This is a genomic window from Prochlorococcus marinus str. MIT 9201 (assembly GCF_000759955.1).
Classification (GTDB): Bacteria; Cyanobacteriota; Cyanobacteriia; order PCC-6307; family Cyanobiaceae; genus Prochlorococcus_A; species Prochlorococcus_A marinus_G.
Map to the genome: position 1 here is coordinate 57,672 of NZ_JNAL01000018.1, position 115,343 is coordinate 173,014.

Annotated in this window: 127 protein-coding genes and 2 tRNA genes (1 of these 129 only partly in view); 73 read left to right on the forward strand and 56 right to left on the reverse strand. The window is 31.7% G+C overall.

Going from position 1 to position 115,343, the window contains the following annotated elements; genetic code table 11:
• A protein-coding gene (locus EU95_RS01285; RefSeq protein WP_032522822.1) for an ammonium transporter crosses the window boundary here: on the reverse strand, positions 1–77 show its start. Its footprint begins 1,384 nt before the window's first position; only the first 77 of its 1,461 coding nucleotides appear in the window; its start codon is at positions 75–77; its stop codon lies beyond the left edge, outside the window.
• A gap of 178 nt (positions 78–255) precedes the next feature.
• Positions 256–996 carry a DNA/RNA nuclease SfsA gene (gene sfsA, locus EU95_RS01280; protein WP_032522823.1) on the reverse strand — a complete coding sequence of 247 codons (741 nt, stop codon included), beginning with the start codon at positions 994–996 and terminating at the stop codon, positions 256–258.
• Positions 997–1,066: 70 nt separating this feature from the next.
• On the opposite strand from sfsA, the gene murJ reads away from it, so the two are divergent.
• Positions 1,067–2,650, forward strand: coding sequence for a murein biosynthesis integral membrane protein MurJ (gene murJ, locus EU95_RS01275; protein ID WP_032523074.1), 1,584 nt, complete (start codon positions 1,067–1,069; stop codon positions 2,648–2,650).
• Here murJ and EU95_RS01270 read toward each other — a convergent pair.
• On the reverse strand, positions 2,647–2,937 hold the full coding sequence (locus EU95_RS01270; RefSeq protein WP_032522824.1) for a DUF3181 family protein: 291 nt from the start codon (positions 2,935–2,937) through the stop codon (positions 2,647–2,649). The genes murJ and EU95_RS01270 overlap by 4 nt on opposite strands.
• A 14-nt stretch (positions 2,938–2,951) precedes the next feature.
• Complete coding sequence (locus EU95_RS0109165; protein ID WP_032522825.1) at positions 2,952–3,203, reverse strand: hypothetical protein; 252 nt, start codon at positions 3,201–3,203, stop codon at positions 2,952–2,954.
• Between the two features lie 85 nt (positions 3,204–3,288).
• Between EU95_RS0109165 and EU95_RS01265 the strand changes: the two genes are divergently transcribed.
• The 5 genes from EU95_RS01265 (at position 3,289) to leuD (ending at position 8,019) form a co-directional block, all read left to right on the forward strand.
• Positions 3,289–3,362, forward strand: a tRNA-Arg gene (locus EU95_RS01265).
• A gap of 76 nt (positions 3,363–3,438) precedes the next feature.
• Entirely contained in the window at positions 3,439–4,713 is a 1,275-nt protein-coding gene (gene glyA, locus EU95_RS01260; RefSeq protein WP_032522826.1) for a serine hydroxymethyltransferase, read from the forward strand.
• A complete protein-coding gene (locus EU95_RS01255) occupies positions 4,679–5,974 on the forward strand; it encodes a competence/damage-inducible protein A (protein ID WP_032522827.1) in 1,296 nt (431 codons plus the stop codon). The genes glyA and EU95_RS01255 overlap by 35 nt, the downstream gene beginning before the upstream one ends.
• Positions 5,975–5,989: 15 nt before the next feature.
• Positions 5,990–7,396 (forward strand): 3-isopropylmalate dehydratase large subunit, encoded by a 1,407-nt coding sequence (gene leuC / locus EU95_RS01250; protein WP_032522828.1) that lies wholly within the window; start codon positions 5,990–5,992, stop codon positions 7,394–7,396.
• Positions 7,396–8,019 carry a 3-isopropylmalate dehydratase small subunit gene (gene leuD / locus EU95_RS01245; RefSeq protein ID WP_032522829.1) on the forward strand — a complete coding sequence of 208 codons (624 nt, stop codon included), beginning with the start codon at positions 7,396–7,398 and terminating at the stop codon, positions 8,017–8,019. The genes leuC and leuD overlap by 1 nt, the downstream gene beginning before the upstream one ends.
• Here the strand turns inward: leuD and EU95_RS01240 are convergent, their stop codons facing one another.
• The 3 genes from EU95_RS01240 to psbN form a co-directional block, all read right to left on the reverse strand.
• Complete coding sequence (locus EU95_RS01240; RefSeq protein ID WP_241466743.1) at positions 8,020–9,975, reverse strand: DUF3769 domain-containing protein; 1,956 nt, start codon at positions 9,973–9,975, stop codon at positions 8,020–8,022.
• A 12-nt stretch (positions 9,976–9,987) separates the two neighbouring features.
• Positions 9,988–10,116, reverse strand: a complete 129-nt coding sequence (locus tag EU95_RS01235; RefSeq protein ID WP_002805124.1) for a photosystem II reaction center protein I — start codon at positions 10,114–10,116, stop codon at positions 9,988–9,990.
• 128 nt (positions 10,117–10,244) lie between these two features.
• The gene (gene psbN / locus EU95_RS01230) at positions 10,245–10,397 is read right to left on the reverse strand and encodes a photosystem II reaction center protein PsbN (protein WP_032522830.1); all 153 of its coding nucleotides are present in this window, start codon (positions 10,395–10,397) and stop codon (positions 10,245–10,247) included.
• An 80-nt stretch (positions 10,398–10,477) separates the two neighbouring features.
• On the opposite strand from psbN, the gene psbH reads away from it, so the two are divergent.
• The 3 genes from psbH (at position 10,478) to EU95_RS01215 (ending at position 11,687) form a co-directional block, all read left to right on the forward strand.
• On the forward strand, positions 10,478–10,678 hold the full coding sequence (gene psbH, locus EU95_RS01225; RefSeq protein ID WP_032519647.1) for a photosystem II reaction center phosphoprotein PsbH: 201 nt from the start codon (positions 10,478–10,480) through the stop codon (positions 10,676–10,678).
• A gap of 145 nt (positions 10,679–10,823) precedes the next feature.
• Complete coding sequence (gene pth, locus EU95_RS01220) at positions 10,824–11,426, forward strand: aminoacyl-tRNA hydrolase (protein ID WP_032522831.1); 603 nt, start codon at positions 10,824–10,826, stop codon at positions 11,424–11,426.
• A 3-nt stretch (positions 11,427–11,429) separates the two neighbouring features.
• Positions 11,430–11,687 carry a DUF3146 family protein gene (locus EU95_RS01215; protein WP_032522832.1) on the forward strand — a complete coding sequence of 86 codons (258 nt, stop codon included), beginning with the start codon at positions 11,430–11,432 and terminating at the stop codon, positions 11,685–11,687.
• On the opposite strand, the gene EU95_RS01210 is transcribed toward EU95_RS01215, so the two are convergent.
• From EU95_RS01210 to ntcA, 3 genes are read right to left on the reverse strand one after another with little or no spacing between them, the layout of a single operon-like run.
• Complete coding sequence (locus EU95_RS01210) at positions 11,668–12,114, reverse strand: hypothetical protein (RefSeq protein ID WP_032522833.1); 447 nt, start codon at positions 12,112–12,114, stop codon at positions 11,668–11,670. The two genes, EU95_RS01215 and EU95_RS01210, sit on opposite strands and share 20 nt — an antisense overlap.
• 6 nt (positions 12,115–12,120) lie before the next feature.
• Entirely contained in the window at positions 12,121–13,080 is a 960-nt protein-coding gene (locus EU95_RS01205; protein WP_032522834.1) for a DUF3084 domain-containing protein, read from the reverse strand.
• Between the two features lie 39 nt (positions 13,081–13,119).
• On the reverse strand, positions 13,120–13,854 hold the full coding sequence (gene ntcA / locus EU95_RS01200) for a global nitrogen regulator NtcA (protein ID WP_032522835.1): 735 nt from the start codon (positions 13,852–13,854) through the stop codon (positions 13,120–13,122).
• Between the two features lie 202 nt (positions 13,855–14,056).
• On the opposite strand from ntcA, the gene EU95_RS01195 reads away from it, so the two are divergent.
• Genes EU95_RS01195 through thyX form a run of 3 tightly spaced genes read left to right on the forward strand, consistent with a single transcriptional unit; the run spans position 14,057 to position 15,870 of the window.
• Positions 14,057–14,638, forward strand: a complete 582-nt coding sequence (locus EU95_RS01195; protein ID WP_032522836.1) for a cob(I)yrinic acid a,c-diamide adenosyltransferase — start codon at positions 14,057–14,059, stop codon at positions 14,636–14,638.
• A gap of 4 nt (positions 14,639–14,642) precedes the next feature.
• Complete coding sequence (gene dcd / locus EU95_RS01190) at positions 14,643–15,236, forward strand: dCTP deaminase (RefSeq protein ID WP_032522837.1); 594 nt, start codon at positions 14,643–14,645, stop codon at positions 15,234–15,236.
• A gap of 1 nt (position 15,237) precedes the next feature.
• Positions 15,238–15,870, forward strand: a complete 633-nt coding sequence (thyX, locus tag EU95_RS01185) for an FAD-dependent thymidylate synthase (RefSeq protein WP_032523076.1) — start codon at positions 15,238–15,240, stop codon at positions 15,868–15,870.
• A gap of 3 nt (positions 15,871–15,873) precedes the next feature.
• On the opposite strand, the gene EU95_RS01180 is transcribed toward thyX, so the two are convergent.
• The gene (locus tag EU95_RS01180) at positions 15,874–16,419 is read right to left on the reverse strand and encodes a thioredoxin domain-containing protein (RefSeq protein ID WP_032522838.1); all 546 of its coding nucleotides are present in this window, start codon (positions 16,417–16,419) and stop codon (positions 15,874–15,876) included.
• 136 nt (positions 16,420–16,555) lie between these two features.
• Between EU95_RS01180 and EU95_RS01175 the strand changes: the two genes are divergently transcribed.
• Positions 16,556–17,908: a phosphoglucosamine mutase gene (locus EU95_RS01175; protein ID WP_032522839.1), complete on the forward strand. Its 1,353-nt coding sequence runs from the start codon at positions 16,556–16,558 to the stop codon at positions 17,906–17,908.
• Between the two features lie 7 nt (positions 17,909–17,915).
• On the opposite strand, the gene trmB is transcribed toward EU95_RS01175, so the two are convergent.
• Positions 17,916–18,545: a tRNA (guanosine(46)-N7)-methyltransferase TrmB gene (gene trmB, locus EU95_RS01170; RefSeq protein ID WP_032522840.1), complete on the reverse strand. Its 630-nt coding sequence runs from the start codon at positions 18,543–18,545 to the stop codon at positions 17,916–17,918.
• Between the two features lie 123 nt (positions 18,546–18,668).
• Here trmB and EU95_RS01165 point away from each other — a divergent pair, with 123 nt between their 5' ends.
• Positions 18,669–19,292 carry a DUF3177 family protein gene (locus EU95_RS01165; protein ID WP_032522841.1) on the forward strand — a complete coding sequence of 208 codons (624 nt, stop codon included), beginning with the start codon at positions 18,669–18,671 and terminating at the stop codon, positions 19,290–19,292.
• Complete coding sequence (locus tag EU95_RS01160; RefSeq protein ID WP_032522842.1) at positions 19,252–19,587, forward strand: hypothetical protein; 336 nt, start codon at positions 19,252–19,254, stop codon at positions 19,585–19,587. Before EU95_RS01165 ends, EU95_RS01160 begins: the two co-directional genes overlap by 41 nt.
• On the opposite strand, the gene ileS is transcribed toward EU95_RS01160, so the two are convergent.
• From ileS to EU95_RS01150, 3 genes are all read right to left on the reverse strand, one after another.
• Positions 19,584–22,490 (reverse strand): isoleucine--tRNA ligase, encoded by a 2,907-nt coding sequence (gene ileS / locus EU95_RS01155; protein ID WP_032522843.1) that lies wholly within the window; start codon positions 22,488–22,490, stop codon positions 19,584–19,586. The two genes, EU95_RS01160 and ileS, sit on opposite strands and share 4 nt — an antisense overlap.
• A 121-nt stretch (positions 22,491–22,611) precedes the next feature.
• Positions 22,612–23,061 (reverse strand): hypothetical protein, encoded by a 450-nt coding sequence (locus tag EU95_RS0109170; protein ID WP_032522844.1) that lies wholly within the window; start codon positions 23,059–23,061, stop codon positions 22,612–22,614.
• A gap of 72 nt (positions 23,062–23,133) precedes the next feature.
• Positions 23,134–23,215, reverse strand: a tRNA-Leu gene (locus EU95_RS01150).
• A gap of 240 nt (positions 23,216–23,455) precedes the next feature.
• Between EU95_RS01150 and EU95_RS01145 the strand changes: the two genes are divergently transcribed.
• Positions 23,456–24,403 carry a fatty acid desaturase gene (locus EU95_RS01145; RefSeq protein WP_158462212.1) on the forward strand — a complete coding sequence of 316 codons (948 nt, stop codon included), beginning with the start codon at positions 23,456–23,458 and terminating at the stop codon, positions 24,401–24,403.
• Position 24,404: 1 nt separating this feature from the next.
• Here EU95_RS01145 and gatC read toward each other — a convergent pair whose 3' ends face one another.
• Positions 24,405–24,698: an Asp-tRNA(Asn)/Glu-tRNA(Gln) amidotransferase subunit GatC gene (gatC, locus tag EU95_RS01140; protein ID WP_032522846.1), complete on the reverse strand. Its 294-nt coding sequence runs from the start codon at positions 24,696–24,698 to the stop codon at positions 24,405–24,407.
• 174 nt (positions 24,699–24,872) lie between these two features.
• Between gatC and EU95_RS0109175 the strand changes: the two genes are divergently transcribed.
• Both EU95_RS0109175 and EU95_RS01135 read left to right on the forward strand, forming a co-directional pair.
• Positions 24,873–25,457 (forward strand): DNA-3-methyladenine glycosylase, encoded by a 585-nt coding sequence (locus tag EU95_RS0109175; protein WP_072014845.1) that lies wholly within the window; start codon positions 24,873–24,875, stop codon positions 25,455–25,457.
• Between the two features lie 21 nt (positions 25,458–25,478).
• Positions 25,479–26,495 (forward strand): aspartate carbamoyltransferase catalytic subunit, encoded by a 1,017-nt coding sequence (locus EU95_RS01135; protein ID WP_032522847.1) that lies wholly within the window; start codon positions 25,479–25,481, stop codon positions 26,493–26,495.
• 2 nt (positions 26,496–26,497) lie between these two features.
• Here the strand turns inward: EU95_RS01135 and EU95_RS01130 are convergent, their stop codons facing one another.
• Positions 26,498–26,839, reverse strand: coding sequence for a DUF565 domain-containing protein (locus EU95_RS01130; RefSeq protein ID WP_032522848.1), 342 nt, complete (start codon positions 26,837–26,839; stop codon positions 26,498–26,500).
• Between the two features lie 12 nt (positions 26,840–26,851).
• The gene (locus EU95_RS01125) at positions 26,852–27,052 is read right to left on the reverse strand and encodes a hypothetical protein (RefSeq protein WP_032522849.1); all 201 of its coding nucleotides are present in this window, start codon (positions 27,050–27,052) and stop codon (positions 26,852–26,854) included.
• A 220-nt stretch (positions 27,053–27,272) separates the two neighbouring features.
• Between EU95_RS01125 and isiD the strand changes: the two genes are divergently transcribed.
• The 6 genes from isiD (at position 27,273) to EU95_RS01100 (ending at position 33,541) form a co-directional block, all read left to right on the forward strand.
• On the forward strand, positions 27,273–27,494 hold the full coding sequence (gene isiD, locus EU95_RS01120) for a protein IsiD (RefSeq protein ID WP_032522850.1): 222 nt from the start codon (positions 27,273–27,275) through the stop codon (positions 27,492–27,494).
• The gene (gene coaBC / locus EU95_RS01115; protein ID WP_032522851.1) at positions 27,484–28,740 is read left to right on the forward strand and encodes a bifunctional phosphopantothenoylcysteine decarboxylase/phosphopantothenate--cysteine ligase CoaBC; all 1,257 of its coding nucleotides are present in this window, start codon (positions 27,484–27,486) and stop codon (positions 28,738–28,740) included. Before isiD ends, coaBC begins: the two co-directional genes overlap by 11 nt.
• Positions 28,741–28,953: 213 nt before the next feature.
• On the forward strand, positions 28,954–29,748 hold the full coding sequence (locus EU95_RS0109180) for a photosystem II manganese-stabilizing polypeptide (protein ID WP_025979193.1): 795 nt from the start codon (positions 28,954–28,956) through the stop codon (positions 29,746–29,748).
• Positions 29,749–29,818: 70 nt separating this feature from the next.
• The gene (sat, locus tag EU95_RS01110) at positions 29,819–30,994 is read left to right on the forward strand and encodes a sulfate adenylyltransferase (protein ID WP_032522852.1); all 1,176 of its coding nucleotides are present in this window, start codon (positions 29,819–29,821) and stop codon (positions 30,992–30,994) included.
• A 46-nt stretch (positions 30,995–31,040) separates the two neighbouring features.
• Positions 31,041–32,894, forward strand: a complete 1,854-nt coding sequence (ftsH, locus tag EU95_RS01105; RefSeq protein WP_032522853.1) for an ATP-dependent zinc metalloprotease FtsH — start codon at positions 31,041–31,043, stop codon at positions 32,892–32,894.
• A 20-nt stretch (positions 32,895–32,914) separates the two neighbouring features.
• Positions 32,915–33,541 carry a bifunctional 4-hydroxy-2-oxoglutarate aldolase/2-dehydro-3-deoxy-phosphogluconate aldolase gene (locus EU95_RS01100; RefSeq protein ID WP_032522854.1) on the forward strand — a complete coding sequence of 209 codons (627 nt, stop codon included), beginning with the start codon at positions 32,915–32,917 and terminating at the stop codon, positions 33,539–33,541.
• Between the two features lie 34 nt (positions 33,542–33,575).
• Here EU95_RS01100 and aroC read toward each other — a convergent pair whose 3' ends face one another.
• Positions 33,576–34,673 (reverse strand): chorismate synthase, encoded by a 1,098-nt coding sequence (gene aroC / locus EU95_RS01095; RefSeq protein WP_032522855.1) that lies wholly within the window; start codon positions 34,671–34,673, stop codon positions 33,576–33,578.
• Positions 34,674–34,781: 108 nt separating this feature from the next.
• Positions 34,782–35,864, reverse strand: coding sequence for a photosystem II q(b) protein (gene psbA / locus EU95_RS01090; RefSeq protein ID WP_002805533.1), 1,083 nt, complete (start codon positions 35,862–35,864; stop codon positions 34,782–34,784).
• 190 nt (positions 35,865–36,054) lie between these two features.
• Between psbA and EU95_RS10295 the strand changes: the two genes are divergently transcribed.
• Positions 36,055–36,183 (forward strand): hypothetical protein, encoded by a 129-nt coding sequence (locus EU95_RS10295; RefSeq protein WP_275040503.1) that lies wholly within the window; start codon positions 36,055–36,057, stop codon positions 36,181–36,183.
• Between the two features lie 117 nt (positions 36,184–36,300).
• On the opposite strand, the gene EU95_RS01085 is transcribed toward EU95_RS10295, so the two are convergent.
• A complete protein-coding gene (locus tag EU95_RS01085) occupies positions 36,301–37,206 on the reverse strand; it encodes an aspartoacylase (protein ID WP_032522856.1) in 906 nt (301 codons plus the stop codon).
• A 23-nt stretch (positions 37,207–37,229) separates the two neighbouring features.
• Between EU95_RS01085 and EU95_RS01080 the strand changes: the two genes are divergently transcribed.
• Entirely contained in the window at positions 37,230–38,183 is a 954-nt protein-coding gene (locus EU95_RS01080) for a glutathione S-transferase family protein (protein WP_032522857.1), read from the forward strand.
• Positions 38,184–38,297: 114 nt separating this feature from the next.
• Positions 38,298–38,516: a CP12 domain-containing protein gene (locus EU95_RS01075; RefSeq protein WP_019480078.1), complete on the forward strand. Its 219-nt coding sequence runs from the start codon at positions 38,298–38,300 to the stop codon at positions 38,514–38,516.
• Positions 38,517–38,587: 71 nt separating this feature from the next.
• Here EU95_RS01075 and EU95_RS01070 read toward each other — a convergent pair whose 3' ends face one another.
• The 5 genes from EU95_RS01070 to hemB form a co-directional block, all read right to left on the reverse strand.
• Complete coding sequence (locus EU95_RS01070) at positions 38,588–38,770, reverse strand: hypothetical protein (RefSeq protein WP_011817712.1); 183 nt, start codon at positions 38,768–38,770, stop codon at positions 38,588–38,590.
• Between the two features lie 85 nt (positions 38,771–38,855).
• The gene (gene obgE, locus EU95_RS01065) at positions 38,856–39,839 is read right to left on the reverse strand and encodes a GTPase ObgE (protein ID WP_032522858.1); all 984 of its coding nucleotides are present in this window, start codon (positions 39,837–39,839) and stop codon (positions 38,856–38,858) included.
• A gap of 41 nt (positions 39,840–39,880) precedes the next feature.
• Complete coding sequence (locus tag EU95_RS01060; RefSeq protein WP_032522859.1) at positions 39,881–42,292, reverse strand: endonuclease MutS2; 2,412 nt, start codon at positions 42,290–42,292, stop codon at positions 39,881–39,883.
• A 12-nt stretch (positions 42,293–42,304) separates the two neighbouring features.
• Positions 42,305–42,691 carry a VOC family protein gene (locus EU95_RS0109185; protein WP_032522860.1) on the reverse strand — a complete coding sequence of 129 codons (387 nt, stop codon included), beginning with the start codon at positions 42,689–42,691 and terminating at the stop codon, positions 42,305–42,307.
• A 62-nt stretch (positions 42,692–42,753) separates the two neighbouring features.
• Complete coding sequence (gene hemB, locus EU95_RS01055; protein ID WP_032522861.1) at positions 42,754–43,755, reverse strand: porphobilinogen synthase; 1,002 nt, start codon at positions 43,753–43,755, stop codon at positions 42,754–42,756.
• A 223-nt stretch (positions 43,756–43,978) separates the two neighbouring features.
• Between hemB and EU95_RS01050 the strand changes: the two genes are divergently transcribed.
• The 3 genes from EU95_RS01050 to EU95_RS01040 are packed head-to-tail and all read left to right on the forward strand — an operon-like array spanning position 43,979 to position 46,920.
• A complete protein-coding gene (locus tag EU95_RS01050) occupies positions 43,979–45,631 on the forward strand; it encodes a SulP family inorganic anion transporter (RefSeq protein WP_032522862.1) in 1,653 nt (550 codons plus the stop codon).
• Between the two features lie 6 nt (positions 45,632–45,637).
• A complete protein-coding gene (locus tag EU95_RS01045; protein ID WP_032522863.1) occupies positions 45,638–46,636 on the forward strand; it encodes a sodium-dependent bicarbonate transport family permease in 999 nt (332 codons plus the stop codon).
• Positions 46,637–46,638: 2 nt separating this feature from the next.
• Entirely contained in the window at positions 46,639–46,920 is a 282-nt protein-coding gene (locus EU95_RS01040) for a P-II family nitrogen regulator (protein ID WP_032522864.1), read from the forward strand.
• 22 nt (positions 46,921–46,942) lie between these two features.
• On the opposite strand, the gene EU95_RS01035 is transcribed toward EU95_RS01040, so the two are convergent.
• On the reverse strand, positions 46,943–47,899 hold the full coding sequence (locus EU95_RS01035; RefSeq protein ID WP_032522865.1) for an NAD(P)/FAD-dependent oxidoreductase: 957 nt from the start codon (positions 47,897–47,899) through the stop codon (positions 46,943–46,945).
• A 255-nt stretch (positions 47,900–48,154) separates the two neighbouring features.
• On the opposite strand from EU95_RS01035, the gene EU95_RS01030 reads away from it, so the two are divergent.
• Positions 48,155–48,463, forward strand: coding sequence for a hypothetical protein (locus EU95_RS01030; protein WP_032522866.1), 309 nt, complete (start codon positions 48,155–48,157; stop codon positions 48,461–48,463).
• A gap of 5 nt (positions 48,464–48,468) precedes the next feature.
• A complete protein-coding gene (locus EU95_RS01025) occupies positions 48,469–50,136 on the forward strand; it encodes an ABC1 kinase family protein (RefSeq protein ID WP_032522867.1) in 1,668 nt (555 codons plus the stop codon).
• Between the two features lie 4 nt (positions 50,137–50,140).
• Here the strand turns inward: EU95_RS01025 and eno are convergent, their stop codons facing one another.
• Positions 50,141–51,433, reverse strand: coding sequence for a phosphopyruvate hydratase (gene eno / locus EU95_RS01020; RefSeq protein WP_032522868.1), 1,293 nt, complete (start codon positions 51,431–51,433; stop codon positions 50,141–50,143).
• Between the two features lie 261 nt (positions 51,434–51,694).
• Here eno and EU95_RS01015 point away from each other — a divergent pair, with 261 nt between their 5' ends.
• From EU95_RS01015 to EU95_RS00970, 10 genes are all read left to right on the forward strand, one after another.
• Positions 51,695–54,451: an ATP-dependent Clp protease ATP-binding subunit gene (locus tag EU95_RS01015; protein WP_032522869.1), complete on the forward strand. Its 2,757-nt coding sequence runs from the start codon at positions 51,695–51,697 to the stop codon at positions 54,449–54,451.
• A 60-nt stretch (positions 54,452–54,511) separates the two neighbouring features.
• Positions 54,512–54,754 (forward strand): preprotein translocase subunit SecE, encoded by a 243-nt coding sequence (gene secE / locus EU95_RS01010; RefSeq protein ID WP_032522870.1) that lies wholly within the window; start codon positions 54,512–54,514, stop codon positions 54,752–54,754.
• 53 nt (positions 54,755–54,807) lie between these two features.
• Positions 54,808–55,419 (forward strand): transcription termination/antitermination protein NusG, encoded by a 612-nt coding sequence (gene nusG / locus EU95_RS01005; protein ID WP_011817697.1) that lies wholly within the window; start codon positions 54,808–54,810, stop codon positions 55,417–55,419.
• A 67-nt stretch (positions 55,420–55,486) separates the two neighbouring features.
• Positions 55,487–55,912: a 50S ribosomal protein L11 gene (rplK, locus tag EU95_RS01000; protein WP_032522871.1), complete on the forward strand. Its 426-nt coding sequence runs from the start codon at positions 55,487–55,489 to the stop codon at positions 55,910–55,912.
• A gap of 66 nt (positions 55,913–55,978) precedes the next feature.
• Positions 55,979–56,686 (forward strand): 50S ribosomal protein L1, encoded by a 708-nt coding sequence (rplA, locus tag EU95_RS00995; protein ID WP_032522872.1) that lies wholly within the window; start codon positions 55,979–55,981, stop codon positions 56,684–56,686.
• 190 nt (positions 56,687–56,876) lie between these two features.
• On the forward strand, positions 56,877–57,404 hold the full coding sequence (gene rplJ / locus EU95_RS00990; RefSeq protein ID WP_032522873.1) for a 50S ribosomal protein L10: 528 nt from the start codon (positions 56,877–56,879) through the stop codon (positions 57,402–57,404).
• 28 nt (positions 57,405–57,432) lie between these two features.
• Entirely contained in the window at positions 57,433–57,828 is a 396-nt protein-coding gene (rplL, locus tag EU95_RS00985; RefSeq protein WP_032522874.1) for a 50S ribosomal protein L7/L12, read from the forward strand.
• Positions 57,829–57,875: 47 nt separating this feature from the next.
• Complete coding sequence (locus EU95_RS00980) at positions 57,876–58,604, forward strand: ribonuclease H family protein (protein WP_032522875.1); 729 nt, start codon at positions 57,876–57,878, stop codon at positions 58,602–58,604.
• A complete protein-coding gene (locus EU95_RS00975) occupies positions 58,601–59,770 on the forward strand; it encodes a quinone-dependent dihydroorotate dehydrogenase (RefSeq protein ID WP_032522876.1) in 1,170 nt (389 codons plus the stop codon). Before EU95_RS00980 ends, EU95_RS00975 begins: the two co-directional genes overlap by 4 nt.
• Before the next feature lie 16 nt (positions 59,771–59,786).
• Complete coding sequence (locus tag EU95_RS00970; RefSeq protein WP_032522877.1) at positions 59,787–60,911, forward strand: pyridoxal phosphate-dependent aminotransferase; 1,125 nt, start codon at positions 59,787–59,789, stop codon at positions 60,909–60,911.
• On the opposite strand, the gene EU95_RS00965 is transcribed toward EU95_RS00970, so the two are convergent.
• Positions 60,890–61,981, reverse strand: a complete 1,092-nt coding sequence (locus EU95_RS00965) for a UDP-N-acetylglucosamine--N-acetylmuramyl-(pentapeptide) pyrophosphoryl-undecaprenol N-acetylglucosamine transferase (protein WP_032522878.1) — start codon at positions 61,979–61,981, stop codon at positions 60,890–60,892. The genes EU95_RS00970 and EU95_RS00965 overlap by 22 nt on opposite strands.
• Positions 61,982–62,022: 41 nt before the next feature.
• Here EU95_RS00965 and EU95_RS00960 point away from each other — a divergent pair, with 41 nt between their 5' ends.
• Positions 62,023–62,748 carry a hypothetical protein gene (locus EU95_RS00960; protein WP_032522879.1) on the forward strand — a complete coding sequence of 242 codons (726 nt, stop codon included), beginning with the start codon at positions 62,023–62,025 and terminating at the stop codon, positions 62,746–62,748.
• A gap of 1 nt (position 62,749) precedes the next feature.
• Here the strand turns inward: EU95_RS00960 and EU95_RS00955 are convergent, their stop codons facing one another.
• Positions 62,750–63,958 (reverse strand): phosphoglycerate kinase, encoded by a 1,209-nt coding sequence (locus EU95_RS00955; RefSeq protein ID WP_032522880.1) that lies wholly within the window; start codon positions 63,956–63,958, stop codon positions 62,750–62,752.
• Between the two features lie 212 nt (positions 63,959–64,170).
• On the opposite strand from EU95_RS00955, the gene ylqF reads away from it, so the two are divergent.
• A complete protein-coding gene (ylqF, locus tag EU95_RS00950; protein ID WP_032522881.1) occupies positions 64,171–65,043 on the forward strand; it encodes a ribosome biogenesis GTPase YlqF in 873 nt (290 codons plus the stop codon).
• Positions 65,034–65,993: an RluA family pseudouridine synthase gene (locus EU95_RS00945; RefSeq protein WP_032522882.1), complete on the forward strand. Its 960-nt coding sequence runs from the start codon at positions 65,034–65,036 to the stop codon at positions 65,991–65,993. Before ylqF ends, EU95_RS00945 begins: the two co-directional genes overlap by 10 nt.
• On the opposite strand, the gene EU95_RS00940 is transcribed toward EU95_RS00945, so the two are convergent.
• Positions 65,986–67,584, reverse strand: a complete 1,599-nt coding sequence (locus tag EU95_RS00940; protein ID WP_032522883.1) for an ABC transporter ATP-binding protein — start codon at positions 67,582–67,584, stop codon at positions 65,986–65,988. The genes EU95_RS00945 and EU95_RS00940 overlap by 8 nt on opposite strands.
• A gap of 55 nt (positions 67,585–67,639) precedes the next feature.
• Between EU95_RS00940 and EU95_RS00935 the strand changes: the two genes are divergently transcribed.
• On the forward strand, positions 67,640–69,949 hold the full coding sequence (locus EU95_RS00935) for a RelA/SpoT family protein (RefSeq protein WP_032522884.1): 2,310 nt from the start codon (positions 67,640–67,642) through the stop codon (positions 69,947–69,949).
• Between the two features lie 18 nt (positions 69,950–69,967).
• Here the strand turns inward: EU95_RS00935 and EU95_RS00930 are convergent, their stop codons facing one another.
• Complete coding sequence (locus EU95_RS00930) at positions 69,968–70,411, reverse strand: DUF2062 domain-containing protein (RefSeq protein WP_032522885.1); 444 nt, start codon at positions 70,409–70,411, stop codon at positions 69,968–69,970.
• A gap of 67 nt (positions 70,412–70,478) precedes the next feature.
• Here EU95_RS00930 and mnmE point away from each other — a divergent pair, with 67 nt between their 5' ends.
• From mnmE to EU95_RS00910, 4 genes are all read left to right on the forward strand, one after another.
• The gene (gene mnmE / locus EU95_RS00925; RefSeq protein WP_032522886.1) at positions 70,479–71,861 is read left to right on the forward strand and encodes a tRNA uridine-5-carboxymethylaminomethyl(34) synthesis GTPase MnmE; all 1,383 of its coding nucleotides are present in this window, start codon (positions 70,479–70,481) and stop codon (positions 71,859–71,861) included.
• A 75-nt stretch (positions 71,862–71,936) separates the two neighbouring features.
• The gene (nadC, locus tag EU95_RS00920; protein WP_032522887.1) at positions 71,937–72,803 is read left to right on the forward strand and encodes a carboxylating nicotinate-nucleotide diphosphorylase; all 867 of its coding nucleotides are present in this window, start codon (positions 71,937–71,939) and stop codon (positions 72,801–72,803) included.
• A 27-nt stretch (positions 72,804–72,830) separates the two neighbouring features.
• On the forward strand, positions 72,831–74,645 hold the full coding sequence (argS, locus tag EU95_RS00915) for an arginine--tRNA ligase (RefSeq protein ID WP_032522888.1): 1,815 nt from the start codon (positions 72,831–72,833) through the stop codon (positions 74,643–74,645).
• Entirely contained in the window at positions 74,645–75,754 is a 1,110-nt protein-coding gene (locus EU95_RS00910; protein ID WP_032522889.1) for a pyridoxal phosphate-dependent aminotransferase, read from the forward strand. The genes argS and EU95_RS00910 overlap by 1 nt, the downstream gene beginning before the upstream one ends.
• Here the strand turns inward: EU95_RS00910 and EU95_RS00905 are convergent.
• From EU95_RS00905 to prfB, 6 genes are all read right to left on the reverse strand, one after another.
• A complete protein-coding gene (locus EU95_RS00905) occupies positions 75,751–76,476 on the reverse strand; it encodes an MBL fold metallo-hydrolase (protein WP_032522890.1) in 726 nt (241 codons plus the stop codon). The two genes, EU95_RS00910 and EU95_RS00905, sit on opposite strands and share 4 nt — an antisense overlap.
• Before the next feature lie 20 nt (positions 76,477–76,496).
• Positions 76,497–77,093 carry an anthranilate synthase component II gene (locus EU95_RS00900; RefSeq protein WP_032522891.1) on the reverse strand — a complete coding sequence of 199 codons (597 nt, stop codon included), beginning with the start codon at positions 77,091–77,093 and terminating at the stop codon, positions 76,497–76,499.
• A gap of 12 nt (positions 77,094–77,105) precedes the next feature.
• A complete protein-coding gene (locus tag EU95_RS00895; protein ID WP_032522892.1) occupies positions 77,106–77,516 on the reverse strand; it encodes a diacylglycerol kinase family protein in 411 nt (136 codons plus the stop codon).
• A 6-nt stretch (positions 77,517–77,522) separates the two neighbouring features.
• A complete protein-coding gene (gene ybeY / locus EU95_RS00890; protein ID WP_032522893.1) occupies positions 77,523–78,062 on the reverse strand; it encodes an rRNA maturation RNase YbeY in 540 nt (179 codons plus the stop codon).
• Between the two features lie 6 nt (positions 78,063–78,068).
• Positions 78,069–78,251: a DUF3285 domain-containing protein gene (locus EU95_RS00885; RefSeq protein ID WP_032522894.1), complete on the reverse strand. Its 183-nt coding sequence runs from the start codon at positions 78,249–78,251 to the stop codon at positions 78,069–78,071.
• Positions 78,252–78,254: 3 nt separating this feature from the next.
• A protein-coding gene (gene prfB, locus EU95_RS00880) for a peptide chain release factor 2 (protein WP_158462213.1) occupies positions 78,255–79,377 on the reverse strand; the annotation gives its coding sequence in 2 pieces (ribosomal slippage) (positions 78,255–79,301 and positions 79,303–79,377; 1,122 coding nt in all).
• Positions 79,378–79,453: 76 nt separating this feature from the next.
• Between prfB and grxC the strand changes: the two genes are divergently transcribed.
• The gene (gene grxC / locus EU95_RS00875; protein ID WP_032522896.1) at positions 79,454–79,708 is read left to right on the forward strand and encodes a glutaredoxin 3; all 255 of its coding nucleotides are present in this window, start codon (positions 79,454–79,456) and stop codon (positions 79,706–79,708) included.
• A gap of 5 nt (positions 79,709–79,713) precedes the next feature.
• Positions 79,714–80,637: a glutathione synthase gene (gshB, locus tag EU95_RS00870; RefSeq protein ID WP_032522897.1), complete on the forward strand. Its 924-nt coding sequence runs from the start codon at positions 79,714–79,716 to the stop codon at positions 80,635–80,637.
• Here the strand turns inward: gshB and EU95_RS00865 are convergent.
• On the reverse strand, positions 80,620–82,041 hold the full coding sequence (locus EU95_RS00865; protein ID WP_032522898.1) for a chorismate-binding protein: 1,422 nt from the start codon (positions 82,039–82,041) through the stop codon (positions 80,620–80,622). The genes gshB and EU95_RS00865 overlap by 18 nt on opposite strands.
• Before the next feature lie 101 nt (positions 82,042–82,142).
• On the opposite strand from EU95_RS00865, the gene menA reads away from it, so the two are divergent.
• The 3 genes from menA to EU95_RS00850 are packed head-to-tail and all read left to right on the forward strand — an operon-like array spanning position 82,143 to position 85,221.
• Positions 82,143–83,060, forward strand: a complete 918-nt coding sequence (menA, locus tag EU95_RS00860; protein WP_032522899.1) for a 2-carboxy-1,4-naphthoquinone phytyltransferase — start codon at positions 82,143–82,145, stop codon at positions 83,058–83,060.
• Positions 83,057–84,022 (forward strand): o-succinylbenzoate synthase, encoded by a 966-nt coding sequence (locus tag EU95_RS00855; protein ID WP_032522900.1) that lies wholly within the window; start codon positions 83,057–83,059, stop codon positions 84,020–84,022. Before menA ends, EU95_RS00855 begins: the two co-directional genes overlap by 4 nt.
• Positions 84,019–85,221: an AMP-binding protein gene (locus EU95_RS00850; RefSeq protein ID WP_032522901.1), complete on the forward strand. Its 1,203-nt coding sequence runs from the start codon at positions 84,019–84,021 to the stop codon at positions 85,219–85,221. The genes EU95_RS00855 and EU95_RS00850 overlap by 4 nt, the downstream gene beginning before the upstream one ends.
• A 3-nt stretch (positions 85,222–85,224) precedes the next feature.
• Here the strand turns inward: EU95_RS00850 and EU95_RS00845 are convergent, their stop codons facing one another.
• Together EU95_RS00845 and EU95_RS00840 are read right to left on the reverse strand one after the other, a co-directional pair.
• Positions 85,225–85,677 carry an acyl-CoA thioesterase gene (locus tag EU95_RS00845; protein ID WP_032522902.1) on the reverse strand — a complete coding sequence of 151 codons (453 nt, stop codon included), beginning with the start codon at positions 85,675–85,677 and terminating at the stop codon, positions 85,225–85,227.
• An 8-nt stretch (positions 85,678–85,685) separates the two neighbouring features.
• The gene (locus EU95_RS00840) at positions 85,686–86,873 is read right to left on the reverse strand and encodes an NAD(P)H-quinone oxidoreductase subunit H (RefSeq protein WP_032522904.1); all 1,188 of its coding nucleotides are present in this window, start codon (positions 86,871–86,873) and stop codon (positions 85,686–85,688) included.
• Positions 86,874–86,911: 38 nt separating this feature from the next.
• On the opposite strand from EU95_RS00840, the gene rsmH reads away from it, so the two are divergent.
• Positions 86,912–87,814, forward strand: a complete 903-nt coding sequence (gene rsmH, locus EU95_RS00835) for a 16S rRNA (cytosine(1402)-N(4))-methyltransferase RsmH (RefSeq protein WP_032522905.1) — start codon at positions 86,912–86,914, stop codon at positions 87,812–87,814.
• Positions 87,815–87,829: 15 nt separating this feature from the next.
• Here rsmH and EU95_RS00830 read toward each other — a convergent pair whose 3' ends face one another.
• The gene (locus EU95_RS00830; protein WP_032522906.1) at positions 87,830–88,975 is read right to left on the reverse strand and encodes a cysteine desulfurase family protein; all 1,146 of its coding nucleotides are present in this window, start codon (positions 88,973–88,975) and stop codon (positions 87,830–87,832) included.
• A gap of 59 nt (positions 88,976–89,034) precedes the next feature.
• Between EU95_RS00830 and EU95_RS00825 the strand changes: the two genes are divergently transcribed.
• Positions 89,035–89,763 carry a response regulator transcription factor gene (locus EU95_RS00825; protein WP_032522907.1) on the forward strand — a complete coding sequence of 243 codons (729 nt, stop codon included), beginning with the start codon at positions 89,035–89,037 and terminating at the stop codon, positions 89,761–89,763.
• Between the two features lies 1 nt (position 89,764).
• On the opposite strand, the gene bchM is transcribed toward EU95_RS00825, so the two are convergent.
• Entirely contained in the window at positions 89,765–90,466 is a 702-nt protein-coding gene (gene bchM / locus EU95_RS00820; RefSeq protein ID WP_032522908.1) for a magnesium protoporphyrin IX methyltransferase, read from the reverse strand.
• A gap of 89 nt (positions 90,467–90,555) precedes the next feature.
• Here bchM and purE point away from each other — a divergent pair, with 89 nt between their 5' ends.
• Positions 90,556–91,092: a 5-(carboxyamino)imidazole ribonucleotide mutase gene (gene purE / locus EU95_RS00815; protein ID WP_032522909.1), complete on the forward strand. Its 537-nt coding sequence runs from the start codon at positions 90,556–90,558 to the stop codon at positions 91,090–91,092.
• A 15-nt stretch (positions 91,093–91,107) separates the two neighbouring features.
• On the opposite strand, the gene cysC is transcribed toward purE, so the two are convergent.
• Positions 91,108–91,731, reverse strand: coding sequence for an adenylyl-sulfate kinase (cysC, locus tag EU95_RS00810; protein WP_158462214.1), 624 nt, complete (start codon positions 91,729–91,731; stop codon positions 91,108–91,110).
• 42 nt (positions 91,732–91,773) lie between these two features.
• Positions 91,774–92,085, reverse strand: a complete 312-nt coding sequence (locus tag EU95_RS00805; RefSeq protein WP_032522911.1) for a translation initiation factor SUI1 — start codon at positions 92,083–92,085, stop codon at positions 91,774–91,776.
• A 48-nt stretch (positions 92,086–92,133) separates the two neighbouring features.
• Here EU95_RS00805 and trpB point away from each other — a divergent pair, with 48 nt between their 5' ends.
• Positions 92,134–93,378, forward strand: a complete 1,245-nt coding sequence (gene trpB, locus EU95_RS00800; protein ID WP_032522912.1) for a tryptophan synthase subunit beta — start codon at positions 92,134–92,136, stop codon at positions 93,376–93,378.
• Here the strand turns inward: trpB and EU95_RS00795 are convergent, their stop codons facing one another.
• The gene (locus EU95_RS00795; protein ID WP_032522913.1) at positions 93,379–93,729 is read right to left on the reverse strand and encodes a rhodanese-like domain-containing protein; all 351 of its coding nucleotides are present in this window, start codon (positions 93,727–93,729) and stop codon (positions 93,379–93,381) included.
• 89 nt (positions 93,730–93,818) lie between these two features.
• On the opposite strand from EU95_RS00795, the gene EU95_RS00790 reads away from it, so the two are divergent.
• From EU95_RS00790 to EU95_RS09495, 9 genes are all read left to right on the forward strand, one after another.
• On the forward strand, positions 93,819–95,279 hold the full coding sequence (locus EU95_RS00790) for a hypothetical protein (protein ID WP_032522915.1): 1,461 nt from the start codon (positions 93,819–93,821) through the stop codon (positions 95,277–95,279).
• A 124-nt stretch (positions 95,280–95,403) separates the two neighbouring features.
• Positions 95,404–96,549, forward strand: coding sequence for a citrate synthase (locus tag EU95_RS00785; RefSeq protein WP_032522916.1), 1,146 nt, complete (start codon positions 95,404–95,406; stop codon positions 96,547–96,549).
• Between the two features lie 78 nt (positions 96,550–96,627).
• Positions 96,628–97,746, forward strand: a complete 1,119-nt coding sequence (gene nuoH / locus EU95_RS00780) for an NADH-quinone oxidoreductase subunit NuoH (RefSeq protein WP_011862205.1) — start codon at positions 96,628–96,630, stop codon at positions 97,744–97,746.
• 68 nt (positions 97,747–97,814) lie between these two features.
• Positions 97,815–98,441: an NAD(P)H-quinone oxidoreductase subunit I gene (gene ndhI / locus EU95_RS00775; protein ID WP_032522917.1), complete on the forward strand. Its 627-nt coding sequence runs from the start codon at positions 97,815–97,817 to the stop codon at positions 98,439–98,441.
• 13 nt (positions 98,442–98,454) lie between these two features.
• Positions 98,455–99,054, forward strand: coding sequence for an NADH-quinone oxidoreductase subunit J (locus EU95_RS00770; protein WP_032522918.1), 600 nt, complete (start codon positions 98,455–98,457; stop codon positions 99,052–99,054).
• A gap of 18 nt (positions 99,055–99,072) precedes the next feature.
• Positions 99,073–99,393 carry an NADH-quinone oxidoreductase subunit NuoK gene (gene nuoK, locus EU95_RS00765; protein WP_032522919.1) on the forward strand — a complete coding sequence of 107 codons (321 nt, stop codon included), beginning with the start codon at positions 99,073–99,075 and terminating at the stop codon, positions 99,391–99,393.
• Positions 99,394–99,402: 9 nt separating this feature from the next.
• The gene (locus EU95_RS00760) at positions 99,403–100,314 is read left to right on the forward strand and encodes an NAD(+) kinase (RefSeq protein ID WP_032522920.1); all 912 of its coding nucleotides are present in this window, start codon (positions 99,403–99,405) and stop codon (positions 100,312–100,314) included.
• A complete protein-coding gene (locus EU95_RS00755) occupies positions 100,315–100,782 on the forward strand; it encodes a CYTH domain-containing protein (protein ID WP_032522921.1) in 468 nt (155 codons plus the stop codon).
• Positions 100,783–100,850: 68 nt separating this feature from the next.
• A complete protein-coding gene (locus EU95_RS09495) occupies positions 100,851–101,060 on the forward strand; it encodes a hypothetical protein (protein WP_241466745.1) in 210 nt (69 codons plus the stop codon).
• On the opposite strand, the gene EU95_RS00750 is transcribed toward EU95_RS09495, so the two are convergent.
• Positions 101,023–101,301 carry a helix-turn-helix domain-containing protein gene (locus tag EU95_RS00750; RefSeq protein WP_032522922.1) on the reverse strand — a complete coding sequence of 93 codons (279 nt, stop codon included), beginning with the start codon at positions 101,299–101,301 and terminating at the stop codon, positions 101,023–101,025. The two genes, EU95_RS09495 and EU95_RS00750, sit on opposite strands and share 38 nt — an antisense overlap.
• Before the next feature lie 77 nt (positions 101,302–101,378).
• Between EU95_RS00750 and EU95_RS00745 the strand changes: the two genes are divergently transcribed.
• On the forward strand, positions 101,379–102,269 hold the full coding sequence (locus EU95_RS00745) for a methylenetetrahydrofolate reductase (protein WP_032522923.1): 891 nt from the start codon (positions 101,379–101,381) through the stop codon (positions 102,267–102,269).
• Here the strand turns inward: EU95_RS00745 and EU95_RS00740 are convergent.
• The 5 genes from EU95_RS00740 to EU95_RS00720 form a co-directional block, all read right to left on the reverse strand.
• Entirely contained in the window at positions 102,253–103,431 is a 1,179-nt protein-coding gene (locus EU95_RS00740; protein ID WP_032522925.1) for a nucleotidyltransferase family protein, read from the reverse strand. The two genes, EU95_RS00745 and EU95_RS00740, sit on opposite strands and share 17 nt — an antisense overlap.
• Before the next feature lie 47 nt (positions 103,432–103,478).
• Complete coding sequence (locus tag EU95_RS00735) at positions 103,479–104,300, reverse strand: segregation/condensation protein A (protein WP_032522926.1); 822 nt, start codon at positions 104,298–104,300, stop codon at positions 103,479–103,481.
• Between the two features lie 124 nt (positions 104,301–104,424).
• The gene (locus EU95_RS00730) at positions 104,425–106,029 is read right to left on the reverse strand and encodes an NAD(P)H-quinone oxidoreductase subunit 4 (RefSeq protein WP_032522927.1); all 1,605 of its coding nucleotides are present in this window, start codon (positions 106,027–106,029) and stop codon (positions 104,425–104,427) included.
• A gap of 122 nt (positions 106,030–106,151) precedes the next feature.
• On the reverse strand, positions 106,152–108,173 hold the full coding sequence (locus EU95_RS00725) for an NAD(P)H-quinone oxidoreductase subunit 5 (RefSeq protein WP_032522928.1): 2,022 nt from the start codon (positions 108,171–108,173) through the stop codon (positions 106,152–106,154).
• Between the two features lie 33 nt (positions 108,174–108,206).
• A complete protein-coding gene (locus EU95_RS00720; protein ID WP_032522929.1) occupies positions 108,207–108,935 on the reverse strand; it encodes an NnrU family protein in 729 nt (242 codons plus the stop codon).
• A gap of 82 nt (positions 108,936–109,017) precedes the next feature.
• Here EU95_RS00720 and EU95_RS00715 point away from each other — a divergent pair, with 82 nt between their 5' ends.
• Positions 109,018–109,962 carry a LysR family transcriptional regulator gene (locus EU95_RS00715; RefSeq protein ID WP_032522930.1) on the forward strand — a complete coding sequence of 315 codons (945 nt, stop codon included), beginning with the start codon at positions 109,018–109,020 and terminating at the stop codon, positions 109,960–109,962.
• Positions 109,963–109,968: 6 nt separating this feature from the next.
• Here the strand turns inward: EU95_RS00715 and EU95_RS00710 are convergent, their stop codons facing one another.
• The gene (locus tag EU95_RS00710) at positions 109,969–110,595 is read right to left on the reverse strand and encodes a DUF3172 domain-containing protein (protein ID WP_032522931.1); all 627 of its coding nucleotides are present in this window, start codon (positions 110,593–110,595) and stop codon (positions 109,969–109,971) included.
• Complete coding sequence (gene ndhM, locus EU95_RS00705; protein WP_032522932.1) at positions 110,592–110,939, reverse strand: NAD(P)H-quinone oxidoreductase subunit M; 348 nt, start codon at positions 110,937–110,939, stop codon at positions 110,592–110,594. Before ndhM ends, EU95_RS00710 begins: the two co-directional genes overlap by 4 nt.
• A 90-nt stretch (positions 110,940–111,029) precedes the next feature.
• Between ndhM and pds the strand changes: the two genes are divergently transcribed.
• Together pds and EU95_RS00695 are read left to right on the forward strand one after the other, a co-directional pair.
• The gene (gene pds, locus EU95_RS00700; RefSeq protein ID WP_032522934.1) at positions 111,030–112,427 is read left to right on the forward strand and encodes a 15-cis-phytoene desaturase; all 1,398 of its coding nucleotides are present in this window, start codon (positions 111,030–111,032) and stop codon (positions 112,425–112,427) included.
• Positions 112,428–112,465: 38 nt separating this feature from the next.
• Positions 112,466–113,374 carry a phytoene synthase gene (locus tag EU95_RS00695; protein ID WP_032522935.1) on the forward strand — a complete coding sequence of 303 codons (909 nt, stop codon included), beginning with the start codon at positions 112,466–112,468 and terminating at the stop codon, positions 113,372–113,374.
• Here the strand turns inward: EU95_RS00695 and EU95_RS00690 are convergent, their stop codons facing one another.
• Positions 113,375–113,794, reverse strand: a complete 420-nt coding sequence (locus EU95_RS00690; protein ID WP_032522936.1) for an RNA recognition motif domain-containing protein — start codon at positions 113,792–113,794, stop codon at positions 113,375–113,377.
• Positions 113,795–113,852: 58 nt separating this feature from the next.
• Positions 113,853–115,058, reverse strand: a complete 1,206-nt coding sequence (locus EU95_RS00685) for a CCA tRNA nucleotidyltransferase (RefSeq protein ID WP_032522937.1) — start codon at positions 115,056–115,058, stop codon at positions 113,853–113,855.
• 30 nt (positions 115,059–115,088) lie between these two features.
• Here EU95_RS00685 and EU95_RS00680 point away from each other — a divergent pair, with 30 nt between their 5' ends.
• Entirely contained in the window at positions 115,089–115,340 is a 252-nt protein-coding gene (locus EU95_RS00680) for a Ycf34 family protein (protein ID WP_032522938.1), read from the forward strand.
• Positions 115,341–115,343: the final 3 nt, after the last annotated feature.

The window sequence follows — 115,343 nt, forward strand, 5'->3', positions numbered from 1 at the left end:
ATAGGTCCATTAACAAGACTTGCATCTTGAAGTTTGGACCTAGAGCGCCTTTGAGGCGTTTGCAAAGCAGTGGTCATAAAAAAAAATTAGATCTGCAAAAAAACAGGTTTACTGTTTCCTTTCAAATTTAAATTTATTCAAAAAACTTATCGGTGTCTAGTAGTTGTTGATACCATTTTTATAGTTGCACCTTAAAAATTATTTGTTAGATTGAAAAATTTGATTTTTAGAAGTTTCAAAATATCAAGATTTTATTTATTTCAAAGGTTTAATTCCTCTCCATGATATGTGGTCTTTATGAAATTCAAAGGAACAAGGGATCGTTATCATTCCTGCACTTAAAGATTCTCTAAAAAGATTGCCGTATAAGGGATCTGCCTCATCTCCGGGTGCAAAAAAACAAGCGTCTTTTCTTGTAATACAAAGTACTAATACACTTTTGCTTTCAGGAATTAATTCCTTTAATTCTGTGAGGTGTTTTTGACCTCTTTTCGTTACTGAATCAGGGAATAGAGCAACATTTTCTCTAATCCAGGTCGTATTTTTAACTTCTATGTAAATGTTACGTTTATCAGGATTTGAAGATTTTGGAGTTAAAAAAAAGTCAATTCTGCTTTTTTTATCTTTTCCATAAGGAACTTCAGATTTAATTGTTTCTATTTCTCCTATTATTTCGTCAAGCAAATTTTTCTCAATAACCTTTTTGATTAACTTATTTGCAAATAGAGTATTAATACCAACCCATACCTCCTCATTTTTTGCATCTAAAACACATATCTGTTCCCAAGTAAAAGGTAATTTTCTTTTTGGAGAAGCGGAAACACTTATTCTCACCTTTGCTCCCTCACTCAAAAGTCCCTTCATTGGGCCTGTGTTGGCACAATGAGCAGTTACTACCTCTCCGCTCTCTAATTTTATATCTGCAAGAAACCTTTTATACCTCTTGATTAAAACTCCTTCGATTAATGGATCAAATTCAATTATCCGATCATTCATAAATATGTCGCTAGTTAAAAATCAAATATAATTGAAACTTAAACTTCTTGAAAAATTTAGGCAAATCCAAATGCATTCATTTTTAAAAAATAATGTTTTTTCAATTTCATTTGGAACTAGTCTTAGTAAATTAGCTGGATGTATAAGACAAATATTTATAGCTGCTGCTTTTGGAGTTGGGGTAACATACGACGCATTTAATTATGCCTATATAATTCCAGGTTTTTTGCTAATAATCATTGGAGGGATTAATGGTCCCTTACATAACGCAGTCGTTGCAGTTCTAACTCCCCTTAACAAAAAAAATGGCGGAATTGTTTTAACTCAAGTAAGCATAAAACTTTCAATATTATTAATTGGGTTGTCTATATTAATATACTATAATTCCAGTTTATTAATTGAATTATTAGCCCCAAATTTAAGTTACGAAGCTAAATCAATTGCCACTTACCAATTAAAAATACTTACACCTTGTATCCCTTTGTCCGGATTCATAGGTTTAAGCTTTGGCGCCTTAAATTCCCAAAGAAAATTCTTTTTATCAAGTATAAGTCCAGCGATAACAAGCCTAACTACTATTATTTTTATTTTATTAAGTTGGCTCATCAATCAAGAAAATGAATATTCTCATTTCTTTACGTATACGGGATTACTAGCTTTTGCAACTTTGACCGGAACTTTGATTCAGTTTGTTGTTCAAATTTCGGAAATAAATAAAGTAGGTCTCTTGAGGTTAAAGTCAAACTTCCAATTATTTAATGATGAAGAGAGGAGGATTTTCAAACTAATTATTCCAGCATCTATCTCATCTGGTTTAAGTCAAATCAATGTTTTTATCGATATGTTTTTCGCTTCAAGTTTTCAAGGAGCAGCATCGGGACTAGCTTACGGAAACTTTCTGATACAAGCCCCATTAGGCATATTATCTAACTCTTTGATTTTGCCATTACTTCCAAAATTCTCTAAATTCAGAAGTGATAAAGACTATATAGGCCTCCAAAAAAAATTGATCTCTGGAATAGAGTACTGTTTCTTGACAACTATTTTTTTAGCCGCATTTTTCATAACATTTAATAATCAAATAGTACAGTTAGTTTTTCAGAGAGGATCTTTTGATTATTCAGCGGCTTTAAAAGTAAAGAATATATTAATTGCTTATGGAGTTGGCATACCTTTTTATCTTTTTAGAGATTTATTAGTAAGAACTTACTATTCAATAGAAAAAGCAAACTTCCCTTTCAAGTCATCATTTGCAGGAATAATATTAAATATTTTTTTTGATTGGTTGTTAATTGGTGCCCCAATTAATAATTTTGGGAATCTTTCTCCATATAATTTTGGAGTAATAGGAATAATTTTATCTTCAGTAATAGTCAACTTTATAGTTTGTGTTTTGCTTTCTTTTAATCTGAGAAATGAAAATATCCACTTGCCTAACTTGGATTTATTAAGGAAAATTATCCTCATGACATTAGCAGCATTTATAGACAGCACCCTTTGTTTTAATATTCTTAAAACTACAAAAAACTTCAATTCAAATCTCGGAGAATTTTTATTCACAATATTTGGATCTCTAACTTTTTTTGTAATCTATTTTTTTCTAACAAAATTCCTAAAAGTAAATAAATTTAAACTTTATAAAAAAAAGATTTAGTTTTCAAAAAAACTTTCCAAAATCTCCTCTAATTCTAGAATTTGTGAGTTAGTTATTAAATTAATCAGTGGAATACTGTTAATACCATCCCCTACTTTTACATTTATTGCTTTCAAACTTATTTTCGCAGCCTCCAATGGCCCTTGATCTTTATTGCTGATACATTCAAGAGCAAGATTTCTAGCGAGACCAGCATCTCCAAGATATAAATTCCACTTTTCTATTTTTATAAAAACCTTTTCTGAAATAATATTTTCTAGATCACTTATTCGTACCTGAAAGTCCATAAATTAAAAATTAATTAAGTTGTTTGTTTTGAAATATCCTTAGGCTTTTTCATAATTACAAATAGTAAATGGGAGGCTAAAAGAATTGACCAGAAAATTGCAAAATTATTAAAAAAAGCGATTTCATATTTAATTTCTTTTAAAAGCCAAGTACCACTTACTATCGCAGTAAATATCATGCAGTGAATAACAAAATTTACTATTCGAGAAAAATGTTTATAGATGGGATCTTCTAAATCACCATTTCCGTACCACTTTATAGGCATATTAATAATTATATTGTTAATAATAGATATTTTAACTGAAATCTAGTTGACTAAGAGACCCTGAAACAGAGATATTACAAATTATGCGCCTGTAGCTCAGTGGATTAGAGCACCTGACTACGGATCAGGGTGTCGGGAGTTCGAATCTCTCCAGGCGCGTTTAAAATTCTGAAATATTCTTTTTATATTTTTCTAAAAATATCGTCTATATTATGAGTATTGCTTATCAAATCCGATGAATATCCTTCAAAATCTTAAAGAAAGTGATCCAGTAATATCCAATTTTATCAATTCTGAAAAAAATAGACAGGAAACTCATCTTGAGTTAATTGCAAGTGAAAATTTTGCATCAATTGCCGTCATGGAGGCTCAAGGATCCGTCCTTACAAATAAATATGCCGAAGGATTACCTCAAAAAAGATATTACGGGGGATGTGAATTTGTTGATGAAATCGAGGAATTAGCTATTCAAAGAGCGAAAAAATTATTTAATGCAAATTGGGCTAATGTTCAACCCCATAGTGGAGCTCAGGCAAATGCTGCCGTTTTCCTAAGTCTACTTAAACCAGGCGACACAATCATGGGGATGGATTTATCTCACGGTGGGCACCTAACTCATGGATCTCCAGTAAATATGAGTGGCAAGTGGTTTAATGCAGTTCACTATAATGTAAATAAAGAAACTAGTGAATTAAATTTTGATGAGATAAGAGAAATAGCACTTGAAACAAAACCAAAATTGATCATATGCGGATATTCTGCTTATCCAAGAACAATCGATTTTGAATCATTTAGAAATATTGCAGATGAAGTTGGTGCTTTCTTAATGGCTGATATTGCGCATATTGCCGGTCTTGTAGCAAGTAAACTTCACCCAAATCCAATCCCTTATTGTGATGTAGTAACTACAACTACTCATAAAACATTAAGAGGGCCCAGAGGGGGACTTATCTTATGTAAAGATGCAGAATTTGGAAAGAAATTTGATAAATCTGTTTTCCCTGGAACTCAGGGTGGTCCTCTCGAACATGTAATTGCCGCTAAAGCAGTTGCATTTGGAGAAGCCTTGCAGCCAGATTTCGTTAATTATTCCCAACAAGTAATAAAAAATGCAAAAGTTCTAGCTTCAACTTTAATAAATAGAGGTATCAATATCGTGAGTGGAGGAACTGATAACCATATTGTTTTACTCGATTTAAGAAGTATCAATATGACTGGCAAAATTGCTGACTTGCTTGTAAGTGAAGTGAATATTACTGCAAATAAAAATACCGTTCCATTTGACCCTGAATCACCTTTTGTAACCAGCGGACTTAGGTTGGGAACTGCCGCTTTAACTACTAGAGGCTTTAATGCGGATGCTTTTGCTGAAGTTGGCGAAATTATTGCTGATAGATTACTAAACCCAGACGATTCACTAATTGAAAGTCAATGTAAAGAAAGAGTATTAACCTTATGTAATCGTTTTCCTCTTTATGAAGGCAAACTTGAAGCATCAATTAAATCCTAACTCCAAGGGAGTTGAAATTCTTTCTATTGGAACAGAGCTACTCTTAGGAAATATTATAAATACAAATGCTCAATGGATTTCTGAACAGTTATCTCAATTAGGCTTAAATCACTTTAGGCAATCAACTGTAGGTGATAATTATGATCGAATTATAAAAGTAATCCAAGAAATATCGAAAAGAAGTAATCTTTTAATCACAACTGGCGGCTTGGGACCCACCCCAGATGACCTAACTACTGAAGCAATAGCCAAATCTTTTAATGTAACTCTGTTTGAAAGACCGCACTTATGGGAGGAAATTAAACAAAAACTACCAAACTCAAAACTCCAGGAAGATTCATCTAGCTTAAGGAAACAATGTCTCTTCCCAAAAAATGCTCAAATAATTAATAACCCAAGGGGTACTGCCCCAGGAATGATATGGGAACCAATAAAAGGATTTACTATTCTTACTTTCCCCGGAGTACCAAGTGAAATGAAAACTATGTGGGAAGAGACGGCGTATGATTTCATTAAAACCAAATTCTCAGATAATTATTCCTTTTTTTCAAATACTCTTAAATTTGCAGGTATTGGAGAATCTAGTGTTGCAGAAAAGATTAACGATCTTCTAAATCTTAAAAACCCTACTGTTGCTCCTTATGCAAACTTAGGAGAGGTTAAACTAAGAATCACAGCGCGAGCAAAGAATCATCTAGAAGCAAAAAATATAATTAAACCTGTAAAAGAAAAATTAAAAAAAAAGTTTTCGAAATTTATTTTTGGAGAGGATCATGATACTCTTCCTAGCGTTGTAATAAAAGAATTAACCAAGAGGAACCAAACTATTGTTTTTGCTGAATCTTGCACCGGAGGTCTTCTATCTTCATCACTAACATCAATATCAGGCTCATCTAAAATTTTTAAAGGTAGCATTGTTTCCTATAGTAATGAGCTAAAAAATTCATTATTAAATATTTCAAAAGAAAAGCTAACAATACATGGAGCTGTTTCCAAAGAAGTTTGTGAGGCCATGTCAATTAATGCAAAAGAGAAATTAGAAGCAGATTGGGCAATAGCAATTAGTGGAATCGCTGGTCCTAGCGGAGGCAGTAAAGATAAACCTGTTGGACTTGTCTATATTTCTATTTCAGGACCTAATAATCATATTACTAACATCAAAAAAATATTTAACTCAACTCGCAATAGAATTGAAATTCAAACACTAAGTGTAAATGTGTGTTTGAACAGTCTAAGATTAATCTTATTATCTAATAGTTAGTAATTTTTTTACAAATTGAGTCAAGATACCTTATTTGACAAAGTTTGGGATTTACACAAAGTTTCAAACCTTCCTGGTGGCTCAGATCAAATATTTATTGGTCTTCACCTAATCCATGAAGTGACAAGTCCTCAAGCATTTGGTGCTTTAAAAGACAAAAACTTAAAAGTAAAATTCCCTAATAGAACTGTTGCTACAGTCGACCATATTGTGCCAACAGATAATCAGAGCAGGCCTTTCAAAGATAATCTTGCGGAACAAATGATTAGCACACTAGAGAAGAATTGCTTGCAACATAAAATAAGATTTTTTAATATTGGTAGTGGTAATCAAGGAATAGTACATGTCGTAGCACCAGAATTGGGGCTAACACAACCAGGAATGACAATCGCTTGTGGGGACTCACATACTTCAACTCATGGAGCTTTTGGGTCAATTGCTTTTGGGATAGGGACAAGCCAAGTAAGAGATGTTCTCGCAACTCAAACAATAGCCATGAACAAATTAAAGGTGAGGCAAATTTGGTGTGAAAACCAATTGTCTAACGGGGTTTATGCTAAAGATTTAGTACTTCATATTATTAATAAACTTGGGGTGAAGGCAGGGGTAGGTTTTGCGTATGAATTCGCAGGTCCTGCGATCAATGCATTATCAATGGAAGAAAGAATGACTATATGCAACATGTCTATAGAAGGAGGAGCAAGATGCGGCTACATAAACCCCGATGAAAAGACCTACAGTTACCTTAAAAATAAATTATGTGCTCCCAAAAATGAGCATTGGAATAAAGCGCTCGCATGGTGGAAATCATTGAAAAGCGATGAAAATTCAATCTATGATGATGTAGTTAAATTAGATGCTTCTAAAATTGAACCAACCGTAACCTGGGGGATTACTCCCGGACAAAGTGTAGGAATCAATCAACAAATACCTCTTTTAGATGACTTGTCTCCGAATGATAAATTAGTTGCTGAAGAGGCTTATGAATATATGAGTTTTAAGCCAGGACAATCAATAAAAAATACTCCTGTAGAAGTTTGTTTCATAGGCAGTTGCACAAATGGGAGAATCAGTGACTTAAGAGTTGCAACTGAAGTATTAAAAGGTAAAAAAGTATCTAAGAATGTAAAAGCATTTGTGGTTCCAGGTTCAGAACAAGTAGCCAGTGAAGCCAAACAAGAAGGTCTTGATAAGATATTTAAGGATTCAGGATTTCAATGGCGGGAGCCTGGCTGCTCAATGTGTTTAGCAATGAATTCAGATAAACTAATCGGTAATCAAGTCAGTGCTAGTTCTAGCAATAGAAATTTCAAGGGCAGGCAGGGATCTCCCAGCGGTAGAACACTTCTTATGAGTCCAGCGATGGTTGCTGCTGCCGCAATTAATGGCAAAGTCAGTGACGTTCGAGAATTCATCAACTAATGCAATCAGCGTTTACCCCACCAAGTGGAAAAATTTCTCAAATAAATGGACAATGCATCTCATTGATTGGCAACGACATTGATACAGATCGAATAATTCCAGCTCGTTTCTTGAAGTGTGTTGACTTTGATTCATTGGGTGAATCTGTTTTTGAAGACGATAGAAAAACTTTAAAGGGAAAGCATCCTTTCGATCTAAAGGAAAACAAAAAAGCCTCAATACTTATAGTTAATAGCAATTTTGGGTGTGGTTCCAGTAGAGAGCATGCTCCACAAGCACTTATGAGATGGGGTATTAAAGCAATTATAGGAGAGAGTTTCGCTGATATTTTTTATAGTAATTGTATTGCTATTGGAATTCCATGTTTTACTCTTCCTAAAAATTCAATACAAAAAATTCAAAAATACGAAGATAATAAATTTTTATTCTTAGAAATTGATCTTAAAAATTCTATAGCAAAATCAAAAGATTTAAATTTTAATCTTGAGATTAAAGAAAGCTCTAGAAAAATGTTTTTATCAGGCGAATGGGATGCAACTTCAACACTACTTGCTAATGAAAATCTTATTGAAAATAAATTGAACGATTTACCTTATCTAAAATTTAATAATCATTTGTTGTAACTATTTAAATCCAAATAAATTGAAAGAAATTCCTCCTACTTGGTTATGAGGTTTATAAAAAATACCAAATTCATAAGATCTTTTTTTCCAAAATAAAGAAATTTTGGAGTCTATAAATTCACCATAATCAGCTGAATCTTTTTTTAAGTTTAAAGTACCAAAACTTTTGAGGATAATCGGTCCAAACAGTTGCTGATCAAAAGCAATTTCTAATGTAAAATTCTCATAATTGTTGTCAAATTTAAAAACACTCTCTCCACTATCAAATTTATAGAAGGGTAAAAGACTGACACGAGTATAATCAAAAGTTTTATTTTTAAAATTACCCAATATTAGTTCTGGGCCTATACCTAGACCTAAATATTCTTGATGATCACCATTCTCATAGAAAGAATATGATGCTTCTAATCTTGTATTAAGACTAAAGCCTTTGGTGATTGGTTCATGAATATACCTATGAGAAATATCAATAGATTTATCTTCAGGTTCTTCAACACTTATTGGAAATTTCTGCTCAAGAGAATAAAAAAAGTTGCCTTTCAGATTGGAATACAGACTCTTTGAATCTAATGCCTCTGCAGTTAAATTAGCTAAACCAAATGATAAAATTTCAGTCTTCTTAATACCATTAAAATTCCAAGTTTTTACTTTTTGTAATCTTGAACCATAACCTGAGTAAATTTCTGCTTCACCCAATGAACCATTCCAGATCCTTTCTCTATAAATTCCGTAAAAGATCTTCTCCCATTTTGAATCAAAAAAATTAAATTCTTTACTTAATTTAGTTTTTAATCTAAATGCATCGGAAAATTTATTAAAGTCTAAAGAATTTAAATTTTTATCTATTTCTAAGTCCCAATTATTAATTCCTCCCTTTATCTGAGACTTTAATGCAAAAAAATCTTCAGAAATTGTACTTCTCTTGACCTTATCTGAAGTTGGCGATTCCCCCTTCTTTACAAAACTTTTTGTATACCCTTTAAGTGAGCGTTGGATTAATAATTGCGGCTCCAAATCAAGTACAAAATCATCAAATAAATCTATTGAGTTAAATTTCCTGCCGATAAAATAGCCATCCTTATCTAAATTTTCATATCCAAATTTCCATCTATTTTCAAGTTCAGAATCATTAAGATTCAAAGCTCTATCACCCATCCAAAAAGGTATTGATACTTTATCTTCAAGAATTAAATAATTCAATGAAGACTTAAATCGTAATTCTTCAGAAGAAGGGATAACTTCTAATGAGTTAATTGCTAATTTTACTTGCTTTAACTCTAGTAAATCATTACTAAATAAAGCCTTCTTACTTGTCCACTTTTTACCATCAATGTTTATTTTATCTGTAAAAAATAGCCAATTTTCAACTTTATTAGGAGTATTTAAAACTTTCTCATTATTTAATTTAAGTACACTCCCTAACTTTTGAGAATCTAATAAGCTGAAATTTGACGATAAATCATTAATCAAGCTATTTGTATTGATAAAACCCTCGACATCTAAAAGATAACCTTTCTCACTAATAAAGTTATATTCAAGTTGTGAAACTCTAAATAGTTGATCACTTAATCTTAAGGTTATATTTCCTTTAGCACTAATGTTTTTATTTAGTTTATCGTAAATTAAATTATCAGCTTCAAGCAGTTTGCCTCTGTACGAAACAGATACATTACCCTCCGCATAAATAACATCATTTATTTCCGATTGTTTGTCAGACTGAATTACTAACTCTTTTTGCTTATCAGTATTAACAGCTGAATATAATTCTGAATTTTTTGCCGAATTCGAGTAAGTTGTGTTTTTTATTGATTTTTTACTATTTAGTTGAATATGTTGATAAAATCCTCTCTCATTAACTCTACGTGATTCAGCAGATTTTGATGGCTGTATAAAATTAATAAACAAAAAAGAAGTAAGTATTACTTTTTTTGAAATTCCAGAAATCAAAGCAATCAATAAATGAGAAGCTTAATCTTGAGGACTTTCTAGGTCTTTTCTATTTGGTGTTCTTGTTGGATCACTTGCTAAAAATCCAAAAAGAAAAATTCCTACGAAGAAAAATACGATAGTGTAAACAGAAATTTTTAGAGCAAGCATGGAAATAGTTTAGCTGACAGGTTTATATCTTATTAAATTTATATTTAAATTACGGTAAAAGGTTTACTTTTTGTATTTTTGGTAAATTTTGAAATACTTTATTAGAAGATTTTTAAATAACAAGTAATTCAATCATCATGATCATCCCAAGGGTCGGTCAGCTTTGCTGCTTTGGGACCAAAAGCAGTCCAAAGACCAAAACCTGTTAAAGCTAGTAGTAGTGCCAGTATTGTTGCTGCGATAGAAACTGCAGGATCTGGAGCTGATGATAAAGTTTGCATCAATTTTGCTAAGTTTGTAAACAAATTATGTATAAGTTCTTATACAATAGCGAAATAATAATCGATTTAGTGAATTCATCATGGGTCAAAAAACCGCTTTAGGAAGTCTTTTAAAGGCAATTGGCAATTCTGGTCAAGGTAAAGTTGTTCCAGGTTGGGGAGCTGTTCCTATTATGACTGTAATAGGGTTGCTTTTATTAGTTTTTCTTGTAATACTCCTTCAAATTTATAATCAATCCCTACTACTGCAAGGTTTTTCAGTAGATTGGAATGGAAACTAAATTTTTAAAATTAGTTACGATATATCATTAAGCTTATGTGAATATTCCTAAAGCAATAATTTTCTGAGAATTTTTGTTTTAATTTACTCAGTTATATTGTGTTTATATTTATAACTCTCAATGAAAAGAGATTTACGAATAAATAATGAATGAAATATATTTAATTGGATTAGGAAATCCAGGTAAAAAATACTCGCAAAGCAGGCACAATATAGGTTTTTTAATACTTGAAAATCTATCAAAAAAATATAATTCAAATTTTTTATTAAAGGATAAACTTAAAAGTTCCTGCTCAGAATTCAAAATTAATGATTCCACTTACAGGTTATTTTTACCAAACACATTTATGAATAATAGTGGGGAGGCTGTCCGAGCAATAGTTGATTGGTACAAAATTAATTTAGATCAAATTTTTGTAATAGTAGATGATAAAGATCTCCCCCTTGGGAAAATAAGATTTAGAAAAAAAGGAAGCTCAGGTGGACATAACGGTCTTAAAAGCATTATTGAAAAATTACAAACTCAAAATTTCAATAGAATAAGAATTGGTATCGGTTCTCCACTATCAATTGAAGGAAAGAATAATTACAACACTATTTCTCATGTCTTAGGCAATATTTCTTCAGAAGAAAAATTATTATTGGATAAAGTATATAAAAGGGTAATAGAATCGCTCGAACAAATAAATATAAAAAAAGAGGAATATATCATGAATGAATTAAATTCTTTTGATAAAAAACAAATTTAGCAAATGCAGCCAAAACCAGAGACAATAGCTAACGTGAGTATTAAAGAATATTGCTTTTCAAAAAAGCAAATAAAGGGAGTTGTAAAAGCTAGTAAATTTGAATGGACTTTTACATGGTCATTTAATAAAGGATTATTATTAGTAAATCCTCCTTTAGGAAGGGCATTAATTGCGGATGCATTACTAAGGTTTTTATTGAAAAAAGATTATGCACTAGAAGCTGGCAGTGAATATACGTTCACTATTTTAGCCAAGTTTTGAAATCTATATTTTTTATATTTGGATTAAAAGTAAACTTCATTTTGCAAAAATCCTCTAAAATGACCAAAGCAGATATTGCATCGAGATTTTTATTCAGAACAAAAATCTCTCTGGGGATTAAACATTGCAGACCGCTTATTGGAAAAAGTTCAAAATATCTCGCTTTGGCTCTATAAGTGGTATTTTTTTCTTCAAAAATTTTTATTTCTTTTTTAAAAAAGTCCAGTTTTTCTCTTATTTTTCTACTAGTTGTACCGTTACCAATAATAATTTTTGATATATCTTCAGTAGTATTTATATTTCTAATATAATCCTCAATTAATTCGCTTTTTATAACGATAGCTCTGTAAACTTTTTTTTCACTAATTTCAGCTAAAACTAACCCACATTTATATTTACCAGGATCAATAGAAATGTATTTAAACATAGATCACTATAATTCAGAAATGTTCAATTCAACAATTATTGGGTCTGCAGTCCTACTATCTTTTAAAGATAAAACTTCTAAAAGATATTTTTTATTTTGACTTTTCTTTACCGAATCTCTAATTTTTTTAATAAAGTCTTCTCTTGTAGTGATTTCGTTAACAATAGAGCCTCTAAACTTGATCTTATCTCTAGTTTTTCCTAAAAGAGTTTTTAGTTTTGAGTTGATATTTTTATTATCAAGATCTTTTTTTTCAAGAATTTCGCTCGTAATAACTTCTCCTCTTCTTACAACGATTTTATTCTTAAACAATTCTGGGTAAACAAAAACAAAATTATCACCTCTTAAGACATTAGCTGCCGATTTAATCAACATAATCCAATCCCCACCTTCTGCAGTGATCTCTTCAATTTCAGAAATATCGCTAGATCTAAAAAAAAGAATATTTTTTATTTCTTTTTTATTAGGGATTACAATTTTCTGAACATATTTATCTGCACTATTATAAATCTTTCCCAGATCTAATTTTATATTTGAATTAGATGTAACTTCTGCAATAAACAAGGTTTGTCCTCTTTTTATAACTACGTTTCCTCTTCTAAATTCCTTAACATTTTTTTTAAGCGCATTTAATTCCTTTTCCTTATTCATAATCTTATCTTCAAGTTTCTTCCTTTCTTCCTGCAAAGGAAGAAGCGCCTTTTTACTGTCATCTAATGTTTTTTGCAAAAAAGGAATATCGACAAAAAGTCTTTGCCTAAATTCTTCGCTAACTAAAAGCAGTAATCCTATAGAAATTGCACTAATAAAGCCTCCAGTTATTATCGTTACAATTGTTGCCGTTTTCTTGGGTCTTAGCCTTAGTATGCTAAATCTTGCTTTACCTATCTTTGTGCCGAGAAGATCCCCAAATGGTGCAATTAATCCTCCAAGTATTATTAAAAAAACAATTAAAATCCCAGCCACACTTTTTCATATTCTCAACACATCATAATTAATGATGAATCAATTAAACCGTTTTGCAAGAGCTATTGGGTCAAATACTGTAATCTTTTTTCTTTCAATATTGAGGAGACCTGAATCCTTTAAATCTCCTAATAATCTTGTAATTGTTACTCTTGTTGAACCAATAGCTTCAGCAATAGCTTGTTGTGAGAGTCTCAAATCTATAGTTATTCCTTTTTCACTTGCAACTCCAAAGTCTCTACAAAGAACCATTAAAAAACTTACTAAACGAGAAGACATATCTCTATGGGTAAGAGTTTCTATCATTGTTTCTGTTTGCAGGATCCGACTTGAAAGACCCTGTAACAACAATAGTCCTACTGATGCATCTTCTTCTATTGCTCTTAAAACAGAATTCGCTGGAGCTGTTATCATTTCAACTCTTGTGAATGCAATAGCATGATAAAAACGATCAGATCTATGGCCTGTTAGTAGAGACAAAACACCAAAAAGGCTATTCTCTCTTAAAAGAGCAACAGTTATTTCTTCACCAGACTCATAAACTCTTGACAACCTAACTGCTCCCCTTCTAATCAAATAAACCCTCTCAGCAGGATCCCCAGGAAAGAAAATTGTTTTAGATCTCTCGACCATTTCTGTACTTGCACCCTCAAGACCTTTAATTACTTCCATTAAAGTTCTATTGATTGGGAAACGTTCTCCAACAGAGTTGATTTTACTTTGTCCGGACTGTTGAGGACTAAAGCGGCTGAATCCTCGAGACGAAGGTATCATAAATATCTTTACTATTAGAAAATTTAAGAAGACACCCTAAAATTTCTTGTATCAACTGTAACATTTTCCAAATGTTATAAGTTTCTTTATGCACTTCTTATTGTTAGTTTCAAATTTCTCAACTCTTTTTTAAGTAAAATTACACTATATGCAGTGTAATTGAATTCAAATTATACTGCATGTAGAAAAGGAATCTAAAATAATGGGAATTAGTTCAGCTAATAGTTATTCCAAAAGTGACATCAATGTTGTGAATATAAATAGCGCTGACAAAACAAACTCAAGAAAATTTATACAGAACGGGCAAATCCAAATCTATCAATCTTCATTCAGAGGCAGTTATTCTTCTATTATTAGTGATTCATTAAGAAATGCTGCTCTTGGTAGAAAAGTACTTTTAGTTCAATTTATGAAAGGAGGGGTTAAACAAGGGGTTGCTAATGCAGTTAACCTTTGTGGAAATTTAACTTGGGTGAGATCATCACATTCCTTTGATCAATACAATCCTGAAGAAATTGAAAATAATAAAAATTTAAAAGAGTCTATTCAAGAATCTACACTTGAATTGTGGAATTTTAGCAAACAAGAATTACTTTCTGGAGAAAATGATCAAATCATACTTGATGAAATTTTCCTTGCTATTGAAATGAAGATAATCGATAAAGATGACTTGATTTCAACACTTGAAAACCGATTTATATCAGGAGATGTAATCCTTACTGGTACAGACATACCTAAAGATCTATTAATGATGGCCAATCAAGTAACCGAACTTCGCTCATAAAACAATGCTTAAAAATGATCTTTGGATAAATCAAAAAGCTTCTGAAGGAATGATTAACCCCTTCCAATCAAATTTAGTGCGGCATCTTGATCCTGATAAGCTACAAAAACCAGTTTTAAGCTATGGATGTTCTTCTTATGGATATGATTTAAGACTTTCATCAAAAGAATTCCTAATTTTTAGACATATCCCTGGCACTGTAATGAATCCTAAAAAGTTTAATCCTAATAATTTAGAAAAAACAGTTCTTCACCATGATGACGATGGAGAATTTTTTATTCTTCCTGCTCACTCTTATGGTTTAGGAGTGGCTTTAGAAAAGATGAAAGTTCCAGAAAATATAACTGTAATTTGCATTGGGAAAAGTACTTACGCCCGACTTGGAATTATTGTTAACACAACTCCTGCAGAAGCAGGATGGGAAGGCCACCTAACTTTAGAGTTTAGTAATAGTTCAGGGGCAGATTGCAGAATTTATGCGAACGAAGGCATCTGCCAACTACTCTTTTTTGAAGGTGATCCTTGCTCTACAACTTATGAAGATAGAAGGGGTAAATATCAAAATCAACCTGAGAAGGTAACTCTTGCAAAAATCTAAAATGAGCAAAGTTGAACTAATTTCGCTAACTCCTGAAGCAGAAAAAACAATGGCTTACATTGCAAGAGTAAGTAATCCAAACAATCAGAAAAATGAAGATTATTCAAAATTATTAAGTTATTGTATTAAACATGAACATTGGAGTGTCTTTGAGCAATCATTTATGACCTTGCAAATAGAAACTAACAGAGGAATTGCAGCTCAAATTTTAAGACATAGATCATTTACTTTTCAGGAATTTTCACAAAGGTATGCAGATAGTTCTCAATTGGGAAATATTCCTTTACCTGAGTTAAGAAGACAAGATTTTAAGAATAGGCAAAATTCTATTCCTGATCTTTCTGATGATTTAAAAAAAAGATTTAATGCAAAAATTGCTTCACATTTTAAAGACGCTTCAAAATTATATGAAGATTTACTAAACGAAGGAATAGCTAAAGAATGTGCGAGATTTGTTTTACCATTGGCAACGCCAACTAGAATCTACATGTCTGGATCGTGCAGGTCGTGGATACATTACATTCATTTACGATCAGCTCATGGAACTCAAGAAGAACATAAATCTATTGCCCAAAGTTGCAAATCTATTTTTAAAGAGAGTTTTCCGATTGTTTCAAAATCTCTAGATTGGTAAAAATTATCCATGACTACGAGGGGTAATTTCATAATTTTTATTTTCCTTTATTACTGAAAATTCATTTTTATCGATTTCGGGATGCAATTTTCCTTCAATATCTATTTGTTCGATAGAATCTCTTATCTTGAATTCATCTTGTTTACCAATAAAGGTAGATAACAAATCACCTTTTCTATCAAAAATATTAATTTGAGGGATTCCATTTACACCAAATTTTTGAATATACCTATCCCACTTTTGATTATCCACATTTAAAAAAACAAAATTAATATCTTTTTCGTATTCCTCTTTTAAGTTAGACACTTTTGGAGCCATTTCTTTACACACTTCACACCACTCAGCATAAAACTCAAGAAAGGTGGGCTTATTGTTTTCAAAAGCTATTTCAGGATCAACGGATAATTCTCCAAAACTCTTAAGAATGTAAGTTGATTGAAAAAATAGATTTCTAAATAACACCAATGTAATAAATACAACGGTAATAAGTAAGAATAGTGCTGCTTTTAAATTTATATTTAGTTTTGCCTCTACACTTTTAAATTGCATTATGAATAAAAACTTGCTAAAAGCATCATAAATGAGTTGAACAAATAAAGAGAATTTAAATAGGTTTTCTTTTAATCAACTGATAAAGTAAGAATTAAATAATAATAAAAATTTCTTCGATTCCTAAAATTTAATTATGCAATCAATCTTTGGAACTGATGGGATAAGAGGAAGATTTAATAAAGAGATAAATTATTCTCTGGCCTACAAAGTTGGTTATGCTTTAGGTTCGAATTTAGAAAACAATAATCCAATATTAATTGGAAGAGATACAAGGGTCAGCGGAGATATTTTGCTTCAGGCAATAACAGAAGGTATAAATGCAAGTGGCAAAAAATTTATAAACCTAGGAATCTGTCCTACCCCTGCTATTCCTTTTTTAATCAAACAAGAAAAATTCAGTAGCGGAATAATGATATCTGCCAGTCATAACCCGCCGGAATACAATGGCATAAAAATATTTGATCATACTGGCCAAAAAATTAGCAAAAATTTTGAAAATAAAATTCAAACATTAGTTGAAGAACAAAATCAAAATCAATCATTTTCTAAAAAAGAGATCTCTTTAAAAACAAATAAGGAGCTTTTGGATTTATATATGCAAAGCCTAATCCAAACAATGGACGGAGTAAATTTAAGTAATATGAAAATAATTTTAGACACATGCTATGGATCAGCAACAACCTGCGCAAAAAAAATTTTTCAACATCTAGGAGCTAATGTAAGAGTTATAAATAATTCAAAAAATGGTTTGAAAATTAATTTGAACTGTGGATCCACTAACCTGGAACCATTAAAAAAAGCATTAGAAGAAAATACTGCAGATATGGGATTTAGCTTCGATGGTGATGCTGATAGGGTAATTGGACTAGATTCTAAAGGCAATATATTGGATGGAGATCATATTCTTTTTCTTTGGGGTAGAGAACTTATGGAACAAAAGATACTTACAAATAATTTACTGATATCTACACAAATGGCAAATTTAGGTTTTGAAAAAGCCTGGAATAAAGTTGGTGGGATTTTATATAGAACTGAAGTAGGAGATAAATACGTACATAAGGCATTAAAAGAAAAAAAAGCAGTTTTAGGAGGTGAGCAGTCAGGTCATATACTTTCAAAAATTAATAACTTTTCTGGAGATGGGATATTGACTGCACTTCAAATAGCTAAATATTGTAAAAAGAAAAATATTACTTTAAATAATTGGCTTAAAAGTAGTTTCGAACCCTTTCCTCAGAAAATAACCAGCATCAATTTAGATTTTAATAACAATAAAATAAAACCAAAAACCAAAAGCTTAATTAATAAAACCTTAGAGAGCTGCCAATTAAACAACTCAGATAATTGTAAAGTTTATATAAGACCTAGCGGAACAGAACCTGTAATTCGAGTTCTTGTTGAGGCCAAAAATCAAAGAGAAGTTCATTCTTTATCAAGCGAAATAACATACAAACTCTCTTTAGCAATTAATAAAATAATAAAATAATTATTTATCAAATTTTCATATAAATCCTCTTATAAACTTCAAGTTGGTTAACAATTACATACTTCTCTCTATTAGTTTTAACTTCACATGGATTAAAACTCTGAGAATAATTAAAATTTTTTGCATCAATTTTTTTAAAGTTCAAATTACTTGATATAGTGCAATCCATATAATCAAATAAATCCTTTACATCAGTTTTGATAAAAATTAAGGATCCTTTTTGCAGGGAATTTGAGAGAATATTAATAAATTCTGGCTGAACTACACGCCTTTTATAATGCCTTTTCTTAAACCATGGATCAGGAAAGTTGAAAGAAATACTTTTTACATTTTTGATAATAAATTTATTTTGGACATCATTCAAAATGTTATAGGCATTGCCAAATACAAAATATAAATTATTGATTTCTCTTTCACGAGCTTTTAATTTTGCAGTTTTAACTAATTTCTCACGTATTTCAATTCCTAAATAATTCCAACTGGTATTAACTAAAGCTAAATTGAATAGAGACTGACCAGCAGCACAACCTATATCTAAATGAAGATTCAATCTGGGGTCGTCAAACATTTCAATCAGAGGAGGGATTCTCTCAATTTGATTGAAATTTATACTAAGAGGATTAACATGCTGTCTCATATATTTATTAATCTATTCCCACGGTAATTATATAAAGATGAATAATATTCATAACTATGACAATAGTAAGTTAAAAAGGAACAGTTTGATGTTTAATTATTATGTATTTAAAAAGAAAAAGTTTTGAACGTTTTTAATCAACTTTCTATTTGGCTATCCTTTCGACTTTCGATAATTTTCCTTATTGGCATTCCTGTCACATTATTTTTTTGGTCAATCAAAAAAAGTAATAAAGCTGTTAATAAACTTCTATCAATTTATTGGAAAATATCCCTTTTATTTTTTATAAGCCTTTTACTTTTAATAGGTAAGTATAATTATGCTCTTATTGTTACAAATATTTCAACATTATTAATGACAATTTCAGTTTGGTTTTGGAACGATATTAATGATGAATTAAAAGAATATGATTTTTCTAACTCCCTTATCTCAACAACAAAAATATGGAGATGGTCGCTAACTTTTATATCATTTAATTTCTTAATCCAAAGTTTACGAAACTTTAATTGCTTCTCTTTTATTAATTCAGCTGCTTGTGAAATGTGGCTTCAGCCCTCTACGAATTTATATATTATTATCAAAAATTTATTTAATTTTTTCTTCGGAGCTAACTTTACTCAGCCGATAGCAAAATTTTTAGGATTATTTTCATTATTAATCTATACCTTAGGATTGATTCAATGGTCAATAATTAAATTTCCTAAAAATGGAAGAAACTCATGCTTCTCTGAAAATGGAAGAAGTTAATTTATTAAATAATTTAGAAAAAATAAGTTCCCTAATACCCAATAGAGTTCTTAAAGTAGAAGGTTCAATTTTTAAAAAAAATCAAACAGAACATTTAGAAATAATTATTTTTAAAGGTTTCAGTAGCTCTACCACTCATCCAATTGAAATAGATTTAGAAAAAAAAGTTGTAGGAAATAGATTTGTACTTTCAAACTTTAAACTTTATAAGGCACCTTTAACAGAAAACAAGGATAACTTCATTAGAGAAAGTAAAAACTCTATTTATTTTTTTGATAAAAAAAACTGGATTTAAGTAAATTCAAGATTAATAATATTTGCACATCTTTTGCATAATTTTGTATTTTGCATTCCGCTATAAGTCTCTTTTTGATAATGCCAACATCTATCACATTTTTGGCCATGAGCTTTTAGGATTTGAATTTTTCCAAGTTTATTGTTATCGATAATTAAATAGTTCTCTGCCAAATCAGAAACCATTTGAAAATTTGAAACTATTAGCCAATCCCTAAATAAATCTACATCTTGATTACCAAATTTCTTTAGCCAATTCAGAGAATCTTTTACAACTTTATCTTCAGGAAAATAATTCACTTCTGTTTCTAAAGCTGCTCCAATTATTTGTTTATTTCTACATCCCTCGATGGCTTTGTTAATTTCAACTCTCAAACTTCTTAAATTTGATATGTGACCATTAAGAATAGTATTTTTCCATGACTGCGAAAAAATTGGCCATCCTCTTTGAAATACTGATTTTTCTTTGGTTGAATATGGAATATTTTGCCAAATATCTTCAGCCATATGAGAAAGTACTGGGGAGATAAGAACAGCTAAATTTTCAACAATTTTAGACATAACAAACTGACAAGATTTTCTCCTATATTCTGATTTAGAACTTACATACAACCGATCTTTTGCAATATCCAAATAGAAATTAGATAGATCTACAACGCAAAAACTTTGTAAGATTTGAAAAAATTTAGAAAATTCATAATTTTCATAAGCATCTGATATTTGATCTGTTACGTCCAGTAATCTTCCAAGCATCCATTGATCTAAGAGAGGCAATTGATCAATATCAAAGCTATCAACTTTAGGGTCATAATCATGAATATTCCCAAGAAGATATCTCGCGGTATTACGAACTTTTCTGTAAACATCTGATAGTTGCTTGAGTATATTTGAACCAATTGGAACATCTACTGAATAATCTACAGAGCTTACCCATAGCCTTAAAACATCAGCCCCATAAGCAGGTTCAGTTTTTTTATTATTACCTCCATTTATAATGATATTTGGATCAACAACATTCCCTAAAGATTTACTCATTTTTCTACCATTTTCATCAAGTGCAAAACCGTGAGTTAAAACTTTCTTATATGGAGGTTTATTATTCACAGCAACAGATGTTAGCAAAGAAGACTGGAACCATCCTCGATGTTGATCTGAACCCTCTAAATAAAGATCAGCTGGATACTTTAATTCACTTCTTAGTTCACACACTGCAGCCCAGCTAGATCCTGAATCGAACCAAACATCCATTGTATCTGTACCTTTTTCCCAAAGATCAGATTCTTTTACATAATTTTCCGGCAATAGATTCTTAACATCCCAATCCCACCAAATATCTGCTCCATGTTCATTAAAAAGTTCTTGAATATGATTAATTATCTCACTGTTAAGGAGAATGTCATTGCCATTTTTTTTATAAAAAACTGGAATTGGAACTCCCCACGACCTCTGTCTAGAAATACACCAATCCCCTCTACCAACAACCATTGAATAAATTCTTTTTTTTCCAGTTTCTGGCATCCATTCAACATCTTCGATTGCCTTTAATGCAGATGATCTAAAGCCATTTACGGATGCAAACCATTGTTCTGTCGCCCTAAAAATAGTTGGTTTTTTGGTTCTCCAATCATAAGGATATCTATGTTTATATTTTTCTTGTAATAGAAGCAAATTATTTTCTTTTAAATACCCAATAATTAAATCATTTGCTTCTTTTAGGACATTTGATCCTTTGAATTGACCAGAATATTCATTTAAGTTCCCTTTTTCATCAACAACACATGTTATCGGTAAATCATATTTTTGCCCCACATTAAAATCATCTATACCATGACCAGGTGCAGTATGAACAATTCCTGTACCTGATTCTGTAGTGATGTAATCTCCCCCAATTACAATTTTGCAATTTTTATTCTTAGTTGGATGTTGATATTCAATATTTTCCAATTTAGAGCCTTTAACCTCTAAAAGTATCTTGAAATCCTTATTAAATTTATTACGCAATTCAGAAGATAAATCTCCTGCAAAAAGGTATATTCTTTTCTCTTCGTCGATAGCAAAAACATAGTTTATTTTCGGATTTACTGCAACCGCTTCATTTGCAGGGATAGTCCAAGGGGTTGTGGTCCAAATAGTTATAAAAGAATTATTTTGAAAAAAATCTTTTTCGATATTAAGATTTTCTTGGTAGAAATTCGATATAATTTCTTCAGATAATTTAGTGATTTTTAAAGAAACATAAATACTTTTTGAATAATGTTCATCAGGATATTCTAATTCTGCTTCTGCAAGAGCAGTCCTAGAACTTGGACTCCAGTGAACAGGTTTGAGACCTCGATATATATAGCCATTTAAAAACATCTTCCCAAACACTCCAATCTGAGCAGATTCATAACTTTTCTTAAGAGTTAAGTAAGGATTATCCCAATCTCCCCATATACCCCATCTTTTGAAACCCGCCATTTGATTATTAATTTGAATATGGGCATAAGCTGTTGCTTTTTTTCTCAAATTCAAAGTATCAAGATTTTTTCTTTCATCAGACTTTAAATTTTGAAGTACTTTTAGTTCAATAGGTAATCCATGACAGTCCCAGCCAGGCACATAATGAACTCTAAATCCTCTTAAGGTTTTGTACTTATTTATTATGTCTTTTAAAACTTTATTAAGAGCATGACCCATATGAAGAGCTCCATTTGCATAAGGGGGGCCATCATGTAATGTAAATATTTCGCCTGAGTTACTTGAACCTAGTTGGAAATCAATATTATTATTAGCCCAAAAATTCTGAATTTCAGGTTCTCTTACCACTGAGTTAGCACGCATTGAGAAATCAGTTTTAAGTAAATTTAAAGTTTCTTTATAAGAAAATTCTGATTTTTTTTCTTCGCTATTTTGAGATTTCATACGACTATATTAAAAATATTGGGATCAAAAGAATTATTTAAATAAATCTAATTCATTATATTCTTTCTTAATTAACCTGTAGTTTTTTTTGGGATGTTTCAATTAACCAATTGATTTGATTTCAGACTTTTATATTATCATTTTTATCATTTCTTACCCACTTTTTTTGAGTTGAATTTTTATTATTGCTTGCAAAATTAAATAAATTTAAAGTTTTAGTAAAATTACCAACTCCCAGATTAATAGCTTCTAATATTTTCGAAAAGTTTTTTTTAAATTCTAAAAAGGTAGTTAGTTTTTCCTTTTCGGTATCTGTCAATTGATACCATCTAGAAGAAAAAAGCTCTAATATATAAAAAATAACGAGTAGAGTTAATAAAATTAAAATTACAAAAAATGATTGATCTATTGTTTTATTTTTAATTATTAATATCAAACCCATTAATAAATTTAAAAAAGCTTTTATCAAGTCTTTTGGTCTGCCGAGCTCAAGATAAAGTATCGGTACAGATAAAAATATAGTCCCAATTACTATATAAAAAAATCCCAAATACAATATTAAACTATTCATTAAATTGATTAATTAATTAAATTATAGGAAGTTGATATAGATAAACAAACCATCTATCAGAATTCTCTTAAGTGCGGTCGGGGAGACTTGAACTCCCACACCCGAAGATACGAGTACCTAAAACTCGCGCGTCTACCAATTCCGCCACGACCGCTCAAGTAAAATAATAATTGAAAGAGGTATATTTTAAAAAATTTTTTAACTTAAGATAATTAATTTGACACATTAAATAAGATTAAGTATCTTTTAAAAAATTTTTTTTTATTTGATCATGCAATCACCTTAAAATATCAGTTATATTGTTTAAAGAATATAAGAAACGATTTCAAACTTAATCAGTAAAAATACAACAAAAAATACTAATTCTTCAAAAACATTTAATTGGCAAAAAGAGATTAAAAATTACGTAGATCCGCCAAGTTTTTGGAATCCAACATTAGGTTTATTTTTTGGCGGTTATTTTCTTGCTTTTCTTAGCATATGGCAATGGTATAGGGGTGTTTGGCCTTTACCATTACTTGTAGCCACTGCTTTTTTAGCTTTACATATTGAAGGTACCGTAATTCATGATGCCTGTCATAAAGCTGCTCACCCTATTCCTTGGATAAATCAGGCAATGGGTCATGGCTCAGCAATTCTATTAGGGTTTAGCTTCCCAGTCTTTACAAGAGTGCATTTACAACATCATATTCATGTAAATCACCCAAAAAATGATCCAGATCATATTGTCAGTACTTTTGGGCCAATATGGCTAATTGCTCCAAGATTTTTTTATCATGAGATATTTTTCTTTCAAAGAAAACTTTGGCGAAAATATGAGTTACTACAATGGGGAATCGAAAGATCAATCTTTATAACGATAATCTTGGCAGGTATAAAATTTGACTTTATGAATCTCATCTATAATTTATGGTTTGGACCAGCGTTAATGGTTGGAGTTACTCTGGGTATATTTTTTGATTATCTACCTCATAGACCTTTTCGATCCAGAAATAAATGGATAAATTCTAGAGTTTACCCAAGTAATTTTATGAATTTAATAATAATGGGTCAAAATTATCATCTAATTCATCACCTCTGGCCTTCTATACCTTGGTTTGAATACAAAATAGCTTATGAAAAAACTAAGCCATTATTAGATTTGAAAGGATCTCCTCAAAGAGTTGGAATATTTGAAAGCAAAGAAGACATTTTTAATTTTATATACGATTTGTTAATAGGGGTAAGGAGCCATAGCAAAAAAGGAGGGAAGATAAGAAAAATCATTAATCTCTTTCCAGGCTATAAGATAAAAAAATATTTACTAAAAATTGTCAATAAAACATTTATAGGAAGCAGCTAAATTAATCGTTCATAATTTTTGGAACTTTAAAGTATTTATCTTCTCGAGATGGTCCTAATTCTAAAAGTTCTTCAGTACAATCAGAATTTTTCTTTTCGTCTTTTCTAAGTACATTCAGAACCTCTATTGCTCTGGTGGTAGAGGGAACATCATCTGTATCAATTTTTTCAAGTTGTCTTATATAATCCAAAATCTTTTCTAATTGTTCTGCGTGATTACTAATTTCATTCTCGTTAAGTTCTAATCTCGCCAAATGAGCAACTTTTTTTACTTCCTCTTTAGTTATTTTTGTCATGCCAGTAGTGTTTACTCTTGTTAAATAATAGTTTATTTAAAACATTTTTTTCAATTATATATTTTGAATTTAAATAAATATAAAAAAATAATAACAACTTTTTGCAAATCAATATCAATTTATAGCCTTAATTATTTTTCTCAGCTTAATATAAAATTAGATAAATAATAAAAAATAGAAGAAGAATTATTTCCAAAAAACTTTTTTTATCGGCACTCTAAACATGTGGCTCCTGATTTAATAGGCTGTTATCTTATAAAAAAAAATAATGGTACAGATAAAGTTAAGGGGGTAATTGTTGAAACTGAAGCTTATTCACAGGAAGAAGAATCCTGTCATGGCTACCGCAAAATGACTAAATCAAATAAAGCATTATTTGGCAAACCTGGAACATTTTATATTTACAAATCTTATGGAATTCATCATTGTTTAAACATTGTTACTGATAAAGAAAATTTCGCAAGTGGTGTATTGATAAGATCAGTTTTTATCTCTAAAAAAAATGAAAGATTAGCTTCTGGACCTGGCCTAGTTACTAAGTCATTCAATGTAGATATTTCATTTAACTCTCTTGAAGTTCTAAATAACAAATCTTTATGGATTTCTCCAAGAGACTCAACCCTTAAAGAAAAAGATCTTATTCAAACCACGAGAATTGGCATATCAAAGGCAAAAAATATAAAATGGCGATGGTATCTCAAAAATAGTAGGAGTGTCAGTAAAAGATTAATAGGTGATAGAACACCTAAATTTGAATAATCATTTATCTTTTTAAGCATAATGCAAATTTGGTCTCATAAACATATCCACACACTCGCTAATTTTTCAATTCAAGATTATGAGTCAGTATTTGAATTAGCTAATAGATTTGATGCACTAAAGAATACAGGAACGAAAAAGATACCTGCCTTACAAGGGACTTTGGTAACTTCTTTATTTTTTGAAGCAAGTACAAGAACAAAAAATAGTTTTGAGCTTGCAGCAAAAAGGCTTTCTGCTGATGTCCAAACTTTTGCGCCATCCTCTAGTTCTTTAACAAAAGGCGAAACAATAATTGATACAGCCATAACTTACTCTGCTATGGGGGCAGATACATTAGTTATCAGACATTCATCAAGCTATATAACTTTTGAAATTGCTAAAAAATTGGATGCAATAAATTCCAAGACTTCGGTTCTTAATGCTGGAGATGGATTACATAGTCATCCTAGCCAAGGATTGCTTGACATCTATACATTGATAAAATTCTTTTCCACAAAAACACTGAGTCCAGAGGTTTTAAATTCCAAAAAAATTTTAATAATTGGAGACGTTAATCATTCAAGGGTTGCCAGATCAAATCTTTGGGCTTTGAGTGCGTTCGGCGCAGACATAATCTTATGTGGTCCAAAGACATTAATACCTGATGAATTTATCAATTTTTTAAAAGTCCCCGGGCCAAATCAAAAAGAAGATCCCGTTAAATCAAGAGGGTCTATTACAATCTCTAGATCATTGGAAGAATCAATAAAAATTGCAGATGCGATTATTGTTTTAAGACTCCAGAAAGAGAGAATGATGGAGAATTTACTAAGTAGCATTGATTCATATAGTTCGGATTATGGCTTAACCCCAGAGAAATTATCTTTGAATAATAGAGAAATTCCAATTCTTCATCCTGGACCTATTAATAGAGATATTGAAATAAGTAGTAAAGTAGTAGATGAATATCCTAATTGCTTAATTAATGATCAAGTTTCAAATGGTATTCCTATAAGAATGGCTTTGCTTTATCTATTACAGAAATACAACAAATAAATTCATAGCAACTTAAGACTTTCAGTGAAGAAACCATAAAATAATCCTAATCTTAAAGAATCTAATAAAAGTACTAAAAATTTCTTTTTACTTTCAAATCTGAAATTTCTTCTTAATACTATTAATATTTCAATAAAAACTACTGATAAGAAAGCAGCAACAGGATCCATGAGTTCCAACACCGCACTTACCATACCAAGTGAACTCCCAAAAAAATAGCCAATTAATAACGTTATAAATGATATTGAGTATCTACGCCAAGGGTTACTAGCCCAAATACTTAATGTATGAATATTTTCCACGATCTTAAGCTGAAATTTGGTCTTTTGAGGTCTAACAACCATTTTGCATTTAATCTAAGCAGCTTCGGAATTTGATTCAATCTTAGTATTTCCTTCTATTAATTCAAGTAATACTTCCAACTGAGCCATTAATCCTCTTAATTCTCCTGGTTCAGGGAAAAGGTCATCTTCTTTTATTCCTAAATGCATTTCTCTGAGCTCTTGTCTTAAATAGCGAATGTGACTAATAACTTGTTCTCTTTTGGTTTGCGACATGATATGAATTTTGGCATTACCATTTTAAGAAAGAATATTTCTGAAAAGGAGAGTTTGCATATTTATGACTGAGAATGAACATAAATGATCTAACAATAATTTTTAAAAATCATGCATATTGATAATCTTCATATCCTGGAAAATTATGTACTTAATACCTCTGTCAATTTTAAATAATTACTTGAGGCTTTATTATTAGATTATATTGGCTTTACTCAATATGAAATTCATTACTGAAAATAAAATAAGTGAGGAATTAGTAAATTCTTTTGATGAAGAAATGACCCTTGAGCTTGCAAAAAGACTAGAGGAAGATGATTATAATACTTCGTTTGCTGGTTTAAAAGACTGGCACTTACTGAGGGCTCTTGCAATAAATAGACCAGAATTAACAACTAATTACATCCATCTCCTCGATCAGGAACCTTTCGATGAAAACTAAAATTACGTACTCCAAAATAAAGGTTCTTTTATTAATCACCGGGAGTATTGCAGCTGTAAGAATTCCATTATTAGTAAGTCAATTGTTGAAAGAAAATTATGAAATAAAATGCGTTTTATCTAAAAATGCTGAAAAATTTATAAAGCCGCTTTCTCTCTCTATTCTAAGTAGAAACCCTTGCATTTTAGAAAATGATCAATGGTCAAATAGTCAATCAACACCTCTTCACATAGAACTAAGCAATTGGGCTGATATTTTAATCATTGCCCCTTTAACAGCGACAACATTAGCGAAATGGGTAACTGGAAATGCAGAAGGATTGATTCCAAGCATATTAATTGCAAATATCAAGCCAATTATTGTTGCACCAGCAATGAATACCCAAATGTGGCTAAATAAAGCTGTTCAAAAAAATTATGAGAATTTACAGAATTACGAAAATGTTTTGTCTTTACAACCAAGTGAAGGCCTTTTAGCGTGTGATGCTATTGGCATCGGTAAGATACCTCCTAATGATCTTATTCAATTAGCTCTTGAATTTATAGCTTCACACAAACAAAATTCATTTCGCAAAGATTTACTTAATAAGGAAATATTAATAACTGGAGGTTGCACCTTAGAGAAAATTGATGCAGCAAGACACATCACTAATAAAAGTTCTGGAGCTATGGGCTTACTCCTTTCTCAAGTTGCAAGGTTCAGAGGCGCACGAGTAAAGTATGTCCATGGTCCTCTGAAAATAGACCAAAATCTTACTGATGGAATAAAAAGGTATGAAATTGAAAATAGTGTTGATTTAATTAGGGCACTTAATAATGAGATATCAAATTGCGATTATTTTTTCATGAATGCAGCAGTATCCGATTTCAAGATAACCTCAGATACTTCAGCCAAAATTCCCAAAAATAAAATTAATGATCATTTAAATAAAAATTTTGAGCTAGTACCGGATATTTTAAAAACAATTAGTAAATCAAAAAAAGATAACCAAGTTTTTGTGGGTTTTTGTGCGTTTACAGGATCTATTGAAGAAGCTCGAGTAACAATTAAAGAAAAGATTATTAAAAAGGGTTGTGATTATCTATTCGCTAATCCAATTGATCTTGAAGGCCAAGGTTTTGGCTTTTTGGCACAAAATGAAGGTTGGCTGTTTGATACAAAAAATATGGAACAATACATTAACAAAACATCAAAAATTGATTTAGCAAATAAATTAATATCGCAAATTATTTCAATAAAAAAATAAAAAAATTTCTTTATTTGTATTTTTTTGTAATCTTAATCATTAAAAATAATGTGATAGCTTAAAATAATTCCAGTTTTTAAATATCTAAAAAGCTACGGGTTATTTCGAGTATTTAAAAGTACTAACTTTTATGGTCCTTTCCCTTGTAATATCCGTACTGAACTTTATGTGATTACTTATCATTCGTCACTCAACTTTACTGCAACTTTAATTATGAGAATTCGTTCTTTCTTAGCTTTTGTTATTTCTCTATGTATAACTTTTGCTTTTGTACCTGTTAAAACATTTGCTTTTTCTGAAAGAGGAAATGCACAATTCACAGATGTTGTTAATACAGGAAAAGCTAATGATTGTCCGACATTAGACTCATCTCTTGTTGGATCAATATCCCTAGGAAATGGAGATAGCCTCAAAGGAATATGTATGCATCCAACAGAAGTTTATGTAAAAGTGCCAGGAACGAAAAGAAAAGCTGCAGAATTTGTTTCTACAAAAATTATTAGTCCTAGAAATAACACCACAGTTACAGAAGTTTATGGGGATATAGACTCAGGAACTTTCACAGAAAAAGGTGGTATTGATTTTCAACTTATTACTGTCTTAACTCCCGGCGGCTTAGAGGTACCATTTGCATTCTCAGCAAAAGACCTTACAGCTGATTTACCTTCATCTATTGAACCAGGAACTGAGGTTAGTGGTTCAACATTTACACCTAATTACAGAACTGGTGATTTTTTAGATCCCAAAGCAAGAGCTAAAAATACTGGTGTTGAATATGCTCAAGGTTTAGTTGCATTAGGAGGCGATGACGAAGAACTTGCAAAAGAAAATATTAAAGTTGATGTAAACGGTACTGGCGTTATTACTCTTTCAATCAACAATGTAGATTCTGACACAGACGAATTTGCTGGTACTTTTGAAGCAATCCAACCTTCAGATACAGATATGGGTTCAAAGGATCCACTTGATGTAAAAATAATTGGGGAGCTTTACGGAAGAAAGGCATAAATCCTACTTAAGAGAAAAAGGGGGTTAAACCCCTTTTTTTTTTCAAAATTTTTCTTTAACAATTTAAAAAATGGAATTACAACAAAAAAGTAAAACAGATACTAATGGACTAATACCGCCTTTTGGAGGAGAACTAAAAAATTTAATTATCAAAGATAAAAACCTTAAAAATGATCTTATCTCTAATGCTACTTATGAGTTTGAATGCAGCGAGAGAAATGCATGCGATGTAGAACTTTTGATGGTTGGAGCTTTTTCTCCATTGGAAGGATTTATGGATGAAAATAACTACAATTCTGTAATTAAAAATAATAGAAATACAAATGGGTTACTTTTTGGCTTGCCTATAGTATTTGATTCAAATAAAGAAAAAGTAAAAGCTGGAGAGACAATATTGCTTACTTATAAAAAACAAAAAATAGCAGTTCTAGAAGTTAGCTCTATATGGGAGCCTGACAAATCCTTAGAAGCTGAACTTTGTTATGGTACTAATTCTTTAGATCATCCTGCTGTTAAGATGATTTTTAACGAGAGAGGGAGATTTTATATAGGAGGAAGAGTTTATGGTTTCGAACTACCAATTAGAGAGTTCCCCTGCAAAACCCCAGAAGAAGTTAGATCTTCACTGCCATCAAATCATGATGTAGTTGCATTTCAATGCAGAAATCCAATTCATAGAGCACATTATGAATTATTTACGAATGCCTTACTTTCAGATAATGTCTCATCTAACTCAGTTGTTTTAGTTCATCCAACTTGTGGGCCAACGCAACAAGATGATATCCCTGGAAAAGTTAGATATTTGACCTATAAAGAATTAGAAGAGGAAATATCTGATGAAAGAATAAAATGGGCTTTTTTACCTTATTCAATGCATATGGCAGGGCCAAGAGAAGCTCTTCAACATATGATAATCAGAAGAAATTATGGCTGCACCCACTTTATTATTGGAAGAGATATGGCTGGTTGTAAGTCTTCATCTACTGGTGAAGATTTTTATGGTCCATATGACGCCCAGAATTTTGCGAATGAGTGTGCAGATGAATTGATGATGCAAACTGTTCCTTCAAAAAATTTAGTTTATACGAAGGAAAAAGGATATATAACAGCTGAAGAAGCTAAAGAATTTAATTATGAAATTATGAAACTTAGTGGTACTGAATTTAGAAAAAAATTGAGGAATGGCGAACCAATTCCTGAATGGTTTGCATTCAAAAGTGTAGTAGATGTTCTAAGACGCTCTTAATATTGTTTTATTATTAGTATTATAGTTTTATTAAAGATTTTTTATCGTGAACAAACGTTGGAGAAACGTAGGACTTTATGTCCTAGCCGTTATAACTGTAATTTTCATTGGTACTTCAGTTTTTGATAAACCAAGTACTGAAAGTTCTATAAAGACCTTGAGATATAGTGATTTTATAGAGGCAGTACAAGATAAAGAAATCAGTAGAGTTTTAATATCTCCAGATAATGCCACAGCTCAAGTTGTTGAAAATGATGGGAGCAGGTCAGAGGTCAATTTAGCTCCTGACAAAGATTTATTAAAAATACTGACTGAGAATAATGTAGATATAGCTGTAACTCCTACAAAATTAGCCAACCCATGGCAACAGGCTCTAAGTAGCTTAATTTTCCCAGTACTTTTGATTGGAGGCCTATTTTTCCTTTTCAGAAGATCCCAAAGTGGTAATGCTGGTGGTGGCAACCCTGCCATGAGTTTTGGCAAAAGCAAAGCTAGACTGCAAATGGAACCATCTACACAAGTAACTTTTTCAGATGTTGCTGGTGTTGAAGGTGCAAAATTAGAACTTACTGAAGTTGTAGATTTTCTTAAGAGTCCAGATAGATTTACTGCAGTCGGAGCAAAAATTCCAAAAGGAGTTCTTCTTGTAGGCCCTCCTGGTACAGGAAAAACATTACTAGCGAAAGCAGTCGCTGGAGAAGCAGGTGTACCTTTTTTCTCAATATCTGGTTCAGAATTTGTAGAGATGTTTGTTGGGGTTGGAGCTAGTAGAGTTAGAGATCTTTTTGAACAAGCTAAAAAGAATGCACCCTGTATTGTATTCATTGACGAAATAGATGCAGTTGGAAGACAAAGAGGAGCTGGTATGGGTGGAGGAAATGATGAAAGAGAACAAACATTGAATCAACTCTTAACCGAAATGGATGGTTTTGAAGGTAATTCAGGAATAATAATAGTTGCTGCAACCAACAGACCAGATGTCTTAGATTCAGCTTTAATGCGTCCTGGAAGATTCGATAGACAGGTAACAGTAGATCGACCAGATTATGCTGGAAGATTGCAGATATTAAATGTTCATGCTAAAGATAAAACTCTTTCAAAAGACGTTGATTTAGATAAAGTTGCCAGAAGAACACCAGGATTTACTGGTGCAGATTTAGCTAATCTCTTAAATGAAGCAGCAATACTAGCAGCTAGAAAAGATTTAGATAAAGTAAGTAACGATGAAGTTGGTGATGCCATCGAAAGAGTTATGGCTGGCCCTGAAAAGAAAGATAGAGTCATCAGTGATAAGAAAAAAGAATTAGTTGCTTATCACGAAGCTGGTCATGCACTCGTTGGAGCATTAATGCCTGATTATGATCCAGTAGCAAAAGTTTCAATCATTCCAAGAGGTCAAGCTGGGGGTCTAACCTTCTTTACTCCAAGTGAAGAAAGAATGGAATCTGGTCTTTACTCTCGTTCTTACCTTCAAAATCAAATGGCTGTAGCTCTAGGTGGAAGAGTTGCTGAAGAAATAGTCTATGGCGAAGAAGAGGTAACAACCGGAGCTTCAAATGATTTACAACAAGTTGCCAATGTAGCAAGACAAATGATCACTAAATTCGGTATGAGTGACAAAATAGGACCAGTCGCTCTAGGCCAATCACAAGGTGGAATGTTTCTCGGAAGAGATATGAGTTCTACAAGAGACTTCTCTGAAGACACAGCCGCAACAATTGATGTAGAAGTTTCAGAACTTGTTGATGTTGCCTACAAGAGAGCTACAAAAGTTTTAACAGACAATAGAAATGTTCTTGACGAAATGGCTCAAATGCTAATTGAAAGAGAAACTATAGATACCGAAGATATCCAAGACTTGCTCAACCGCTCAGAAGTAAAAGTTGCAAACTATATTTAACGCTGAATTTTAAATTTTTAATGAATAATAAAGAAGATTCTTTTTCGGAGTACCTGAAAATTGAGTCTTTTTTTTTATTAATAAAACCTGAAGAAAATATTTACTCAAATATCTCTCTAAGAAATTCATTTTTTGAAGAATTAGAAAACTTAGTAAAATTAGGATTAAAGAATATTGAAATAAGTTGGTCTAACAACGAAAATTGGTTCGAATTTGTATCCGATATCAAAATTAAATATCCAAGAATCAATTTAGGCTCTGCCTCCATAGTTAATAAGCAATCAATAGAAGATTCTTTAAAAATTGGATTAAATTTTTCGATGATGAAATTTTGGGATAAAGATCTTTTCAATTATGCACAGTCAAAAAATTATTTATTAATTCCTGGAATTAATAATTTAAAAGATCTTAAGGAAGCGATAGATTTAAATTGCAACATTATCAAAATTTACCCAATAAAAAGTAAAGATAGTTCGATAAATATACTCAACTATAAAAATGTTGATTTCATTGCTGCCGGAGGACTATCAATCAATGATTTAAAAACTTATAAATCTTTAGGGTATAAAGCGGTTGTAATTGGAGATAAAGGTTTTATAAATAAAAAATTTGATCCAAAAATATATGAATGGCTCAAAAATAATTAAGTTAAGGATAAATATTATTTATTCAACAAAAATACTACTTATTTATTAAGTCACATTGAGCATGATTTAGAAGCAAATGATCAGCAAGTACTAAAGCTACCATAGCATCAACCATGGGAACTGCTCTTGGTAGAACGCATGGATCGTGTCTCCCTTTTGCTTTCATAAGTACTTCTTTACCTTCAGCATTTACTGTTTTCTGTTCTTTCCCGATTGTTGCTGTAGGTTTAAAAGCTATCTTCATCTCGATATTTTCACCATTACTTATTCCGCCCTGTATACCTCCTGAATTGTTTGATGTTGTTCTTAACTTACTAATATCATCAGACTTGATGAAGGCATCATTATGTTCGCTTCCTTTTAAATAAGTTCCAGAGAAACCTGAACCTATTTCAAAGCCTTTTGTGGCAGGCAAAGACATCAAAGCCTTTGCTAAATCAGCTTCTAATTTATCAAAAACAGGCATTCCAAGACCAGAGGGGACATTTCTTACTAGACATTCAATAACACCTCCGCAAGAGTCTCCTTGACGCTTTAATTCCTTAATTCTCTCGATCATTTCTGTTGATACTTTTTCATCAGGACATCTAACAATATTAGAATCTATTTTTTTGATAGAAATCTTCCCTTTATTTATATCAGAATCAATATCATGTATACGCTTTACCCAAGATAGTATTTCAGTGTTACAGAAGGTTTTTAATAATTGTTTTGCTACAGCACCAGCAGCTACTCTCCCAATTGTTTCTCTAGCAGAAGCTCTTCCACCGCCAGAACTTGCCTGAATTCCATACTTCAGATGATATGTACCATCTGCATGAGAAGGTCTAAATACCTGCTCCAAATTATTATAATCTCCCGGTCTTTGATCCTTATTTCTTACCAACATTGCTATTGGAGTTCCAAGTGTTAACCCCTCCTTTATCCCACTTAATATTTCAATTTTATCTTCTTCATTTCTGGGTGTTGTAATGTCACTTTGGCCAGGTCTGCGCCTATCTAATTCATTTTGAATCAGATTTATATCTATTTTTAACTTAGGTGGACATCCATCAAGAATAACTCCTACTGCACCACCATGTGATTCTCCAAAAGTACTAACACGAAAAATTTTTCCAAAACTACTACTCATAGAAATATCAAATGTTTTATCTATATATAAACATTATATGAAACCAATTGAAAATTAAACAAAAAAAAGCCCCCAAAAAGGGGGCTTGTTAGTTTAAGAACTTTAAGCTTAACCGATAGCTGGAGCTGAAAGAGCTACTGTTGTAGACTCAGCTGCTGCTAGATCAAGTGGGAAGTTATGAGCGTTACGCTCGTGCATTACTTCCATACCTAGGTTTGCTCTGTTAAGAACGTCACCCCATGTAGGAACAATCTTACCGTTTGCATCAACAACTGACTGGTTGAAGTTGAAACCGTTAAGGTTGAATGCCATTGTGCAGATACCCATTGAAGTTAACCATACACAAACAACTGGGAATACAGCTAGGAAGAAGTGAAGACTTCTGCTGTTGTTGAAACTTGCATATTGGAAGATCAAACGACCGAAGTAGCCATGAGCTGCAACGATGTTATATGTTTCTTCTTCTTGTCCAAACTTGTAACCATAGTTCTGAGATTCTGTCTCAGTTGTTTCTCTGATTAGAGATGAAGTAACAAGTGAACCGTGCATAGCTGAGAATAAAGATCCTCCGAACATACCAGCAACACCAGCCATATGGAATGGGTGCATAAGAATGTTGTGCTCTGCCTGGAAAACAAACATGAAGTTGAATGTTCCAGAGATACCTAAAGGCATTCCGTCAGAGAATGAACCTTGACCGAATGGGTATACAAGGAATACTGCGAAAGCTGCTGAAACTGGTGCAGAGTATGCTACACAGATCCAAGGACGCATACCTAGACGGTATGAAAGCTCCCACTGTCTTCCCATGTATGCTGAGATACCAATTAGGAAGTGGAAAATTACAAGCTGGTAAGGACCACCGTTGTATAACCACTCATCTACAGTAGCTGCTTCCCAAATTGGGTAGAAGTGTAGACCAATAGCGTTAGATGAAGGAACAACTGCACCTGAGATGATGTTGTTTCCATATAGGAATGAACCAGCAACTGGCTCTCTAATTCCGTCGATGTCTACTGGTGGTGCTGCGATGAATGCAACGATGAAGCAAGCCGCTGCTGTAAGAAGGCATGGAATCATTAAGACGCCGAACCAACCAACATAAATTCTGTTGTTAGTTGATGTTACCCACTCACAAAACTGTGGCCAACCTTTTAACAGCGAAGAACGCTGTTGCTGAATAGTTGTCATGAGTTCGTAAAGTATGTCTCTAAAGTGAGACGTGTAAATAAAAACGGAAAATAAATCTCCGCTTCGAAGATTTTAGACCAAAATCGCTAAAAATGTGTAAATATTTTTTCTTTAAGTAAACTTATTTTTTGAAAAACAGGAGAAAAGAACTTCCATGTCTTAAGATTTTCTTTGTTATTGAGGATTCAACTTGGTAATAATCGAATGGCTTCTTAACGGAAAAAGATCAAGAGAGGTAGTTTCCATAAGAGAGGCTAAGCATAGACGACTGCAATTAGAGGCTTTTGGAGCTATTATTTATTGGAGTGAAAGAATTTAGGTTTTTAAGGTTTTAAAATGAGAAAAAAAAATAAAAGTATTAAATATTAAATAAACTTATCTATAAAATAAAAAATCCTTATTAATTTTCAACGATTTATTGTTCCTGTTTCTTAATTTAAAAACATTCAAACTCTTGAACCCATCGTTTTTTGGAGCAAATCACTTCTTTTTTTGTGTAGCTCATGGCAATTTTTTTTTCCTTATAAGCAACTTCTCCAATAAAAACAGGCCAAATCAATTGGTCCCGTTCATATTTGTGGATTATTCCATGGCTATCCAGAAATAATGGATCTCCTTTTTTAATCATTTTCCAATCTTGGTTTATTCTCTCAGGATGAATTATGCCATCAATATCTCCCTTTTTATTTCTTGGATAATCTATACTCTCTTGGTGAACGTGAACCACTAATTCCTTCGGAAGTTCTATAAGTTTATTTTTTAATTTTTCTATCTCTTCCCTAATGGAGCTAATTATTAGAGAGAATCTATTTATAATATTCTGATCATAAAAATTTTGTGCGACAGCTCCTATTTCAATAACTAAACCACATGGCCAAGCTTCTACAAGAAAGCCTGTTTGGGCTTTATCTTTTTCGTGCAAATAAATAGGCAATCCAAATTTGTTCTGCAGTAATGCAGCTAAACAAAAATCTTTTGATCTCCTCCCATACATAACAATGCTTGTTCCCATATTTGCAGTAGTAGTGTGCAAATCGATTGCAATTTGACAGGGTTTAGATCCGTCAATTCCAAATTCATCTACTAAAAAATTGGCTCTATTAATTTCATAAAAGCTATTCTTGTATTGATCAAAATTCTCACTTTCTTTAAAAGATCTATTTAAATCTACATCTATATATCTGCACCCTTTTTCATAGGCAGCAGGATTACCTATGATGTACTCATACTCAATACCATTATTTAAACTATTTTCCTTTCTATTAAATTGCTTAACAGCCCAAACGGGATTAATTTCATTCCCATGAGTGCCTGAAACGATAAGTATTCTTTGAACAGTCATTTTTTCTTTAAAAATAAAATTTTATGCAAAATAAATACCTTATAAAAGCCTCCAGAAAATTCTGGTTTTGGTTTTGGACCCAATTAATGAATGGCTTCGCGCCATCAGATTTACATGGTAATTATAAAAGGCCTAAAGGTATAACCATTAATAGTAAATACGATATTAATAATGAGAATGGACAAATTTATTTATTAGTAGGTCATTCTTGTCCATGGTGTCAAAGAACTTTACTCGTGCACGAAATAAAAGACTTATTTAAAAAAGTTAACGTAATTTTTTTAAAGGCAGATATTGAGCATGGCGAATGGATTTTCAATACAAAGATTAAGGGATGTATAAGACTTTCAGAACTTTACAAAAAAGCTAATAAAAAGATTATCTTTAGAGCGACATTACCTCTTTTAATTAGCTTTGTAAAAGATGAAGTAAATATTCTGTCTAATGAAAGTTCACAGATTATAAAACTACTCAATTCAATAAAAAGCGAATCGAAATATCAGGCATTAAGTATTAAAGATAGTAATCAAAAATTTTTAGATTTAATTAATAACAGCATTAATGATGGCGTATATAAATGTGGCTTCGCCAGAAACCAGTCAGCTTACGAAAAAGCAAGTAAAAATCTTTTTGCAGCTTTAAATGAAATTGAAAATTTACTACAGAAAAACAAAGGAGACTGGATATTTGGCGAAGAGTTAACCTACGCAGATATTTACCTTTTCCCAACGCTTATAAGATGGGAATTGATATATAGCAAACTATTCAAATGTACTGAACAAGAACTATCAAGTTTTGAAAAGATTATTGAATGGAGATTAAAATTCTTTAAATTATCTAACGTAAATAGGACATGCTTCGACAATGAATGGAAAAAAGATTACTACAAAGTTTTATTCCCTTTAAACCCAAATCAAATAACCCCAGTTTTACCATCGCTAAAGGAAATAATGAAATTAGATACCTTAAATAAATAAATCAATTTCAAAAAAAATGATGTTGTAATGAACACTTATATAGTTCATAGATAATGCAATTTCATTAGAAATTAACTATGTTATGTATGTCTACTAAAGTACGAAAAGCTTAAAATGAAATCCATTGACGAACACATCCAAAAAGATCAATCGGAAATCGAATCTGCAAAAGCAGAGGGCAATCTTCCAAAGGTCAGACATTTAACTGAAGAGCTTAAAGAACTCGAAGAATATAAAGATCATCATCCAGATGATAAGCATGACCCTAATGCTTTGGAATTATTCTGCGATGCCAACCCGGATGAACCAGAATGTCTTGTTTATGATGATTAAGCTTTTATTTGATAGATAATGCACAATAAAAAAGGGCTTTAGAGCCCTTTTTTTTATTTTTTTAAATTCTATTAGTAATCTCTATTAAAGTCGGATGGACTTCCTGTAAGGGAACATACAACAGATTCCTCATTTTTCATTTCCTTGACTTCTACAATCGGTCTTCCCATTTTCTTCAAAACCTCAATATCTTGAATGGTTTGACATCTAGCAATTATTTTTCCTTGTTGATCAAAGCAAGTATAGAAATTCATATAGTGTTTAAAGAAGTATCTTATTTATGACTAATTTTCATTATTAAATCAAGTGTTTTTTTTACAATAAAATTTTTAATTTAAGTTAGATCCTTTTCCATACTTCAGAAAGCAGTGAAGATAAACCTTTTTTTAAAGATGAAGAAATAACTAAAACTTTCTTTTTAGATAAATCTTCTAATTTTTTTGAAATTATTTTCAAATAATCATCATCTACTAACTCCATTTTATTCAATACTATTATTCTCTCTTTATCTAAAAGACCTTGCCCATATTTTTTTAATTCCTGCTCAATTATCTCAAAATCATGTAAAGGATTTTCTGCAATTGCATCAATTAAGTGAATAAGTATCTTCGTTCTTTGGATGTGTCTTAAAAAATCATGCCCTAAACCTACTCCATCAGCTGCCCCTGATATTAATCCAGGAATATCCGCAAAAAGGCAACCATTCCCATCAATTTTTCTTACTACACCTAAGTTAGGTATTAGAGTTGTGAAAGGATAATTCGCGATTTTTGGACGGGCAGATGACACAACGGAAATTAAAGTACTTTTCCCAGCATTTGGTAGACCTATTATCCCAACCTCTGCAAGAAGTTTTAGTTCTAATTGAACCTCCCATATCTCACCATCTTTTCCTTCAGTGAATGATTCTGGGGCTCTATTTTGATTACTTAAATAGTAAGCATTACCATGTCCACCTCTTCCTCCAATTGCAATAGTTAAACTCTGTTTATCTTTAGTTAAGTCTCCTAAAATAATGCCGGTCTTAATATCCCTGATTTCTGTACCGCAGGGTACTTTAAGGATTGTATCCTCACCTGAAGCACCTGATCTCTTATTAGGACCTCCTTTGCATCCATTTTCAGCAATTATTTCACGTTTGAATTTGAAATCTAATAATGTTTGAAGATTATTATCAGCCATCAAAATAACTGATCCCCCTCTGCCACCATTTCCGCCAGAAGGTCCTCCAGCAGGAACGAATTTTTCTCTTCTAAATGAAACTATTCCATTCCCACCTTTTCCAGCTTTAAGAATAATGTTGGCTTGATCAATAAATTGCACTTAATACGTTTATTAAAATTATTTTCTAGGTATTTTAAATTTTATTTTATCCACGCAATACTGCAACCAGGGCCTCCCTCATTGTTGGCTGCATCTTCAATCTTATCAACATAATTTAAGCCTGATAACCAATTTCTTAGTCCTTTCTTTAATTTTCCTGTGCCAATTCCATGAACAATCCATAACGGTCCATGAAATTTTCTAATTTTCTCCTCAATAATTATTTCGGCTTCATGAACTCTTAACCCTCTTACGTCAATTGTATTTTTACTCGTTCTAATTTTAGAAAAAGAAAAATCTTCTCTTTTAGCCTTGATCTCAATTTTTGACCTTTTGAAATTAGGCTTTTCTCCATTAATACCTTCAAAGTCATTTACAGATAATATGCTTCTAAATGAACCACATTTAATTTCATAAAAACCACCTTTTTCATCTAAATTTACAATTTGTCCCGTACTATTTAGACTTTTAATCTTTACTAAATCGCCTACCTGAGGGTTCCATGATATTGACTTTTCAGATTTTTTCTGGGTTAAATGTTCCGTCTCAATTTCCTTTAATCTTTTTCCAATAATTCTCGTATCTTCTCCATTAACATTTTTATCTCTTAATTTTTTAATCAAATCTATCACCTCTTTTTTAGCGGATACAATATGTTTTGATAATTTAGACCTTTCAATTTCCTGGATTTTTTGAGCATTTATTTTTTGATATTCATAATTTCTTTTCAGTTCATCATGCAATATTTCAGTCCTTGCAATCAATTCTGCAGCAGCTTCTGCAGAATTTTGTTGTTTAATCCTCTCTTCCTCGAGTCCTTTAATAATAGAGTTTATATTGTCAACTTCTTTTGGCTTTAGATAATTTGCTGCTTCATTGAGTATGCTTTCATCGAGACCTATTCTCTTTGAAATCGACAAAGCATTACTTCTCCCAGGAATACCCCAGTTGAGTATATATTTTGGCTTCAAAGATTCCTCATCAAAGGCAACTGATACGTTTTCAAATCTGGAGTCATTATATTTTAAAGCCTTAATATCTCCATAATGTGTAGTTGCCAAAGTGATATCAGATTTATTTGCAAATTCTTTTAATAAAGCCATCGCAAGAGCACTTCCTTCAAGAGGATCTGTGCCAGATCCAATCTCATCTAACAAAACTACTGATAATCCTTTCTTGTAATCAAGTAAATCTAATATCTCTTTTATGCGGGATATGTGCCCACTGAAGGTAGATAAATTTTCTTCTAATGATTGATTATCTCCTATATCCACATATATATTTGGACAAAAAGGGATAATAGGATTATTAGTTGAAGGTATCAATAATCCTGCTCTAGCCATAAGCAAAGACAAGCCCAAACCCTTTAAAGCTGCTGTTTTGCCTCCAGTATTTGGACCTGTAATAGCTACAACCTTAATATTTCTATTTATATAAAAATCGACAGCTACTGGTGGAGGGGCTCCTTTTTTCTTATGTTCCCAAATCAATAATGGATGAGAAAAACCAATTAAAGAAATAATAGGATTTTTCTCAAATTTAGGAGTTTTACCTCCAATCCATTTCGAATATCTTGAACGAGTTAGGGCATTTTCTAATCTTAATAAAATGGATGCCATTTCAATAAGATTTTTTGAATTATCACTAACAACCTGAGACCATTTCTTAAGTAATTTAAATTCTTCTGCTGTGATCCTAGCCTCTAAAGAAGCAATCTTATTACCTTTAGTTACTACACTTTCAGGCTCAAAATATACTGTATTTCCTGAAGATGAAGAGTCATGAATTATTCCTTTAAATTTATCTACATAATTAACTTTCACTGCCAAAACAGGCCTTCCATATCGATCTCCAATAGTAGTATCTTGCAAATAAGCTAAATTCTTTTGAATAAATTTCTCAACTAATATTTTTCTTTCAAGTTTCTTAGATAAAAATTCTTTTCTAAGAATAGATAGTTCATTACTAGCATTGTCTGAAATCCTTCCATTTGATTCAATGCCTTTTTTAAAAATGGTTTCGATATTCTGATGGTCAATTAAATTTTTTGTGAATGATGAAATATAAGGCCTTTGTTCAAAATCTAATAAGATTTTTTTTAAATTTCTTGCTGCAGCAATTGTTTTCGCTATTTCTAACAATTCAGAAGATGAAATTACACCTCCCTTCGAACAAATTTCGATATTTCTACTAATATCAAAAACACCAGAAAAACTAATTGATTTATCTAAATTTTTTTCTAGCTCATTAATTTCAACAGTTTCATGTAATAGTCTTTTAGAGGCTTCGTATTTTGAAGGTATAGCAAAACTTAAAATTGATCGTTTACCCATTTCCGTTGAGGCGAATGAAGATAAATGCGTTTTTAATGAATCCCACTCTAAAAGGTTTATAGATTCTTCTTCTAAGGTTTTATCTGAATATGATTTTTTAGAATAACTTTTCTCTTGCATACAAAAAAAGAATCAAACATTCGATTGAATCCCTTCGGGAGGAACATAAAGCATCTCAAGCCAGTTTCCTTCAGTATCCTTCATATAAAAAGATGCTGTTCCATCTCTGTGCTCATGTAAAGGACCAACTTTTACACCAGAATTTTTTAAATCATTTTGAATATTTTCTACTTCTTTTTTATTTTCAAAATGAAAAGCAAAGTGAGGTCCCGCAGCTTTGTAGCTAGGTCCTAACAACGCAAGTCCATCTTTCCCTTTACCTGCCTCTAAATAAGACCAATCTTTATCATCCCAAATCAAATTCATACCCAGCTTAATATAAAAAGATTTCGCCCTTTCGAGATTCTCTACTCTAAGTGCAATGTGACCAATCCTATTTACTCCTTGTGAAAACTTCAAAACAAAGCAATTAATTTATTACTCATCTAAGAATAAACCAAATTTTTGTTAATAATGAGTTTTTAAGTATCCTGCAACCATTGAGATGCATCACAAGCATGATAAGTGAGTATTAATTTTGCTCCTGCTCTTTTAAAACTAAGCAATGTCTCTAAAACAATATCTTTTTCGTTAATCCAATTCTTCATTGCAGCAGATTTTACCATGGAATACTCCCCACTAACGTTGTATGCAGCTATTGGCTTATTTGAAAATGTGCTTAGTCTATAAACAATATCCAAATATGAAATTCCTGGTTTTACCATCAAAATATCAGCTCCTTCATACTGATCCAATGCAGATTCAATTAAAGCCTCTTTTGAATTGGCAGGATCCATTTGATATGTAGACTTATTGTCTGGGATTATTTTTTTACTATTTTCTCTAGGAGCCGAATCTAAAGCAGTTCTGAATGGGCCATAATAAGCAGATGAATATTTTGCTGTGTAACTAATAATACCTACATCACTAAATCCTTGACCATCAAGAACAGTTCTAATTGCTCCAACTCTCCCATCCATCATGTCACTAGGGCCAATAAAATCTGCTCCAGCTCTCGCTTGTGTTAAAGCTTGTTTTTTTAAAATTTCGATTGTTTCATCGTTCAATATTTTTCCAGTTTCATCAACTAATCCATCATGACCATCACAAGAGTATGGGTCCAAGGCAACATCTGTCATTATTGCCATTTCTGGAATCTCTTTTTTTAATATTCGAATAGCTTTAGGTATTAAACCGTCTTCATTAAAACATTCTGCTCCATCTTCAGACTTTAAGCTATCGTTAATTTTTGGGAAAAGAACCACACACCTTATTCCCAATTTCCATGCCCTGGTAACCTCCTTTATCAAGCCATTTATATCCCATCTATAAGTTCCGGGCATTGCTGAAATTTCCTCTTTAAAATCCTTTTCATGGATAAACAAAGGATATATAAAGTCAGATGCAATTAGGTGGTTTTCTCTAACCATTTCTCTAATTGCCTCAGTTCTTCTTAATCTTCTAGGACGAATAATCGAATTCATTTGAATATTATTTAAGTTTAAAATATTTATCTAATAGATTAATCGCTTGCCTCGCACATAAATTAATCAGAGACTACTTTTGTTCAGGAAAATTAACTAAAATTTATCTTAATTAAGAGAAAAAAAGTTACAAAAATATTTTGCACAAACTTCATTTTTCACAAATTTACGTCATTAAGAGATAATATCTTCTAGTTAAGTATTAATTTTAAGGAGAGCATTTTTGAAAATAATTAATGGATTTCACCTGAAAAATGTAAGAGGCGATATTCTTGGAGGCATCACAGCCGCAGTGGTGGCGTTACCTCTCGCTCTTGCTTTTGGTAATGCTGCGTTAGGACCTGGCGGAGCAATTTATGGCCTGTATGGAGCAGTAGTAGTAGGTTTTTTAGCAGCATTATTCGGTGGAACACCTGCTCAAGTTAGTGGACCTACTGGTCCCATGAGTGTAACTGTTGCAGGTGTAGTAGCAGGCTTAGCAGCAGTGGGGGTTCCAAGAGATCTTTCTGCAGGACAAATTTTACCTTTAGTTATGGCAGCGGTAGTCATTGGTGGCTTACTGCAAATATTATTTGGGATTTTAAAATTAGGTAAATACATTACTTTAGTTCCTTATTCTGTCGTTTCAGGATTTATGTCTGGTATTGGCGTAATAATCATTGCTCTTCAGATTGGACCATTACTTGGAATTAGCACTCGTGGTGGAGTAGTCGAATCTTTAACTACTGTATTTTCAAATTTCCAGCCCAATGGAGCTGCTATTGGAGTAGCAATAATGACACTAGGTATAGTATTTCTCACTCCTAGAAAAATAAGTCAATGGGTTCCTTCTCCTCTCTTGGCCCTATTGATAGTTACCCCAATATCAATATTAATTTTTGGAGATGGAGCTATTGATAGAATTGGAGAAATTCCAAAGGGAGTTCCATCTTTAAATTTCCCAAGCTTTAATCAATATTTCCCAATTATTTTCAAAGCAGGATTAGTCCTAGCAGTACTTGGCGCAATTGACTCATTACTGACATCTCTAGTAGCAGACAATATCTCTCAAACAAAACATAATTCTGATAGAGAACTTATTGGTCAAGGAATAGGAAATGCTGTTGCAGGGCTGTTTTCAGGTTTACCTGGAGCAGGAGCAACCATGAGAACAGTTATAAATGTCAAATCTGGAGGATCAACGCCCATTTCTGGTATGGTTCACTCGGTTGTGTTGTTAATAGTTTTAGTTGGTGCAGGACCTTTAGCTGAGCAAATACCAACTGCATTGCTAGCAGGAATTCTCATAAAAGTTGGCCTAGATATTATTGATTGGGGATTCTTAAGGAGGGCTCACAAATTATCTTTAAAAACTTCAGTAGTAATGTATGGCGTACTTTTAATGACTGTTTTTTGGGATTTAATTTGGGCAGTTTTAGTTGGTGTATTCATAGCAAATATGCTCACTATTGATTCAATAACCGAAACTCAACTAGAAGGTATGGATGAAGATAATCCTTTATCAGAAGATGATCAAGCTAAAAATTCATTACCTGCTGATGAAAAAGCACTACTAGATAGATGTTCAGGAGAAGTAATGTTATTTAGACTTAAAGGACCACTTAGCTTTGGAGCAGCTAAAGGTATATCTGAAAGAATGATGCTAGTAAGAAACTACAAGGTTTTGATATTAGATATCACTGACGTGCCAAGACTTGGTGTAACCGCAACTCTCGCAATTGAGGATATGATGCAAGAAGCAAAAAATAATTCCAGAAAAGCATTTGTTGCTGGGGCAAATGAAAAAGTAAAAGATAGATTAGCTAAGTTTGGAGTTGAAGGCATCATTGAGACAAGAAAAGAAGCTTTAGAAACCGCTCTAAATGAAATAGCATAATAATTGATGGAAATAAATCCAATTCTGCAAAATGTATTAGCCCCGCCAGTTCTTTTCTTTTTGATTGGAACAATATCAGTACTCTTTAAATCTGATTTAGAAATACCAGCTCCCTTACCTAAACTCTTCTCCTTATATCTTCTCCTTGCTATTGGTTTTAAAGGAGGTATAGAGATACAGAAAAGTGGGTTTACTGATCAGGTATTGCCGACTTTAAGTGCTGCAATTCTGATGTCTCTTGTAATCCCGCTGATTGGATTCTTAATTTTAAGATTAAAATTTGATGTCTTTAATTCAGCAGCAATAGCAGCAGCATACGGCTCAATAAGTGCTGTTACATTTATTTCTGCAGAAAGTTTTTTAGAAAGTCAAAAAATAGCTTTTGATGGGTTTATGGTTGGCGCCTTAGCTTTAATGGAATCTCCTGCAATCATTGTTGGATTATTACTTGTGAAATTTGCAGCTCCAAAAAATAGACCAAAATCAAGAAAAATGCACCTAAGCGCAATACTACATGAATCTCTTTTGAATGGATCAGTTTATTTATTACTTTCAAGCTTAATTGTGGGATTTCTTACTGCTTCCAGTAATCCCTCAGGAATTGCAAAAATGGAGCCTTTTACTGGACAATTATTCTATGGAGCAGAATGCTTCTTCTTATTAGATATGGGAATAGTTGCCGCTCAAAGATTGCCGAGACTGAAAAATGCGGGTTCGTTCTTGATTGGCTTTGCTATTTTTATGCCTTTATTTAATGCATTTATTGGTGTTTTCATTGCAAGATTTTTATCTTTAGAGCCTGGCAACGCCCTTTTATTTGTGGTTTTATGTGCAAGCGCCTCTTATTTAGCAGTTCCTGCAGCCATGAGGATGACAGTTCCAGAGGCTAAGTCTAGTTATTATATTTCAACTACACTTGGTCTAACTTTCCCATTCAATATAGTTCTCGGCATTCCAATATATATGAGTTTGGTAAATACCATTATCCCACTTTCCCCTTTATAAAAATGAAAAGATTAGACTTGATATTTAGTGAAAGAGAACTTGATGCAATTATTAAAACATTAGAAAAAGCTAATGTTCCTGGATATACAGTTATGAAACATGCCACTGGCAGAGGGCCTGAAAGAGTTGTTACTGAAGATATGGAATTTACTGGATATGGATCAAATGCTCATGTAATTGTTTTTTGTGAACAAGAATTAATAGATAAAATGAGAGATAACATTAGGGACGATTTAAGCTACTACGGAGGAGTCGCTTATATTTCTGAGGCAACCCCCCTTTAAAGTAAAGAAAAAATATTTATTCTCAAGAATGAATCCAATCAACTCTTATATTTTTTCTACTATTCAAATATCTATCAATTGACATCGCGGCAATACATCCATCAGAAGCTGCGACGACTGCTTGCTTAAATGGCGTATTTCTTATATCTCCAATAGCCCATACTCCATCAGAGTTTGTAGACATAAAATCATCAACAATGACTCCTCCGTCTTCTTTTAAAGCAATTTGATCCCCTAAAAAATCAGTAATCGGCTTTGAACCACTCATATAAACAAAAACTCCATCTAAATTTAAATTGATAGGATTTTCTTCTTGCTTATTTTTTACAACAACCCCATTAACGCCCATATCATCACCCAATATTTCCAATAATCTTGTTCTACTCCAATGTTTTATATTTGAATTATCCATCAATTCCATAGCTTCTTCATTATCTGATTTAGGATCACTTGATGTAATCCAATGCACAGTTGAAGCAAATTTAGTGAGAACAGTTGCCTCTTCAATTGCCTCCTTGTTCACTCCAACAACGGCAACTTCTCTGTTTTTATAAAAAGCTCCATCACATGTAGCACAATAACTTACTCCTTTGCCAAGAAAATCCGCTTCACCCTTAAATGATGCAGGCCTACCCATAGCTCCACTTGCAAGAACAAGTGCTTTTGCCTTGAAAGTTCCCTCTGGTGTATAAACCGTTTTCCATTCTCCACTAGCATCTATTCCAAACACTTGAGCTCTTCTATAGTCTGCACCATATTGCACAGCCTGTTCTCTCATTAGAGTAAGTAATTTCTCGCCACTTATATCAACTGGAACTCCTGGATAATTAGCTATTTGATGAGTTATTGCTAAAGCGCCAACAGATGGATTTTTATCTAAAATTACCGTCTTTAAGTTTGAACGAGATGTATAAAGTGCGCAAGTACATCCTGCCGGACCACCTCCGATGATAACTACATCTGACTCAATGATTTCCAATTTAATAAAACTCCTTTTTAGTAGTTAATTATGATGAGTTTTTGGTTAGAAGATATCTTTAATTTTAATACCTAACCTGTATATAGATATAAGTTAAAAGAAAAAAAAGAAAAAAGCATAATATAGAAACAAACTTACATAGGAAAAACAAAAAAAATTCATTATCAAAATGATCAGTTAGGTGAAATGTTCTGTATTGATCTATTATTGATTCATGTCGAGTAAATTATTTGCCATAGAAACATTATATTTTTCATGACCAACTCTGACTACCTTTTAAAAGCTGCCATTAAGAAAGTAACCGAAAAATTAAACGATATATTGGTTGAAAAAATTGAAGAAGCAACAAATATTGCTCAGGATACTCCAGACATTCTCAAAAAAGAATTTAATAGTTTAAAAGAATCAATAATCGAAGAAGCCTTAAGAATGGAGAAAGCCGAAAATATTCAAGAAAATGAGTCAACAAATACTTATCAAGATTCCAAAATAAAAAAAGCTTTAAATGAAATTGAAAGTATCAATAAGCAAATTGATCTCTTTAATTCAACTATAAATAATTAAATTAAATGAGTTATCACATTCTTCATTATCGTTTAAAAAAATTGAGAAGGGCCTTTCTTATTTGGATAACTCTGATTACGCTTCTACTAAATTTGTGGATAGATAATATTAGATTTACAATTTTCCAAACTAAGAGTAATGAAAAAATTAGGGCCCAAAATAAAAGAGCTAGGTGGTTTACTAATCAATTAATAAAGCTAGGTTCAGCATTTATTAAAATTGGACAATTGTTATCAGCGAGACCTGATTTAATTCCTAATACCTGGATACAGGAATTGTCTAAATTACAGGATCAAGTTCCTAATTTTTCATTTGCGCAAGTTGAAGAAACTATCAAAGAAGAACTAGGATCGAGTTTCAATGAAATAGATCAAATAATACGCAATCCGGTTGGATCAGCATCACTAGCTCAGGTTCATAGGGCGACTTTAAAAGATGGAAAGAAAGTAGTATTTAAAGTTCAAAGACCAAATTTAAAAGAATTGTTTATTATCGATTTGGGCATAATGCAGCAAATAGCAGGATTATTGCAGAAAAATAAGAATTGGAGTCGAGGTAGAAACTGGGTTGAGATTGCTAAAGAGTGTAGGAAAGTTCTCATGAAGGAGCTTGATTTTAATTGTGAAGCACAATATGCAGCAAGATTTAGGCAGCAATTTATTGATGATGAAAATGTTGAAGTTCCTGAAGTGATTTGGGATATGAGCAGTGAAAAGGTGCTTTGTTTGAGTTATCTTGAAGGAACAAAAATAAGCGATTTAGAAAAATTAAAATCACAAGAAATTGATTTACCTAAAATTGCAGAAATAGGTGCCATCAGCTATTTAAAACAATTAGTAAATTACGGTTTTTTTCATGCAGACCCTCATCCAGGGAATCTAGCAGTTTCAAATGAAGGTAAATTGATTTTTTATGATTTTGGAATGATGGGCAACATTTCAAATAATCTTCAAACAAGACTAGGGGGGATGGTTAAGGCTGCTGCATTAAGAGACGCCTCATCACTTGTTAGTCAATTACAACAAGCTGGGTTAATTTCAAAAGATATTGATATAGGACCAGTCAGAAGATTAGTCAGACTGATGCTTAAAGAAGCCTTAACTCCACCATTTAGTCCAAATATTATTGAAAAGTTATCTGGAGATTTATACGAACTTGTTTATGAAACTCCATTTCAACTTCCCGTAGATTTAATCTTTGTAATGAGAGCTTTATCAACTTTTGAAGGAGTTGGTAGAATGCTTGACCCAGGGTTTAACCTTGTATCAGTGACCAAGCCTTATTTAATAGAACTTATGACTTCAAATAATCAAACTCCCAACGATTTAATTAACCAATTTGGAAGACAAGTAGGTGAACTAGGATCTAAAGCTGTTGGGATTCCCAAAAGAATAGATGAAAGTTTAGAAAGATTAGAGCAGGGCGATTTACAATTGCAAATAAGAATGGGAGAGTCTGATAGGCAATTCAAAAAAATGTTCACTGCTCAAAAAACTTTAGGCCATTCAATCCTTATAGGAAGCTTATCAATTGCCTCTGCTTTACTCGCAACGAATAAACAAAATAATTTTGCATTGTTGCCGCTTATTTTTGCACTACCAATAAGTATTGATTGGATAAAATGCCAATTAAGTATGAGAAAAGGCTCACGTTTAGAAAAACTTAAGCGATAAAAAACTATGTATTTTGGGGACCTAAACCTAAAGCTCCAGCGAATCTTGCTTGACTCCCCAATTCCTCCTCAATTTTTAAAAGCCTATTATACTTTGCAATCCTTTCACTTCTACTCAAAGAGCCGGTCTTGATCTGACCAGATCTTGTAGCGACAGATAAATCAGCAATTGTTGTATCCTCAGTCTCACCACTTCTATGACTAATAACACTTGTGAAACCAGAAATTTTAGCTAACTCAATAGCTTCCAAAGTTTCAGTTAATGTTCCAATTTGATTTACCTTTATTAGGATTGAATTGGCAGATTTTTCCATAATCCCTTTCCTTAACCTTTCTGTATTAGTAACGAATAAATCATCACCAACAAGCTGAACTTTATTTCCTAATTCTTTGTTTAATTCTGACCAACCCTCCCAATCATCCTCTGCTAAACCGTCTTCTATTGAAACTATTGGATAATTAGAAACTAATCTTGAAAGATATGAAATCATTTCAGAACTATTTAAACTGTTCCCTTCATATTTATAAATACCATCACTATAAAATTCAGTACTAGCAGCATCTAAAGCTAAAGATACCTGCTCACCAGGCTGAAATCCGGCTTTTTGAATTGCTTCTAATAATAAGTCCCCTGCCTCTTCACTGGATGACAAATTAGGGGCAAATCCACCCTCATCTCCTACTGCAGTAGATAAACCTTTTTTATCAAGTAATGATTTTAATGAGTGAAAAATTTCAGTACCCATTCTTAATGATTCACTGAAATTATTAACTCCATGTGGGACAAGCATAAATTCCTGAAAATCAAGACTATTTGGTGCATGAGCACCACCATTAATTACATTCATCAATGGGACTGGAAGAAGATTGGATAATGGATCTCCAAGATATCTATATAGGGGAATGTCTAAAGCATTTGCTGATGCTCTGGCAGTTGCAAGACTTACTGCAAGGATGGAATTTGCTCCAAGGTTAGACTTATTAGGAGTACCGTCAATTTCAATCATTACGTTATCTATTGCAGTTTGATCTAAAGCTGACAAACCACATAAAGCCGGGGATATTGTTTCATGAATTTTATTAACAGCATTTAAAACACCTTTCCCCATATATTTTGAACCACCATCTCTTAATTCATGTGCCTCATGAGCACCAGTGCTGGCTCCGCTGGGCACAATTGCTCTACCAGTTGCCCCACATTCCAAAAATACTTCTGCCTCTACAGTCGGATTACCTCTTGAATCAAGAACTTGCCTTGCTTCAATAGTATCAATAAGAAAATCAATAGTTTCTTTCACAATTTAATTATTACTATTTAAATCCTATTAATAGCTGAACTATTTGGCTAATATCTGAAATATATATGTTAACCAAATATAATTTTTTAATTTAGGACAACTTAGATAAGAATTCAAAGTTTTTTTAATTCCAAAGTGCACATAACCCCTTTAATAACATATTTTTAAATTTCATCTTACAATTTAAAAATTATTGGATGATTATTAGTGCAAATCCTATTTAGAATATTAATTAATAATCAACTATATTTTTTATAGTTTATGAGAGAAACTCTTACATCCAAGCCTGAACTTTTTAGCGATATAAGTTGGAATCTTCTTCTATTAGGGGAAGAAACCGCAAAAAAATGGGATCATAGCGAATTTAATATTGAACATATAATTCATACATTGTTCTCATCAAGTGAATTCTTTGCTTTTATTGAAAAATTATCTATCGACCAAGATACAGTTTTAGATATAACAGAGGATTTTTTAGAGGAGACACCGACAAATGAGTCAGATATTTTTACTATCGGAGAAGATTTAGAAATTTTACTAGATAATGCAAATCAGATTAAAATTCAATGGGGATCAAGATTAATAGAAATTCCGCATTTACTAATTGCTCTTGGAAGAGATTTAAGAATTGGTAATTATGTTTTTGAAGAAGGCAATCTCTCAATGGAAAAATTAGAGGAGGAATTAAAGTTTTTCCCAAATATTAATCAAACAAAAGATTCTTCTCATTATAAGAACGTAATTGAGATAAATAATCAATCTAATTTTGAACCAAACAAAGAGACATTAGGTAAAGAGGAAAAATTTGAAAAAGCTATTGTTCCATTACCTAAAAGTGAACTTCAAATTGAAACCAAAAAACAAGTCAGAAAAGATGAGAATGCTCTTTTAATTTATGGGAAAGATTTAACAGAATCAGCTAAAAAAGGCTTACTAGATCCCGTAATAGGTAGAGAAAATGAGATCAATAATTTAATGAGGGTACTCTGTAGAAGAAACAAAAATAATCCCATACTTATTGGCAATCCTGGAGTTGGTAAAACCTCTATTGCAAAATTACTTGCACAATTAATTGTTAACAAAAAAGTTCCTGATTCTTTAAAAGACTTTAAAATTATTTCACTTGACTTAGGTGCATTAGTTTCTGGGACAAAATTTAGAGGCCAACTAGAAGAAAGACTAAGCTTGATACTGCAGGAACTAAACGATCCAAGCCAAGGAATGATTTTATTTGTTGATGAAATTCACTCAATATTAAGTTCTGACAGATCTTCTACCGACATAAGTAATATATTAAAGCCTTTACTAGCTGAAGGAGAACTTAGATGTATCGGCACAACAACACCCGAGAAATTTCGTGAAACTATTGAAAAAGATCAGGCATTGAATAATTGTTTTCAAAAGATAGCTGTTAATGAACCTTCAGTAGAATTAAGCGCAAAAATACTGCAAGGCATCAAAAAGAAATATGAATCACATCATGGCATAAGAATTTCTGAAGAGGCTGTCAATTATTCTGCAAAATTAGCCGATAGATACATCAGTGATAAATGTCTTCCTGATAAAGCAATAGATTTAATTGATGAAGCAGCTGCACAGTTAAAAATTGAGTCTAATAATAAGCCTCAAATAATCCTCCAACAAGAAAAAAAGCTTCAAACTATTGATGAAAAACTGAATAATCTGCAAGGAGAAGATATCGAAGCTCAAGAAAAACTATTAAATATGAGACTAGAATCAGAGTCAAAATTGAACATTCTGCTAGACAATTGGAATAATTTGCGCGAAGAAATGGAGCAATTATTTATTTTAATGAAAGAAGAAGATAAGCTAACCAAACAAATTAAAAATAAATCTAATTCAGGGATTGCAAATGATATAGATTTTTTAGAAAAACTTGAAGAGGAGTTAATTGAAATAAAGGATGAAATACAAAAAGTTGAAGAGAACTTTAAAAAAATAAAGAAAAATAGAAATTTTACTTTTAAGTATCAAGTTGAGCCTGATGATATTGCTGATGTCATCTCAAAAATTACAGGCATTCCAATTTCTAAAGTAGTTTCAAATGAACGCAAGAAATTAGTCAATCTAGAAGCAGAATTAAGTGAAAAAGTTATTGGGCAAGAAAAAGCTATAGAAGCTGTTTCTGCTGCAATAAGAAGAGCTCGCGTTGGCATGAAAAGTCCTAAAAGACCTATTGGATCGTTTTTATTTATGGGTCCAACAGGTGTTGGCAAAACAGAATTAGCAAAATCTCTTGCAACAGCCTTATTTGATGAAGAAGACGCACTTTTAAGATTAGACATGAGTGAATATATGGAGAAAAATGCCGTAGCAAGACTTTTAGGAGCTCCTCCAGGTTATGTTGGTTATGAAGAGGGAGGTCAATTAACTGAAGCCGTAAGACGCAAACCCTATTCAGTAATACTTCTTGATGAGATAGAAAAAGCACATTCAGAAGTGTTTAATATCCTTTTACAAGTCTTAGATGAAGGAAGATTAACTGACTCCCAAGGAAGGACAGTAGATTTCAAAAATACCGTAATTATTATGACAAGTAACCTAGCTGGTAAATCTATACTGGAGTATTCACAAAAGATTTCTAAAAGTGAGGATAAGTTAGAAATACATCAACAAACTCTAGATGATTCCATTAGCAATACATTGTCTTCAATTTTTAGACCTGAATTTTTAAATAGAATTGACGAAGTAGTTAAGTTTGATCCATTATCTATTGATGAACTTCAAAAAATAATCATTTTACAAACAGAAGATTTAAAAAACCTGCTACTTGAACAAAACATAAATATCGCTATAGACAAAAAAGTTATAAATAAAATTGCCAACGATTCTTACGAACCTAAATATGGTGCTAGGCCACTCAGCAGGGAACTTAGAAGACAAATAGAAAATCCCTTGGCTGCAAAACTTTTAGAGGATAATTTTAAAAACAAAAAAAATATCACAATTAAACTTAACCCTGCTAAAAAAGATGATATTATTTTCAAACCTAGCTGAGGAGCAAATCAATAAGCTAAAATAAAAACAAAGCGTAACGCTTAATTCCAAAAAAATTTTGTGACAAGTCCTACTACTAATAAAGAACCTCTTAAAAAGGATTCCCCTGAAGTAAAAGAGCCTAAAAAAAAGAATAATTTTTTTAAATCTACCTACGATGAGCTAAAACTTGTCGTTTGGCCTAACAAACAACAACTTTTTAGTGAATCTGTAGCAGTTATAATTATGGTATCCTTCTCTGCGGCAGCCATAGCATCTGTCAGCAGATTCTATGGATGGGCAGCCTCGCTTATTTTTGGTTGAATTATCCCTGAATATAATTTTAAAAAGATCTTAATTAAGCTTCCAGAAACAAAATGAGTAATGAATTGACTACAAACCTCGCTTCTTCAAAAGCAAATACTAGCATCGCAAGATGGTATGCCGTTCAAGTAGCATCAAGCTGCGAAAAAAAAGTAAAAGCGACTCTTGAGCAGAGATCAGTAACTTTAGGTGTTAATAATCGAATTATTGAAATTGAAATTCCTCAAACTCCTGGAATCAAATTAAAAAAGGATGGAAGTAGACAAACTACTGAAGAAAAAGTTTTCCCAGGTTATGTCCTCGTGAGAATGATTTTAGATGAAGACACAATGATGGCTGTAAAAAGCACTCCAAATGTAATTAATTTTGTTGGTGCTGAAGACGGCAGAGGCAGTGGAAGGTCGCGAGGTCATATCAAACCTCGACCATTATCCAGACAAGAAGTTAATAGGATCTTTAAGCGTGCATCAGAGAAAAAAGCTGTAATCAAATTAGATATTGAAGAAAAAGATAGAATCATAGTTACTAGTGGTCCATTCAAAGATTTCCAAGGAGAAGTTATAGAAGTTTCTGGGGAAAGAAATAAATTAAAAGCATTACTTTCAATATTTGGGCGCGAGACTCCTGTAGAATTAGAATTCTCCCAGATCAATAAACAAAATTAATTTCTAATTGTTCTTGTTTATCGAGTAAAATTATGATTTTCTACTTCAGCTTAAATTCTCTAATCTAATGGCAAAAAAAATTGTTGCAGTTATCAAGCTTGCTCTGCAAGCAGGCAAAGCAAATCCTGCTCCTCCTGTAGGTCCAGCTTTAGGACAGCATGGTGTCAATATCATGGCATTTTGTAAAGAATACAATGCAAGAACACAAGATAAAGCAGGTTTTGTAATTCCAGTTGAAATTTCTGTTTTTGAAGATAGAAGCTTTACTTTTATCACAAAAACACCTCCTGCTTCCGTCTTAATAACAAAAGCAGCCGGTATAGAAAAAGGATCAGGTGAATCTGCAAAAGGTTCTATTGGGAACATTAGTAAAGCTCAATTAGAAGAAATAGCCAAAACTAAGCTTCCTGATCTAAACTGTTCTAGTGTTGAATCAGCAATGAAAGTAATTGAGGGTACTGCTCGTAATATGGGCGTCTCTATTACTGATTGAATTCAAGACAAAATTGCTCACTATTTAGGGGAGGTTAGTTCATAACCGTTTGCACCCAAAATTTCTATGAAAAAACTATCAAAAAGAATGGCGGCTCTATCAACAAAGATAGAGGATCGCATTTACGCACCTCTTGAGGCTCTTAGTATTATCAAAGAAAATGCCAACGCTAAATTTGATGAAACTATTGAAGCGCATATACGTTTAGGTATTGATCCAAAATATACTGATCAACAATTGAGGACCACTGTTACATTACCGCATGGTACTGGCCAAACCATCAAAATCGCAGTAATCACTAGCGGTGAGAATGTTTCGAAAGCTAAGGCTGCTGGTGCAGATTTATTTGGCGAAGAAGATCTTGTAGAAAGCATCAACAAAGGAAATATGGAGTTCGACCTACTCATTGCGACTCCAGATATGATGCCAAAGGTTGCAAAATTAGGACGAGTTTTAGGACCTAGAGGTTTAATGCCTAATCCTAAAGCTGGGACAGTAACTAACGATATTGCTAATGCGATAAAAGAATTCAAAGCTGGCAAGCTCGAATTTAGGGCAGATAAAGCGGGTATCGTTCATGTACGCTTTGGAAAAGCAAGTTTCACAAAAGAGGCTCTATTTGACAACTTAAAAACCTTACAAGAATCAATTGATAAAAATAAACCAACTGGAGCCAAAGGAAAGTATTGGAAAACTTTTTATGTGACTTCAACAATGGGGCCTTCAGTTCGTTTAGACATAAATGCCATACAAGATTACCAACCTGAAGGTTAACCCTTTGTAGTATAATTTTAATTGCAATAATACGGCCAAAGAAAGTAGGTTAATTTAGTTATCCTAAATTTTTAATTCCTACCGAGGACTCGTCTAAAATTATTTCTTTTTGGATCTAATAAAAGCGGCCTCTTTAAAAGAACTTTGCCGCATTTCCTGCTCTCCCTAAATTACGATCCAAAAAAAAACAATGGGCCGAACACTAGAGAATAAGCAACAAATCGTTACTGAGATTAAATCTCTGTTAAACGACTCGGAAATGGCTGTAGTTCTTGACTATAAAGGTTTAACTATCAAAGAGATGTCTGATTTGCGATCTAGATTGCAAACAACTAACGGCATTTGCAAAGTTACTAAAAATTCATTGATGCGTAAAGCCATTGATGGAAATAGTAATTGGAATGATCTTGAATCTTTACTGACCGGAACAAATGCTTTTGTCTTAATCAAAGAAGATGTTGGCGGTGCTGTAAAAGCGATCCAATCTTTTCAAAAAGACACCAAAAAATCCGAAACCAAAGGAGCTTTATTTGAAGGCAGACTTCTTAGCGATTCTGAAATAAAAGAAATTGCAAGTCTTCCATCTAAAGAAGTATTGATGGCAAAAATTGCTGGCGCTATAAATGGCGTTGCAACTAAAATCGCGATCTCTATTAATGAAGTACCTTCTGGACTTGCTAGATCACTGAAACAACATTCTGAAAAATCAGAATCCTAAATTCAAAACCTAATTCACTTTTAAGAAAATGTCCGCAAAAACTGAAGAAATTCTTGAATCATTAAAATCTCTCTCACTTTTAGAAGCATCTGAGCTTGTAAAACAAATTGAGGAGGCTTTTGGAGTATCTGCTGCAGCTTCTGCAGGGGTAGTAATGGCAGCTCCAGGAGCAGCTGCTGGTGATGGAGATGGTGGAGCTGCTGAAGAGAAAACTGAATTTGATGTAGTTCTCGAAAGCTTTGATGCAGCTGCAAAAATCAAAGTCCTTAAAGTTGTAAGAAATGCAACTGGTCTAGGTCTTGGTGATGCGAAAGCACTTGTTGAAGCAGCACCGAAAACTGTAAAAGAAGGAGTAGCTAAAGCAGACGCTGAATCTTTAAAGAAAGAGATTGAAGAAGCTGGCGGTAAAGTTACACTTAAGTAAGAGTACATTTTTTAAAGCCGATAACTTTAATATCGGCTTCAAAAATTATGAATAGTGATAGTATTGCAATTGAAGCTGCATCAGATGGAGCCTGCAGTGGCAATCCAGGTCCAGGCGGTTGGGGAGGTTTAATAATATTTGATGATAATAGTGAATTAGAAATAGGTGGTTCTGAGCAAAATACCACTAATAACAGAATGGAATTGACTGCTGCTATAAAAACTCTTGAAAAATTAAAAACCTATAAATTAAAAGAGAACTTTAAATTGCGAACTGATAGTAAATATGTCATTGATGGGTATACAAAATGGATTATTAATTGGAAGAGAAATGGATGGAAAACAAGCGCGGGAAAATCAGTCCAAAATCTTGATTTATGGCAAAAAATTGATCAATTAAGAATTAATGGCCTAATTATGGAATATGTTAAGGGTCATAGCGGTGATAAACATAATGATCGGGTTGATAAAATCGCTACTAATTACAGCAAAGGTATATCTATAGTAGGTGATTCAAAAGAAGTCGAATCTGCAGTTGACTTTTTTGACCAAAATGCACCTGCTGAAATTCAAGAATTATTTTCAAGAAATCAATTAATACTAAAATTTGCAGAAAAAAAGTACTTATTAAGCTCACTAGAACTAAGTAAATTATTGAGTGAAGAAAACCACTTAAAAATAAAACAATATTTACTTTTTGAATGGCGCAATTGGAGATTTATTCCTAAAGATAAAAAATATTGGATAATAGAAAAAAAGAATCCTGATTTTTTATGAAAGAACAAAAGGGCGTATTTAAAAATCTTTATAAAAACTTAATGACCCCTATTTTAAAAAAAGACTCTGGAATGGATGCAGAATATTTAACTAACTTATCTCTTAGCCTTCTATCATTCAGCTCAAGAAAACACAATTGGCCTGTAGTTTCATCAATTCTAAAAAATATAAATGAAGAATTTTCAATTCTTGATAAAAGATTAAGTCAGAACATATGTGGAATAAATTTCTGTAATCCAGTTGGTTTAGCTGCAGGTTTTGACAAAAATGGAAATGCTGCAAATATATGGAAAAATTTTGGATTTGGATTTGCTGAACTTGGTACAGTAACCAAATTTCCTCAAAATGGTAATCCTAAACCAAGGTTATTTAGATTAGCAAAAGAAGAGGCAGCATTAAATAGAATGGGTTTCAATAACAATGGTGCGGAAAATCTAGTTAAAAACTTTCTTGAACAAGGTATTGATTTTAAAAAAGACAGGAAGGATATTTGTTTAGGAATAAATTTCGGCAAATCTAAAATTACAGATTTATCTCAAGCAAAAGATGATTATTTAACTTCTCTAAAATTGTTAATTCCATATTGTGATTACGCGGCAATAAACGTAAGTTCTCCAAATACTGAAGGTCTCAGAAAGTTGCAAGATCCAATTCTTCTGAAAGAACTTCTCGAAGAAATTAAAAACTTACCTAAATGTCCCCCATTATTTGTAAAAATTGCGCCAGATTTAAGCCTTAAAGATATTGAAGATATTTGTCAATTAATAATCGAGGAAAATATCGATGGAATAATTGCTACTAACACTAGCATTGATAGATTAGGTCTTGACAATAGAAAAATCAAGCAAACTGGACTATTACTATCAGAAGAGAATGGAGGATTAAGTGGAAGGCCCCTACAAAAAAAAGCAAATCAAATATTAAAACATATCCATAATATTGATAAAGATATCATATTAATTGGTGTTGGTGGAATCGATAGTCCTGAATCAGCTTGGGAAAGAATTTGTTCTGGAGCATCATTAATTCAACTTTATACAGGATGGATATATAAGGGTCCACAATTAGTACCGGATATACTTGAAGGAATAATAAAGCAACTCAATAAACATCAATTATCTAATATAAAAGAGGCCATTGGATCAGATTTAAAATGGATTGAATAAAATTAAAGTATGAATAATGAATAAATCAGAACCTAATGATTACTCAAAAGAAGCCCTGCAAATATCAAACTCACAGCATGGAGGAAATGTATATACAAATGCAAAAAAATTAAATTTATTACCCTCTGAAATCATTGATGCAAGTGCCTCATTAGTACCCTTTGATCCCCCTCAAATCCTGATAGATTCATTAAACAAAGAAATTAAGAATCTTGGATTTAGATATTACCCTGATAGAAACTTGAGTGATCTAAAAGAAATAATAGGGAAATTTCATGGGATAAATCCAGAGAATATATTGCCTGGCAATGGAGCTTCTGAGCTTATAACCTGGGCAGGTTATGAAGCATCCAAATATGGAAAAAGTTGTGTTCCCGCTCCATCCTTTCTAGATTATGAAAGATCCTTAAATTGTTGGAATAGTAATTTAATACATTGCGAATTACCAAAAAACTGGAATAATATTTTCCCTCAATCATTTCCGCTTCATCCAAGAGGTGACGTCATATGGATAACAAACCCACATAACCCAACCGGCCAATTATGGGGAAAAAATTCATTAGAAGAAATAGTGAAAAAATATAAATTAGTTATCTGTGATGAGGCTTTCTTATCAATAACACCCAATGGAGAAAGGGAATCTTTAATACCATTAACCCAAAAGTATGATAATTTATTAGTCTTGAGAAGCTTAACTAAAATATTCAATATTCCTGGTCTTAGATTAGGTTACGTTATTGGCTCATCGAAAAAACTTAAGCAATGGAATATCAATAGAGATCCTTGGCCCTTAAATTCCTTTGCAATTAAAGCCGGAATTGACTTACTAAGTAATAAGAAATTCTATGAAAAATGGATAAAACAGATTCACCGCTGGATAAATATTGAAAGAGAGAGGGTATTTGAAAAATTATCAAAAATAGAAAACCTTAAAGTTCACAACTCTTCAACCAACTTTTTTTTAATAGAAAGTAAAACATCCTTATCACCCAATATAAAATACTTAGAAAATAAAGGCATATTACTTAGAGAATGTACTTCATTTAGATTTCTTGACGAAAAATGGGCAAGAATAAGTTTACAGAGTAAGAAAAATAACACTCTTTTATGTAAAGAAATTCATAATTCCTTTAAAAAGTAATTAAGAAATTTTTTAATCTCAATTTTAGATTGCATTTTATTATTATTTTCCATATTCTTCTTCATAAGCTCTAATATTTCAAAGTAATTTTTTCCGTTTTTTGATTCTATATTAAAAATTCTTTCTAAGGTTTCCTCAAAAACTTCTTTGGAAATTTTATTTTGATTTATTAAAACTGATCCTCCAATCTCGGCAAGGATCATTGCATTTTTCTCTTGGTGATTATTTTTTGAATAAGGAAATGGAATTAAAATTGAAGGTTTTTCAGTCTGTATTAGTTCATTTATTGTTCCCGCACCAGATCTCGATATTACAAGATCACAGTTTTGAATTAAAGCTGCGATTTCATTAGTAAATTTCTTTTGAACATAATATTTGGAATTTTTTACATTAAAGAACAGTTCATTAAATTCGCCAATAATATGGACTACCCGAAACTGTTTTTTCATTAAAAATTCCAGTGATTCGTCAAGAATTTGATTTATAGCTTTTGAACCTTGACTTCCTCCCATAACAATCAAAAGAGGTCCTTTCCCTTTTGGAACCCAATCCGGCAAGGGATTAGAATTATAGAATTGCTCTCTTAAAGGAGTACCAGTAAAAATAGTTTTACAATTTCTTAAATAAGAATTTGTTTTCGTAAATCCTAAAAAAACATAGTTACACAAAAAACCAAAATATTTCGTGACCATTCCTGGAATTAAATTGGATTCATGAATAATGACAGGTATACCAAGAATTTTTGAAGCAACAATCGTAGGGGCAGATATATAACCTCCAGTAGTAAAAACCAAGGTAATTTTTTTTTCTTTTAAGATCCTAATTATTTGGAAAGTGGACATTAAAATTTCTAAATATTGATAAAACAAAAAAATATTTTTTCTTGGTGTCTTTATATTTAAAGTCCTCAAATTATATTTTTTGGGAATTAAATTTGCATCAAGTCTTTTGTGAACCCCCAACCAATGAATATTCCATTCATCCTCTACCTCTTTACAAACTGCTAAAGCTGGGAAAATATGGCCTCCTGTTCCACTAGCTGCAACTAATAAATTATTTTTTTTAGACATAAAAACGCAAATTAGTAAAATGAAAATAATAAATAATAAATATGTTTAATTTAAACTTATTCAAAAATATTGGAGTCACTCTCTACTTATTTATTTATCTCATTATTCCTTATTCAGCAATAACGCAAACTTTAAAAGTTGATTTCATAAGAAATCTAGAAATCTCTTTAAATAAGAGAGACTTAGAGTTTATAAAAAAAAATTTTAGAAATGATGAAAAACAAAATATCCCAAAACAGTTTTCAAAAATTGTCAATGATTTCCCTGACAGCAAATGGAAGATCAAAAGATTAAAATCAAATGTTCCAAATAAAGAAATTTTGAGAATAAAAGTTTCAGGGGAAAAAATGGTAAATGGAGAAATGTATACACTCAATTCCAATTTTGATTATTTATTTTCTATTGTAAATGGGAAAATAGATCAGGGAATTGTCAAAAATTTATTCACAACAATAAGAAATGATGATAAAAAAATAGATATTAGTTTTAAAATTCCAGATAAAGTTCTAACTGGCTCAAAATATGATATCGACATTATTCTAAATAAACCTCTTGAAGAAGTTATTATTGCTGGTGCTATAAAACCACATCAAGTTAATTCATTTTTTGAACAAGAAATATTATTGGAGCCATTATCATCAGGGGGGATTTTCAAAATAACAAGAGCCCCTTCAACACCAGGGATCCAAATATGGTCAGGGATTATAGCTCATCCTGAGGGAATGATTACTTTCACAAAGAGTATTGATATAGTTGATAAGTTATAGCCTAAGCGTCGTTTAAAGCAGCTACACCAGGTAAAGTTTTACCTTCTAAAAGTTCTAAACTAGCCCCACCACCAGTAGATATATGAGACATTTTCTCAGCTAATCCAGCTTTCTCTACTGCTGCAACTGAATCTCCACCACCGATTATTGTACAAACTTCAGAAAAAGCACTTAAATCCGCAAGAGTAGTAGCGACTGCATTTGTACCTTCTGCGAATTTATCAAATTCGAAAACGCCCATAGGTCCATTCCAAATTATTGTCTTACATTCTGCAAGAGCATTTTGAAAAACTTTAATAGAATCTGGACCAATATCAAGACCCATCCAGTTGCCACTAATTGAATCAATTTGAGATATTTTACTTTCGGCGTCAGGAGAAAATTCATTAGCCAAAACAACATCAGTAGGCAATAATAATTCGACTCCTTTTGCTTTTGCTTTTGCCTCTAAATCTTTAGCGAGTTCAAGTTTATCTTCTTCTACTAAGCTCTTTCCTACATCTAGACCTCTAGCTTTATAAAAAGTAAAAATCATACCTCCACCTATCATAATTTTGTCGCATTTATCTAGTAAAGAGTCGAGCACTCCGATTTTGCTACTAACCTTAGATCCTCCAACTATTGCTGCCAACGGACGCTTAGGGGAATCTATTGCTCCTTGCAAGTATTTTAATTCTTTTTCTAAAAGGAATCCAGCTACTGATGGACTTAAGTAATTAGTAACTCCCTGAGTTGAAGCATGAGCTCTATGAGCAGCGCCAAAAGCGTCATTTACATACATATCTGCATGTGATGATAAATTTTTAGCAAAATCCAAGTCGTTCTTTTCCTCTTCACCAAAAAAACGAACATTTTCAAGTAAAAGAACATCCCCATTAGATAAGCTATTTGATTGTGCAACTGCTTCATCACCAATACAACTTTTAGTAAGAGCAACATTTTGACCCAATATTTCACTTAATCTTGCTGCTACTGGAGTTAATCTCATTTTTTCATTTACTTGACCCTTTGGTCTACCAAAATGAGCAGCTAAGATAACTTTTGCAGAATGATTAATGAGATATTTAATAGTTGGGATCGCTGCACGAATACGTGTATCGTCTGTTATTTGACCATCTTCATTTAATGGAACATTAAAATCTACTCTGACAAGAACTTTTTTTCCTTCTAAATGCGTCTTGTCAAGACTGGAAAGAGATAATTTTGACATTAAATAAGCTTAATTTTTAATCTTAAGACCCTAACGTTAATTTGGGCTTATTGGGTTAAAAAGTAGTTACTGTTACTTATGCCTTAATAAATTTTAAGAATTAACGTTTATAAAAATTTTTTAGTTATTAAATTTATACTAAACTTTAGAAGTAAATACTTTTGAAACTTAGAAAACTAAAAGGAATACAAAATTTTATTTAATTTATTTAAGTGGACATACCCAAAATTCAATGGTACCCAGGCCATATTGCAAAAGCAGAAAAGAAATTATCTGAAGTTATCAATAAAGTAGACTTAGTTATAGAAGTCAGAGATGCACGAATTCCTTTGTCAACAGGACATCCACACTTAAATAAATGGATAAATAATAAAAAACATATCCTTGTTATTAATAGATCAGACATGATCTCTCCTAAAACAATCAATAGTTGGAATAAATGGTTTAATGCTAAAGATCAATACCCTCTTTGGTGTGATGCAAAACGAGGAATAGGTATTAAAGAAATTTGTAAGTCCGCCAAAGAGTCTAGATCGTCAATCGACGAAAGAAGACTCTCTAGAGGAATGAGAATCAGGCCAATTAGAGCCCTTACACTTGGTTTTCCAAACGTAGGGAAGTCAGCATTAATTAATAGAATTGCAAAAAAAAGAGTAGTAGATAGTGCTAGGAAAGCAGGCGTAACCCGTAATTTAAGATGGATAAAATTAGAAAGTGGTATAGATCTGCTAGATGCTCCTGGTGTTATACCTCCAAATTTAGAAGATCAGAAATCAGCACTTAATCTTGCACTATGCGACGATATTGGTGAAGCTGCTTATGAAATAGAGAATGTCGCAATTGGATTTATCAAAATTATTTCCACCCTCAACAAAGATAAGAATGCGAATATCTCAGTAAAACAAATATCTAATAGATATGGAGTTGATATTACAAAAGGCTTTAAGAGTCCATCTGCTTGGATAGATGAAGCAGCTTCAAAACATACCTCAGGCGATAAAAGGAGAATGTCTCATAAATTATTGGAAGATTATAGAAATCAAATGCTTGGTAAAATTGCTTTAGAAGTCCCAAAATGGAATTAAATAATCAAAATTCTTTCGGCATTGGAGAGGGTGAGCTTATAGAAATTATTTATGAGCTACCACTTCCTATGAGGCTAGACAGATGGTTGGTAAGTAAAAGACCAGAACAAAGTAGAGCAAGAATTCAACACTTTATAAATTCAGGATTAGTACTTGTAAATTATAAGACCGCGAAAGCAAAGACTCCATTAAAAAATGGCGACAATGTTCAAATATGGATGCCTCCTCCAGAACCTCTTATTTATTTGAAACCTGAAAAAATAGATTTAAAAATCCTTTTTGAAGACGAGCACATCATAGTAATCAATAAACAATCAGGACTAATTGTTCATCCAGCCCCTGGACACAAATCTGGAACTTTAGTTAATGGATTACTTTTTCACTGTAATGATCTACCTGGAATTAATGGAAAACTAAGACCTGGTATTGTTCACAGATTAGATAAAGATACCTCCGGATGTATGGTGGTAGCAAAAAGCCAAGAGGCATTAGTAAATCTACAGAAACAAATTAAAGAAAAAATAGCATCACGCGAATATATTGCAGTAATTCATGGAGCACCAAATTGTGAAGAAGGCCAAATCGTAGGACACATTGGAAGAGATAAATTAAATAGGTTGAAATATAAAGTTGTTGAAGAAAATTCAGGGAGGTTTGCCTGTACCTATTGGAAATTGGAAGAAAGATTTGGCAATTACTCATTAATGAGTTTCAAACTAGATACGGGGAGAACGCATCAAATAAGAGTTCATTGCGCTCACATTAATCATCCAATTGTGGGTGATCCATTATATGGAAGATGTAAAAAACTACCGTGTAAATTAGAGGGCCAAGCATTGCACGCTATTAAGCTTGGACTTATACATCCAATAAATGGTAATAAAATGATATTTGAAGCAGAGTTACCATCAGATTTTCAAAAATTACTAAGTGTTCTTAAAGTTAAATAAGATTTAAAGAGGAATTTATAAGCGATTTTGTATAAGTGTTCTTAGTTTTAGAGAATATTGTAGAACTTTCTCCTTCATCAACTATCTTTCCCTGCTTCATAACTAGCAACCTATCACAAAATCTTTTAGCAATACCTAAATCATGAGTAATAAAGATAATGGTTAACTCCATTTTTTCTTGCAAGATTCTAAGTAATTCAAGAATTTCTATTTTTACTGAAGCATCTAACATATTTACACTCTCATCACAAATCAAAATTTTTGGTTTCAACAATAGTGCCCTTGCTAGTGAAATTCTTTGCAATTGACCACCAGATAGTTGGCTAGGATAAGAATTAAAAAAATCATTCTTTAAGGGAAGATTTAAATTTTTAAACATTAATTTTATTTCCTTTTCAATTTTTCTTTTATCTGAAATTTTTTGAATAAAAAATATATCTTCCAAAATATTTTTAATTTTCATTTTCGGGTTCAAACTTGAAAAAGGATCTTGAAAAATAATTTGCATATTTTTATGTTTTTTAAAAGATTTATTTTTTTTCAATGCATGCTTTGTATCATAAATTTTTATTTCACCACCTCTTACTTTTAAAAGTCCAATTAAAGCCCTACATAATGTACTTTTACCGCTACCTGAAGAACCAACTATTCCAAGAGTCTCATTTTTATATAATTTGAAACTAACTTCATTTAAAGCCTTATTCCATTTATTCGTAAACATTGAAGAATTTAATTTATACCAGTGTCTTAAATTATTTACCTCTAGAATGACCTCATCTCGAACATTATTTTTAGTATTTGGTTCTAATACTATTTTTGAGGCATTTACTAACTTTTTACCAATATCTGATTTTGGTGATTGAAAAATATCTAATATATTTCCTTTTTCGACGATCAATCCTTTTTCAATTATTGCAACTTTTTTACACCACTTTGCTGCAAGATTAATATCGTGACTAATTAAAATTAAAGTAGTATCGAATTCATTACATAACTGAATTATTTCTTGCATAATTTCAAAACTTGTTCTGGTATCTAAGCTTGTTGTAGGTTCATCAGCTATCAATAATTTAGGTTTTAAAGCAAGAGCCATTGCTATACAAACTCTCTGTCTCATTCCACCGCTAAATTGATGAGGGTAAGAATCCAGTCTGCTTTCTTCAATTCCTACTTTTTGAAAAACTTCTTTTACTAATTTTTTAATAAGTACAGATGATTTAGTTTGATCATGAGTTTTAAATAATTCATATAAGTGATCCCCAACTCTCATCAGTGGATTAAGTTTTTTTATGGAATCTTGATAGATAAATCCAAAATTTTTTCTTCTAAATAATTGTGCTTCTTCGTTATTTATGTTCCTAGGATCTATACAGGAAATTGATAGATACCCTTTAGAAGTTGCATTTTCAGGCAATATATTTACTAATGTTTTTGCAAAAGTAGTCTTTCCGCATCCAGAGGGGCCTATTATGGCCAAGTGATCGCCTCTATCTATTTCAAGATTAAAATTTTTGATGATAGGTTGCTCTTTTAAACCATATTTCACAGTAAGATTTTTAACTTCAAGAATTTTTTCTTTATTTATTTCCATGATTTTATAGCAAATTTTTCAAGACCTAAATAAAATACATCTAAAGCAATATAAAATGTCTGAGGCAGCTGCAAATTCAAAAGAAAAAAAAGAAATTGAAGTTTCCAAAATTATTTTGCCTGAAAATAAAAAATATGAAAGTGAATCTTTGGATTATCAAATAAATATTCCCAATTGGCTTCTTAAAGATATTAATAATTTTGAAAAATCAATTAAACAAAATGATGATGATCAAAACCTTGTAGTAAAGGCTTTTAAACTTGCTTATAAAGCACATGATGGACAATTCCGAGCGAGTGGCGACCCATACATTATCCACCCAGTTGCTGTAGCAAACCTCCTCAAAGAAATAGGTGCTAGTTCATCTGTTATTGCTGCAGGACTTTTACATGATGTTGTTGAAGATACTGGCATTGAATTATCCGAAATAGAAACAAATTTTGGATTAGAAGTAAAAATACTTGTAGAAGGTGTAACAAAATTAGGAGGGATTCACTTTAACAACAGGACTGAAGCACAAGCTGAAAATCTTAGGAAAATGTTTTTGGCTATGGCAAGCGATATAAGAGTTGTTTTAGTAAAACTTGCAGATCGACTTCATAACATGAGAACAATTGAATGGTTAAATGATGAAAGAAAACAAAGAATAGCAAGAGAGACAAGAGAGATTTATGCACCGTTAGCTAATCGACTAGGAATTAATAGATTTAAATGGGAATTAGAAGATTTAGCTTTTAAATTCTTGGAGCCTAAAGAATATCAAGATCTTAAAGATCAAATTGCTGTTAAAAGAAGTGATAGAGAAAAAAGATTAAAAGTAACTTTGAATCTTATGAAAGAAAACTTAGTCTCAGCGGGTTTAAAAAACTTTGAAATTACTGGCAGACCAAAACATCTTTATGGCATCTGGAGCAAAATGGAAAGACAGCAAAAGCAGTTTCACGAAATTTATGATGTTGCTGCTCTAAGAATTATTGTGGATAATTCAGATAGTTGTTATCGAGCATTAGCGGTTGTACATGATACCTTCAAACCTATTCCAGGAAGATTTAAAGACTATATAGGATTACCAAAACCCAATGGATATCAGTCTCTACATACTTCAGTAATTGGAAGACATCGACCTATTGAAGTTCAAATTAGAACTACTTCCATGCATCAAATTGCTGAATATGGAATCGCCGCTCATTGGCAATATAAAGAGGGAGGTTCTCCTGCTAAAAGCAACGCCGAAAGATTTAATTGGTTAAGACAACTAGTTGAATGGCAACAAGAAGGTAATGAAGGGGATCATAATGATTATTTGGCTTCAATTAAAGAAGATTTATTTGATGAAGAAGTTTTTGTTATCACTCCAAAAGGAGATGTTGTGGGATTACGAAAAGGATCTACCGCAATAGATTTCGCCTACAGAATTCATTCTGAAGTTGGAAATCACTGTAATGGAATAAGAATTAATGAAAAGCTTTCTCCATTATCTACAGCACTCCAAAATGGTGATTTCATAGAAATTTTGACAAATAATAATGCCACTCCAAGCTTAGATTGGCTGAACTTTGTAGTTACGCCAACTGCTAAAAATAGAATCCGCCAATGGTATAAGAAAAGCCATCGGGATGAAACAATTAAAAGAGGTAGGGATTTACTCGAAAAAGAAGTAGGTCGAAATGGTTTTGAAACATTACTTTCTAGTGATGCCATGAAGAAAGTTGCAAATCGATGCAATTTAAAAACCACTGAAGACCTGCTTGCATCACTTGGTTTTGGAGGGTTAACATTACATCAAGTATTAAACAGACTAAGAGAAGAAATAAAATTACAGACAGAAGATATTAAAAATGATTCTAATTCTGAAATAGCAAAATCTCTTAAAAGTAATAGTAATTTATCCACTAATAAATCTCATACGACGACTAAATCACCGATTTCCGGGATAGAAGGTCTTGATTACAGAATAGGTAAATGCTGTGCCCCACTTCCAGGCGAGGAGATTATCGGAACTGTATCGCTCGGCAATCACGGCATAACAATACATAGGGCTGATTGTGAAAATGTAATTCCAATTCCCATAGAGAGAAGATTACCTGTTGGTTGGAATCAAGATAATAAAACTGGCGATAATAAGTTTCCAATTCAGCTAAGAATAGAAGTAATTGATAGAGTTGGAGTCCTTAAGGATATTCTTATGCGGTTATCTGATAAAGGCATAAACGTTAGCGATGCAAATGTTAAGACTGCTTATGGTAAACCAGCTATTATCAATCTCTGCGTAGGTCTAGAAAGTTATAATCAACTTCACAAAACAATTGACCAAATTAAATCAATGGCAGATGTTTTAGATATTGCAAGAGTTGGACAAATTTAGTTTTAAAATGAGACCAATCTATCTTTTAATATTTATCTTGTAGATAAAGAAAACAATACTGCCGCAAAACAAAGCTAATAAAAAGCCAACACAAGATGAGCCTAAAAGTAATTTTAAGGAAAAAATTCTTCCTTGCTTCCATAAGTCATCAATCACCAAACTTTTTTCAATAATTTTATTAGAAGAAGTATTTAACAAAATCGAACCAACTTTATAGTTAAAATAATAAAGTGGGATATAAGTAAAAGGATTACTTATCCAAGTTCCAATTGCAGCTAGAACAATATTTCCCTTGGCTAGTTTTGCAAAAAATACCCCTATTAAAGTCTGAAAACCAAAAAAAGGAAAGCAGCCGCTAAATACACCTATAGCTATACCTTTAGCATTAAAGAAAGGACTTCCATTCTGATTCCTAAATAATGATAGAATTTTCTTATAGGAAATACCTCTTTTAGATCTCATTCAGAAAGAAAAAATTCAAAATTAAATTCTTGATAATCTTACTTAATTATCTATTACAAAGCGAGAGATGGATTCGATAGTTACTACAGACGATACTATAGCCGCAATTGCTTCAGCTATAAGTATAGGGAAAGGAGGAGTTGCGATAATAAGAGTCTCAGGTAAAGACTCAATAAATTCTTGCAAAAAGATTGTTCAAACTAAATCAAAATATGCATGGGAATCACATAGAGTTTTTCACGGTTTTATTCATGAAAATGCACAAAATAAATTTATAGATGAGGTCTTAATTTTAGTGATGAAATCACCAAATAGCTTTACAGGAGAGGATGTTGTTGAACTACATTGCCATGGAGGAACTATCTTAGTAAATAAAGTTCTCAAGATATTATTAGCAATTAATTCTAGAGTTAGACTTGCAAATCCAGGAGAATTTAGTCAAAGAGCTTTTCTAAATGGGAAAATAGATCTTACTCAAGCCGAGTCAATTAATCAATTAATTAACGCAAGCAATATCAGATCAGCAGAGTTAGCTTTTAGCGGGGTTCAAGGAGAAATAAAGAAAAAAATTGATGATGTTAAAAATGACCTTATAAATCAACTTTGTGAGATAGAAGCGAGAGTTGATTTTGAAGAGGACTTCACAGATTTTGATTACAGTAAATATCTAAAAAACATCAAAAAAGTGAAAGAAAAAATAGAGTTACTTATAGAAAATTCAAAAAGAACTTCATATATTCATAATGGGATCTCCATTGCGCTTATAGGGAAAACAAATGTTGGTAAAAGTTCTTTACTAAATTTGCTTGCAAAAAAAGAGAAGGCAATAGTAACTAATATTCCTGGAACGACAAGAGATGTTATTGAAGTGAATTTAACTATTAATGACATCCCAATGAAAATAATTGATACTGCTGGCATAAGAAAAACTGATGAACAAATTGAAAGTATTGGAATTAAAAAAAGTTTTGGAAAAATTAAAGAGTCAGATTTTATAATTTATATTTATAGTCTTGAAGAAGGATTTAATGAAGAAGATAAAAAAATAATAAAAGAAATCCCCAAAGAAAAATTAATTACAATTGTGGGTAATAAAAAAGATTTAATTGATTCTAAAAATATTAAATCAAATGAGTTAAAAAATACAATTCTTATGAGCATTAAGAATAATGATGGCGAAAGATTATTAATCAACACAATCATAAAAAAATGTGGATTAAAACAGTTAGAAAATATCAATATATTTTTAAACGAAAGACATCTAACGAATTTGTCCGCTTGCCTATGTAATTTAAATGATACTGATGCAATAGTTAAAAATAGATTGCCATTCGATTTGTTATCAATAGAACTTAGAGATGGTATTCAAAACTTATCTAAAATAACTGGTCAAGAATTAACAGAAGAGCTTCTAGATAATATTTTTTCTAAGTTTTGTATTGGTAAATAAATTTGAGTTAAATTACATAGTGATTTATAGTTGGTTCTCTAACTTCAATTGAATCATTAATTATTTTTTAATTTAGTGGATCTGCATACTCTAACAATAAGTAAGATCATTGATAATTGGATCGATGAAGATATAGGTAGGGGAGATCTAACAAGTCCCTCAATTACAGAAGATAATGGAAATGCATATTGGATTGCAAAAGAGGAGGGTATATTTTGTGGGGTTGAAATTTTAAGAGAAATTTTTAAAAAAATTGATTTAAAAATAAGTCCAAAATTTAATATCTCTGATGGAGATAAATTTGTTAAAGATCAGAAACTCTTAGAAATATATGGACCTTCAAAAAGTTTACTCGCTAGTGAAAGGATCAGCTTGAATATAGCAATGCATTTATCTGGAATATCAACATATACAAGGAATCTTGTTGATAAGTTAGAAGGCACAAATATAAAATTAGCAGATACTAGAAAAACGACTCCTGGCTTAAGAATATTTGAAAAATATGCATTCAAATGCGGAGGTGGAGTGAATCATAGAATGGGATTGTACGACGCGGCTATGATAAAAGAAAATCATATTGCATGGACAGATAATCTTAATAATGCAGTACAAAAAATTCGCCTAAATTCGCCTTTTACAACTCATATCATAATTGAAGCTGAGAATATCGAACAGGCAAAAGAAGCAGTATTAGCTGGGGCGGACAGTATCTTATTAGATGAACTTAGTCCTGAAACAATCAAAAAAAACGTTCAAGAATTAAGAGATTTATCAATTAATAGCTTAAAAAAAGAAGTCAATAAAAATTTGATAATAGAAGTTTCTGGAATAAAACCTGAAGAAATTAGTAAATATCTAATAAAAGGTATTGATTTGATTTCAACAAGTTCTTCAATTACCAAAAGTGATTGGATTGATTTAAGTATGCGTTATATTAATTAATCATACAGATAAATAATTGAATAAATAATGCTAATCATTTTTAAAGAATTAACAAATAGCTTTGAACAATCTCTTTTAGATAGTCTTAAAAAAAATCAAAAAGAAAGAGAGTTCGAAATTCTTAGAAAAAATTTAATTACACAATCATCAAAAGAGGAATTTGGTGATTATCAATGTAATGTTTGTTTAAGTTTATCTAAAATATATAAAAAGAATCCAAGAGATATTTCTAATGATTTTATTAACCTTTTAAATAAAAATACAAACATATCAAAATTATGTAAGAATTTAGAAATAGCTGGACCTGGATTTATAAATATAAAATTAAAAGATGAAGTTCTAATAAATGAAATCAAATCAAATATTCAATGCCCAAGAGCTGGAGTACCTCAAATTAAAAAAGATTTAGATAGTGGCTTATCAAATAAAGTCATTGTAGATTTTTCTAGTCCTAATATTGCTAAAGAAATGCATGTAGGGCATTTAAGATCAACAATAATAGGAGATTCAATATCCAGAATTTTCGAGTTAAGAGGTTATCAAGTATTAAGACTTAATCATGTCGGCGATTGGGGAACGCAATTTGGAATGCTTATTACTCAGCTCAAAGATTTATATTTAAATGATTTAGAAGAGATAGGAAACATCAAGATAAGTGATTTAGTTGAATTTTATAAAGAATCAAAAAAAAGATTTGATAATGAATCTGAATTCCAAAAAAGATCTAGAGAGGAAGTAGTTAAGTTACAAAGTGGAGATATTAAATCAATTAAAGCTTGGAAATTATTATGTGATCAATCTAGAAAAGAATTTGAAGAAATCTATAAAAATTTGAAAATAAAAATAAAAGAAAGAGGTGAATCTTTTTATAATCCCTTCTTAAAATCAGTTATTGAGGATTTGAACTTTAAAAAAATATTGGTAGAAGATCAAGGAGCAAAATGTGTATTTTTAGATGGGATGACTAATAAAGAAGGCAAGCCTTTACCGCTAATTATTCAAAAAAAAGATGGAGGTTTCAACTATGCCACCACAGATCTTGCTGCTATAAGATACAGATTCAATAAACCTCCTAATGGGGATGATGCTTCGAGAATTATTTATGTAACTGATCATGGACAAGCAAATCATTTTGCTGGAGTTTTTCAAGTTGCAAAAAAAGCAAAATGGATCCCAGACAATTGTCAAGTAGACCATGTCCCTTTTGGTTTAGTTCAAGGAATTGATGGCAAAAAACTAAAGACAAGGGAAGGTGAGACAATACGTTTAAAAGATTTATTAAAAGAAGCAGTTAAAAGAGCAAAAGAAGATTTATTGAAAAGATTAGCAGATGAAAATCGTTATGAGACAGATGATTTTATTACAAATACTTCAAGAATTATTGGAATAGGAGCTGTTAAGTATGCAGATTTAAGCCAAAATAGGATTACTAATTATCAATTTAGTTTTGATAAAATGCTTTCCCTAAATGGCAACACGGCTCCTTATTTACTATATACACTTGTAAGAATTGCAGGTATTAAAAGAAAAAATAATTTTGTTTATGACTCTAAAGATTTTCAATATATAAATTATGAACATAAATCTGAGTGGAAACTTATCAGAAAATTACTTAAGTTCGATGAAGTCATAATATCTATTGAAAAAGACTTAATGCCTAATAGATTATGCAATTATTTGTTTGAGCTATGCCAGACTTTTAATAGATTCTATGATCAAGTGTCAATACTCAAAGAAGAAAAATATATAAAAATTTCTAGACTAAATTTATGTGATCTAACTGCAAAAACACTAAAATTAAGCTTAGAGCTTCTAGGAATTGAAACATTAGAAAGAATGTAATGAATGATTTTGATCAATTAAATAATCTTTTCCCAAAACCAAGAGAAGAAATAATAAATATGCAGTCTTACTCTGCACCTTTAGAAAATAGAAGAAATTTACTCCGCTTAGACTTTAATGAAAATACTTTAGGTCCAAGTCCTCAAGTTTTAGAAGCATTACAAGCGATAAAATTAGATGAGATTTCAATTTATCCAGAATATAATTTTTTAAAAAAATTTTTATGTGATAAATACCTTGATTCAAGAAAATTTGATATTGATGAAATAGGAATTTTCAATGGAGCAGATGCAGCAATAAATGCAATTTTCAATTGCTTTGGAGAAAAAAATCAAATATTTCTAACCACAAATCCAACTTTTGGTTACTATTCTCCTTGTGCAGAAATGCGAGGAATGAAGAAAATAAGTTGTTCTTATATTGGAGAGAATTTTCTATTCCCAATCGAAAAATTTAGGGAAAAAATAATAAAACATAATCCAAAATTAATATTTATTTGTAATCCAAATAATCCAACAGGTACGGTTTTAAGCTCTAAAGAAATAATTAATCTAGCTCAAATAAAACACGATTCATTAGTAGTTGTTGATGAACTATATGAAAAATTTAGTGGAGATAGTTTACTTGAATCAATAGATTTTGAAAAGAATAATAATATAATAATAATCCAATCTCTTTCAAAAACTGCAGGTTTAGCTGGTTTAAGAATAGGATTTACTTTTGGCAATAAAAGTTTAATTCAGTACATAAATAAAGTAACTGGACCATATGATGTAAATAGCTTTGCTATAACAGCAACATTAGCAGCACTTAAAGACAAATCATATATTAATAATTATGTTTTAGAAGTAAAAAAAGCGAGGGAATGGATTTTTAATAAATTCAAATCAACAGAAATCAGAACCCACTTTAGTGGAGGTAATTATTTCTTAATTTGGCCAAAAAAAGAACCTAAAATCTTAATACAAAAGATGAGAGAAAAAGGTATTCTTATTAGAAGTATGGAAAATAAAAAAGATATTGGAAAGTCAATAAGGGTTAGTATTGGAACTAAAGAACAAATGATTTTTTTCTGGGACAATTACAAGATTTTAGATTTAATAAATTAATTACTGAAAATATAAATTGTATTTTGATCGATTGTTTTAGGTTTTATTTGAAAATCTTTTCCAACATATTTCACTTTAAAATCATTCATATTTTCGATAAACAAATCAGCATTTGAGAAATCACATTCTTTATTAGTTTGTTGGCCACGTTCAAAGTGAACAGGAATAACTACATTAGGTTTTAAGATCTTAACTATTCTTGAAGCTTCTTTTCCATCATAAGATTTTATTCCTCCTCCAATTGAAATAAATAAGATATCTGGGCGAGACAAAATTATTTGACTATTAATATCAATATCACCAGCAGCTCCTCCCATATGAACAATTTTTAGATCATTTTGCTCCCAACTCCAAACAGTTGCCATCCCAAACCTTCTTCCATCTACTCTGTCATGTGGTACAGAAATTCCATTTAATAAAATATCCTCAAATTGATAGATTCCTGGCTCAACAAACATTAATTGATCATTAGGGTTATATCCTTCATCTGGAAGCCTAGAACTAGCCAAGATAAAATCTATATTGACTTCTTTTGGCTCCTTTAAATTACTTGCACAACCTATTGCTTTAAAGGGATTTATGAGAATTGATTTTTCTGCACTATTAATTAAAAAACTACTATGCCCCAAACTTTTTATTACTAAATTCCTTGCCAATAATGAAGTTGGCAAAAAAGAGCTAAGTAATATTAAGAAGAAAATGTTTTTAATTTGAGAAATCATAATGTTAACTTTTTTGTATTTTACTTTTGTTCAGCCATTTTTAGAAAATTACTAATTAATTTATGACCAAATTGTGTCAATACACTTTCAGGATGGAACTGTACCCCATGTAAGTGTTTATATTCTTTGTGAGAGATAGCCATGATAGTTGAGTCTTCTAAAGTTGCAGTTATCTCGAAACAAGATGGCAAAGAACTTGAATCAACTATAAGACTATGATATCTAGTGGCTACAAATGGAGTCTCAATATCTTTAAACAATCCTTTTTGATTATGAAATATTTTGGATGTCTTACCATGCATAAGTTCTTTCCCAACTACAACCTTACCTCCAAAAGCTTGGGCCAAAGCTTGATGACCTAAACAAACTCCCAATGTCGGAATATTTTTAGATAATTTTTTTAGTATTGGCAGACAAATTCCAGATTGATCTGGATTACCAGGACCTGGAGACAATAGGATGCCGCTAGGATTTAGTTTGATAATTTCTTCTAAAGTAATTTCATCATTTCTTTTAACTATTAATTCTTTAGTTATTTCATGCTCGACTGTAAGTTCTCCTAAATATTGAACAAGGTTATAAGTAAAACTATCGTAATTATCAATAACAAGAAACATATTTATATAGATTTAAAATAAGAACTTTATTCTAGGAACAAAGATATATAAAGCAATAATAACAGAATTAATGGAAGCTAATAATACTGCTCCTGCAGAAGTATCTTTTGAAATTTTAGCTAAACTACTAAATTCTTTTTTCACTACTAAATCAACTATTGATTCAATAGATGTATTTAATATTTCTAGTATTAAAACAGACATAATTGTGGCGATCAAAATTACATAATTACTTAGACTAATTTTTAGTAAAAAACCAATAATTAAACTTGAAACTGCAAAAATTAATTGAATTTTAAAATTTCTTGAAGTTTTTAATACGTAACTAATTCCGCTTAAAGCGTACTTAAAACTTATTAATACATTGGTAGAAGTTTTGTATGATTCTTTTCGATTTCCTAAAAAGTTAATTTTTTTTTCCATAGATTTTTAATCTAATCTGGTAATTAAATATTCCTGAAAATTTAACATATTTTCTAAATCAAAATCATTATTATGTTCCCATCCCAAAAGATGTAAAAATCCATGACTAGCCAACCAGAGCATCTCTTTATAGATTGAATTTTTATATTCATAAGATTGCTCAAGTGCCATCTCTAATGATATAAATATATCTCCTAACTCTATGTGATCTAAAGTATTTAGAGATTCATCAGAATTGATTGGAAAAGATAGAACGTCAGTTGGACCATTTTTTTGCATCCACTTCTTATTCATAGAAGCAATTTCTTGATTAGATATTATCTGTAAACCTAATGAAAATGATTTTTTTTCAAAAATAAAATTTGGCAATTTATAATCATCTTTTTTTAATATCATATTTATCCAAGATAAAAAAACTTTCTCCCAAAAAATAGATTCAAAAATAAGTTTAGTTTTAGTATCTTTTAAATTGTTTGAAAATTGAGAAAAATCATTACATTCAAAAACCAAATCTAAATTTATTTCAGAAATAATTTTTTCTTTCATAAATTCTCAGACAGGAATATTAGGTTTACCTATTGTAGCCACAAGTATTAATATCCCAATTAAAACAATTAGGGTTATTGAAAAATGAGAAATACTTTTCGAACCCTTCCTTACCATATTTCTCATAGCAAGCTTAATAAAGCTTGGAGGAGCAACTTTTTTTTCTAAATTTTCGTTTTTATTTTCCATTAGTTATTCAATAGATTCGTTAGCAGAAATATTCATGCGTAATAATTCATGAATAAATGGTTCAAGTCCACCATCTAAAACACTATCTAAGTCGTTGGTCTCTTTCATAGTCCTAAGATCTTTTACCATTTGATAGGGATGGAAAACATAATTTCTTATTTGATTGCCCCATGCAGCTTCGACAATATCACCTTTAATATCAGCAACTTCTGCAGCTCTTTGTTCTTTAGCAATCACAAGTAGTTTAGACTTGAGAAGTAACATAGCTTTTTCTTTATTTTGTAATTGAGATCTTTCTTGAGTGCATCTTACTGAAATCCCTGAAGGCAAATGAACAATTCTTACTGCTGTTTCTACTTTATTAACATTTTGTCCTCCAGCTCCACCAGATCTACTCGTTGTAATTTCTAAATCTTTTTCAGGTATATCAAGTGAAATATTATCATCTAATTTTGGCATAACCTCTACCCCTGCAAAGCTGGTTTGTCTTTTGCCATTAGCATTGAAAGGAGAAATTCTTACTAATCTATGAGTTCCTTTTTCATGTTGCAGATAACCATATGCATACTTTCCATCAATTTCAAACGTTACACTTTTAATACCTGCTTCTTCTCCTTGAGATAATTCATTGATGATGAAGCTCATTTGATTATTATCGGCCCATCTTGAATACATTCTTAATAATATCTCTACCCAATCCTGAGCATCTGTTCCACCCGCACCTGCGTTAATAGAAATTACTGCTCCTTCTTTATCATATTCACCACTTAACAATCTTTCAAATTCCCATTTATCTAAATTCTCTCTTAATTGATTTAAGCCCTGCTGGGATTCCAAAATCATTTCCTCTTCAGGTTCTAAAGAATAAAGTTCGAGAGAGGCATTAGCATCAGAAATAAAAGTTTTCCATTTATCTAACAATTCGAGTTGTGCTTTGACATCATCTAGGATTAGCATTTGTTTTTTCGCTTCTCCTTGATTCTCCCAAAATTCAGGCTGAGCAGAAATCTGCTCTAACTCTCTCATTTTCGCTTTTAATCTAGGAACGTCAAAGACAATCCTGAGCATTACCCAGGCGCTCTGTTAGTTCAGAAAGATCTTTTTTGAAATCTGTAATATCTATCAAAATAGAATTTAATCGTTATTTATAATCTAACAAGCACTTTTGTTTAATAGTATAAACTAAGTATTATTTTAAAACAATGTCCAAAGTTGAAATTTATACTTGGCAATATTGCCCATTCTGTATTCGAGCAAAATCACTACTCAAGAAAAAAAATATAAACTTTACAGAATATAAAATAGATGGAGACGATGATGCCAGAGCATTGATGATTGAAAGAGCTGATGGTAGAAGAACATTACCACAAATATTTATAGATAATGAGGGTATTGGAGGCTGCGATGATCTCTATATATTAGAAAATGAAAATAAATTAGACACATTATTAAGCTAGATTTTATGAAATTTTTATTCGTAATAGATCCAATAAAGAATATAAATCCCTTAAAAGATTCAACTGCTGCTTTAATGCAAGCATCATCAAAAAAAAATATTGAAATCTGGAGTTGCACTCCTCAAGACCTTGAAGCTAGAGGCGATGAAGTATGGGCATCTTCCGTAAAAATTGAAGTAAATCCGTGGATTTCTCTCAAAGATAATGATTGCGTACCTCTCGCCGAATTTAATTGCATTTGGATGAGAAAAGATCCTCCTGTAAATGAGGCTTATTTATATGCAACCCATCTTTTAGAAGTTGCCGAAAGAAAAGGAGTCAAAGTGATCAACAAACCCTCATCGTTAAGAGCATGGAATGAAAAGCTAGGTGCTTTGAGATACAGCCACTTAATGGCACCTACAATAGTTGCAAGTAAGGTAAAAGATCTTATTAATTTTGCAAATATAAATAATGAAGTAGTCATAAAACCTCTTGGAGGGAAAGGTGGTCAAGGTGTTATAAGGATAAATAAAAATTCTCCAGGCATTAAATCAATCATTGAATTAATCACTTCTCAAGAAGAATTACCCGTTATGATGCAAAAATTTATTCCTGAAGTCGTAGAGGGTGATAAAAGAATAATTATCGTAAACGGTGAAGCAATTGGATCAATAAATAGAATTCCTCAAGGAGGAGATTTTAGGAGTAATTTAGCGATGGGAGGAAAGGCTGAGCCAACATTATTAACAGAAAAAGAAAAAAGTATCTGCTCAGAATTATCTCAACACTTCAAAGATGAGGGTTTATTTTTTGTAGGTATTGATGTCATAAATGGAATGCTTAGCGAGATTAATGTAACTAGTCCAACAGGTTTAAGAGAAATAGAAAATTTATCCAACAAGAGTGTTTCAGAGGAAGTTATTGAAAAATTACTGGAAATTGTCTAAGATTTTAGCGAAAAATATTTGTTTTACTATAGATTCAAATTTTAATTTAATCTCATCTATTTCTTTCTCTAAAACGGAGCCTGAAACTATACCTGAACCCGCAGTAAATTCAATATTTTCTTCAATATACCTAGCTCCTCTTATTGCTAAAAGAAATGAAGCATTTCCTGATGCATCAACCCAACCCATTGGAGAAGCATAATTCCCTCTAGGAAAAGACTCAAGAGTGTTTATCCAATCCAATGCTGCATTTTTTGGGTATCCACAAACAGCCGGAGATGGATGTAAGTTTTTAAGTAATTCAAAAGGACATATATTTTCAACTTTAGAGAAAATTAGTGTCTGCAAATGAGAAATATCTCCAAATGAATTTACCTTTATATCACTTTTTTTAAAGCTTGTTATTTTTGAAACTTCTAGACATTCAATCAAATACTGTATTACGTAATTATGTTCTTTTAAGTCCTTTGTACTATTAAGGAGTTTCTTAAAATTTGAATTAGTAGAGATAGTACCAGCAAGAGCCTCCAAAGTTAAATTAGGTTTAGTAAAAGAAAATAATTTTTCTGGAGATGCTCCAAATAAAATATCCTTACTATTCCTTTTCCAAACGTATCTGCATGTATTTGGTTGATTCTTTTTTAATCTTTTTAAAATTTCTACTAAATCTAATTTATTTTTAAGTTTTATTTTAATCCTATTTGCTAAAACTATCTTTTCGAGGATACCTTTCTCTACTAATTGAATTCCTCTATTTACTACTTTTTTCAAATTTATATTAGAAGTTTCTAAGGAGTACAAGAAGTCATTAATAATAGATAAATCAGAACTAGTTTTCAAGCCAGATGATCTTATTAATTCTGAGCCAGAATTAATTACTTGATTTCTAATTGTCCATATTTCTTCAATTAATGTTCTTAATGATGATTTACCTTCAACATGACCATTGATTCTTAACCAGCAATTCTTATCACTTTTAATAATTAATATTTTTGGTAAGACGGCTTCCAAACTAGGGATATCTGAAGATAAATTTTTATTATTCAGATTTTCAGAAAAAGAAAATAAATAAATTATTTTTGAAAGTGCGGAATTATTTGATTCACTTGTTAAGTTAATTAAATTTTTAAAATTCTCAGAATTAAACTCTTTTGCAACCTCAAATCTTTTTGGACCATCCAAAGTGACATATTTACATTTCTCGAAAGCAATATATGAAAGGCCATCAGATTCCTCCCAAAATGAAGAAAACTGATATTTATCTATAAATAATTCATATACTTTTAATAAATCAATACAAGGAATCTCAACACAAATACTTACTAATCCAGTATTTTCTACTTTCTTATCGAAAGAAGAAAATACATCTTTCAAAAAATCTGTTAAGTTTAAATCATTTTTCATTACTTATTGAAAATAACTAAAAATCATGCAATAAAGTAAAAAATGTAACTCAATTTATAAACTACATTTAATAATGATTGATTTTTATGTGTTAATTAAAAATGGAAGTAAATAAAAAAAAATTATGGAAACAAGCAATAAAATGGCCTCTTTATTCTGTTGCCATACTTCCAGTTTTAATAACAGGGGCTTATTTACTCAATCAATATGAAAAGATAAAAATTAATAATTTGATTGCATTTACTTTAGCTGCAATTTTGATATTACTTTGGGAAAATCTAACTAATGATTTGTTCGACGCAGAAACAGGAATCGATGAATTTAAATTCCATTCAATTGTAAATATTGTAAAAAATAAAAAAATAATTTCATTTATTGCATATACATCTTTAATTGTTGGACTATTAATAATTGCAATTATTTCAGTATCAACAAGTATAAACATTTTTATTTTGGTGGCAGCGTGCTGCTTCTTAGGATATTTATATCAAGGACCGCCTTTTAGATTTGGATATCAAGGTTTAGGAGAACCACTATGCTGGCTTGCATTTGGACCTTTTGCTTACTCTGCAGTCTTAATTGCGTTAAATCCATCTAATATTTACTTCGAAGATATTCCCTGGAAAGTTTCTTTATTACTAGGTTCAGGACCTTCCTTGGCAACAACTCTTGTATTATTTTGTTCTCATTTTCATCAAATTTCTGAAGATAAAAAGCATGGAAAAAATTCACCTTTAGTTCGCTTAGGGGCAAAAAAAGGTTCTCAATTTGTGCCTTGGATAATATTTGCAATATACATTTTTCAACTTTTCACTATAGTTACTGGATTTATTCCAGTTTTTTGTATCTTTTATTTGATTAGTTTTCCTCAAGCAATAAGACTTATAAATTTATTAAGATCTTCATATAAAAAACCTTCTGCAATAAAAAATTGCAAATTCATCGCAATAAAATTTCAAACTCTTAATGGAGTTGGCTTAATCACAGGATTAATATTTAATTACTTGCTTAATAAATGAACTTAATATTTCACAAAAAATCTTACAGATTTAATTTAAACGCCGAAGTAAAAAATTCTAAAACCACTTACCTTAAAAAATCGGGCTGGATAATTAAATTAATAAGAAATGATGAAAAAATTGGGTTTGGAGAAGTTTCACCGCTCAACAAAGAAGACTTAAAAAAGTGCGCGCAACAACTAGATATGATTCCTGAGTATGTAGAAGTATTTAATTTATCTCAGCAAATAAAAATTTTTCACCCATGCATTCAATCTGCAATAAATTCTGCATTAGCTGAGATAAATGGAAAAATAATTTTTAAAGAAAACTATAACTTTGATGAAATTGATAAAACAGTCATACTATTAAATCCTGAAAATGTAATTTCAGATCTAAATAAAATTAAAAAAAGACAATCTAATATTGAAAAATCAGTAACCATAAAGTGGAAAGTAGCGTTAAAAAATAACCATGAGGAAGAAGCAAGTTTAGAAGAAATTTTAAGCGAAATAGGCAATGATATTAAATTAAGAATAGATGCTAATGGTTCTTGGGGAAGAGAGATAGCTAATAGATGGGCTGATATTTTGAAGGATAACAAAAATATAGACTGGTTAGAACAACCTCTCAGTGTTGATGATATTGATGGACTGACAGAACTCAATAAAAAAATCCCTATAGCCTTAGACGAATCACTTATAAAATTTCCAAATTTGATTGATGAGTGGAAAGGTTGGCAAATTCGCAGGCCTTCTCAAGAAAATAATCCAGTTAAGCTTTTAAGAGAATTAGAAAATAAAAAAGGTTTAATATCTATAAGTACCTCATTTGAAACTGGTATAGGGAAGAGATGGCTTTATCATTTATCATCTCTACAATTACAAGGACCAACTCCAAAAGTTCCTGGTTTAGCAATGAATAAATTCCCTAATTCGTTTCTATTTTTAAATAAACCAAAACTGATATGGGATCTACTATGAAAAATAAAATTCATACTATTGAAGTTGAAAATAACGAACCTCAATCTGTAGAGAAAATTATTGAAAAAATAAAAGAGAATAAAATTATTTATATAAAAAACAAATTTTATGAAGACAAAGATATATTAGATTCAATTACTGAAAATGGGCCAGCAATTATCTTAAATAGTAGTGGGAGTTCTGGAAAACCGAGACAATGTTTCCACCATTTAGATAATCTTAAATTATCTGCAGCTACATCAGGTCAATGGCTAATAAATCAAGGATTTGAATTGCAAAACTGCTTAATTTTAAATACTTTACCTCTGAACCATATAAGTGGATTGATGCCTATTTTTAGAAGTCAAATTTGGGGCTGTGATTGTATTAATGTTTCTCCGAAATTGATAAAAAAAACTCGAGAACTTTTACTTTTTACAATTAAATCAAAAAAAAACAAAAAACACTTGATTACTTCTTTAGTACCTACCCAATTACAAAGACTTCTATCACAAAAAGATGGAATTAGTTGGCTAAAAATTTTTGATTTAATTTGGGTAGGTGGAGCATCAATTTCAGAGGAAACTGCAGAAAAATGTATACAAGAAAAAATAAAATTAGCACCTTGTTACGGCTCAACTGAGACAGCAGCAATGGTTACGAGTTTAAAACCAACAGAATTCTTAATGGGTTTTAAAAATGTTGGAGAAATACTACCTGATACAAAAATAAGAATTAATGCAAAAGGATTAATCGAGATAAAATCAGCCAGAATTGGAATCGAAATAATAACCTCTTCAAAAATTGAAAATTTCAAAAATAAAAATGGGTGGTGGCAAACCGGTGATTTAGGTGAAATTAATCAAATCAATAATTCTTTATATTTAAATTTTCTTGGCAGAAGTGATAAAGCTTTTAATTCAGGAGGAGAAATCGTTTTTCCAGAGGTAATTGAATCGCGATTGAATGATTTCATTATCAAAGAAAATATCCCAATTAATAAATTTAATATTTCAAAAGTATCCGACAAATTATGGGGAAATAAGATTAAAATAATTGTTGAATTTAGAGAACTTACAAATCATAAAAATATTGAGAATTCATTAAATTTATTAAAAAAATTTTCTCAAAGGTGGCCTAAACATGAAAAACCTGAAAAATGGATTGTAAAAAACAAAAATTCCAGTGTAGAAAAAATAAACTATAAATTTAAAAAATAATAATTAGCATTCTTTTAAATTTGTACTTATGTTTGAAGCTTCTATCCATCTTTCTAAATGATCTGGAAGTTCTACTTTATTTCTTGAATAAACATCTAAAGAACAATGTATTATTTTTCCTTCTGCTACTTTATTTCCATTTTTCATAAAAAAGCTATTTACTTGGAACAAATGAGTATTAATTTTTTGAGGAGCAATTTTTACTTTTAAGAAATCTCCAATTTTTATAGGCGCAAGAAAGTTTGCTTCGCAATTTACTATAGGAAAAATAATTTGACTTTTACGTGTAGAAAAATCTGGGAAAATATCTTGATAAGGAATACCATAAATTTCAACACTCTCTTCCCAAGCTTCGTGGGACCATTTTAATAAGTTATGAAAATGAATTACACCTGCAGAATCACAATCACCAAATCTTACCTTCTTCTGCAATATTAACCAATCGGCGGGGTTCATTTAAAGAACTATCTATCAACAGATCCCATAATGACATCTATTGAGCCAAGGATTGCCATAATATCGGCGATTTTGGCGCCTTTAAGAATATGAGGCAATATTTGAAGGTTATTTAAATCAGCTGCTCTGATTTTAAATCTCCATGGAGTAACTTCATTATTCCCTTGAATAAATACACCTATTTCTCCTTTACCGGACTCTAATCTTGTATACAATTCTCCGTTGGGAATTTTAAAAGTTGGAGCAACCTTCTTAGCTACATATTGATAGTCAATACCAAATATTTCACTCTTCTTATCTTCAGTCGCCATTCTTTGAGCTTCTAAATTTTCTGTTGGACCTCCTGGAATCATTTTGCAGGCTTGACGAATGATATTAAGTGATTGTCTCATCTCTTCAACTCTTACTCGATATCTCGCGTAACAATCTCCTTCTTTTTCTGAAGCAATCTGCCAATCAAAGTCGTCATAACATTCATAACTATCTACTTTTCTTAAATCCCAGGAAACTCCAGAAGCTCTTAGCATTGGGCCAGACAAGGACCAATTAATTGCCTGTTCTCTTTGTATTGTTCCGAGACCTTCAATTCTTTTTCTAAAAATTGGATTATTTGTGATTAATTTTTCATATTCATCTATCTTGGGACCGAACCAATCGCAAAAATCTATACATTTTTCTAACCATCCATATGGGAGATCACATGCGACTCCACCTATCCTAAAAAAATTATTATTTATTAGCCTTTGTCCAGTAGCAGCTTCCCAAAGATCATAAATCATTTCTCTTTCTCTAAAAATGTAGAAAAATGGAGTTTGAGCCCCTACGTCTGCTAAAAAGGGACCAAGCCATAAAAGATGATTAGCAATACGATTAAGTTCCAGCATTAGAACTCTGATGTAACTAGCTCTTTTAGGAACAGGAATATTAGCTAATCTTTCAGGAGCATTTACTACAATAGCTTCATAAAACATTCCTGCTGCATAATCCATTCTGCTTACATAAGGGACATACATTACATTTGTCCTATTTTCAGCTATCTTTTCCATTCCCCTATGTAAATATCCAATTACTGGCTCGCAATCAATGACATTCTCGCCGTCAAGAGTTACAACTAACCTTAAAACCCCATGCATTGAGGGATGATGAGGGCCAAAATTGACCACCATTGGTTCTGTTCTAGTCTCTAGCTGAGCCATTCAAAATTTAACTTCTAAATAAATCTTAGTCGAAAGTTATGCAAACTGACCTATCTGATTCATCTTTTTTCAATCATAAATCAGTTATGACAGATGAGATTATGACCTCATTAGAGCATTACCCATTAATACATGACAACCAACTTAAAGGAATAGACGCAACTTTAGGCGGAGGCGGGCACTCTTATCATTTATTGAGAAAATATTCGGATTTAAATATAATTGGCCTTGATCAAGATCCATTCGCAAGAAAATCAGCATCAAAAAAACTTGATGAATTTAAAAATAGGATTGAAATAAAGGCTTCAAATTTTGCAGATTTTGTACCAAAAGAAAAAGTTTCGTTTGTGATTGCAGATCTTGGAGTAAATAGTAACCAAATTGATAACCCTGAAAGAGGATTTAGTTTCCAAAAAGATGGTCCACTTGATATGCGCATGAATCCTTTGCTTGAGGTTGATGCAGAGAAATTAATTGAGGCTTTAAATGAAAAAGATCTTGCAAACCTAATTTATAAATATGGAGATGAAAGATTATCAAGAAAGATTGCTAGGAAAATAAAAATGGATTTAAAGGAAAATGGTAAATATTCTGGGACAAAAGAGTTAGCTTATTCTATTGCCGGCTGCTTCCCACCAAAACAAAGATATAAAAAAATACACCCAGCAACAAGAACCTTTCAAGCACTAAGAATTGCCGTTAATAAAGAAATTGAAGTACTAGAAAAATTTTTGCAAGTTGTCCCTGAATGGCTACTGCCGGGCGGCATTATTTCTATTATTAGTTTTCATTCACTGGAGGATAGGTTAGTTAAAAATTCTTTTAAGAATGATCAAAGACTAAAAAACCTTACAAAAAAGCCAATAACGCCTTCCGAAAAAGAAGTCGAACTTAATAAAAGAGCTAGAAGTGGAAAATTAAGAATTGCTCAATTAAATTAAAGTTCCTATAATTTTTTATCGTAATGATTTGATCGTATTTGTAAGAATATGAATTGCTTGTTTTATATCATTTGAATTAGTGCTTAATCCAATACTTAACCTTATTGAAGATTCTGCTTCTTTAAAAGATCTACCTAAGGCTAGTAAAACATGAGATGGTTCCCCATTACTGCATGCAGATCCACTAGAACAAATTATTTTAGATTTTAAAAGTTTATGAAACTTTGCTCCGTTCAAATCCAATATAGTCAAATTCAAATTATGAGGTAATCTTTTTTCTATGGAGCCATTAATTAATAAACCAGAATTATTTTCTAACAAACCCTCTAAAAGGGTATTTCTATGCAAAAGTAATTTTTCAGCATTATTTTTTTGATTAAAAACTGCTATTTCTATTGCTTTAGCGAAGCCAACTACTAAAGGAAGAGGTAATGTACCAGACCTGAAACCATATTCCTGACCTCCTCCAACAATTAAAGGCTCAAGAATAATTTCCTCATCAATTAAAAGAAGTCCTATCCCTTTAGGACCATATATTTTGTGAGAACTTATCGTTATCATATTTACATCTGACAAAAGATTGTCTAACTCGATATAACCTAAACATTGTGCGAAATCAGAGTGAAAGGTTATTCCTCTCGATTTACATATCTTTGAAATATTCTCTATAGGCTGAATAACGCCTATTTCGTTATTTGCCAGCATAACACTTACCATAAATGTATCTTCTCTTATATTTTTTTTGAATAGTTCTTCTGAAATTAAGCCATCTTTATCAGGATTAATTTCTGTAATAATAAATCCCTCTTTTTTAAGTTGTTTAAGGGGCTCTAAAACAGCTTTATGCTCCGTTCTTAAGGTAATAATATGTCCATAATTTCCTGTTTTTTTTTGGTAATTTCTAGCAAAACCTAATAAGGCTAAGTTATTAGATTCTGTTGCCCCACTTGTAAAAATAACTTTTTTATTTTTAAGATATAAATTTTGTTCTATTTTTTCTCTTGAGGATTCCAAAATAGCGCTTGCGTTAATACCCGCCAAATTAGACTTACTTGCAGGATTAGAAAAAATCTCACTCCAAAAGGGTTTCATAGAATCAACAACATCTTTAGAGCAAGGAGTCGAAGATTGATAATCTAGTAGTATGGGAGTTGATTGCATTATATTTAGTATATAAAATTCTCTTAAGTACTAGAAAATCAAATTTAAGAATTTAAAAAATGAAAGAAATTAATCAAATAAATAATGAACCGGAAAGAAAATCAAGAATTTTATTAGTTGATGATGAGCCTGGTTTAAGAACAGCTGTTAAAACATTTCTAGAAGATGAAGGCTTTGAAATATTTATTGCAGTTGATGGAGAGGATGGTTGGGAAAAAGCTCAAACAGTTTTTCCCGATTTGATTATTAGCGATATTATGATGCCCAGAGCTAACGGTTATGCTTTATTAGAAAAAATTAGAGAGGATGAAAAATTAGGAGGAACTCCAGTTATTTTTCTAACTGCAAAAGGAATGACCCTAGACAGAACAGAAGGTTATCTTGCAGGAGTTGATGATTATATCTCCAAACCTTTCGACCCTGATGAATTAGCTGCGAGAGTTAAAAATGTAATCAACAGACAAGAACGATTACTGAAAGAAGCAGCACGATTCGCAGATATTGATGTAAGCAAAATGGCAAGGCAAATTACTGAAATAAAATCTATGCTCACAGACCAAAATCCGACTGATTCAGAAAATAAAATAAATATCCCTAGTTTTACTCCTAGAGAAGCAAGTGTACTTCAACTAGTAGCAGAAGGTCTGATGAACAAGGAAATTGCAAGACAGCTTGAAACTTCTATTAGAAATGTTGAAAAATATGTAAGTAGGCTTTTTATCAAGACAGGGACATCGAGCCGAACCGAATTAGTCCGTTATGCACTTGAAAATCAATTAGTAAAATAAATTATTTAATTTTTTCGAATTCAATTAGTTTTGAAAAATAAAAAGGCGCTTGATTTAATTTATTTTTAACCACCTTAAATCCTCTTGCTTTTGCGGCATTAATAATGCCATTTTCTTTTAATGTATAGGCCCTTGTTGTTTTACTTGGCCCAGGAAATAATTTCCCAATATTTTTTAAAACAGCAAGAATTGGAGTATATGGAGCAAAGCTGACGATAAGTTTTTCTTTACTTAAATCACATAGATGTTGGACCATTTCTTCTGCAACTGGTTGGGGATAATGAATAAACACATCCAAACAAACTACAACATCAAATAAACCTTTTAATTTTTCCAAGTCACACACTTCATATTTGATTTTTCCTTGGTTCAAACCTAATTCATTAATTCGTTTCTTTGTTTCTTTAATCATTTCAGAAGAAATATCGCTTACCTGTAATTTTTTTATACCTAGTCTAAGTAATGGTATGGATAGACTTCCAACACCGCATCCTGCATCACAATAACTTTTTTTTGTTAGTTCAGGATAATTTTTTATGTATGAGACTACATCATCTACAGTTTTTTGATGTCCTTTCCTAATATTTTTCTGAACTGTGTTAATTTCTTCAGATTTGCTATAAATTTTATTCCATCTCTCAAAGCCAGTGCCATTAAAATACTCCCTAACTTCACTTTTTTCGATAATCTTATTTGACGTCATAATATTCTATGAAAATTTATTCTTTTTATATTAACTAACTGGCGCCAAATTAATTGCACGCCATTATGGGAAAGAATTGATTTGTTATTTTGTCAGAATTGAATCCTAAAGATATTTATAAAATCGCTGTCGCAATGGGTAGTGATTCAGATCTAAAAGCATTGAAACCTGCTGTAGATATTTTAAGAGAATTTGGAATAAAATCTGAAGTTTGTATACTTTCTGCCCATCGAACACCTAGTGAAATGATGGAATATGCAAAAAATGCAGAATCAGAAAACATAAAAGTAATAATTGCCGGTGCTGGTGGTGCTGCTCATCTTCCAGGTATGTTGGCATCACTAACTTGCATTCCTGTCATTGGGGTACCAGTAGAAAGTAAGACACTTAAGGGGATTGACTCACTTCTATCAATAGTTCAAATGCCCGCTGGAATACCAGTAGCAACAGTTGCAATTAATGGAGGTCAAAATGCTGGATTATTAGCAATAGAGATGATCAGTTTATTTGATGAATCCATAAAGGAAAAGTTAAAAAAATTCAGAGAAAATCTCCATAAACAGGTAAGAACTAAAAATAGTAAGTTATCAACTATTGGAGTTGACAATTATCTTCAAAATAAATGAACTAATATTTTTCAATTAGCCCTTTTTAAGAAAGTTTTCTTTTTTGAGGAAGTTAATAACTATTTCAACTGAATCATTTAAATCCAAAGAACCTGTATCAACTACAATTTCTGGATTATGAGGTGCTTCATATGGACTAGAAATCCCTGTAAAATTATTAATTTCTCCCAAACGAGCTTTCTTATAAAGACCTTTAGTATCCCTATTTTCGCAAACCTTGATATCTGCAGCGCAATAAACTTCAATAAAATCTTTAGATCCAATAATTTTTCTCACCTTATCTCTATCGCTAAGAAATGGTGAAACGAATGCTGTAATAGTTATTATCCCAGCATTCATAAATAAATTCGCAACTTCTCCAATCCTTCTTATATTTTCTTCTCTATCTTCATCCGAAAACCCAAGATCTTTGCATAAACCGTGTCTAATATTGTCTCCATCCAGCACATAAGTTGAAAAACCATCTAAGTGTAAAACTTCATTTAAAGCGTTGGCCAAAGTACTCTTCCCAGAGCCTGATAAACCTGTAAACCAGATAACCATTCCTTTATGACCTCTCATTTTCTCTAATTTTTCTCTATTAATAGTTAAATTGTGCCACTTTATATTGGTTGACTTTGTATGCTCTTGTTCTTTCATTTTTTGATTCATCAAAATTAAAAACCTATCCTAACCCTTGTTTCATAAATTATGAAATCCCTCTTTACGAAGAAACTCAATTGATTTCAATACCATATCACCTTGTAACTGAATATTACTATCAATTAATGTTCCTCCAGTTCCACAAAAAACTTTAATTTTTTTTAGCAATTCTTTTAATAACATTTCATCCTCAGTTCCTAAACCTTTTATTAAAGTTATCGTTTTGCCCTTTTTACCTTTTTTTTGTTTTGAAATATTTATTTTTGAGCTTTTATTAAAATTATCCACCTTAGATGTTTCTTCAGATTTTTTTTCTTGATTATCAAATTCGATCCAATTCTTTTTTCCCATTATTTTTAATATAATCTATAGTTAGTTAATACTTATTCTATAGAAAAAGTGGTAAGTACATTTTCTCGCCAAGATCAAAACTATAATAACGATGATTTAAATCTACCTTCCAAAGATGGAAGGTTTGGAAAGTATGGTGGTCAATATGTTCCTGAAACGCTAATGCCTGCTCTTTTTGAGCTTGAAACAGCCGCATCAAATGCATGGAAAGATAAACTTTTTGTAAACGAATTAAATCATCTACTTAAGACTTATGTAGGAAGAGAAACACCACTTTATGAAGCCAAAAGACTTACTGAACATTACAAAACTAAACAAGCAACTCCAAAAATATGGCTTAAAAGAGAAGATTTAAACCATACTGGCGCTCACAAAATTAATAATGCCCTTGGACAAGCTTTATTAGCAATAAGGATGGGCAAAAAAAGAATTATTGCAGAAACTGGAGCAGGTCAGCATGGAGTTGCTACGGCTACTGTTTGTGCGAGATTTGGCTTGAAATGTATTATCTATATGGGTGCTGAGGACATAAAAAGACAATCCCTTAACGTCTTCAGAATGAAACTTCTAGGAGCTGAAGTTAAAGTTGTAAATTCAGGCACTGCAACACTTAAGGATGCTACTAGTGAAGCCATTAGAGATTGGGTTTCTAATGTCGAAACCACTCACTACATTTTAGGATCTGTTGCAGGCCCACACCCTTTCCCAAAGATTGTGAGAGATTTTCATGCAGTTATAGGAGAAGAAACTAAAAAACAATGCATTGAATCGTTTGGATCATTACCCGATATTTTACTTGCTTGTGTAGGAGGGGGGTCAAATGCAATGGGCCTTTTCCACCCTTTCGTTAAAAATACATCTGTAAGACTTATTGGTGTTGAAGCAGCAGGAAGCGGAGTTGATACTGACAAACATGCTGCAACCATTACCAAAGGATCAGTAGGAATTTTGCATGGATCAATGAGTCTTCTTCTACAAGATAATAATGGTCAAGTACAAGAAGCGCACTCAATAAGTGCAGGTTTAGATTACCCAGGCGTAGGACCTGAACATAGCCATTTAAAAGATATAGGTAGAGCAGAATATGGATCAGTAACAGATCAAGAAGCTTTAGATGCTTTGAAACTTGTTAGTGAACTTGAAGGAATTATACCAGCACTTGAAACTTCACACGCCTTTGCTTGGCTAGATAAACTATGCCCTACTCTTGAAAAAGATACTCATATAGTCATTAATTGCTCTGGGAGAGGGGACAAAGATGTTAATACTGTTGCATCTTCATTAGATATTTAATTAATACCTAGGAATTGATGGGTCAATATATCTACTCCATCCATCAATACCCTCCTCCAAATTCCATATTTCGCTCACAATATTATTATCTAAGCACCACTGGCAAAAATTATAACTTCTTATTCCTGCATGACAGGTAACAACAATTTCCCTATCTTTTAAGCCATTAAATATTTCTTTAACATATTCAGATGTGACTTTACTAACTGGCACATGTAAGAATTCTTTTGAGAAGCAAGCTATTTCAAGCTCTGAATGTTCCCTTACATCAATCAATACTGGATCTTCTCTCTCAGAATCAAACCAATCATTAAGAACAGAAGCATTTATAGATTTTGGATAATTTCCCAATTGAGAGAATAAATTATGTGTTATTTACAATTTAATAAATTAAGTTGCAGTGGGAAATTTATTGTTAAAAATAAAAATAAACATTGATAATGAAACTTAGAATATTAGCAATAATACTATTAGTATCTTTATTAATTTTTGTTGGTTTTAAAAAAGTTTCTGCAAATAAAAATAAGAAGCAAAATACAAATATTGAGCAACTAAATATCTTAAAATATATACCTGAAAACAATAAATTATTATTTATTTCAAATTTGGAAAGTTTCAATTTTGTAAACAATAATGAAAAATATAACAATCCAAAAAATCATGATAACTTTGTTTTAATAAAGGATTCTATATTAGATTACTTAGGTATAGATCTAGGCAACAATACATTTGAAGATATTTATAATAATGAACTTATAGTCTCAACTTTTGAGAATGATAAAAAGCTTAAAGATGATATATTGATAGTTTTTAAAATTAAGCCAGAAAAGACAATAGATGATTTATTAAATTTACCTAATAAAATTGATCAGGTTGATGAGATAGTTTCAATTAATAGAGAAAATAAAATAAATTTTCTTAACTTTATATATCAGACTAAAGATAATTATATAGTTGCTGCATCAGATAAAAAATTAATCAAAAATAGTATTACCTCTAGTGATAATTTTAAGAAAAAAAAATTTCAATATGAGGGAGAACTTTTTGGACTAAAAAACGAAAAAAATATTTTAATCACAAATAAATTTAGGGAAAGTAAGTTTTTTAATAAAGAAATATTTACTGAGAATAATGAGGATTTTATAGCTACAACATTTGACTTAAAAAATAATCATTTAATTTTAAAATCATATTTACTAAATAATAAAAAAAATATTGATATTCTTACTTACGATAAGCTATTAAATAAAGAGAATCAGAATGAAGATAATCATGAAGTTTCAATTTTTTGTGATCTAAGAAATTTTGAGAAATATCTAAAACCTTTAATCAATGATTATGAACTCAGTTTTTTTGAAGATTTTAATCAAAATCTCAATCAAGACATCTTAATTCTCAATTCAAAAAAAGATTGGCTTATTACATTTGAAAAAAATACTGAAGATCAATTTAATTTAAGTGCTTTTAAAAAACTAAAAGATTTCAACAAATATACTTTGAAACAAAATGAAGATATTTACTCAATTTATTCCAAAGATATTCTTGAAGAAAAAGACGATTTGATAAAAGAATTAACTTATGAAAATATCTATTCAATAGAATCGGGAGATTTACAAATCATAAGTAATCATTTAATTAATGGTAAAAAACTAGAAACAATCTCGAAGAAATTTTTTAACCTTAAAAGTAATAAAGATAAATCAACTTTTCTTTATGCAAAAGTTGATATCAAAGATAGAAATTCCAATAAAGTTGAATATTTTTCTGAGTTGGAAGATCTTAATTTTCTTATTAAAAATACTTTAAAAATATCAAATGAACAATCTCTAGAAATCATAAGACAATCTATTCCTGAAAAAAATCCAATTCTTTATACAGAAACAAATTTAAAAATCCTTTAACAAAGTTATTCAAATAAGCGTCAAACACGATCAATTTAAATTTTCTTGAAGTTAGTAACTTGTGGTTAATTAAAAATTATTTGACTATCTTTAATCTATAAGTATTTGATATTGAATTAAGAAATTGGTTAACAACAAAATAATTTTAAAACCAGGATTAGAGGGCGTCCCAGTTACTAATTCTTCTATCTGTGATATTGACGGTAACAAAGGTAAATTATTATATAGAGGTTACTCCATCGAAGAACTATCAAAAAAAAGCAGTTTTTTAGAAACTGCTTATTTATTGATTTGGGGTGAATTGCCAACAGCTATTCAACTTAGAGATTTCGAACAAGAAGTTCAGATGCATCGAAGGTTAAGTTTTAGAGTCAGAGATATGATGAAATGTTTCCCTGCGACAGGTCATCCTATGGATGCTCTGCAATCTAGTGCGGCTTCTTTGGGGCTCTTTTATTCACGTAGAGCAATAGATGATCCTAATTACATCTACAACGCAGTGATAAGACTAATAGCAAAAATACCCACAATGATTGCTGCGTTTCAGCTTATTAGAAAAGGACAAGACCCAATTCAACCTAGAGATGATTTAACTTACTCATCAAATTTTCTTTACATGCTGACTGAAAAAGAACAAGATCCTATAGCTGCAAAAGTTTTTGATAGGTGTTTAATCCTACATGCCGAACATAGTTTAAATGCCAGTACATTTAGCGCAAGAGTGACTGCAAGTACTCTTACAGACCCATATGCTGTCATCGCCTCTGCGGTAGGAACCCTTGCAGGCCCACTGCATGGAGGAGCAAATGAGGATGTGATTGCAATGTTAGAAGAGATTAAAATCCCAGAAAATGCTGGGTCTTTTTTAGATAATGCAATAAAAAATAAAAGTAAGATAATGGGCTTCGGTCACAGAGAATATAAAGTCAAAGATCCAAGAGCAATAATTCTTCAAAAACTGGCAGAAGAGCTTTTTATTAGATTTGGAGCAGATGAAATGTATGAAGTTGCCAAATCACTTGAGGCAGAAGCCATACCAAGACTTGGACCTAAGGGTATATTCCCTAACGTGGACTTTTATTCTGGTCTTGTTTATAGAAAACTTGGTATTCCTCGTGATTTATTTACTCCAATTTTTGCCATATCTAGAGTGGCTGGTTGGTTAGCTCATTGGAGAGAGCAACTTGGAGCAAATAGAATTTTCAGACCATCGCAAATCTATACAGGTTCAGAACCAAGAGATTGGATTAGCCTAGAAAATAGAGAATAATATTTGCAGCTTTTCAAAAAAAAAACGCACATATTGTTTGTGAAGAGTTAATCTATTAAGTAAATAACAAAAAAAATTTTGGAATACGGATTAGATCTCGAATATAGCTTTAATGAATTCTTAAAAGGTTTTGGCCTCTCCAGTGAAATCGCTCATATAATTTGGCTCCCTCTACCTATGCTTTTGGTTTTGGTAGCGGCAGTTGTTGGCGTTTTAGTAACAGTTTGGCTTGAAAGAAAAATATCTGCTGCTGCTCAACAAAGAATAGGGCCTGAATATGCAGGAGCGCTTGGCGTCCTCCAACCAATTGCAGATGGTCTTAAGCTGCTTGTCAAAGAGGATATTATTCCTGCGAAAGCGGATGGAATTCTTTTCACTGCAGGACCTATATTAGTTCTTGTGCCAGTGATTCTCTCATGGCTAATTGTCCCTTTTGGACAAAACCTTTTAATAAGTAATGTTGGTATTGGAATTTTCCTATGGATCGCTTTAAGTAGTATCCAGCCAATTGGACTTCTTATGAGCGGATATGCATCAAATAATAAGTATTCATTATTAGGAGGTTTAAGAGCTGCAGCTCAATCAATAAGTTATGAAATACCCTTAGCTTTATCTGTCCTGGCTATTGTACTAATGACGAATTCCCTTAGTACTATTGATATTGTTAACCAGCAAAGTGGTGCTGGAATACTAAGCTGGAATATATGGAGACAACCAGTTGGTTTTATAGTCTTTTGGATTTGTGCACTAGCAGAATGTGAGAGACTTCCATTTGACTTACCGGAAGCTGAAGAAGAATTAGTTGCAGGATATCAAACTGAATATGCTGGCATGAAATTCGCACTGTTCTACCTTGGTAGTTACATTAATTTAATTCTTTCAGCATTATTAGTATCAATCCTTTATTTAGGAGGATGGGGTTTTCCTATTCCAGTTGAATTAATAGCTAAGTTTCTCAATTTACCAATTAATGCACCCTTGATTCAGGTCTTCACTGCATCAATAGGCATTGTAATGACTGTTTTAAAAGCATATCTTTTAGTTTTCATTGCAATTTTATTACGTTGGACAACTCCTAGAGTAAGAATAGATCAACTTTTAGATCTAGGATGGAAGTTTCTCCTTCCAATTTCTCTTGCTAATCTTTTGATAACTGCAGGATTAAAACTTGCTTTTCCGCAATTCTTTGGTGGTTAAATTTAAGTAAAAATACTTAAATTTAAAATTATTCCACTAAAATAAAATAACTAAGTAAATTCTTCAAAATGAACAATTTCCTTCAACAAATAAACAGCTATATCAAGGAAGCATTTAATGCTGGCAAATATTTATACAATGGTATATCTGTAACTTTTGATCATCTTCGAAGAAGACCAGTTACTGTTCAATATCCATATGAAAAATTAATACCCTCTGAAAGATATAGAGGAAGAATACATTATGAATTCGATAAATGTATTGCTTGTGAAGTTTGTGTGAGAGTATGCCCCATAAATTTACCAGTAGTAGATTGGGTAATGAATAAAGAAACCAAAAAAAAGGAACTTAGAAATTATTCAATTGATTTTGGAGTTTGTATATTTTGCGGAAATTGTGTTGAATACTGCCCAACTAATTGTCTATCAATGACCGAAGAATATGAATTAGCTACTTTCGACAGACACAATTTAAACTTCGATAATGTTGCACTAGGTAGACTACCTACAAACGTGACGACAGATCCATCAGTTAAAACTCTAAGAGAACTTGCCTATCTCCCCAAAGGTATCATGGACCCTCATGAAATCCCAGCTTCAGATTCTAGAGTTGGTAAATTACCTGAGGAAGTTTATGATTGGATGAGGCCTGAATCTAACGAAAATAATGATAAAGTTACTAATCCAACTAATTAATTCCTATTAATTTATGTCCATCGCAATAACGACTCAATTTATTTGTTTTACAGTTCTAACTTTAGTTGTCATTATTGGAGCGCTCGGTGTTGTATTGCTCGAAAGTATTGTTTATTCAGCCTTTCTGCTCGGGGGAGTTTTCATGAGTGTGGCAGGATTATATCTTCTTTTAAATGCAAGTTTTGTTGCTGCAGCACAAGTTTTAGTTTACGTAGGTGCAGTTAATGTATTAATAATTTTTGCAATAATGCTAGTGAATAAAAAAGAAGATTTAAAACCTATAGGTGACATTAAATCGAGAAGAATCATATCAACATCGATATGTTTAACCCTACTAAGCCTTCTAATAAGAGTTGACTTGACCAATGTATGGAGCTTATCAAGTCCTCAAAACTCTATTGGTGAAGAATCAACTATTAGGATTGGTGAGCATCTATTTAGTGATTATTTACTCCCATTTGAAGTAGCTTCAGTTTTACTCTTAATGGCAATGATTGGGGCTATTGTTTTAGCTAGAAGAGATGTATTAAGTAAAGATATTTCGACAGGACTCCCTGTTGATCAAGAGTTAATTGAAAAATCATCAGAACCATTACTTACAAATAAAAATTAACCTTTAGAATTTCTTATTATGAATTTAGAATCAATTCCTCTTCAAGCTTTTTTGATAGTATCTTCGGCACTATTTTGCATTGGTATTTGGGGGTTATTAAATAGCAGAAATGCAGTTAGAGTTCTTATGAGCATTGAATTAATGCTCAATGCGGTAAATATAAACTTGATGGCGTTTTCTTCCTATATTGATAATAATTTAATTCAGGGACAAGTTTTTGCGATTTTTGTGATTACTGTTGCTGCAGCAGAAGCAGCCGTTGGACTAGCTATATTATTATCTCTTTACAGAAATAGAGTGACCGTAGATATGGAAAGTTTTAATTTATTAAAATGGTAAAAGCATTAAATGAAACTTTCATTAGTGCTAATTGTATATCGTTCAGATAGTTCTTTAGCTCTAGAGGCTTCAAAATTCTGTGAAGAAGTTCTTAAAGCTAAAAACATTAAATCAAACAGGATTGAAAGTGATTTTCATGAAGATGAAATTGAAAAATATCTTTGTAGTTCAGAATCACAACCAGACATTGGAATAGTACTTGGTGGGGATGGAACCTTCCTGAAATGTGCAAATGCATTAGCTGATTATGATATTCCTTTATTAAGCATAAATATTGGTGGCAATTTAGGGTTTTTGACTCAAGAGAAAGATTTTTTATTTGACAAATCTTTTATTGAAATCCTTGTAAACGAAGAATATATAATTGATTTTCGTAATAGATTAAATTGTACTGTTTGTACTAGTGGAACAAGTCCAGAGAAAAAAATTATAAAAAGCTATGACGCTTTAAATGATTTTTATTTTAAATCTGTTGAAGAAGATATTTCTCCCACCAACCAAATACAAATTAAAATAGATTATGAGAAGGTGAATGAATATAAAGGGGATGGACTAATTATATCTACATCTACTGGCTCAACTGCATACTCAATGGCTGCAGGTGGTCCAATAGTTCACCCTAGTGTAGATGCAATGATAATTAACCCTATATGCCCAATGAGTTTAGCAAGTAGACCGATCGTTATTCCTAATACAAGTAAGGTAATCATTAAACCAGTCAAAAAAAGTAAAGGCGAAATTAAATTATGGAAAGACGGTGCAAAATGTATGACCATTAAGGAAAACTATTATTGTGAGATCAAAAAAGCGCAATCACCCTGCAAAATAATAAGGTTTAAAAAGAGTACTAGCTATTACAATACTTTAATAAAGAAACTAGATTGGAAAGGAGATTTATCACTTAAAAATCCAAAAAATTAAATGGCCCTTGAAATAGAAAGACGTTTTCTTATAAAAAATGATAATTGGAAAAAATTCATTACTAACAAAATTTTTATTGAACAAGGATACTTATCAAAAACTATAGATGATTGGATTATTAGGATAAGGTTTACCGGCAAAGATTTTAAAATTACATTAAAAAAACATATCGAAAGCTTTACAAACTTTGAATTTGAATACTCCATCCCACAAAAAGATGGAAAAATAATAATGTCAAATCTTTCAAATACAATTAAAAAAGAAAGATTTTTTTTAGAAATTGAAAAAAAGTCTTGGATTATAGATTGCTTTAAAGAAAATAATTATCCACTTGAAATTGCCGAAATTGAATTATCCAGTGAAGATGAAGATTTAAGTCTCCCATCATTCATATCAAAAGAAATAACTGGAATGAAACATTATTCTAATTTCAGCCTTGCTAACAAACCTTTTTCAGAGTGGAAGTAAAAGTATTAGACATATCTCAAAAATAACTAGTCAAAAGAACCACTAATCCTTTATATTTTCTTTATATTTTGGTAATAGATTTTTTTCTTCAAATGTATGGTCTTTACGACAAGGAAGGAATATTGAGATTCGTTGATTCAGACAAAGATGCTTGCATAGCATATGCTGAACTCTTCGAATTAAATGCAACTAATTATTGTTTAATGGATTTAGCTAACGATACAAAAAAAGTAACAGTTTCTAATCTTGATCAGACTCTGGAAGGGAGCAACAATTAAATCCATCTCTACAAATTTTTCCATTATCCATTGCCCAATTTAATAGTGCTACTCTATTTTTTGAACCTGTTTTTGTAAACATATTACTTACATGATTATCGACAGTTCTTTTACTGATAGTAAGTTTTACTGCAATTTCTTGATTTGTGAGCCCATCAGCTACTAGATCAATGATTTCCATCTCTCTTGCTGAGAGACCCATCATATCAATGTTGTTTACTTCTTCATCAACCATTTGCATTTAAACAGTTCCTTTTTTATATTAATTAAGTTTAGCAGTCCCAATACACTTGTTAACCAAGTAGGAAACAAACGCAATTGAAATCAAAACTTCAGCAGACTTTAGAAAAGAAGTCCAAAGTAATAACAGCAGAGTTAATGCCGCCAAGAGGTGGAGACCCCTTAAGATCTCTTAAGATAGCACAACTTTTGAAAGAGAAGGTACATGCTGTTAACATAACCGACGGAAGTAGGGCTGTAATGAGAATGTGCAGCTTGGCAATGTCCAAACTACTACTGGAAAATGGATTAGAACCAGTGATGCAAATATCTTGCAGAGATCGTAATAAAATTGCTTTACAATCAGACATTCTCGGGGCAAATGCTTTAGGAATAAGAAACATTTTATGCATAACCGGTGATTCTGTAAAAGCAGGGGATCAACAAAACGCTAAGGCAGTTCACGAGTTTGAGTCAGTTAAATTACTTCAACAAATTCAAGCCTTCAATAATGGTATTGATCCTACTTTTGGAGAACTTTCTGATGAAAAAACATATATATTTTCAGGAGCTGCAGCTGATCCAAATTGCAGAAATAAAAGAAGTTTAGAGAATAGAATTAGAAAGAAAAAAGAAGCTGGAGCTGGATTTATACAAACTCAAATGGTTATGGAAAAAGAAAATTTGATAGAGTTTTGTGAAAAAATTAGCAATCCTCTTGAAATTCCTGTTATAGCAGGCGTATTCCTATTAAAGTCTTACAAAAACGCTCTCTTTATAAACAAATACGTTCCAGGAGCAAACATCCCTGAAAAAATCTTAAATCGTCTTAAAGATGCTAAAGACCCATTACAAGAAGGTATAAAAATTGCAGCTGAACAAGCTCATGATTTTATTAATATCGCAAATGGTGTTCATCTAATGGCCGTAAAAGCAGAGCATTTGATTCCTGAAATTATTGAAAAAGCTGGTCTTAGTCTGGAATATTAATCAAATCAGTACCTAATAATTCTGCCATAGCTTTTTGCTGAGGCGATGGCTCAGTCAAATCAGATCTTCTTGAATCTGCTATTAACCAATCTAGAGATGCATCTTGCAAATCAAAATGATCTCCATTTTTGCCAACACAATATTTACCAAAAACTAACTTATCCATAAGTCTTACACCTTTACCGATTTTTGAATAATCAAAAATAATTGAGTTATCTATAGTTGCTCCCTCGCAAATGCAACAACTTGGTCCAATCATGGAAGGTCCAATAATAGTTGCTCCATCCTCTATCCTAGTCATGCCTCCTATGTAAACCGGCCCGGTAATATTAACCTTTTCCCAGTTAGCCGCTACATTCAAACCGGTATATACTCCTGGTTTTATTTCTTTACCTGGTATTTGCACTTGTCTTACCTTACCTTGCAATACATTTCTAATAGCACTCCAATAATCAGGAACTTTTCCAATATCTACCCATTCAAAATCCATTGGTAATGCAAAAAATGGTAACTCCATTTCAACAAGTTTCGGGAAAAGATCAGCTCCAATATCAAATTTCTCTGCTGAAGGTATGTAATTAAAAATTTCGGGCTCGAAAAGATAAATTCCTGTATTTATAGAGTCACTTAAAGCTTGATCAACTGTTGGCTTTTCCTGAAAAGCCTTTATTCGACCATTCTCATCAGAAACAACGACACCGTAACTTGATACTTGATCTCTAGTTACCTTCTTTGTTATTAAGCTCGCTATAGCCCCTTTCTGCTTATGTTTCTTAACAGCTTGAGTTAAATCTAAATCAACTAAAGCATCACCACATAAAACAACAAAAGTTTCATCAAAGAAATTTTGAAAATCTTGAATTTTTTTTAATCCTCCTGCTGAACCTAAAGCGTCCCCTATTAATTCCCCATCTTCAATTCTTCCTTCAAAACTATATGCTATTTCCACGCCAAATCTTTGCCCATCCCTAAAATAATTTTCAATTTCTTCAGCCAGATGAGAAACATTTACCATTATTTCCTTAAAGTTATGTTCTCTTAAAAGTTCCAAGAGAAACTCCATAACAGGTTTTTGCAAAATCGGGATCATCGGTTTCGGAATAACATGAGTAATAGGCTGCACACGTGTGCCTTTACCTGCCGCAAGTATCATTGCCTTCATAAATTCAAAACCATTTTTTAAAATTATACGTTACTACTAATAAGCTCCTATGCAGCAGATGAAGAGGTATTACTTACCTCAAGATTTTCTATAGGCAATTGAGCTAAACCTCCATCAGGAATTATTCTTTTAATTTGAATTGGGCCGTATAAAGAATGAATTTGTTTGATTTCAATTTTGTTTTCAGATGATAAAAATAACAATGCCCAAAAAACTCCCAGACGATCTTTATCTAAATCATTTTTTACGACTGTTTGCCATTGCTTAACTAGATATTCAAAATCTGTCCACTGTAATGCTTTTTCCCACCCATCAATAAATTTACCTAAGGCTTGAGTCGTTTCCGGAAGTTTCTCACGATGTGCTAGAGATTTAACTTGAGAAATCAAAGCCTTATCAGAATATTTTTTATTTCTTTTTCTCTTCATGAGCAAAAGATCTTGAGTTTCAATAATTTCAGCGATAGATTCTAATTGACTCACCAATTCTCCTAAGGTTGTTGTACGCTGAAGAATAGGTTGTGCTATCGATCTTCTCCGTAGATATTTTTCAGGATATTTTGGAATATCAAATTCTTGATCAATCCAATCTTGATCATCCAAATCGAAATTATCTTCAAAGTCTGAAGAGTTTTCTTTAAAAATGTCAGATTCTAAAACTTGAGCCTTTAAATTAACTAATACGGAAGCGGCAAAAAATGCTTCGCTTGTCTCAGATAAATCCTTATGATAAGAACTTTTAAGATTTGATTTGCTTCCGAAAGATTGTGAATATTGCTCTAAAAAACTATCAATTACACTTATTACATCAATATCCCATGGATCAAGATCACCTTTACCCGCGGCGTCTTGAAGAAACTTAATCAACAATCTAGGCCCTAATTGTTGTCCATGAATAGGGTTGTAGTTATATATTTTTAAAATTGGTAATAACTATTCATAAGATATACCCTTAATTATTTAATGCCAAACAATATTGCATTAATTTTTAAAATTATATAGTTGGGGCTTTTAGGATCTCATTAGTTTTAGCTCCTGAGAAAATATTTGTTTTCACAGCATTTTTAACTGCAGTTAAATCTCGATCAACCAAATTATTAATAGATGCAATGTAACTTTCAGTTACTAGTCTTGGGTACAAACCTATTCCAATAATCGGTAAAAGTAAACACGCAATAATATAAACTTCCCTTGGCTCTGCATCTATAAGTTTTCGTTCTTCGATTAATTTAGGATTTTCTTTACCAAAGAAAATTTCTCGTAACATTGACAGAAGATAAATAGGAGTAAGTATTACACCGATAGCAGCTAAAGAAGCCATGACCACCCTAAACGGAAGTGTATACACTTCATCAGTAACAAATCCTGTAAATACCATCAATTCGGAAACAAATCCACTCATACCAGGCAAAGCCAAGGATGCCAGGGAGCAAGCAGTCCATAGGGCAAACATGATTCTCATTTTTTGTCCTACACCACTCATTTCATCAAGCTTAAGAGTCTTTGTTCTGTCATAGGTAGCACCAACAAGAAAAAATAAACTTGCTCCGATTAATCCATGACTAACCATTTGAAGCATAGCTCCGCTTGTTCCAAGGCTACTAAAACTTCCTATTCCAATAAGAACAAAACCCATATGGCTTATAGAACTATATGCAATTTTTCTTTTAAGATTTCTTTGAGCAAAAGAAGTTAATGCAGCATAAATTATATTGACTACCCCTAGAACTATCAATAATGGGGCAAATTGAGCATGAGCTATTGGTAATAATTGTGCATTAAATCTTAAAAGAGCATATCCTCCCATCTTTAATAAAATTCCTGCCAGAAGCATATGAACAGGAGCCGTAGCCTCTCCATGAGCATCTGGAAGCCAAGTATGAAGAGGTACTATTGGTAGTTTCACTCCAAATGCAATTAAAAGCCCTACGTAACATAATATTTGGAATTTTTGACTAAAATCTTGAGCTGCCAAGTGAGAAAACTCAAAGTTAGGAATTTCTGTACCGTAGAAACCCATTGCTAAGGCTGCTAGAAGTATGAAGATAGAACTGCCAGCTGTATAAATAATGAATTTTGTTGCTGCATATTGTCGATTTTTGCCACCCCATATAGCCAGTAATAAATAAACGGGAATTAACTCAAGTTCCCAAGTGAGAAAGAATAAAAGCATATCTTGAACTGCAAATACAGCTATTTGACCGCCATCCATCACCAATATCAAAAAGAAAAATAACTTTGATTTGAACTTTACAGGCCATGCAGCTAGAACTGCTAAAGCAGTTATAAAACTAGTTAATAATATTAAAGGCATTGACATGCCATCAGCACCAACAGACCAGGTCAGTCCTAAATCAGGAAGCCAACTAATATTTTCTTTAAGTTGAACATTTTCATTATTAATATCAAAGCCATTAATATATGAACCTACAGTTATTAAAAAAGTTATTAATGCAATTGATAATGCAAACCATCTAACCTCCTTTCCATCTCCTTTATCTGGGAAAAAAGGTATCACAAATGCACTACCAATTGGGAATAAAATTGAAGCAGATAGCCAAGGGAAATTAGACAATCCAGCTCCCAAAGTTCCCAACATTTGTGTCGCAAAATGTGTATAAAAATAAGTACTCAATTTAAGTAAGAAATTTATCTTAAATAAAGTCTAGAAATTTTCTGCATTTTTTCACCCCAATGGACAGTGAAGACACACAATTGTAATTAAGATACTTGAGGAGATTGAAAACCAAATATAGCAACTAGTAGAATTACACCTCCAAAAACAATAAGTGCATAAAATTGAGCCCTTCCAGTCTCAAAATATTTTAGGCCTTCTCCACTACCTAAGGTTACAAGTCCAGTAAGATTTACTACGCCATCAACAACCTTAGAATCAACCTCTAATACTTCTTTAGCAAGTTTTCTACTACCCTTAACAAAAAGTTTTTCATTAATATCATCTAGATACCATTTATTGGATAAAAATCGATTAATGCTAGGAAACTTTTCGGCAAATAAAACAGACAAATTAATTTTTTTCACAAAATATGCCTGATAAGCAATAATGATTCCAGCTGATGCAATAACAACTGACGCTATCGCTAAAGGTAAAAATTCTTTTAATTCAAAAGCTTTTGCAGCAATATCTGCCTCTTCAGGATCAAGTAAATTCGCAATTTTACTATCCCATGGGAGTCCCATAAAACCAATGATGATAGAGGGAACCGCTAGAAATACCAAAGGAAATGTCATTGACCAGGGGGACTCGTGAATAGAGCCATGTTCTTCATGCTCTTCTTCATTTTCTTCATCTAGATTTAATTTAGAAGCAATTAAAAGCTCTTTTTGCAATTCTTTATTCTCCCCTCTAAAATCTCCTTCAAATGTTAAAAAGTAAAGCCTAAACATATAAAAAGCAGTCATACCAGCAGTTAAAAGTCCTACAAACCAAAAAGCCGGAAAAGAGATAAATGCGTTGCCGAGTATCTCGTCTTTACTCCAAAAACCTGCTAATGGGGGAATACCACTTATTGCTATACAACCTATTAAGAAAGTAGCAGATGTATATGGCATTTTTTTTCTTAAACCACCCATTAATCTCATATCTTGAGCCAGTACAGGTTGATGCCCTACTACTTCCTCCATCGCATGTATTACAGAACCAGATCCCAAAAATAGCATTGCTTTAAAGCAAGCATGAGTAACCAAATGAAAAATTCCTGCTACTGGAGCTCCACATCCCATAGCAAGCATCATATAACCGAGCTGAGAAACAGTACTGTATGCTAGACCCTTTTTTAAATCCATTTGGGTCAAGGCTATAGAGGCACCTAAAAAACAAGTAATGGTTCCAACTAAAGCAATAATGAACTGAATGGAGGGGAATATTGAATACAAAGGTTGTAACCTAGCAACTAGAAATATTCCTGCTGCAACCATAGTAGCTGCATGTATAAGTGCAGAAATCGGCGTCGGGCCCTCCATCGCATCAGGTAACCACACGTGAAGAGGGAACTGCGCAGATTTTGCCATTGGTCCTAAAAAAACTAAAAAACAGAGGAGTAAGGCAGCCCAGATAGGTATTGTATTATCAGATACTGATTGCGAAATTCCTTTAGCTATTTCATTAAAATCAAAACTATTCGTTGCCCAAAATAGTCCAAGAATGCCTAATAATAGTCCAAAGTCTCCTACTCTATTAACAACAAATGCTTTTTGTGCAGCGTGGGCAGCACCATCTCTGTCATACCAAAAACCAACCAATAAGTAAGAACACATTCCAACTAATTCCCAAAATACATAAATTTCTAATAGATTTGGGCTAACTATTAATCCCATCATTGAACTGCTGAATAAAGCTAAATATGTAAAAAATCTGACATAACCCTTATCATGTGCCATATAACCATGAGAGTAAATCATTACAAGCAGGGTTATTGTAGTTACTAAAGCAAGCATTACGCTGCCCAAAGGATCAAGGACAAAGCCCATTGGAATGGTAAAATCACCAGCATTAGCCCACACAAACAATTTTTCTACTGATTGATAACCATTAACTTGTTCAAACAGAGCTTTGTAACTAATTACCGCAGATACGCCAACGAAAGAAATCAAACCTACAGAAACAATTTCTCTTGAGTTATTAATTTTCTTATTAATACTTATTAATCCTAAACCAGAAAGCACTGCTCCAATAAGAGGGAAAACAGGAATTAACCAGGCAATTTCTGAGGCTTGAGGCATGTTTTGAAGAATTTATATTTTGATTTTAAACTGTCAATTGAAAAATTCCGACAAAAATGATGAATTAAATGTTTTAACAGCAATATTTATATATTGATGTGACCACCAAAGCACACCTATTGCAATCAAAATACCAAGTTGAGATAACCTAAAAAATTCTGAAATTTTAAATTCTTGCCTTCCTTCAATTATTGCCATAAAGGGCGTTATGGAAGTAATTTTTTTAAACTTTTCAAATTCATCTCCAAATCTATTTGATAATCTCTTATCCCCATGCCAAATTGCAAAAATGTGATGCAAAATTAAGCCAATAGAAGTAATTAATGTGAATGAGGTACCAATCCATAAAGTATGGGCAAAACACCAAATTATCTGGCCAAATGCTTGTGGATGTCTTGTGATTCTCATTATCCCAGTTCCATAAATTCGCACTTTAGGTTTTAAAACCGAGGGAATCTCAAGCAGATTGTAAGTGGCTGGATATAAAAATAAAAAACTTATTGCAGTCAAAGACCAAACTATTACAAAAACGAAACTATTCCCCTGTAAATTCCATAATCTTATTCCGTCATATCTATGTGCCAAAAAATAACTAATCAAAATAATTGCAGATGGCAGACTTAAAAAGACAAAACATAACCGCCATAATCTTGGCCCCATAATTGATTCTGCTTTCATTCTTAAAGCAGCTCCACCACTATGGATTACTGCAAAAATAAAAATTAACAATAAGATTATTAAGGAAGTTTTATGAGTCTCCATGAATATAGATTATTAAAAAAATTGAGTTCTTAACAAGAATACTTATAAGTATTAGAATTATAAATAATAGTTGGCACAATAGATGCCCGAATTACCATTTACTCTCGACCAATTAAGAATATTAAAAGCTATAGCAGCTCAAGGAAGTTTTAAAAAAGCTGCAGATCTTTTGTATGTAACTCAACCTGCCGTGAGTTTACAAATACAAAACCTTGAAAAACAACTTGAAATTACAATTTTTGATAGAGGTGGTAGAAAGGCTCTTTTAACTGAAGCAGGAAGACTACTTCTTGAATATTGTGAAAGAATCTTAAATCAATGTGACGAAGCTTGTAAGGCTATCGAAGACTTAAATAGTTTAAAAGGTGGAACTCTTGTAATTGGAGCGAGTCAAACAACAGGAACTTATTTAATGCCAAGGATGATAGGACTATTCAGACAAAAATATCCTGATGTATCTGTACAACTTCAAGTTCATAGCACAAGAAGAACTGGATGGAGTGTTGCGAACGGACAAATTGACCTAGCAATTATTGGAGGACAATTACCTAGTGATTTAGAAAATTTGCTACAGGTAATTCCATACGCTACAGATGAATTAGCACTTGTTTTACCAGCTAAACATCAACTCTCAAACAAAAAAGAGCTTTTAAAAGAAGACTTATACAAACTAAATTTCGTAACATTAGATTCTCAATCTACTACAAGAAAAGTTGTTGACAAACTTCTCAAAGATTCTGGACTTGAAATTCAAAGATTAAAAATTGAGATGGAACTTAACTCTCTTGAAGCAATCAAGAATGCAGTTCAATCTGGTTTAGGAGCCTCGTTTTTACCTGTTGTTTCAATTGAAAGAGAATTAGCGGCTGGAACAATTCATAAAGCATTCGTCGCTGACTTAGAGGTTAAAAGAGAACTTAAATTAATAACTAATCCATCACGATACACTTCAAGAGCTTCAGAAGTATTTAAAAAAAATATCCTGCCTCAATTCGCAAGTTTAATAAGCCCATTAAGGGAGATATAAATTAAATTAAAACTGAATTGCTTCTTTGTTAATACCTACTCCCCCATCTTCAGCTTGTCCATCTCCTTTTATTATGAATTTATTTTCATTTACATCAGTCTGATAAACGCATTTAACTATTGGCTTATCTCTTATAGAACCAATATAAGCAAAAGTATTCATTCTTTGCTTGCATTCTCTTACGTCTTCATTGCTAATAGCTCCCTGTTTTTGCAAAACCGTCCAATTCTCTCTCCTAATCACACAACCTGGCTGAAGAGCTGGTTGCGTTACAAAACTCGTAGATGGATTCAGAGTTGTATACATTTCAACGTCAATTACAAAAGCACTGGCACCCCATTGTCTGCAAAATTCAGGATCTGGAACAGCCATATCTAATTGTTGTTGACTAGCAATATTTCCCTGTCCTCCATCAGTTGTACTGGTAATAGCACTCCCAATACCAACGCCTAAAATTAAAACCCCCGCCAGGACAGCAATAGTTCCTGTACTGAAGTTGATCTTTGGCTCAGAAGAAGCAGCAGGTAATCTGCTATTTCTTTTACCGTAGGAATCCACATCTCTAGGGTTTGAAGAGTAATAATTTCTATCTGAGCCTCTTCTAGGCCTTCTATTTGAGGGTGTTCTATTCACAGCACTTCATTAGTTTTTGGCAAACCCATTGAATAATTCATTACTCTACTATTAGGGTTATAACTCAATTGTCCTTTTTGAAGCAAAAATTTAATTAAACCTTCTAATTCCGATCCTATCTTCCGAAGTTCATAATCATCTAAATCCTTTCCTGCTCTCTCATTGACTAGTTCTTTAAATTTAACATTTATTTTGGCCAAAGAATCTTCGCTCCAAATAAATTCGTTATCAGGATCTAAATCAAGAGTCAGTTTGTTGGGGTGGAATTGTAATTCTTGATCAACTACTTCAGCTGTAAAAATTCTTACATGTCGAGTGGTTGATTTTAAAAGCATTTTTTCCATAATTTTGCAAAATAATCAACGAAAAAAACTAATATGTTCTAACTTTAATGTAGCTTAATAATAAGTGTTAATTTATTTCTTGATTTAATAATGCGTGTTGTAATTGCAGGTGCAGGTTTAGCAGGTTTATCTTGCGCTAAATATTTAGTTGATAATGGTCACATTCCTATCTTACTAGAAGCTAGAGATGTTTTAGGCGGGAAGGTTGCAGCTTGGAAGGATGAAGATGGAGATTGGTACGAAACTGGTTTACATATATTCTTTGGAGCCTACCCCAATATGTTGCAACTTTTCAAAGAATTAGATATTGAAGACAGACTCCAATGGAAAAGCCATTCCATGATCTTTAATCAGCCATCAGAGCCTGGTACTTATAGTAGATTTGACTTTCCCGATATACCAGCACCCGTAAATGGAGTTTCAGCCATACTTAGTAATAATGATATGCTTTCTTGGAATGAAAAAATCCTTTTTGGATTAGGTTTGGTACCTGCGATGTTGCGAGGCCAAAAGTACTTAGATAAATGCGATACCAAATCATGGACAGATTGGCTCAAAGAACACAATATTCCAGAAAGAGTGAACGATGAAGTTTTTATAGCAATGAGTAAAGCTTTAAATTTCATTGGTCCAGATGAAATATCATCTACAGTTTTGTTAACAGCACTTAATAGATTCTTACAAGAAAAAAACGGTTCAAAAATGGCATTTCTCGACGGCGCTCCGCCAGAAAGACTTTGCCAACCAATGGTTGATTACATTACTGCTCGCGGTGGAGAAGTTCATATGAATAGCCCATTAAGAAAAATCAATCTTAACGAAGACAGTACTGTTAAAAGTTTTACTATTGCTTCTTTAAATGAAAACGAAAAGAAAGAGATAGTAGCCGATGCTTATGTAAGCGCAATGCCTGTGGATCTTTTTAAATTAATGATCCCAAAGCAATGGAAAGGTCTAGATGCCTTTTCTAAATTAGATGGTTTGAATGGAGTCCCAGTTATTAATATTCACTTATGGTTTGACAAAAAATTAACAGATATTGACCACCTACTATTTAGCAGATCACCACTTTTAAGTGTTTATGCAGATATGAGTATCACATGTAAAGAATATGAAGATCCAAATAGATCAATGCTGGAATTAGTTTTCGCACCAGCAAAAGATTGGATAAATAGGAGTGATCAAGACATCGTTGATGCAACTATGGAAGAACTGAAAAAATTATTCCCGTCACATTTCATGGGTGATGACAAGACAAAATTAAGAAAATACAAAGTAGTTAAAACTCCAAGATCTGTATACAAAGCAATTCCTGGATGCCAAGAATTCAGACCTAGCCAAAAATCTCCAATAAAAAACTTCTTCCTAGCCGGTGATTATACAATGCAAAAATATTTAGCATCTATGGAAGGGGCTGTTTTAAGTGGTAAATTATGCGCGGAATCAATTAATAAAGAGTATTCCAAAACCTCTCAAAATGTTTCTTAATAACATTTATAAACATTCCTAAATTCAGCTAAAACTTTTTGAAAAATTCAATCGCTCAACTTGATCAAGCATATGAAATATGCCGTAAGGAAACTCAAAAATGGGCTAAAACCTTTTATTTGGGAACTTTGCTTTTACCACTAGAAAAGAGAAAAGCTATTTGGGCTATTTATGTATGGTGTAGAAGAACAGATGAAATAATGGATAGCCAAGAAGCTTCAACTAAATCACCAGATGAGCTCTCAGACAATTTAGATGAATGGGAAGAAAATACAAAGAGTGTCTTTAAAGGTAATGTTAAATCTGAATTAGATGCAGTTTTATTGGATACCATCGAAAAATATCCACAAAGTATTCAACCCTACCTAGATATGATAAGTGGACAGAGGATGGACCTTAATAAATTTAGATACAAAGATTTTAATGAACTAAAACTTTATTGTTACAGAGTCGCTGGAACTGTTGGTTTAATGACTCAGAATGTCATGGGAATTGATAGCGCTTATACATCAGCTCCTTGGAGTTCTAAACCTGACCCCTCTGAAGCAGCTATAGCTCTTGGAATTGCAAATCAGTTAACAAACATACTTAGAGATGTCGGAGAAGATAGACAGAGGGGAAGAATTTATATCCCACAAGAGGACATTGAGAAATTTAATTATTCTGAAGAAGAACTTTTGAAAGGCGAAATTAATGTCCAGTGGAAAGCTCTGATGAACTTTCAATTAACAAGAGCACGCGACTGGTTCCAAAAGTCTGAAGATGGAATTAAATGGTTATCTTCTGACGCAAGGTGGCCAGTTTGGACGTCCTTACGTCTCTATAGAGGCATATTAGATTCTATTGAAAGGTTAGATTATGATGTTTTTAATAACAGAGCTTTCGTAAAGAATTCCGTAAAAGCTTTTGAGATACCAATATCTTTTTTAATTTCAAGAATTAAATGATTATGCAGGCGCCTTTTGGTTAGCCAACAAATCTTTTAATTTTGATAGTTCTCCAGCCCATCTTGGATCAGGTGCCTCAAGATTAGGAGCATCGCTGTGTACAATTTTCTTAAAGTCTTTTCTCTTCTTATTCTTATTTAAGTTTCCACTATTTCGTTTATTTGCAGAAGAGTCTTTCTTTTCTGATAACTCTACTCTTAATTTAGAACCATTAAATTCAAAACCATTTAATTTTTGAATTAATAAATTAGCATTCTCTTCATTATTTGTTGTTGCGAAACCAAATCCTCTACATTCCTTAGTTTCCTTATCTAATACTGCTTTAAATCTAATCGAATCAGAAACTGATTTTAAAATGGTATCAAATTCTTTTGGATTAAATCCTTGTGGTAAGTTGCCAATGTAAATGCGAATACTCATAAATTTTTAAAAATGATTTTGAAGTCTGAACTTCTAAACAAAACTAAGCTATGTGTATTTAATCACATTTTGGTGCATTTTGTTCAATCCATTGCTTAGCTTTATAAATAGCTTCATCAAAATTATTCAATCTTTGAAATGCAAGCTCCTTTGAGAGATACTCTAAAAGGTCTCCTAGGAAAGGCCCATCGTCAATTTTTAAATTTTTTTTAATTACATCACCATTTAGTAAATTTGAAGGATGAAATAATTTGTCTTCCTTGTTACGCCATCTTTTTAGCCAATCTAAGTGCAAATTTTGAGGTATGAAAAAAATAAAAGATGGAAGAAACATTTCTAGTTCTTTATGTAATTTAAATCTATCTAATTCATTAAGCTGAGAGATATTTTTGTTCTTCAAAAAAAAATGCCATTTTCGCAGTAACTTTGTTTGTGCAATTTCCACTTTACTAAATTTAAATTTTTCAAGAGTTGCTTCATCTAAAATTTGAGAAATAAAAAATAATGGTAAAAATTTCTTTTTTTCTTTCTGATTAAGTTCTGCATAATTAATTTTCTCTAAATCCAAAAAAAAAGATTCATCATATAAATTATCAATACAAAATATATTAATTTCTTTTATCAGCATAATCGCATTAAGAGCATTTACTCCATTTACTATTTTCTTTATTTCATAATTAATCCTCTCTTTGGCAACAAGAAATAATTTCCCTTTGTTTTTTTTAATAAAAGTAATCAAATTAAGATCAATTTTAAAATCTAATTCTGAAACAAATCGAAAACATCTTAATATTCGTAAAGGATCATTCAGTAAATTCATTTCAGAATGCATTCTAAGTACAGAAAGCTTTAGGTCTGTAAGGCCATTTAATGGATCAAACAAACACTTCTTATCAAATAAAAAAGCAATTGAATTAATCGAAAAGTCCCTAGAACTTAAATCTCCTTCAATCGTAGTTGAAACCTGATTAGCAATATCAATGTAAATATGATTAAAAATAATTCTAATTACTTCCCTTTTTTTATCTAAAATTATAAATTTTGATCCAACATTTGCTCCTATCTTTTTCCCAATTTCAATTGCATTGAAAGGTACCACAATATCAACATCTACCTGTTCAGTTTCTCTTCCTAAAATAATATCCCTTATATAACCACCAACCAAATACGATCCTTTAGGTAAAAAACCTAAAATAGAATTCAAATTATGAAATTTTATACTTCTTTCTAATTCTTTAATTATTAGTGTATGATCAGTATACATATCCTTTATTTTTAAAGTTAATTATTGATTATGTGCATTTGCATTAATTGTAAATGGGTTGATAGATGTATTACATATCATGATGTTGAAAATAATCATGGTGTTAATAATATTTGCGATGTGCCTAATTTTAAGGCACTAAAACCATACATACATGTATCAATAGTAAAAGATAATAACGGCGATTACAAAACAGATTGGGATGTTCAATCTTGCGGAAGTTTTATTGAAGAATATGGTAAGTGGTCTAAAATCAATCCAGGTTTAGAATTACCTGTTTAAGGG

What these genes read in the sequence shown, in the direction of transcription:
- sfsA (WP_032522823.1), bottom strand. Translation starts at nt 996, where the DNA reads ATGAATGATCGGATAATTGAATTTGATCCATTAATCGAAGGAGTTTTA.
- murJ (WP_032523074.1), top strand. Translation starts at nt 1,067, where the DNA reads ATGCATTCATTTTTAAAAAATAATGTTTTTTCAATTTCATTTGGAACT.
- EU95_RS01270 (WP_032522824.1), bottom strand. Translation starts at nt 2,937, where the DNA reads ATGGACTTTCAGGTACGAATAAGTGATCTAGAAAATATTATTTCAGAA.
- EU95_RS0109165 (WP_032522825.1), bottom strand. Translation starts at nt 3,203, where the DNA reads ATGCCTATAAAGTGGTACGGAAATGGTGATTTAGAAGATCCCATCTAT.
- glyA (WP_032522826.1), top strand. Translation starts at nt 3,439, where the DNA reads ATGAATATCCTTCAAAATCTTAAAGAAAGTGATCCAGTAATATCCAAT.
- EU95_RS01255 (WP_032522827.1), top strand. Translation starts at nt 4,679, where the DNA reads ATGAAGGCAAACTTGAAGCATCAATTAAATCCTAACTCCAAGGGAGTT.
- leuD (WP_032522829.1), top strand. Translation starts at nt 7,396, where the DNA reads ATGCAATCAGCGTTTACCCCACCAAGTGGAAAAATTTCTCAAATAAAT.
- EU95_RS01235 (WP_002805124.1), bottom strand. Translation starts at nt 10,116, where the DNA reads ATGCTTGCTCTAAAAATTTCTGTTTACACTATCGTATTTTTCTTCGTA.
- psbN (WP_032522830.1), bottom strand. Translation starts at nt 10,397, where the DNA reads ATGCAAACTTTATCATCAGCTCCAGATCCTGCAGTTTCTATCGCAGCA.
- psbH (WP_032519647.1), top strand. Translation starts at nt 10,478, where the DNA reads ATGGGTCAAAAAACCGCTTTAGGAAGTCTTTTAAAGGCAATTGGCAAT.
- pth (WP_032522831.1), top strand. Translation starts at nt 10,824, where the DNA reads ATGAATGAAATATATTTAATTGGATTAGGAAATCCAGGTAAAAAATAC.
- EU95_RS01215 (WP_032522832.1), top strand. Translation starts at nt 11,430, where the DNA reads ATGCAGCCAAAACCAGAGACAATAGCTAACGTGAGTATTAAAGAATAT.
- EU95_RS01210 (WP_032522833.1), bottom strand. Translation starts at nt 12,114, where the DNA reads ATGTTTAAATACATTTCTATTGATCCTGGTAAATATAAATGTGGGTTA.
- ntcA (WP_032522835.1), bottom strand. Translation starts at nt 13,854, where the DNA reads ATGATACCTTCGTCTCGAGGATTCAGCCGCTTTAGTCCTCAACAGTCC.
- EU95_RS01195 (WP_032522836.1), top strand. Translation starts at nt 14,057, where the DNA reads ATGGGAATTAGTTCAGCTAATAGTTATTCCAAAAGTGACATCAATGTT.
- dcd (WP_032522837.1), top strand. Translation starts at nt 14,643, where the DNA reads ATGCTTAAAAATGATCTTTGGATAAATCAAAAAGCTTCTGAAGGAATG.
- thyX (WP_032523076.1), top strand. Translation starts at nt 15,238, where the DNA reads ATGAGCAAAGTTGAACTAATTTCGCTAACTCCTGAAGCAGAAAAAACA.
- EU95_RS01180 (WP_032522838.1), bottom strand. Translation starts at nt 16,419, where the DNA reads ATGCAATTTAAAAGTGTAGAGGCAAAACTAAATATAAATTTAAAAGCA.
- EU95_RS01175 (WP_032522839.1), top strand. Translation starts at nt 16,556, where the DNA reads ATGCAATCAATCTTTGGAACTGATGGGATAAGAGGAAGATTTAATAAA.
- trmB (WP_032522840.1), bottom strand. Translation starts at nt 18,545, where the DNA reads ATGAGACAGCATGTTAATCCTCTTAGTATAAATTTCAATCAAATTGAG.
- EU95_RS01160 (WP_032522842.1), top strand. Translation starts at nt 19,252, where the DNA reads ATGGAAGAAACTCATGCTTCTCTGAAAATGGAAGAAGTTAATTTATTA.
- ileS (WP_032522843.1), bottom strand. Translation starts at nt 22,490, where the DNA reads ATGAAATCTCAAAATAGCGAAGAAAAAAAATCAGAATTTTCTTATAAA.
- EU95_RS0109170 (WP_032522844.1), bottom strand. Translation starts at nt 23,061, where the DNA reads ATGAATAGTTTAATATTGTATTTGGGATTTTTTTATATAGTAATTGGG.
- gatC (WP_032522846.1), bottom strand. Translation starts at nt 24,698, where the DNA reads ATGACAAAAATAACTAAAGAGGAAGTAAAAAAAGTTGCTCATTTGGCG.
- EU95_RS01135 (WP_032522847.1), top strand. Translation starts at nt 25,479, where the DNA reads ATGCAAATTTGGTCTCATAAACATATCCACACACTCGCTAATTTTTCA.
- EU95_RS01130 (WP_032522848.1), bottom strand. Translation starts at nt 26,839, where the DNA reads ATGGTTGTTAGACCTCAAAAGACCAAATTTCAGCTTAAGATCGTGGAA.
- EU95_RS01125 (WP_032522849.1), bottom strand. Translation starts at nt 27,052, where the DNA reads ATGTCGCAAACCAAAAGAGAACAAGTTATTAGTCACATTCGCTATTTA.
- isiD (WP_032522850.1), top strand. Translation starts at nt 27,273, where the DNA reads ATGAAATTCATTACTGAAAATAAAATAAGTGAGGAATTAGTAAATTCT.
- coaBC (WP_032522851.1), top strand. Translation starts at nt 27,484, where the DNA reads ATGAAAACTAAAATTACGTACTCCAAAATAAAGGTTCTTTTATTAATC.
- EU95_RS0109180 (WP_025979193.1), top strand. Translation starts at nt 28,954, where the DNA reads ATGAGAATTCGTTCTTTCTTAGCTTTTGTTATTTCTCTATGTATAACT.
- sat (WP_032522852.1), top strand. Translation starts at nt 29,819, where the DNA reads ATGGAATTACAACAAAAAAGTAAAACAGATACTAATGGACTAATACCG.
- EU95_RS01100 (WP_032522854.1), top strand. Translation starts at nt 32,915, where the DNA reads ATGAATAATAAAGAAGATTCTTTTTCGGAGTACCTGAAAATTGAGTCT.
- aroC (WP_032522855.1), bottom strand. Translation starts at nt 34,673, where the DNA reads ATGAGTAGTAGTTTTGGAAAAATTTTTCGTGTTAGTACTTTTGGAGAA.
- psbA (WP_002805533.1), bottom strand. Translation starts at nt 35,864, where the DNA reads ATGACAACTATTCAGCAACAGCGTTCTTCGCTGTTAAAAGGTTGGCCA.
- EU95_RS01085 (WP_032522856.1), bottom strand. Translation starts at nt 37,206, where the DNA reads ATGACTGTTCAAAGAATACTTATCGTTTCAGGCACTCATGGGAATGAA.
- EU95_RS01080 (WP_032522857.1), top strand. Translation starts at nt 37,230, where the DNA reads ATGCAAAATAAATACCTTATAAAAGCCTCCAGAAAATTCTGGTTTTGG.
- EU95_RS01075 (WP_019480078.1), top strand. Translation starts at nt 38,298, where the DNA reads ATGAAATCCATTGACGAACACATCCAAAAAGATCAATCGGAAATCGAA.
- EU95_RS01070 (WP_011817712.1), bottom strand. Translation starts at nt 38,770, where the DNA reads ATGAATTTCTATACTTGCTTTGATCAACAAGGAAAAATAATTGCTAGA.
- EU95_RS01060 (WP_032522859.1), bottom strand. Translation starts at nt 42,292, where the DNA reads ATGCAAGAGAAAAGTTATTCTAAAAAATCATATTCAGATAAAACCTTA.
- hemB (WP_032522861.1), bottom strand. Translation starts at nt 43,755, where the DNA reads ATGAATTCGATTATTCGTCCTAGAAGATTAAGAAGAACTGAGGCAATT.
- EU95_RS01045 (WP_032522863.1), top strand. Translation starts at nt 45,638, where the DNA reads ATGGAAATAAATCCAATTCTGCAAAATGTATTAGCCCCGCCAGTTCTT.
- EU95_RS01040 (WP_032522864.1), top strand. Translation starts at nt 46,639, where the DNA reads ATGAAAAGATTAGACTTGATATTTAGTGAAAGAGAACTTGATGCAATT.
- EU95_RS01030 (WP_032522866.1), top strand. Translation starts at nt 48,155, where the DNA reads ATGACCAACTCTGACTACCTTTTAAAAGCTGCCATTAAGAAAGTAACC.
- EU95_RS01025 (WP_032522867.1), top strand. Translation starts at nt 48,469, where the DNA reads ATGAGTTATCACATTCTTCATTATCGTTTAAAAAAATTGAGAAGGGCC.
- EU95_RS01015 (WP_032522869.1), top strand. Translation starts at nt 51,695, where the DNA reads ATGAGAGAAACTCTTACATCCAAGCCTGAACTTTTTAGCGATATAAGT.
- nusG (WP_011817697.1), top strand. Translation starts at nt 54,808, where the DNA reads ATGAGTAATGAATTGACTACAAACCTCGCTTCTTCAAAAGCAAATACT.
- rplK (WP_032522871.1), top strand. Translation starts at nt 55,487, where the DNA reads ATGGCAAAAAAAATTGTTGCAGTTATCAAGCTTGCTCTGCAAGCAGGC.
- rplA (WP_032522872.1), top strand. Translation starts at nt 55,979, where the DNA reads ATGAAAAAACTATCAAAAAGAATGGCGGCTCTATCAACAAAGATAGAG.
- rplJ (WP_032522873.1), top strand. Translation starts at nt 56,877, where the DNA reads ATGGGCCGAACACTAGAGAATAAGCAACAAATCGTTACTGAGATTAAA.
- rplL (WP_032522874.1), top strand. Translation starts at nt 57,433, where the DNA reads ATGTCCGCAAAAACTGAAGAAATTCTTGAATCATTAAAATCTCTCTCA.
- EU95_RS00980 (WP_032522875.1), top strand. Translation starts at nt 57,876, where the DNA reads ATGAATAGTGATAGTATTGCAATTGAAGCTGCATCAGATGGAGCCTGC.
- EU95_RS00975 (WP_032522876.1), top strand. Translation starts at nt 58,601, where the DNA reads ATGAAAGAACAAAAGGGCGTATTTAAAAATCTTTATAAAAACTTAATG.
- EU95_RS00970 (WP_032522877.1), top strand. Translation starts at nt 59,787, where the DNA reads ATGAATAAATCAGAACCTAATGATTACTCAAAAGAAGCCCTGCAAATA.
- EU95_RS00965 (WP_032522878.1), bottom strand. Translation starts at nt 61,981, where the DNA reads ATGTCTAAAAAAAATAATTTATTAGTTGCAGCTAGTGGAACAGGAGGC.
- EU95_RS00960 (WP_032522879.1), top strand. Translation starts at nt 62,023, where the DNA reads ATGTTTAATTTAAACTTATTCAAAAATATTGGAGTCACTCTCTACTTA.
- EU95_RS00955 (WP_032522880.1), bottom strand. Translation starts at nt 63,958, where the DNA reads ATGTCAAAATTATCTCTTTCCAGTCTTGACAAGACGCATTTAGAAGGA.
- EU95_RS00945 (WP_032522882.1), top strand. Translation starts at nt 65,034, where the DNA reads ATGGAATTAAATAATCAAAATTCTTTCGGCATTGGAGAGGGTGAGCTT.
- EU95_RS00940 (WP_032522883.1), bottom strand. Translation starts at nt 67,584, where the DNA reads ATGGAAATAAATAAAGAAAAAATTCTTGAAGTTAAAAATCTTACTGTG.
- EU95_RS00935 (WP_032522884.1), top strand. Translation starts at nt 67,640, where the DNA reads ATGTCTGAGGCAGCTGCAAATTCAAAAGAAAAAAAAGAAATTGAAGTT.
- EU95_RS00930 (WP_032522885.1), bottom strand. Translation starts at nt 70,411, where the DNA reads ATGAGATCTAAAAGAGGTATTTCCTATAAGAAAATTCTATCATTATTT.
- mnmE (WP_032522886.1), top strand. Translation starts at nt 70,479, where the DNA reads ATGGATTCGATAGTTACTACAGACGATACTATAGCCGCAATTGCTTCA.
- argS (WP_032522888.1), top strand. Translation starts at nt 72,831, where the DNA reads ATGCTAATCATTTTTAAAGAATTAACAAATAGCTTTGAACAATCTCTT.
- EU95_RS00910 (WP_032522889.1), top strand. Translation starts at nt 74,645, where the DNA reads ATGAATGATTTTGATCAATTAAATAATCTTTTCCCAAAACCAAGAGAA.
- EU95_RS00905 (WP_032522890.1), bottom strand. Translation starts at nt 76,476, where the DNA reads ATGATTTCTCAAATTAAAAACATTTTCTTCTTAATATTACTTAGCTCT.
- EU95_RS00900 (WP_032522891.1), bottom strand. Translation starts at nt 77,093, where the DNA reads ATGTTTCTTGTTATTGATAATTACGATAGTTTTACTTATAACCTTGTT.
- EU95_RS00895 (WP_032522892.1), bottom strand. Translation starts at nt 77,516, where the DNA reads ATGGAAAAAAAAATTAACTTTTTAGGAAATCGAAAAGAATCATACAAA.
- ybeY (WP_032522893.1), bottom strand. Translation starts at nt 78,062, where the DNA reads ATGAAAGAAAAAATTATTTCTGAAATAAATTTAGATTTGGTTTTTGAA.
- EU95_RS00885 (WP_032522894.1), bottom strand. Translation starts at nt 78,251, where the DNA reads ATGGAAAATAAAAACGAAAATTTAGAAAAAAAAGTTGCTCCTCCAAGC.
- grxC (WP_032522896.1), top strand. Translation starts at nt 79,454, where the DNA reads ATGTCCAAAGTTGAAATTTATACTTGGCAATATTGCCCATTCTGTATT.
- gshB (WP_032522897.1), top strand. Translation starts at nt 79,714, where the DNA reads ATGAAATTTTTATTCGTAATAGATCCAATAAAGAATATAAATCCCTTA.
- EU95_RS00865 (WP_032522898.1), bottom strand. Translation starts at nt 82,041, where the DNA reads ATGAAAAATGATTTAAACTTAACAGATTTTTTGAAAGATGTATTTTCT.
- menA (WP_032522899.1), top strand. Translation starts at nt 82,143, where the DNA reads ATGGAAGTAAATAAAAAAAAATTATGGAAACAAGCAATAAAATGGCCT.
- EU95_RS00855 (WP_032522900.1), top strand. Translation starts at nt 83,057, where the DNA reads ATGAACTTAATATTTCACAAAAAATCTTACAGATTTAATTTAAACGCC.
- EU95_RS00850 (WP_032522901.1), top strand. Translation starts at nt 84,019, where the DNA reads ATGAAAAATAAAATTCATACTATTGAAGTTGAAAATAACGAACCTCAA.
- EU95_RS00845 (WP_032522902.1), bottom strand. Translation starts at nt 85,677, where the DNA reads ATGAACCCCGCCGATTGGTTAATATTGCAGAAGAAGGTAAGATTTGGT.
- EU95_RS00840 (WP_032522904.1), bottom strand. Translation starts at nt 86,873, where the DNA reads ATGGCTCAGCTAGAGACTAGAACAGAACCAATGGTGGTCAATTTTGGC.
- rsmH (WP_032522905.1), top strand. Translation starts at nt 86,912, where the DNA reads ATGCAAACTGACCTATCTGATTCATCTTTTTTCAATCATAAATCAGTT.
- EU95_RS00830 (WP_032522906.1), bottom strand. Translation starts at nt 88,975, where the DNA reads ATGCAATCAACTCCCATACTACTAGATTATCAATCTTCGACTCCTTGC.
- EU95_RS00825 (WP_032522907.1), top strand. Translation starts at nt 89,035, where the DNA reads ATGAAAGAAATTAATCAAATAAATAATGAACCGGAAAGAAAATCAAGA.
- bchM (WP_032522908.1), bottom strand. Translation starts at nt 90,466, where the DNA reads ATGACGTCAAATAAGATTATCGAAAAAAGTGAAGTTAGGGAGTATTTT.
- cysC (WP_158462214.1), bottom strand. Translation starts at nt 91,731, where the DNA reads ATGAAAGAACAAGAGCATACAAAGTCAACCAATATAAAGTGGCACAAT.
- EU95_RS00805 (WP_032522911.1), bottom strand. Translation starts at nt 92,085, where the DNA reads ATGGGAAAAAAGAATTGGATCGAATTTGATAATCAAGAAAAAAAATCT.
- EU95_RS00790 (WP_032522915.1), top strand. Translation starts at nt 93,819, where the DNA reads ATGAAACTTAGAATATTAGCAATAATACTATTAGTATCTTTATTAATT.
- ndhI (WP_032522917.1), top strand. Translation starts at nt 97,815, where the DNA reads ATGAACAATTTCCTTCAACAAATAAACAGCTATATCAAGGAAGCATTT.
- EU95_RS00770 (WP_032522918.1), top strand. Translation starts at nt 98,455, where the DNA reads ATGTCCATCGCAATAACGACTCAATTTATTTGTTTTACAGTTCTAACT.
- nuoK (WP_032522919.1), top strand. Translation starts at nt 99,073, where the DNA reads ATGAATTTAGAATCAATTCCTCTTCAAGCTTTTTTGATAGTATCTTCG.
- EU95_RS00760 (WP_032522920.1), top strand. Translation starts at nt 99,403, where the DNA reads ATGAAACTTTCATTAGTGCTAATTGTATATCGTTCAGATAGTTCTTTA.
- EU95_RS00755 (WP_032522921.1), top strand. Translation starts at nt 100,315, where the DNA reads ATGGCCCTTGAAATAGAAAGACGTTTTCTTATAAAAAATGATAATTGG.
- EU95_RS00750 (WP_032522922.1), bottom strand. Translation starts at nt 101,301, where the DNA reads ATGCAAATGGTTGATGAAGAAGTAAACAACATTGATATGATGGGTCTC.
- EU95_RS00740 (WP_032522925.1), bottom strand. Translation starts at nt 103,431, where the DNA reads ATGAAGGCAATGATACTTGCGGCAGGTAAAGGCACACGTGTGCAGCCT.
- EU95_RS00730 (WP_032522927.1), bottom strand. Translation starts at nt 106,029, where the DNA reads ATGTTGGGAACTTTGGGAGCTGGATTGTCTAATTTCCCTTGGCTATCT.
- EU95_RS00725 (WP_032522928.1), bottom strand. Translation starts at nt 108,173, where the DNA reads ATGCCTCAAGCCTCAGAAATTGCCTGGTTAATTCCTGTTTTCCCTCTT.
- EU95_RS00720 (WP_032522929.1), bottom strand. Translation starts at nt 108,935, where the DNA reads ATGGAGACTCATAAAACTTCCTTAATAATCTTATTGTTAATTTTTATT.
- EU95_RS00715 (WP_032522930.1), top strand. Translation starts at nt 109,018, where the DNA reads ATGCCCGAATTACCATTTACTCTCGACCAATTAAGAATATTAAAAGCT.
- ndhM (WP_032522932.1), bottom strand. Translation starts at nt 110,939, where the DNA reads ATGGAAAAAATGCTTTTAAAATCAACCACTCGACATGTAAGAATTTTT.
- pds (WP_032522934.1), top strand. Translation starts at nt 111,030, where the DNA reads ATGCGTGTTGTAATTGCAGGTGCAGGTTTAGCAGGTTTATCTTGCGCT.
- EU95_RS00690 (WP_032522936.1), bottom strand. Translation starts at nt 113,794, where the DNA reads ATGAGTATTCGCATTTACATTGGCAACTTACCACAAGGATTTAATCCA.
- EU95_RS00685 (WP_032522937.1), bottom strand. Translation starts at nt 115,058, where the DNA reads ATGTATACTGATCATACACTAATAATTAAAGAATTAGAAAGAAGTATA.
- EU95_RS00680 (WP_032522938.1), top strand. Translation starts at nt 115,089, where the DNA reads ATGTGCATTTGCATTAATTGTAAATGGGTTGATAGATGTATTACATAT.